Raw genomic sequence first — 112,835 nt, 5'->3', positions numbered from 1 at the left:
GGTGGTGGTCACCACAGCCACTGGAGAAAGAGAAAGTGCATCTTGCATAGGCATCGATTGTGCAGAAACAGCCAGCGCCAGCGGCCTACGCTCAGACCTTGCGCGCGGGCCAAGTCGCTACGACCACACCCAACAAGGCAATACCCAGCGCCAGCCACTGCAGTGCACTGATGTGCTCGCCCAGCACCAGCACCCCCACCAGCGCAGCGCTGATGGGCAACAGCACCGTAAAAATGCCCGCCTGCGCTGCGGGCACAGCGCGCAACCCGGTCATCCACAACCACACCGTCCACACGCAAGCGGCCAGGGCGTAAAACAGCAGCAGCCCCCACATCGGCAGGCTGACGGCCGCAAAGTCAAACTGCCACGCCACATACAAGCCCATAGGTGTGGACAGCACAAAACCCCATAAATTGATGATGGCGCTGATGCGTTTGGGGCTGAGCACCGCCGTCAAGCGCTTGCCAATCACGGCGTAGGCCGCCTCACACAGCACCGCCGCCACCAGCAGCCACTGACCCAGCCAGGCATACGCATGGGCAACCGTTGCCTCAACCGGCTTGGCCGCTGCATACAGCGCAATCCCCGCCACGGCCAGCACCACCGCCAGCCACGTGCGCGGCATGATCTGCTCGCGCAGCAACAACCAGCTCAACAAGGCCACTGCCACCGGAATGGAAGCCATAGTGACACCGGCCGTGACCGCGCCCGTCAGGCTCACGCCCGTCACCATGCACAGTGTGAACAGGAAGTTGCCAAAGAAGGACTCCAGAAACAGCAACCACCGCGTGCGTGGTGCCAAGGGCGCGTCGCACGGTGTCTTTTTCAGCCAACGGGCCATAGCCACCGCGCCAATACCAAAGCGCAACCATGCCAGCAAAAAAACAGGGAACAAGGCCGCCAACGGTTTGGACAACGCTACATAACTACCCACCAGCGCCATGCTGAGCGCTAAACACACAAAAGCCACAGGCCGAGAAGGACTTTCCCACATCACACATTCAACTTTTTTGAAACTTGCAAACGCTTGCGCACTCTACAAGAGTGTTGGTCGAAACTCGATACTCCCACGGTGCAGGCACAGCCGGCCACCAACTGACAACCCCCATGGGAACTTATGGCTTAGCACTCGGTCTTAGAGAGTGCTAATATGGAGCAATGGATGAAAGGATCAGTGCAATGACAAACCAAACCGGCACCCTCGCTGCTTCGGCCTTGGCACCTGCGAATCCTTGGGCATTGGTACCTCCGCTGGGCAACTTGGATGCCTACATTACTGCGGTGAACCGCCTGCCTATGCTCACTCAAGAAGAAGAGCAGGACTACGCCCGCAAACTCAAAGAACACAATGATCTGGATTCTGCCGGGCGTCTGATCATGTCCCACCTGCGCTTGGTGGTGTCGATCTCGCGCCAGTATTTGGGCTACGGCTTGCCCCAGGGCGATTTGATCCAAGAAGGCAATGTGGGCCTGATGAAGGCCGTCAAGCGCTTTGACCCCGAGCAAAACGTTCGGCTGGTCAGCTACGCCATGCACTGGATCAAGGCAGAGATCCACGAATACATCTTGAAGAACTGGCGCATGGTCAAAGTGGCAACCACCAAGGCCCAGCGCAAGTTGTTTTTCAATCTGCGCTCCATGAAGCAAGGCATGCAAGCCGATGCCGTCATGGATGACGACTTGGCGCTGCGCGAAACCTTGACGGAGCAGCAAATTGAAGCGATGGCCGCCAAACTCAACGTCAAGCGCGAAGAAGTCATGGAGATGGAAACTCGCTTGTCGGGCGGTGATGTGCTGCTTGACCCCAGCCCCAGTGATGATGGTGAGCACGCTTTTGGGCCCATCGCGTACCTGTCGGATGCGGCGCACGAGCCCACCAATATGATTGAGATGCGCCAACGTGATGTATTGGCGACCGATGGCATTGCCCAGGCCCTTGAATTGCTGGATGACCGCAGCCGCCGCATCGTGGAAGAGCGCTGGCTGAAAGTAAACGATGACGGCACGGGCGGCATGACGCTGCATGAGCTGGCTGCAGAGTATGGTGTGAGCGCTGAGCGCATTCGCCAAATTGAAGTGGCTGCTATGAAAAAGATGAAAAAAGCGCTGACTGAGTTCGCCTAAAAAAGTTCTTGCGCGGTCTGGCTGAAATATGCCAGATTGCTGCCTACGCAAGCCCGGATAATCTTCGGGCTTTCTTTTTTTCCTGCAAGGATTTTTCTCTTCTTGCAGTTTTTATGCTCAACGCACGATGACCACCCTCTCTTTGATTGCTCGCCGCACCATATTGGCTGCAGGTACTGCTTTGGTGGCAGCCTCTGCCACCAGTTCTGTTTTTGCAGCTTCTACGGCTGCCTGGCCCACCAAACCGGTACGCATTGTGGTGGGTTTTCCAGGTGGCTCCTCGCCCGACTTGACCGCTCGCACCTTCTCGGAGCCCTTGTCCAAACTACTGGGCCAGCCGGTCATTGTGGAAAACAAAGTGGGGGCTGGCGGCAATATTGGCGCCACCGAAGTGGCCCGCGCCCAAGACAACCATACGATTGGTTTGATGATCAATGGCAATATGACGATTGCCAAAATCCTCAACCCTGCCACGCCTTATGACCCCCTCAAAGACTTGGCACCGCTGACCTTGATTGGCGTTTCGCCGCTGGTGTTGACCGCTCCTGTCGAGCAACCCGGGGTTCCCAAAGATGCCGATGCCCAATCTTTCTTTGCAGCGGCACAAAAAGCGGGTGACACCTGGAGCTACGGCACCCCCGGTGTAGGCACGATTGGTCACCTCGGCACCGAGCTGCTGAAAGCGCGCAGCGGTATTGCGCCGATCCATGTTCCCTACAGCGGCTACCCCCAGGTTGCTACGGCCATGATGGGCGGCCAACTGCAAATGGCCTTGCTGCCCCCAGCGCTGGCCATGGCTCAGGCGCAAGCCGGCAAGCTGCGCTTGATTGGCGTGACCTCCAGCGGCCGCAGTGCTTTGGCCCCTGGCGTTCCGAGCTTGGCGGAGGCTGGTATCAAAAACTTTGACCTGCAAATTTGGAATGCGTTTGCCGCGCCCAGCTCCATGCCCGCAGAGATCCGCACCAAGCTGGCGGCCATGCTGGTAGAGATTGCCCGCAGCCCTGCCGTGCGAGAAAAATTGTTCCAGCAAGGCTGGCAAATGGTCGGCACTTCCCCGGAGGGGCTGGCCAACCGCATCCAGAAAGATACGGCGGAGTTAAGCCGCCTGATTAAAGAGCAAAAAATCAGCAACCAGTAACGCGCCCTCTGCATACAAAAAATCCACCTTCGGGTGGATTTTTTGTAGCTGCTCAGGCAATGTCAGCGCTGGCTGTGCCATGTTTCGAACTCCAAAGCAGTCATCGCTTTCGAAGCCAGCCAACCTTGGTAGCACTCACAGCCCATCGCTTCTAGCTGGCTGCGCTGCTCCTCGGTTTCTACGCCTTCCGCCACCACTTGCAGATTCAAAGCGTGGCCAAACTGAATCATCGCCCGCAAAAGCTTGCTACCCAAGCGACCCGTACGCATAAAGTCTTTGCCCAGCTTCAGCCGCTGAACCGGCAAGTGCTGCAAATATGCCAACGAAGAATGGCCGTTCCCAAAATCATCCAGGGCCAAACTTACCCCCAGGCCCGCCAACTCAGCCAGCATGCGACAGGCATGCTCTGGGTCTTGCATCGCCTGCGTTTCCGTCACTTCCAGCTCCAACCAAGACGGAGGCACTTGGTAACGCTCTAAGGCATCACGCACCAGCTGCACCAAGTTGGGCTGGCGCAGCTGTTGCGCCGACAAATTCACCGCAATGCGCACGGGCTGCCCCTGCTGCAGCCACAAACTGATCTGCTTGCAGGCCGCACCCAGCACATAGTTGCCCAGCCCAATAATGAGGCCGGACGATTCAGCCACAGGGATGAAGCGATCTGGCGTAATTTCTCCCAGCAACGGGTCTTTCCAGCGCACCAAGGCCTCGGCACCACAGACTTGCCCGGTGCGGATATCGATCTGCGGCTGGTAATACAACTTGATGCCTTCATAGCCTAATGCCAGCCGCAAGCGCTCAGAGAGCAAGACTTTCTCAGCCATCTCATGGCCCATGCTGTCTTCGTAGAACACAAAGTTGCCCCGGCCATGCTCTTTTGCACGGTACATGGCCATGTCCGCATACCGCAGCAGCGTGGATGGATCTCGAGAGTCGGTCGGAGAAATGGCCACGCCGATACTGGCGCCAAAGTCCAGCAGCACATGCCCCCACCGGCATGGCGTAGACATGGCAAACAAAATTTGCTGCGCCCAAGACTGGGCCTGCTCCATATCAGTGTCAGGCACCAGCACCGTAAATTCGTCTCCGCCCAGACGCGAAAGCACGCCTTGGTTGCGAATCACGGACTTCAAACGTTTGGCCACCTCTTGCAGCACATGGTCACCGGCAGCATGCCCGTAGCCATCGTTGATCGACTTAAAGTTATCCAGATCAAGCAGCAAAAGCGCTACGGGCTCGCCCGTCACTTGCGTTTGCTGCAGGCTCTCACGCAGACGCTGGGTGAATGACCACCGGTTGTGCAGCCCCGTCAAAATGTCGTGCGTGGCTTGGTATTGCATGCGCTCTTCCAAGCGGCGCATTTCTGTGACATCACGCACAAAAGCCACCACCAGCGGTGCGCCATCACGGTCAAAGTTGCCCAGTGCAATGTCCACAGGAACGTGGGCTCCATCTTTGCGTTGCAGCCACAAAGTGCGTCCCATGCCCATGCTGTGGCGCCTTGGCTGCAAGAAGAAACGGTGCACATCCACCTTGTGTGAAGCGTGCATGCTTTCTGGCACCAGCATCTCGACAGCTTGGCCTTCCAGCTCATTTTGTGCAAAGCCAGAGATCAAACTCATGGCTGCATTGCTGGAGATGATGGTGCCGCTGCTATCGACCAGCAAAATGCCATCGGGCGCGGCATTCCATGCCTCTCTCACCCACTCTCCCCACATAACCGCTGCCGCAGCGGTGTTCGGCCCACCGCCGATAAAAGAGGGCAATGCATGCGGTGATATGGGTTCAGACTCGGTGCTTGAGCTTGCGGCTTTAATGTTCATACAAGGATGACTGGCCGTGCACCGCCAACCGGGTGAAAACAGCACATCCGTAACATGCTACCGTGCAAGTTACAAAATGAATCTGTTTTGACGCAAAAATTTGCATCAAAAGCGCAGGGAGCCTGCGCTGCGTCGCTATTTACGCAGCGGCTTCATCCAGCAAGGCTTTGGCATCCTTGGCCAGTGCGGCGGCCCCTTGGCCATAACGGTGGTAAACACGCAGCTGCCCCTTGGGGTCATACACATACATACCTGCGGAATGGTCCAGCGTGTAGCTGCCGGGCTGCTTGCCTTCCACCTTTTTAAAAAAGACCTTGAAATCTTTGGCGACCGCCATGATCTGCTCTGGCGAGCCAGTCAGGGCCACCATGGAAGGATCAAACGCAGCCGCATAGGCTTGCAAGACTTCAGGAGTGTCGCGCTCGGGGTCCAGCGAAACGAATACACCTTGCACCCGATCGCCTTGCGCGCCCAGGGTGGCTTTCACCTCCACCAACTCTTGCAATGTGGTGGGACACACATCAGGGCATTGGGTGTAACCAAAAAAAACCACCACCACTTTCCCTGCGAATTCTTGCACCGAGCGTTGCTTGCCCTGTGTATCGAACAAAGGAAAGTCTTTTCCGTAAGCAGCCCCCGTGATGTCTACCCCTTCAAAGCTCATTTTTTCAGGCTTGCAGCCCAGCAATAAAGAGGCTGCGGTGAGGGTGGTAGCCCCCACCAGCAGGGAGTGCAAAGCGCGTCTTCTGTGCATGGCAATCTCAGTCAAACAATCCAGTCAATCGCACAACCATAACCGCAAACACAAACACGACCTCTGCAAAGGCTTGTAGGCATCAGCGCCCGGGCTGATCCCAAGAAGACGATGCCCTCAGCAGGCGCTCCAAATCGCGCTTGGCCTGCGGTGCGCTCGCTTTGTCCAGGTGTGCAGGAAAGCGCATCATCCAGTGCCCTTGCGGGTCCACCACATACAAATGGTCGGACAGCTTGGCACCTTCTTGCGGTTGCAGCCACGTTTGCAAGGCCGTGGCATCGACCTGCAGCACTTGCGCAGACTGCAGCGCAGTTTGCAGCGCCGCAGATGGCGGCTGCCCATCTTGAATCAGCCACACCCAATCAAGGCGGTCTTTTTCTCGCCCCAAGCCTTCGCGCAGTTGGCGCTGTAAATACAAATGGGTTTCGCACTGCGCATCGCATGCCGCATCCGAAGTACTGAGCAAGAGCCACTGCCCCTTTAATGAAGACAGGGGCACAGCTTGCCCCTCCAGCGTCGTGGCCATGAGTGCCGCAGGCATGTCTTTTTGCGGTGCAATCAACGCTCCAAAATTGCGACGCCCTTCCGGACGTACCACGTAATAGGTGAAGTACGACGCAATCACCGGCGCTGCACACACCAGCAGCACAGCAAACATTTTCCAGCGGCCTGTGCGCTGGGTTGCATGGTCTTGCACGCCCTGTGCCAGGCTGTGCATGCTGGGCGTGCTGTGAACGGTTAGCCCCAAGGGCTGCAAATCAGTGTGTTTGGATGGCATGGCGTGAAAGACGGCGCCGGCGAGGGCGCAAAAATTGGAACCACAACAACATGGTGGCAAGGACTGCGGCAATCGCAAACCATTGGAAGGCATAACCTTGGTGTGTGGCAATGCCGCTGCTGGGCTGGGGCCAGTCACGCAGCAGCCCTTCACTGGCCGCGTCCGTTTGCACCACGGTCAGAGGCCACAGCGCCAGCCCTGTGGCCTTGGCATAGGCCGGCAGCGACAAATTTTGCTGAATACGGGGCTGCTGCGGCGGCGCAACATCCTCTTGCCCCAAGGCATACAGCCGCGCGGGCGGGCCTGCCAGCACCCCTTGCACCTGCACGCTACCAGCCGGTGTTGTGACGGGCTGCAGCGCGGTGCGATCTTGAAAGTTGCGCGCAATCCAGCCGCGCTGCACCAAGACCACGCCGCCATCTTCCAGTTGCAGCGGCGTCAGCACATAAAAACCGGGGCGCCCTTGCATCTGGCGGTTGTCCAGATACACCGTATAGGCAGCGAGCCACTGTCCTTGAAGTTGAATGCGACGGTGCAGCCACGCTCCAGCATCGCCACCATCTCGCAGATTGTGCGCAAAACGCTGGCTGAGCAAGCCTGCATCCAGCAAGGGCGCCTCTGCCTGTGCCTGCGCTGCTGCGTGCAACTGCTTTTTTTGCGCCGCCCTATCCAGCTGCCACAAACCCAGCGCAATGCCCAGCAACACCCCGCAGACGCCACACAGCGTGGCGATCCACCACCGCAGGTTGCCCCGCTTGCGCGTCATACAGGCCTCCCGATAATGGATGACATGACATATGCCATCGCCCTTTTCTTGCTGGCCATTGTGGTCTGCCTTGCCAGCGCCGGTTTTTTTATGCTGCGCAAAAGCGATGCGCACAGTGACGAGCAGCGCAGCAAAAACATGGCCCGCGCGCTGACCGTGCGGGTGCTGCTGTCGGTGGTCTTGTTTGTGTGTTTGCTGCTGGCATGGAAGCTGGGGTACATCCAGCCCACGGGCTTGCCCATCTCGCGTTGAAATAAAAAAGAGAACTGCTGGCGCTTGAAGATATTGCGCTTCAATGCTTTTTCATATTGAAACCCAATATTTACGTACGCCAACCGCTCTCTTTTATGCATTGTTTCAGTCGTTGTTGCTACCAGTTTGCTGCGGCTCTGCGCTAGGCCGCAGCCTGAACCCTACATCCAGTACACCAGGATGTACAAGCCCAGCCACACCACATCCACAAAGTGCCAGTACCACGCGGCGCCTTCAAAGCCGAAATGGCGCTCGGCCGTGAAATGCCCACTTTGCAGCCGCAGGGTGATGAACAGCAGCATCAACATCCCCACAAACACATGAAAGCCGTGAAAGCCCGTGAGCAAGTAGAAGGTGGAGCCAAAAATGCCGGAAGACATCTTCAAGTTCAAGTCGGTGTAAAGGTGAAAGTACTCATAACCTTGTACACACAAGAACGTGATGCCCAGCAACACGGTCACCCACATCCAAGCCACCGTTTTGGTGCGCTGCCCCAATCGCAATGCATGGTGCGCAATGGTGAGTGTGACGCCAGAAGTCAGTAGCAACGCGGTATTGATGGTGGGCAACCAAAACGGACCCACGGTTTGAAAGGCTTCGACCGTACCTGCGGGAGAAGCGGTGGCACCCGGCATCACACTGGGCCACACCGCGCTGAAACCGGGCCACAGCAAAGCATTGTCCAAGCTACCCAAGGCAGGTACGGAGTGCGCTCGCCCCCACCACAAGGTGGTAAAGAAAGCGCCAAAGAACATCACTTCTGAAAAGATGAACCAGCTCATGCTCCAGCGGTAAGACAAATCAATCTTGCGACCCAGCAGCCCCTGCTCACTTTCGATGGCTGCTTCGTGGAACCAGCGGTAGAGCACCACCAGCCACCACGACAGGCCAAACACAAAGCTCCACATGCCCCATTGGTGGCCGTTCACCCACATCCCGGCACCCAGCACCACAAAAAACAAGCCGGCTGCCGCCCAGATGGGGTACCCCGACGCTGCGGGAACATAGTAGTAAGGGGTGCTTGCAGTCTGCGGTGTCGCCATGTCAGCTCCTGTAATCACGCATCTCAACCATTGCGTGTCCCAACCATTGCGTATCGGCCCAGCGCTGTGCGCTAAACCACCCAATTCACGATCGCTATCAACATCAATACAAAGACAAAAATCGCCGCCACTCCTACCGCCACAATTTGTAGCGGCTTGATGTGCGCGGAGTCTTTGTGCCATTCACTGCCTTTGCGCACCCCCAGCAAAGCCCAAGCCATGGCTTGAATGGATCGCCAGCGCGACGGAGGTCGTGGTGGTGGGGTACTCAAGACGGCTGCTCCTCCTGCCCTTTGACGCTGCCCGTGACCACAGGGGAAGTGGGCGCGGCAGGCACACGCCCACCCACTTCAAAAAAGGTGTAGCTCAAGGTAATCGTGGTCACGTCTTTAGGCAGCTTGGGGTCGATCACAAACGCCACCGGCCATTCTTTTTTTTCACCAGGCTGCAGCTCATACTGGTTAAAGCAAAAACATTCCAGTTTGGTGAAATGCGGCGCAGCATTGCGCGGTGCATAACTGGGAATGGCCTGCGCCGCCATAGCGCGGTCTTGCACATTTTGAAACTCGTACAACACCGTGGCCAGCTCGCCCGGGTGCACCTGCATGGACACCTTTTCCGGTTTGAAGTCCCACGGGCCACGCGCGTTGGCATCAAACTCCACGGTGATAGTGCGGCTGGTATCGACTTGGGTGTTCGCAGGCAGCTTACCCACCACGCCGTTACCCGGCACCTGCCGCTCAGAAATCGTGAGAATGTTGATACCCAGCGCCTCGCACACATGCTTGTAAATGGGTATGAGGGCATACCCAAAAGCAAACATGCCGATGGTGATCACCAAGAGCTTGGTGACCATCTGCAAATTGGCGCGGCGCTTGTGCTGTTGCATGTGCATGCCTGAGTGTTAGCCGCCAAGCCAGGCCATCTTGGCGACAAAGCCGATAAAAAATGTGGCGGCAATCGACGCCAAGATCCACGCCATGCGTGCATTGCGCTGGCGCTGGAGTTGCCACGTCTCAGTGCGGCTGGGCATGGAGTTGCTGTGTTTAAGGTGCATCATGGTTTTATCCAATCACACGGGTGGCCGTGCTGTCGAGTTTGGGAGGGGTTTCAAACGTGTGGAAAGGTGCGGGCGAAGGCACTTCCCACTCCAGACCTTCTGCAGCCTCCCAGGGCTTTTGCGGAGCTTTGGCACCCTTGCCGCGCATGGCAGGGACCACCACTGCCAGGAAGAAATACACCTGCATCAAACCAAAGCCCAGCGCCCCCACCGATGCCACAGCATTGAAGTCTGCAAACTGCATCGGATAGTCGGCATAGCGGCGCGGCATACCTGCCAAGCCCAAGAAGTGCATGGGGAAGAAAGTGATGTTGAAGAAAACCAAAGAGCCCCAAAAATGGACCTGCCCCCGGCGCTCGGAGTACATCACCCCCGTCCACTTGGGCGACCAGTAGTAGTAGGCAGCAAACATGGAAAACAGCGAGCCAGCGACCAGCACATAGTGAAAGTGCGCCACCACGTAGTAGGTGTCTTGCAACTGAATGTCGATGGGTGCCATGGACAGAATCAGACCCGTAAACCCACCCATGGTGAAGACAAAGATAAAGCCCACCGAAAACAACATGGGCGTCTCAAACGTCATGGAGCCGCGCCACATGGTGGCCACCCAGTTGAAAATCTTCACCGCCGTGGGCACCGAGATCAGCATGGTGGAATACATGAAAAACAGTTGCCCCGTCACCGGCATGCCCGTGGTGAACATGTGGTGCGCCCAGACGATGAAGCTGAGGATGGCGATAGAGCTGGTCGCGTAGACCATGGAGGCATAGCCGAACAGCTTCTTGCGACTGAAGGCTGGCACGATCTGGCTGATGATGCCAAAGGCCGGCAAGATCATGATGTAGACCTCGGGGTGGCCAAAGAACCAGAAGATGTGCTGGTACATCACCGGATCGCCCCCACCTGCGGGGTTGAAGAAACTGGTGCCAAAGTGGCGGTCGGTCAGCGTCATGGTGATGGCACCGGCCAGCACTGGCATCACGGCAATCAGCAGGTAGGCCGTAATCAGCCAGGTCCAGGCAAACATGGGCATTTTCATCAGCGTCATGCCGGGCGCGCGCATGTTCAAGATGGTGACGATGATGTTGATCGACCCCATGATGGAGCTAGCCCCCATGATGTGCATGGCAAAAATACTGGTGTCCATCGAGGGGCCCATCTGCAGCGTCAGCGGTGCGTACAGCGTCCAGCCTGCAGCAGGCGCTCCCCCGGGCATAAAAAACGAAGCCACCAGCATGATGCCGGCGGGCACCATCAGCCAGAAACTGAAGTTGTTCATGCGCGCGAACGCCATGTCTGAAGCACCGATTTGCAGCGGCAGCATCCAGTTCGCAAAGCCCACAAAGGCGGGCATGATGGCGCCAAACACCATGATCAAGCCGTGCATCGTGGTCAGCTGGTTAAACAGCTCTGGGTTGACCAGTTGCAGACCGGGCTGAAACAGCTCTGCCCGAATCAGCAGTGCCAGCACACCACCAATCATCAGCATGGTGAAGCTGAACAGCAAATACAGCGTGCCAATATCTTTATGGTTGGTGGCATACAGCCAGCGGCGCCAGCCCGTGGGCGTGGCGTGGTGATGATCATGGCGGTGATCGTCGTGAACGGCGTCATGAGAAGGTGGGTAAATGGCGCTCATGTGCGTGTCTCCCTCGCTCTGTCTGTTCAATGCGCTCACTGCGCAGCCACGATATCGACACGACGCGCTTGCTCATCAGCGCCTGTGCTGTCGGTAATGGTTTGGGGTTTGCGCATTTCAATGCGCTCTGCAGCAACGCCCGCATCTGTCAAGGCTTTAGCGACGGCCTGTGCCCGCTGCTTGGCCAGCTCGGCATTCACATCCGCACTGCCCGTGGCATCCACAAAGCCAGACAAGGCGACTTTGATATCCGCATGCGCGTTCAACCATGCTGCAGCAGCTTGGACTTGCGCCTGAGCCTTGGTATCCAGTGCGCTTTGACCCGACGCAAAGAACACCTGTACCGGCATTGCATGACTCACGTTGGCCGCATCTGCGGGCGGCGTTTCTGCGGCTGCTGCAGGAGGCGACGGTTGTGCTGCCGGTGCGGCTTCACCTTCTGGAAATTTGCCCTGGCGCGCAGCCGTAAACTGCGCAGGCTGAATCAACTGCCCGGTCTGATTGCTCCAGTGATTTTTCACATAAGTCAGCACAGCGGCCAACTCCACGTCACTCAATTGCTTCCACGAAGGCATGGTGCCGTTGACACGGCCTTCCAGCACCACATGCATCGGCTCTGCCAAGCTACCTCGCACCAGCGCACTGCCATCCAGCGGCTTGATTGCGCCAGCGCCCTTGCCATTGGCCTGATGGCAGGCCGCGCAATTGGCCGCATACACCTTGGCACCACGGGCAATCAGCTCATCAAGCTTCCATTCTTTGGTGGGGTCATCTTTTTTTGCAGCTGCCAGCTTTTGCTGCTCTTCCACCCACGCGGCATAGGGCCCTGTATCCAGCACCTTCACGTGAATTGGCATATAGGCATGTTCTTTGCCACACAACTCCGCGCACTGGCCGTAATAGTCGCCGGGCTTTTCTGCTTTGAACCAGGTATCGCGCACAAAGCCAGGTATCGCGTCTTGCTTGATGCCAAACGCCGGCACCATGAAACTGTGAATCACATCATTGGCGGTGGTGATGATGCGCACCTTCTTGCCTACGGGCACCACCAACGGGTGGTCTACGCGCAGCAGGTAGTCATTCGGCGCTTGGCTCACGTCACCGCTGTCCGACATCGCACGGTGGCTGCTGTCAATGGTTGATAAAAAGCTCAAGCCCTCTCCCGGCCCCTTGAGGTAGTCATAACCCCATTTCCACTGGTAGCCCGTGACCTTGATGGTCAGCTCTGCATTCGTCGTATCTTTTTGCGCCACCAAAACCTTGGTGGCAGGCAGAGCCATCAAGATCACGATGATGAAGGGAATGACCGTCCAGATCACCTCCACGGTCGCAGACTCATGAAAGTTGGCTGCTTTGGCACCCTGTGATTTGCGATGCTTCCAGATGGAATAAAACATCACCGCAAACACACCCACAAAAATCACCACGCAAATGGACAGCATCATCCAGTGCAGAAAGTGCTGCTCTTGGGCAATGCGCGTAACGGGTGGATGCAAGTTCAACTGCTTTACGGCCGGGCCACCGGGCAAATCTTGCACCGCATGTGCCGCACTTGCTACCCATGCCGCTGCCGCCGTACCCAGAGAAACCAGTGGGGAAAATCTGCTTTTCATAATTCTCACTTGCGTCTAAGCCTCCGGAATTCCGTTGCGTAGCTGCCCTGCAGTTCCACGCGACATCTTGCAAAGAAAGCGGGCGGATCAAGGCACCTGGCACGCAGCACTGCGCTGCCGCACTGGCAGTCTGCAAGGCGGCGACACAAATGCGTACAGGGATTTCAAGCAGGAAGCACGACTGCTACAACGACGTGCTGTAGGACGTTGCGCAGACTTCGACCGATGGAGAGGCAGGCTGCGTGCGAATGGCCACGCAAGACCCCAAGAAACAAACACACTGCAGGCCGACGCAAGATTTGCGCTCGAGCCTGTCTGCAAGGCATAGCGACACACCAATTTTGTCTCCCCTGAAGAGGCCCTCGGGCCCTATGGCTTTGCACCGCGCAGAGTGGCATTTCCACGCGTGCTTGCTATCAGTAGTTTGAAAAAATTGTAGTGCGCTTTGTTTTAAATCAAAGCAGCAAAAGCGGCATTTCGCCTATCGCAAACCCTGCTCCCTGCCTTTTTGAAGCATGCTGCGCATTTGATCCAAAGAGACAGCGCTTTCGCGCTCCACTGCGACGCGCGGAGCTGGCTTGAATGCATGGCCATACACCAGCTCAAAGGTCAGAGCAATCTGTCCCTCACTGCTGTCAACGCGCAAGTGCTGGTCTATAGCCCGATGCAAAGCGTTGAGCCACGCTTTGCCGCGCAACCCTGCAAAGCGCTGAGGGTGCAAGTTGCACCCCAGCTCACGCAGCTCTTGCAGCAAGCGCTCAGGCGTGGCAAAAGTCAAGGTGATCGTCTCCATGTCCATCACGGGTTCTGCAAAACCGGCCTGCACCAGCATGTCACCCCAATCATGCATGTCGGTAAAGCTGTGGCCCGCTGCAGGCCAGCCCATTTGGACATACAGCTGCCGCAGCTCTTTGGCGGTATCTGGTCCAAAACATGAAAACATCACAAACCCATCCACCGCCAAAGCGTCATGCCAGGCTTGGAGCATGCGCATAGGCTGCGCTTGGTGGTGCAGTGCCATATTGGCCCACAGCATTTCTACCGAGCCTTTCGCTGGCATTTCTACCCAGGTTTTCGCGCCGCCCCAACCCGACTTCCACCAAGGCTTGGCCCACTGCGCTTGCGCCACGGCCTGCATGCGCGGCGCCACCTCCACCACATGGCACTGGGCTTGCGGATAACGCTGCACCACCAGGGTATGCGCCTGGATACCTCCACGCACAGGCTGCCAGTCACACCATGTTTTCGGTGTACGGCAAATCCATTGCAAACGATCTTCCATGCGGCGCCCCACCTCTTCGTGCAGCCAAGGCGATTGCGCAGGGGCAGCAAGCTGCCAGCGTGCGGCAGCCATCGGATCAATGGTGGGGGGCAAGTTCTCAGACATGAAATATTCACTGCACAACCCCGCCGCCATACGGCATGGCAGTCGCGGGTGCCGCGGCAGTATATTGATTTCATGCTGCCGCGCTGGCCAACATGGCTATCCCCTTTTAGCAAAGACCGCCTCACGCTTCCCAGCCAATGCCTGGCTTGCCGTGCATGGCCCAGTGCCGATGTGCTGTGCGCCGCCTGCCAGCAGCGCTTTTTCCACCCCGTCTTTCGCTGCACCGGTTGCGCTATGGCGTTGCCCGGCTTGAGCGCTGAGCGCCCCCGCTGTGGCACATGCTTGCAAAAACCCGCCATCTGGCAACACGCCCATGCATGGATGGACTACAGCTACCCGTGCAATACGTTGATTGCCCGCTGGAAATTCGCGCAGCAGCCCGCACTGGCCGCACACTTTGCACGCTGGATGCGACAAGACCCACAGGTCATCAACCTCCTCGAGACGGCCGATGTACTCATCCCCATCCCCCTGTCACCGCAGCGCATGCGAGAGCGCGGATACAACCCCGCCGCACAACTGGCACGGCACCTGAGCCCCGAGCAATACCTCCCCCACTGCCTGCAACGCACGCGCCACACAACCGCGCAAAGCGATTTGACCCGGGCACAACGCTTGCGCAATCTGCGCCACGCCTTTGCAGTGGCAGATGCACAGCGCCACCGCATTACCGACCGACATGTGCTGCTGATTGATGACGTCATGACCACCGGCGCCACCCTGACCGCAGCCAGCCATTGCCTGCTGCAAGCCGGTGCGCGCCAGATTGATGTGCTTTGCATGGCCCGGACACCATAAACACCGGCAAGGACAAGCCCAAAAGCGGACAATACGCCGCCATGTTTCATATCGTTCTTGTAGAGCCTGAGATTCCACCGAATACAGGCAACATCATCCGCCTGGCCGCCAATACCGGGTGCCAGTTGCACCTGATTGAGCCCCTGGGCTTTTCGATGGAAGACCGCCTGATGCGCCGTGCAGGTCTGGATTACCACGAATACACCAGCACGCGCCGCCATGCCAACTGGCAAGCCTTTCTGGACACCATGCAGCCCAACCCCACACGCATGTTTGCCATGACCACCCACGGCAGCCAGCCTGCGCACAGTCTGCAATTTCAGCCCGGCGACTACTTTGTCTTTGGCTGCGAAACCCGCGGCCTCGCACCCGCGCTGCGCGAATCTTTTCCCACCACGCAGCGCCTGCGCCTGCCCATGCTGGCGGGCCAGCGCAGCCTGAACCTGTCCAACGCCGTGGCCGTGACCGTGTTTGAAGCCTGGCGCCAAAACGGCTTCATCACGCCGACAGGCACAGCCGCACATTGAACCACTCACTGTCCCATTTTCAGCAACAGTGTGTTGTAAATACTGGGAGCAATAAACACTGAACTGCAAACACATTCCTTCACTCTATTCAACATGCGCCGCCTAAGACGCTATGTTTTTAGATGATTGAAAGGAAATCAGATGTTTGCGATTCGTACCATGGGTGTTGTGATTGCGTTGGCTAGCACTGCGGCATTTGCCAGCGACCAAACCCCGCTGCGCGCTGATGAGCTGCGCACCGACAGCCAGTTGACCCGCGCCCAAGTGATTGCCGATTACCAAGCCGCACGTGCTGCCGGGCAAGTGGTGCACGGCGACAACGTCGTGCTGCGCGCCGATGAAACCAGCGCCCAGTCCACCGTCAGCCGTGCCGAGGTCATCGCCCAAGCACAAGCTGCACGCGATGCCGGGCTGATTCCCAGCGGCGAACATTAATCACCCACGCCCCCGGCACCACGCTGGACGCGGCGCTGGGGGCTGCAACCCCGCTTACCAATCACCCATCGCCGCGCCATAACTGCGTGACAGCGACTCCGCCACACACACGGGCTTGTCGCCGCCTTCACGCTCTACCGTCACCAACCAGGTGATTTGCACACTGTCCGGCCCCACGGGCTCCACCGCCTGCACCCCCACCCGTGCGCGCACACGGCTGCCCACAGGCACTGGCGCAGGAAAACGCACTTTGTTCAGCCCATAGTTCACACCCATCGTGGCGCCCTGGATACGCACTGCTTTTTCAAAAAACAGCGGCAGCAGCGACAGTGACAAAAAACCATGCGCAATCGGCCCTCCAAAAGGGCCTTGCGCAGCTTTGACAGGATCGACGTGGATCCACTGGTGATCGCCTGTCGCATCGGCAAACAGATTGACCTGCGCCTGGGTGATGGTCACCCAGTCTGTCACAGCAACTTCTTGGCCTGCGCAGGCGCGCAGTTCGGCATAAGAGTGGAAAGTTTTCATGCCTGCAATCTAGAAAGCATGGCGCATGCCGTCAGTCGGCCGCGCGACAAGGGTTGCCCCTTAAGCCTCATGCATCCAATCAGCCTCTAGCGCTTATGCGGCAAGCGCCAGCAGCTATGATTTATTTTGCAAGCCTGCAAGCCTGAGGATTACCCTTGGTGCACAGAACGCTGCACAAAAAACAGCCCCGCCCCCACCAGCATCAGCAGGCCGCCAAAAATCCGGTTTTGCCAACGCATCGCTTCTGCGCTGCGCATCCAGCGGCGCAAAGCACTGGCACTGGCCGCATAGCCGTGCATGACCACGGTATCTACGGCCAGACAGGTCACCGACATCACCAGCAACTGCACCCACAGCGGGCGCTGGGTGCTTAAAAACTGCGGCAATACCGCCACCATGAAAATGATGCCCTTGGGGTTGGTCGCATTGGTCAAAAAACCCGATAACGTGCGCTGCTGCCAAGGCAGGGGCGTAGCTTGCAAATGCCCCACATCCACCCCGTTACCCACACTGCGCAACTGGCTCCACCCCAGATAAATCAGGTAGCAAGCACCCAGCACTTTCACCACCGTAAAGGCTACATCGGAGGCAATCAGCACTGCGCCCACGCCCCCACCGGCTATCAAAAGAATGAGCAGCAAGCCCAGTTGCAGACCACCAATGGTGGCGGAAGTCTGGCGCACACCGTAGGCCAGGCCGTGGCTCATGGACAGCACCGCGCCAGAGCCGGGAGAGATGGCAATAAACACGCACGCCGAAAAAAACGCCAACCAAGTCTGAAAATCCATGAACCCACACCCAAGAGCTGCACACCCAAAGCGTGCGATCTTACGCTTGCGCGGCAGCCTGGTGTTTGGCACCTTGGCGACTGGTTTTCCATGGTCATGCTACGCTAGCGGCCATCATGCTTTTCAACCCCACCCAAGCTGACGTACGCCGTTTTTTTTGCAGCGTACGCAGCAAAATGAACACCAACGCCCCCATGAAGGCGATTGAGACACTGGCCAGCCTGTGGATTGATGAACACCCCGAATACTTCGCCGAGCTGGACGATGTAGAGGCTGCCGTCCAACGCAATTACGATCTGGAGCCAGAGCGCACCAACCCGTTCTTGCACCTGTCCATGCACCTGTCCATCAGCGAACAATGCAGCATTGACCAGCCCCGCGGCATACGCCAGGCAGTGGAGCTGCTGGCCAAGCGCCGTGGTGACTTACACAAAGCGCACCATGAAGTGATGGAATGCCTGGGCCAAATGCTGGCCGACAGCCAGCGCAACGGCCATCCGCCCGATGGCAACCAGTACGTCGCCGCCGTGCAGCGCCGCGCCACCAAAGACTAAGCAGCTTGCCAATGCCCCAAAAACAAAGCCCGCACTGTGCGGGCTTTGTTTTTTGAGGGGGGCGCAGAAGGCAGATTGGCCGCAACCTACTGTTCAGCGGAAATGCGGCTGGGGCACGGTTTTCAAATCACCGTCCAGCTTGCCAATGTAGTTGGCCAGCAGCTTGAGCTCTTGGTTGCTGAACTGCTGCGCAATCGGCGCCATGATGCCGTTGCTGCGCCCCACCCTGGCGTTGTCCGTCGTTTTATACGATTTCAGCGCCACCAACACATAGTCCGCATGCTGACCCGCCACTTTGGGGTAGCTGGCATCAATGGGTTTGCCAAAGTTTTGCCCGTGGCAGCTAAAGCACGCGCCTTTTTCGATCAAGGCGGCGACCTGGGCCGGCGGGTCATGGGGCTGCACTTCAGCACGTGAGGGGCTTTGTGCCTCGTAGTATGCAGAGACATCAGCAATATCTTGATCGCTCAGCGACTGCGCAATCCCGCGCATTGTCGGATGGCGACGATCCCCTTTGCGGTAAGCGTCTAGTGCTGCAGCCATATATGCGGCAGACTGCCCTCCGATCATCGGTACCTTGTGCACCTCCGGAAAACTGGCTTGGTAGCCCGGAATGCCATGGCAGCCAATACACATGGCCACCTTGCCTTTACCTGCCTGGATATCGCCCTGCGCCGTTTGGGCAGTGGCGGACGACGTCGCACAAGCGACAAACATTGCAAACACCGTGGTCCATGTTTTGATCATTTGTGCACAAAATCCTTTGCAAAGTTGTAGCTGGGATCTGCTCGCGAAAATTCATTATCAGAGCAGTTGTCAAGCACTCACATCAATGTTTACGCTGATATCACGCCCATGAAATTCCAAGGTTCTGACAATTACGTTGCCACCCAAGACTTGATGTTGGCCGTCAACGCCGCCATCCAGCTACAGCGCCCGCTGCTGGTGAAAGGGGAGCCTGGCACGGGCAAAACCATGCTGGCCGAAGAAGTGGCCGCAGCCCTGCACATGCCTTTGCTGCAATGGCACATCAAGTCCACCACCAAGGCACAGCAGGGCCTGTACGAATATGACGCGGTTTCGCGTCTGCGCGACAGCCAGTTGGGCGACGAACGCACGCAAGACATCCGCAACTACATTGTCAAAGGCGTGCTTTGGCAGGCGTTCACTTCCGAGCAGCCCGTGGCCTTGCTGATCGATGAAATCGACAAAGCAGACATTGAGTTCCCCAACGATTTGCTGCGCGAAATCGACCGCATGGAGTTTTACTGCTACGAAACCCGCGAGATGGTCCGCGCCAAGCACCGCCCGCTGGTGTTCATCACCTCGAACAACGAAAAAGAACTGCCCGACGCGTTCTTGCGCCGCTGCTTTTTCCACTACATCAAGTTCCCCGACGCAGACACCATGCGCCAAATCGTGGCGGTGCACTTTCCCACCCTCAAGGGTGACTTGCTCAGCGCCGCGCTCAAGACCTTCTACGACGTGCGCGGCCTGCCCGGCCTGAAAAAAAAGCCTTCGACCAGCGAGCTGATCGACTGGCTCAAGCTGCTGGTGGCCGAAGACATTCCGCTGGAAGCGCTGCAATCGCCCGACCAAAAAGTGTCTGTGCCGCCGCTGGTGGGCGCACTGCTGAAGAACGAACAGGACATGAGCCTGTTTGAAAAACTGGTGTTCATGAACCAGCGCAACCGCTGACCCTGGCGCGCGTGTGCGCTGACGTGGCGCTGACACCCCCTTTGCAGACTTGCCCCAATGCGCAAAACCGCCGCTTGTCGTAGCTTTACAGGCTTCACCACCAATCATCAGGGAGATCAACAATGGCTTCTGCGCAAAAACTGCTGCTGGAAGGGGTGTCTGACGCGGTGTGCTTCATGCTGGGCGCACTGGCTGGCTATGGCCTCGGGCAAGCTGTGGGCATCGACATCTTTAGCGACGGCTACAGCGGCTCCAGCATGGTGGGTATTTTGATGGTCGGCCTCGGCGGTGGTGCAGGCTTGCACCTGGCGCGCATCTGGCGCAACCGCCAAAAATCCAAAGCTGCGCTGGAAGAAGCCGAAGCCGATTGATTGCGTTGAAAGCCGAGCCCCGTATGCCTGACGCCATGCCTGCTTTTGTTGCACCCGTCCAGTTGCAAGGCTGGGGCGTTCGTTTGCAGCCCCTGACACTGGCGCACACCGCAGGCCTGCAAGCGGCGGCGGCAGACGGCCAGCTGTGGAATCTGCGCGTGACCTGGGTGCCAGCGCCCGATGAAACCACGGCCTACATCGACAAAGCGCTGGAGATGCAAGCCCAAGGCACGCGCTACCCCTTTGTCGTCACCGATGCCCACAGCGGCCAAGTGCTGGGCACCAGCAGCTACCACGACATCGTGCCCGGCGCCCAGCGCCTGGAAATTGGCTACACCTGGTACGCCGCCAGCGTGCAACGCAGCCACGTCAATACCGCTGCCAAGCTGCTGTTGATGCAGCATGCCTTTGAGACGCTGGGCTGCGCCGTGGTGGGCTGGCGCACCGACATTCTGAACACCCGCAGCCAGCAGGCCATTGAGCGGCTGGGTGCGCACAAAGATGGCGTCATCCGCCACCACACCCCACGCTGGGACGGCACGGTGCGCGACACAGTCATGTACAGCATGCTGGCAGCCGAATGGCCCGCCGCACAGCAGCGCTTGCTTGCAAAACTGCAGCAGCTAGCGCCTGTCAATGCTTGATATAAGCATGAAAACTATCTGAAACCCAAATAAAACCAGCGCTAGCAGCTCTCTTTTTAGACTCTTCCCCATGTTGATCGACTTTTTCTACACCTTGCGCGCTGCCAAACTGCCGGTATCGGTCAAGGAATTTTTGATGCTGCTGCAGGCGCTGGAGGCCGGTGTGGTGGGCCCGCGCAGCGAAGACGGCTGGAGCCTGGATGATTTTTACTTCCTCGCCCGCACCATCGTCGTCAAAGATGAGAAGCACTACGACAAGTTTGACCGCGCCTTTGCCGCCTACTTCAAAGGCGTGGAAATGGTGGCCGATTTCAAAAAAGATCTGCCCGAAGAGTGGCTGCGCAAGCTGCTGGACAAAGAACTCACGCCCGAGCAAAAAGCCGCCATCGAGAAGATGGGCTGGGATGAGTTGATGGAGACTTTAAAGAAGCGCCTGGAAGAGCAAAAAGGCCGCCACGAAGGCGGCAACAAATGGATTGGCACGGGCGGCACCAGCCCCTATGGCCACGGCGGCTACAACCCGCAGGGCGTGCGCATTGGCGGCCCCGGCAAAAACCGCAGCGCCGTCAAAGTGTGGGAGCAGCGCGCCTACCGTGACTACGACGACACGCAAGAGCTGGGCACGCGCAACATCAAGGTGGCCCTGCGCCGCCTGCGCAAGTTTGCCCGCCAAGGCAGCAACCTGGAGCTGGACTTGCCCGACACCATCCGCAGCACCGCCGCCAACGCGGGCTGGCTGGACATCAAGATGGTGCCCGAGCGCCACAACAACGTGAAGGTGCTGCTGCTGATGGACGTGGGCGGCACCATGGACGACCACATCCAGCGGGTGGAAGAGTTGTTCAGCGCCGTCAAAAGCGAGTTCAAGCACCTGGAGTTTTATTACTTCCACAACTGCGTCTACGACTTCATGTGGAAGAACAACCGCCGCCGCTTTGCCGAGAAATTCGACACCTGGGACATCATTCGCAAGTACAACAAAGACTACAAGCTGATCTTTGTGGGCGATGCCACCATGAGCCCGTATGAAATCATCCAGCCCGGCGGCAGCGTGGAATACAACAACGATGAGCCCGGTGCCGAATGGTTGCAAAGACTTACCAATGCTTTCCCGCACCATGCATGGATCAACCCCGAGCCTCAGGGCGTGTGGGAATACCGCCAAAGTATTGACATCATTCGCCAACTCATGGGCGGGCGAATGTACCCCCTTACATTAAAAGGTCTGGAAGAAACCATGAGGCTGCTGTCAAAATAGGTTCATGCCCAAGCCTTTTCTCTCAAAGACGTCGGCGTTGCCGTCGGCGTTTTTGTTAGCCAGTGCGCTGCTGCTGTCTGGCTGCAGCCTGCTGTCCAAAGACCGAAATTCCCCGTCCGCTGTGGGCCCGGCCAGTTTCACGCTGGAAGTCCAAGCCCCCAAAGATGTGCGCGAGCTGCTGCAAGAGCACATGGAGCTGCAGCGCTACCGCCAGTTGAGCGATTTGCGCCGCAGCGAACTGGGCCGCCTGCTGGGCGCGGCGGACGCCAACATCCGCAGCCTGCTGGGCACCATGGGGTATTTTTCGCCCAGCATAGAGCTGCAGTTGATTGACACCCCTGACGACCCGGACACACCCCTCAAAGTCTTGGTCAAGGTGGAGCCCGGCACACCCACCACCATTGCACAGGCCCGCGTGGACTTCAGCGGCACCAATGCTGACGACCCCAAAGGGCTGAACATGCGCGAAGGCATTCGCCGCAACTGGGCGCTGCCCGAGGGGGCCCAGTTCACCCAGTCCGCGTGGAGCAATGCCAAAAATGACGGCATACGCCGCTTGCAAAATCGCCGCTACCCCACGGCCAGCCTCACGGAAAGCCGCGCCGACATTGACACCGACACCCAGCAAGCGCAGCTCACCGTCACCTATGAACCCGGGCCTGCGTATTACTTTGGCCCTTTGGTGATTGAAGGCGCGCAGCGCTACAACCCGTCGGGCCTCATTCGCCTGGCACGCCTGCCCGTGGGCGATGAATACCGCCAAACCACCTTGCTCGACACCCAGCAACGTTTGGCCAACAGCGGCTATTACGACTCCGTGTTTCTGACGCTGGCCACCGAGGTCGCGCAGCCCGGTGACACCGAAGTGCATGCCCCTGTGATTGCGCAAGTGCGCGAGGCCAAGCTGCAAAAGTGGGTCTACGGCTTGGGGGTCAGCACCGATACTGGCTTTCGCTTCTCTGTCGACCACACGCACAACCGCGTGCCGTATCTGGACTGGCGCGCCCAAAGCAAGCTGCAACTGGACAAAAAGAACCCCTTGCTGTCCACCCGCATCACATCGTTGCCCGACTACAGTGGCTGGAATTACTTTGTGGGCGGCAAAGCTGCCCGTGAAGAACTGGCGGACTACACCGCCAACAGTGTGAGCTTGGTGGCCGGGCGCGGCAAAAGCGAAGACAAGATCGACCGTGGCTACTACCTGCAATACGACATGGCTAAGGCGCAGGGCGAAGGGGCACCACCGTCCAGCTCGTCCCTCACGCTCAACTATGGCTGGACGGGCCGCTACTTCAACAACCCGACCAGCCCCACGCGCGGCTATGGCCTGGGCTGGGAAGTGGGCGCGGGTAGCACCATCACCCCCGAGCGCAAACCCTTTGGCCGCATGGCCGCCCGCTGGCTGTACCTGATGCCACTGGATCGCAACGAAGGAGAAACCGGACGGCGCAGCCGGCTGGCTTTTCGGGCCAATGGCGGTGCGGTGATTGCCAATAGCAACACGGTGGTGCCGATCACCCAGCTGTTTCTCTCGGGCGGCGACACCACCGTGCGCGGCTACAGCTACCAAAGCATTGGCGCGCGTACCGACAACGACAAACTCATCGGTGGTCGCTATATGGCGTCGGGCAGCGTGGAATGGCAACGCCCCATCACGATTGCGGGCAACCGCAACGATTGGGAACACGCCATGTTTGTCGATGCAGGTACGGTCACAGATTCACTGGACACCTACACCGTCTTTGTCGGCGTGGGCACCGGCATTCGCTGGCGCAGCCCCGTAGGCCCACTGCAAGCCGACCTGGCCTATGGCCTGGAAACCAAGAAGGTGCGCTTGCACCTGCGCTTGGGCTTCAACTTCTGATTGCATGCAAGAACGTCAAGAACCCTCGCTGGAGAGCGCAAACACTCCGCCTTCCAAGCCCCCCGCAGCGCCACCGCGTCGTCGCCGCCGATGGCTGCGCTGGCTGATGATGGCGATTGCCCTGTCACTGATTGCGGTTTGCGCGCTGCTGGGCATGGCTTGGTGGTGGGCCGGTCAGGCCGATTCTTTGCAGCGCACGCTGGCCCGTGTTGCCAGCTGGATGCCTGCAGACCAAAAGCTCGAGGCCGATGGCATTGAAGGCAGCTTGCGCCATGGCGGTCGCATTGACTGGTTGCGCTGGACCAGCCCCGCCTTGCAAGTGGAGATCAAAGGTACCGACATCGCTTGGCGCTTGCAGCCTTTGCTGCAGCGAGAGCTGCGCTTTGGCCGCGTGAACATGGATGAGTTGCGCATTCGCAGCACGCCACAGCCCAAAGAAGACACCCCCACCACGCCATTGCAATCACTGCAGCTGCCCATGCGCCTAGATATACCGGTGCGCATCGAAAAATTAGTCTGGGAGGGGCCACCAGAGACCACCGTGACCGCGCTGTATGGGCAATACCGCTACACCGGCAGCCACCATGAGTTGCAAGTCAGCAGCTTGCACTATGCCGGCGGCTTGTATGAAGCCCAGGCCAAGCTGCAAGCCGCCGCCCCCATGCAGCTGGAAGCCCAATTGCAAGGCGCGATCAAAGCGGCCCTGCCACACCAGCCTTCGCAAACCCTCCCCATCACTGCCAGTGCCGACATCCACGGCACGCTGGCCACCGAAGCGGCCAAGCTCACCATCAAAGCCCAAGCCCATACCCCACATGCTGCTAATACGGCTAACACGGCGGGCACGCCCGACCCAACGGACAACAGCTTGTCCGCCAATGTCAGCGCCATCCTTCGCCCTTGGCTGGCACAGCCTGTAGAGCAAGCGCAGGCCGATCTGCGCCATGTGGATGCGGCATTGTTCATGTCCAACGGGCCACACACGGATTTGAGCGGCACGCTGCAAGCCGGGCCCGATCGCACCGGCTGGAAGCTGCATGCCGATTTGCACAACGCGCGGCCCGGGCCTTGGGACCAACAAGCATTGCCCGTGCGCGCCGTGGTGGCAGATGCACACTTTGATGGTGTGCAAACGTGGACGCTGGAGCAAGCGCGCATCTTCTTGGGCAAAGCCAACGCGCCAACCGATCGGCAGGCCCAGCTGCAAGCCCAAGGCAGTCTGGATACCAAGCTCCAAACCATCGAGGCCACCGCCGTCATCGATGGATTGAACCCCGCAGACCTCTACAGCAGTTTGGATGCCGCACCGATTTCAGGCCGGTTGCAAGCCAGCACGGATGCTGAGCAGCAAGTGCAATTTGCACTGAACCTGCAGTCTCAGCCCACGCGCAACGCCAGAGCTTTGCGCATCGCCAGCGCGCGCGCCGAAGGCCAGTGGAAGGCGCCGGTTCTGCATATCCGCGATCTCCAGCTGAATGCCTTGCAAGCAGAGCTTCAAGCGAATGCGCTCAGCTGGAACCACAGCACCCAGACCATCGAAGGGACGCTGCAAGCCCAGTTCCCAGGCGCCCAGTTGGATGCCAACTTGAATGCTGGCCCAGCCACAGGCCAAGGCCAGCTGCAGTTGCAAATCAGCGCTGCAGAACCACTGGGGCAGTGGCTTTCACGCCTGCCCTTGGGCACAGACCCTCTGGCGGGCGCCCAACTGGCGGGCAACGCCTCTGCTGCACTGAACTGGCGCGGTGGATGGCAAAAACTACAACAACGCCTGGAAAACCCTGCAGCGCCTTTGCAAGCCAGCGGCTTGCAGCTAGAGGGGAAGTTACAAGCCAATTCATTCAGCTACCGCCCTGCGAATGGCATTGCTACACAGTTGCCACAACTGCAACTGCAGTTTTCCGGCAGCCCTGAGAGCCTGCGTATCAACCTAGATGGCAAAGCACAACAAGGCGCGCAATCCGTGGCGCTGCAAACAGCGCTGACGGCAGGTCTGTGGGTGGCACAAGGCGCTGCACCCACTGACTGGCAAGCCAAGATTGATGCGCTGAGCGCGCGCTGGAGCCCGCAAGGCAGCGACAGCCAGGCGTGGCAAATCAAACTGAGCGCGCCAGTCTCTGCCAGCCAACGCACCACCGGCAACCCGGTGCGCAGCACACGCATTCAAGCCAGTGGCAGCCAGCTGGTCGTAACCCCGCCCAGCAGCCAAGGCGCACAAACAGCCAGTATCGAGTGGCAACCTCTGCTGCTGCGTAAGGCAGGCAACGGCGCTTGGGCGCTGCAATCGCAGGGGCGCTTAAGTGGCATTCCTCTGGCCTGGGTGGATGCGTTCAGCCCCAACCCCAAAGCGCCGTTGCTCGCAAGCGCCGGTGTTGGCGGTGACCTGGTGGTGCAAGGCAGCTGGAACATTGACACCACAGGCCGCCAACTGCGCGCCGATGTGCTGCTGGAGCGCGCCAGCGGTGACATCCGCTTGCTGGTGGAAGACACTGACTCCAGCAACATCACCGTAGTACGTAGTACGGGTGCCAGCGAAATCAATGCCCAAAGCGGTCAGGTACAGGCACGCACCCTGCGCGGCATTGGCATGCGCACCCGTTTGCAAGAACTGCGCTTGCAAGTCAGTGCCCAGGGCAATGACCTGCGCGGCCAACTGGTCTGGAACTCCGAGCGAGCAGGCCAAATTCAAGCCGATGTGCGCAGTCAATTGCGCGCGACCCAGGACGGCTTTAGCTGGCCTGAAAATGCTCCCATCAATGGCACGATCCAAGCGGCCTTGCCTAATATTGGCATCTGGGCTTTGGTGGCACCGCCGGGCTGGCGTGTCAGCGGCACATTCAATGCCAATGCCACCGTGTCGGGCACGCGCAGTGCCCCGCGCTGGGATGGGCAACTCAGCGCGGACGAGCTCAGTGTGCTGTCTTTGCTGGACGGCGTAGACCTGAAAAATGGCCGACTGCGTGCCCGCCTGCAAGGCACACGCCTGGACATTACCGAGCTGTACCTGCAGGGCGGCGAAGGCAGCAGCACACGCATTCTGGGGCAAAGCGGCAACCTGACTTCTGCCCCCAAAGACGGCGGCACGCTCAAAGGGTCTGGCTTTGTGGAATACAACTCCCAACCTGCTTCAGACAGCCCAGGCATGCGCATGGACATTCGAGCCGTCGCCGAACGCCTGCAAGTGCTGGTGCGTGGCGACCGCCAGCTCAGCGTCAGCGGCGGATTGCAAGCCACGCTGGAGCGCGGGCGCTTCAGCCTCCTCGGCGATTTGAAGGTTGACCGCGCTGCCATCATGCTGGCAGACAGCTCGGCACCCACGCTCGACAGCGATGTGCACATCACGTCCGCCGCCATCCGCCAAGCCGCGCAAGACAAGGCCGACCAAGCCGCCGCCCGCATGCAAAAAGCGCAAGAAGCAGGCTCCGTGCAGGCAGCACAGCCACCCCACATTCAAGTCCAACTGGATCTGGGCAATGACTTTGCACTGCAGGGCTACGGCATCACGACCCGCTTAGAAGGCCAGTTGCAAGTGAGCAATGGACCTCGGATCACGGGTGAGATCCACACCGTCAACGGGCGCTACCGCGCCTGGGGGCAATCGCTGGATGTGCAAAGTGGCACCGTGCGCTTCAACGGCCCCTACGCCAACCCTGCCATCGACATCGTGGCCGTGCGGCCCAATATTGAAGTCAAGGCCGGCGTCAAAGTCACTGGCAGCGCCAACGACCCGCGGGTGACCTTGTTTTCCGAGCCCGAAATGTCCGATGCCGAAAAGCTCTCCTGGGTGGTCATGGGCCGCAGCGCGGCAGCGGGCGGTGCGGAAACCGCACTGCTGCAACAAGCGGCACTGGCCCTGCTCAGCGGGGGCGGGGGCACGGGCAACTTCGCCAGCCAGCTGGGGTTTGATGAAGTGGGCCTCAAAGGCCCCAGCGAAGATGGCACACAGGGGGCTGCGGTGACAGTAGGCAAACGCTTGTCCAAAGACTTGTATGTGGCCTATGAGCAAAGCCTGTCCGGCGCGATGGGCACCTTGTTCATCTTCTACGACCTCTCACGCCGCCTGACCTTGCGCGGTCAAACTGGCGTGCAAACCGCTGTGGACTTGATCTACACCAGAAGCAAAGACTGACCGCCAGCCGTGCACTGCGCAGTTTGGCCTAGCCCTGCATTTGCAACACTTACAATATGTGCCCGCGTCCCTTTGTAGTTCAATGGATAGAACGGACCCCTCCTAAGGGTCAGATGCAGGTTCGATTCCTGCCGAGGGGACCATCCGATGCTTTCGGATAGTCTCAAAAGCCCTCAAAACCCGCATATCTACTAGGTACGCGGGTTTTTTCATAGGCGGCCTCAGTGTGGGTAGCTGCAGATCAGTTTGGCCGGTTGGTACAAGTGCAAGTGCAGGCCTGCAACCAAGCTGCCCGCCATAGCAGCGGCTGCGCCATGCACACAAAGCCAGCAGCGTTTTTGATGCAGCCACAGGTAGCACAGCGGGTATTTATGCAAGATTGCGCCATGTATTTCCAAGCTTTTCTTCGTTCTGCCGCGGGTGCCTGCGCGCTTTTGCTGGCGGCATGCAGCAGTACGCCCAGCACCCCCTTGCCTGCGGCGCGCACCGACCATACCGCGCAGCCTGTGCGCATCGGCCTTGCCCTGGGGGGCGGTGCAGCCAAAGGCTTTGCCCACATTGGCGTCATCAAAATGCTGGAAGCCAATGGTTTCACCCCCGACATGGTGGCGGGCACTAGCGCTGGCAGTGTGGTGGGCGCGCTGTATGCCAGTGGCATGAATGCGTTTGAGCTGCAAGCCAAAGCCGTGGCGCTGGATGAAGCCAGCATTCGCGATCTGCAATGGTCTTCGGGCGGGGTCGTCAAAGGCCAAAAGTTGCAGGATTACGTCAACGCCCAAGTCAACAACCAGCCGCTGGAAAAGCTGGGCAAACCGTTTGTGGCAGTTGCCACCCGCCTGGAAGATGGCAAGCGCACCGTGTTTGCCCGCGGCAATACCGGGCAGGCCGTGCGCGCTTCCAGCAGCATTCCTGGTGTTTTTGAGCCGGTGCGCATTGGCGACAGCCACTATGTGGATGGCGGCGTGGTCAGCCCCGTGCCCGTCAACGCAGTGCGTGAACTGGGGGCCGACATCGTGATTGCGGTAGACATTTCCGACAAGCCGCGCGGCCAAAAGCCCAGCAACTTGCTGGGCACCATGAGCCAGTCCTTGGCCATCATGGGCCACCGGCTGGGCCAGGCCGAACTCAAAACGGCAGACATCACCGTGCGCCCCAAGGTGCTGGACATGGGCGCTGCAGACTTTACCCAGCGCGCCCAAGCTATTTTGGAGGGCGAGAAAGCCGCTTTGGCGGTGATGCCGCAAATCCGCGCCAAAGTGGCCCAGCTGCAAGCTGAACGCAGCCAAGCGGCGCAGCAGGCCCAGCAACGTGCCGCCCAAGAGCGCTTGCAAAGCTGTCTGGCGCAGCGCAGCAGCTGGCAAAAAGTCACCGGTTTGGCGGGCTTGGACAGCAGCTGCACGCCGCCTTAAAACCAAAAAGCATAGCTACCAACGCATGAAAAACATGGTTTTCAGCATAGAAACCATGTGATTTCCTTTGAAATAAAGCGCTAGCCGCTCTTATTTTTATTATTGGTCTGTGCACGGCCTCAGCAGACTTCGGCGGCCAACAGCTCCAGTTGCGCCAGCCGTTGCTTCAAGCGCTCGGGCACCGCGCAGGGGCGTTTGCTGCTGCGATCCACACAGACGACGCCTATCTTGCCCAGCGTGATGGGCTGCCCGCTTTCTGCATCCACCACCCGGTAGGCCAGATCAAAGCCTTTGGCCGCCATATCGCGCACGGCCAGCTGCACCTGCACCACTTGCTGTGGAAAGGCCTCAGCCTTGTACTGCACGGCCTGATCGCCAACAAAAATCTGCACGCCCTCGACATTGTTTTCGCGATAGCCCAAGGCCGCAAAAAACGCACAACGCGCCTGCGACGCCAGTTGCAGCAACTGCACGTTGTCCGTGTGCGCACCGGGGTGCAATGCAGGCGGGCACACCAGCTGCACGGCAAAAACGGCGTCCTCAAAATCGGCAAACTGAATGCGGGCCATGTGCGAAATTCCTTGGGGCTACGCCCATATTGGTGCGACGCAGCATTTTTAGCGCATTGCGTGCACTGCGCTGTCACCTTGGTGCAAACCCGTAGGCACGCGCACCAAGCCAGCGCAAGGGTGCCCGGTTGCGCCCGGTGGCAACCCAACGCCATACAAAAACTGCATACAAAAAGCAGGCATTGTTTTTGCTCACTCCTTGGCGAAGCTGCAGACGCTGTGCAGACACAGCCCCGCAGCGGATCTTTTTGGACCACTTCGCAACCAGGAGCCCCCCATGCAAAAACGTCGTTTCTTGCAAGCCACCGCCGCTTTGGCTTTGGCCAGCAGTTTGGGTGCCGCGCACGCACAAAACACCCCCCTCAAATTCCAGCTGGACTGGCGTTTTGAAGGGCCGTCGGCCTTCTTTTTGCTGCCCGTGGCCAAGGGGTACTTCAAAGAGGCGGGCCTGGATGTGAGCGTGGATGCCGGCAACGGCTCGGGCGGCGCCGTGCAGCGCGTGGCCTCGGGCTCTTACGACATTGGTTTTGCCGACATGGCCTCGCTGATGGAGTTTCACGCCAACAACGCCGAGGCGCCCAACAAGCCCTTGGCCGTCATGGTGGTCTACAACAACACCCCCGCCGCGGTGATGGCGCTCAAGAAAAGCGGCATCACCACACCCGCTGATTTGAGCGGCAAAAAGCTGGGCGCGCCGGTGTTTGATGCGGGCCGCAAAGCCTTCCCCACTTTTGCCAAAGTCAACAAGGTGAGCAACGTGGCCTGGACGGCCATGGACCCCCCGCTGCGCGAAACCATGCTGGTGCGCGGTGATGTGGATGCCATCACCGGCTTTACCTTCACCAGCTTGCTGAACCTGGAAGCACGCGGCGCCAAGGCCAGCGATGTGGTGGTCATGCAGTACGCCGACCACGGGGTGAAGTACTACGGCAACGTGATCATTGCCAGCCCCAAGCTGATCAAAGAGAACCCCGAAGCCCTCAAAAACTTCTTGGCCGCCTTCGCCAAGGGCGCCAAGGAGGTGATGGCCAAGCCAGCAGACGCCATCCAGTATGTGAAAGCCCGTGACGGCATTGCCAACGCGGCGCTGGAAAGCCGCCGCCTACAGCTGGCGATTGACACCGTGGTCAACAGCGCCGACGCCCGCAAGGAAGGCTTTGGCCGCCTGGATGCCAGCCGCCTGTCGCTGATGGCCTCGGAAGTCTCGGACGCCTTCGGCACCAAGACCCGCATTGATCCCCAAGCAGTCTGGAACGGCAGCTTCCTGCCCAGCGCGGCGCAGCTGGACGTGCTGCCCCAAAAGTAAGGCCGCAATCTAACCCTGCGGTCAGGCGTCCTCTTGCCTGACCGCACCTTGTGATGGATCCGTATGCAAAGCGTTGCAGCCCCTTATTTTGTTGATTTCCGTGATGTCTGGCTGGCCTACAACGACGAGTTGCTGGCGCAGAACCACTTTGCCGTCGAAGCCATTGACCTGCAGGTCAAAACCGGGGAATTCATTGCCATTGTCGGCCCCTCGGGCTGCGGCAAATCCACCTTCATGAAGCTGGCCACCGGCCTGCGCATGCCCTCCATGGGCAAAATTTTGATCGATGGCCAGCCCGTGACCGGGCCGCTGAAAATTTCCGGCATGGCGTTTCAGTCGCCCTCACTGCTGCCCTGGCGCACCACGGTAGACAACGTGCTGCTACCGCTGGAAATTGTGGAGCCCCACCGCAGTCAGTTCAAAACCAAGCGCAAGGAATACGAAGCACGCGCGCGCCACCTGCTGCAAAAAGTGGGGCTGGGTGGTTATGAGGACAAATTCCCCTGGCAACTTTCGGGCGGCATGCAGCAACGCGCCAGCATCTGCCGCGCGCTGATCCACGAGCCCCAAATGCTGCTGCTGGACGAGCCGTTTGGCGCGCTGGACGCATTCACGCGCGAAGAGTTATGGTGCATCTTGCGCGACCTGCACGCTGAGCAGCAGTTCAACGTCATCCTGGTCACGCACGACCTGCGCGAATCGGTGTTTCTGGCCGACACCGTGTATGTGATGAGTAAAAGCCCCGGCCGCTTTGTGGTGCGTCGAGACATTGCGTTTCCCCGCCCGCGCGATCTGGAGCTGACCTACACCAAGGCGTTCACCGACATCGTCCACGAGCTGCGCGGCCACATCGGTGCCATGCGCCAAACCGGTGCAGTGATCAACCAATAAGCAGCCAAGGATTCGGAATGTACAAACTCAACAACAAACAGCTGGAGCGCTGGTCGCCCTGGATTTTGCTGCTGGCGGTGGTGGTGCTGTGGCAGGTGCTGTGCGCCGCGCTGGAGGTCTCGCCCTTCATCTTTCCCAGCCCGGCACTGATCCTCAAAGACTTCATGGAATACCACGCCGTGATTGCGGGCCACGCCTGGCGCACCTTCTGGGTCACCATGGCCGGCTTTGGCATTGCGATTGTGGTGGGCGTGCTGCTGGGCTTTTTGATTGGCAGCTCTCGCCTGGCCTATGCGGCGGTCTACCCGCTGATGACCGCGTTCAACGCCCTGCCCAAAGCAGCTTTTGTGCCGATTTTGGTGGTCTGGCTGGGCATTGGCATTGGCCCTGCCATCTTGACAGCCTTTCTCATCAGCTTTTTCCCCATCACCGTCAACATCGCTACGGGCCTGGCCACGCTGGAGCCTGAACTGGAAGACGTGCTGCGCGTGCTGGGCGCCAAGCGCTGGGATGTACTGATCAAAGTCGGCCTGCCCCGCTCGCTGCCTTATTTTTATGGCTCGCTCAAAGTGGCCATCACCCTGGCTTTTGTGGGCACCACCGTGTCAGAGATGACCGCCGCTAACGAAGGCATTGGCTATTTGCTGATCTCGGCAGGCTCTTCCATGCAAATGGGGCTGGCCTTTGCGGGCTTGCTGGTGGTGGGCGCCATGGCCATGGCCATGTACGAACTGTTCAGCTGGGTGGAAAAGCGCACCACAGCCTGGGCACACCGCAGCTCACACAGCCATTGAAGCACCTTGCCCTGCCGCAGCTGGCAGCTGGGTCACTGGGTGTACATGTTTTGTTCCTCGACTTGGGCCTGCCTCGTGCAGGCCTTTTTTTTGAGGGGATGCAGGCGCCCCCTGCTGGCGCACCACCCAGCCCACACCGATGCATAGCACAGATGCGCTGCTGGAGAAATATGCATCAAATAGCACTCCAGCGCTTGATAGACAAGCGCTAGCAGCTCCTATTTTTACCACCACACGCCGCACTGGCGCACGCCTACCACCAGCCAGCGCAAGCCATCCAGCACAGGCAGGCTCACATAGGCTTACAAATTTCTACCGTAAAGCCCCCGCTTGCCCCCATCTGCTTGGCATGCCCTGTGCATTAAAGCGCTGTGAGACAGAGGCCTTGGCGTTGTGCACCGGGGCCACGGCCCCCTCCCCTCCACCCAGGAAAGGCCACCATGCACGATCGCTTTTTTCAATCCAACAGCCATGCCAACCAGATGCCCCCTGCTGACGAACACCATCTGAGCGACACCGACAGCCACTGGCTGCGTCAGTCGTTTATCTGGGCCAACGCAGCACGCCTGCGCGGCAACCGCCCGTTTGGCGCCATTGTGGTGGCCAGCAACGGGCGCATTCTGGCCGAAGCATTTAGCAACACCCAGGAAACGGGGGATCGCACCGGCCATGCTGAAATGAATGCCGTGCGCCAGCTGGGCACCGCCCGCCTGCAGGCTGACCTAGTTGCAGGGGCCACGCTGTACTGCAGTGCAGAGCCTTGTGCCATGTGTGCCAGCGCCATCTGCGCCGTGGGCCTGCGCCGCGTGGTGTTTGGCCTGGACTGGCCCCGGCTGCACCACATCCGCCCCGACCTGCGCCCCATCAACCTGAGCTGCCACGATGTGTTTGCCAGCGCCACAGCCCCCATGGAGTGTGCAGGCCCCTGTCTGGTCGACGAGGCACTGGCCGTGTATGAAGACAGTTGGTTTTCTGCCGACGACAGACACAGCACCTAGCCCCTATTCATGGCCTAAAGAATATGCCATCGCCCTAACTTGGTGCAACAGGCGCACTTCTTGCTTGCTGCATGCGCATGGCCTGGCTTGCTCAACTTGATCTTCAATACACCGTGCGCGCTGCGCGCACCTGCGTGCACTTTCGCCATGACGGCCCTTTGCGTGTGCTGCGCAGCCTCTACCCCGAAGGCGATGCGGTCTGCCACAACGTGCTGGTGCACCCCCCGGGCGGACTGGTCGGCGGTGATACCCTGGACATCCGTGTGCAGGTGGCACCAGGGGCGCATGCCCTGGTCACCACACCGGGTGCCACGCGTTTTTACAAAACCAATGGTGCCCCCGCCACCCAGCGCACGCATTTGCAGCTGGACGCTGGCGCACGCCTTGAATGGCTGCCGCTGGAAGCGATTGCCTACAACCAGTGCGATGCCCACAACCTGCTGCACCTGGACATTGCCGAGGGGGCGGAGTTGATAGCGTGGGATATCACCGCTTTTGGCCTGCCCCATGCACACGAGCCCTTTGAGCACGGAAGTTTTACCCAGCACATGGAATGGCCGGGCACATGGCTGGAACGCGGCACCCTCCGTGCAGACGATCACCTCCTCATGAATGGCCCTTTGGGTCTGGCACAACAGCGGTGCATGAGCAGCATGGTGCTGGCTTGTGGCACAGCACTCACACGCACACAGCGCGAGCAATTGCTGGAATCTACCCGCGCAGTGCTGGATGCCCACCCGCAAGGTACCTGGTGCGGTATTACCGCCCCCAATGACCATATGCTGGTGCTCCGAGGCTTGGCCCCCGTGGTGGAGCCACTGATGCAGTTGTGGCAGCAGGTGCGCCTGTGCTGGCGCACGCAGCATTGGGGCATTGCACCCACCACGCCGCGCATCTGGCACATGTGAAAAAGTCTGAGAAAAGACCTGCAAAAGGTCTGTGAAAAAGCAAATAAGAAACTCAACTTAGCTGCTTTGGTCACTTAGACATAAAAAAGCATTCGTTCCATAGAACAAGGGGAAATCCTAAAGTCCATCGCACAGCAATTCGCTGTGTTTGAGACCAAGGAAACCCCATGCAACACCACACCCGCCCCCTTGCCCAGCGCCGCCGCACCGTGACTCAATGGATGGCATGCATGGCGATGGCGTGCGTGGTGAGCGCCCCCGCCCAAGCCAGCGACGACAGCACTTGGCAGCCCAGCAAAAATCTGGAATTCATTGTCCCCGGTGGGGCCGGCGCCGCACTCGATATGGCGGCACGCAAACTCACCGATGTGCTGGCCAAAGAAGGCATTACCAGCAACTTCGTCGTCACCAACAAGCCTGGCGCGCACAGTATCCAGGCCCTGGAGACCGTGGCCCGCCACAAAGGTGATGCACACAGCCTGATCACCCTGAGCAGCGGCTACGTCACCAGCCAAGCGCAAGGCGCTTTGCCAGCACACCTGCAAAACCTGACACCGCTGGCCACGCTGTTTCGCGAATTTGTGACCGTGGTGGTGCGTGCCGACTCTCCTGTGCGCAATGCCCAGGATTTGGTCGCACGCCTCAAGCAAGACCCTTCGGGGCTGTCGATTGGCATCTCCAACACGCTGGGCAACCACATCCACTTGGGCATTGCGCAACCGCTCAAGCAAGAAGGTGTCTCGGTGCAGCAATTGCGCATCGTTCCCTACAAATCCTCCGCAGAGTCCATGGGCGCGCTCGTCGGTGGGCACTTGGATGTGGTCGCCGCCACCACGCCCAATTTGCTGCCTTACCTGGAAAGTGGCCGCATTCGCGTGATTGCCATTGCTGCCGATGAACGCCTGCAAGGTGTATTCGCGAAAGCACCGACCTGGAAAGAACAGGGCATTGACTACGTCAGCAATGCCTACCAAGGCGTGATGACCGCTCCCAATGCAACACCTGCGCAAAAAGCCTATTGGCTGCAAGCGCTGCGCCGTGCCACCCAAACCAAGGAATGGCAGGACTTTGTCGCCACCAACCAATGGCAACACCTTTTCTTAGGCCCAGAAGCCACCAGCCAAGCCATTCGCAGCCAAATTGCCAGCACCCATGCCTTGCTCGATGAACTGGGCCTGTTGCCAGCGAATGCCCAACGCCTTGCACAAGCAGGCACACGCCCGGCTCGCTAAATCCGACTTTTTGAAAACATCGCCTGAAAGATTTGCACCATGAACGCACCATTGAATCTCTCGCCCCGCCAACTGCTGCAGCAACGTTTGCAAGATGCACAAACAGCTACCCCCCATGTGACCGTCACCCCCCAATCGGCCCACATTGGTGCCTTGATTGGCGGCGTGGATCTGCACCAGCCACTCACGGCAGCCGAAGTGAACACCATTCACTCCGCGTTGCTGCAATGGAAAGTGGTGTTCTTCCGTGAACAGCACCTCAGCCATGAACAGCATGTGGCGTTTTCCAGCCAGTTTGGCGAGCTGACCATTGGCCACCCCGTGTTTGGCCATGTGGATGGTCACCCGGAGCTCTATTCGATTGCCAAGCACCGCCGTGCCAACAGCTACAGCAGCGAGCCAGAGCGCCGCCCTTGGACAGGCTGGCACACCGACGTCACAGCCGCTGTCAACCCGCCCGCAGGCTCTATCTTGCGCGGCGTAACTATTCCCCCCTACGGTGGTGACACCCAGTGGACCAACTTGGTGGCCGCGTATGAAGCCTTGTCCGAGCCACTCAAAGCTTTCCTGAACACCCTGCGTGGAGAGCACCGTTTCAGCCCACCCGCAGGCGCCAACCCCACAGCGGAATATTTGGAACTGATCCAGCAAAACACCTTGGTCAGCGAGCACCCTTTGATCACCCTGCACCCAGAGACGGGAGAGAAGATTTTGTTCATCAGCCCCGGCTTTCTCAAAACCATCTCGGGCCTGCACACCCGCGAAAGCCGTGTGTTGCTGGAGTTGCTGTGGGAACACGCGGTGCGCAGCGAATTCACCGTGCGCTTCAAGTGGGAGCCCGGCTCCATCGCTTTCTGGGACAACCGCTCTACCGCCCACGTTGCACCGCAAGACATTTTTGACCTGGAATTTGACCGCCAGCTCTACCGCTCCACCTTGGTCGGCACAGTACCTGTGGGGGCTGATGGACGCCCCTCCACCGCTGTCCAAGGCAATCCCGTGCTCGCTGCCCACGGCGCTGCTTTCTAAGCGTCACAACACCCACGGGTTGACCTCCCTGATTGTCTCCTCTGCAGGCCATGCCTGTCGTGGTTTGAAGGTGCTGCTTGCAGCACCTTTTTTTTATTGCATTCGTAAAAATAACCACCATTAAAGACGGTTAGGCATTTTTCAAGTGCTTTTCGCAAAATTTATTCTTCAAAAAAATCTCTTGAAAAGCCTCTGGGCGTGCACATTTAGGAAACATCCAGGCGCAGACAGCGCCAACCCAACACAAGGAGTTTTCGCATGTTCCTCGCTAGCCCTCTCATCCGCCACGTATCCCGTCCGGATGCCACCCTGCAGCGCTTTATGCAGGCAGCAACCAATGCCGCGCAACAGCCTCTGCAGGACTTTCAAGTCAACTACACCGACGACGCCACCACACTGGCTGTGGATGTGCCCGGTTTGCGCCGTGACCAACTGCAACTGCGCATTGAAGACAACATGGTGCATCTGCAAAGCGTCGAAGGGGCGCCACGCCAAGTGCGCCGCAGCTGGGAGCTGCCGCACGAGATTGATGCCGCAGCATCCTCCGCCAAGCTGGACTTGGGCGTGCTGACGCTGACCCTGCAGCGCACCAAGCCTGTCGATAAAACAGTGGCGCTGAACATCGAGTAAACCGTGCAGGCGCTTTCCTGCCCATCAAGCCGCATGGTGCAAACCATGCGGCTTGTTTGCGTAGCCCCCCGCTCTTTTGCCGCCGCATGGCTGGGCTGTGATTGAATCGGGTGTTTTGTATGCTTGCTACAGACTGCCCAACGCTATGGCCTTTGACATCTTCTCCCGCTGGTTGCTGCGCATGGGCAGCGTGTTGCTGACAAGCGCCACTTTGCTGGGCTGCGCCAGCACCACCAACTCGGGTGCGATTGGTCTGCAGCGCAGCCAGTTGATGCTGATTTCCAGTGAAGCCATCAATGCCCAGGCCGCCAAAGGTTTTCAGCAACTCACGGCGGATGCGCAGTCCAAGAAAAAGCTCAACACCAACCCCGCCATGACCCAGCGCGTGCGCCGCATCGGTCAAGACTTGATTGGTCAGGTGGGCGTGTTCCGCCCGGATGCCCGCAATTGGGCCTGGGAAATTAATGTGTTTGAGTCCGAGGACATCAACGCCTTCTGCGCCCCCGGCGGCAAGATCGGCGTGTACACCGGCCTCATCAACCAGCTGCAGCTGACCGACGACGAAATCGCCGCGGTGATGGGCCATGAAATTGCCCACGCCCTGCGTGAGCATTCACGCGAACAGGCCTCGCAAAAAACCATCTCCAGCCTCATTACCAGCACCGTGGCGGCAGCAACCGGCATGCCGGGCGAGCTGATGGACGCAGGCTCACAAATGCTGGTGCACCTGCCCAATTCACGTGCCATGGAGTTGGAATCCGATGTCATCGGTCTCGAGTTGATGGCCCGTGCTGGTTATGACCCACGCCATGCCTCCTCCATCTGGCGAAAGATGCAGCAGATCAAAGGTGGACAGCAAGGGGCCACGTTCCTGAGCACCCACCCCGCAGGGGATCAACGCATTGCCGAACTGGATGCCTATGTCCCCAAAGTCTGGCCGCTGTACCAAGCGGCCTTGGCAAGCAAAGGCCGCAAAGCCTTAGCGCGTTAAACAACGCTGCCTCGCTCAATTGGCGTGCCTGCGGCTTCACACCCCAGCCGGCATGTTTGTATGCTGGCACCCCCTTCTCTTCTTGCCTGGAGCATCGCCATGAAAAAAACTGCGGGCCTTGTCACTGCCGCCCTGCTGATGAGCGCCTGTGCTGCGCCACCCGCCCCCATCACTGCCTCACACCCCCATGTAGGCATTGCCAACCCAGCCTCGGTGTACTGCATCCAGCAAGGCGGCAAGTTGCGCATGGAGCCAACGACCCACGGCGCGCATGCCATCTGCATCTTGCCCAGCGGCCAAGAGGTGGATGAATGGGCGTACTACCGCCAACACCACCCTAGCCCCCAGCCCTAAGCGCAGCAGCGCCCGCTCCATCCAATGCACTGCTCGCCTTACCGCCCCTCCATCGCAGGGGGCATACATTCAGCGCAAATTACCCCTGTAGCAACGTCTTTCTATATAGAACATGCGCTCGCAGCGGATGCCCCTGAGGGAGCGCAGGGTGTTCAAACGTCAGCGCATCACGCACCATGCCCAGCCGTTGCATGACCCGCTCAGAACGCTTGTTGCCCAACGTGGTGAATGCAACCACTTCAGACAACCCCAATTCATGCCAGGCAAAGTCAAGTGCCGCACTCGCACCCTCTGTGGCCAGACCTTTGCCCCACGCATGGCGCGCAAGCCTCCAGCCGATTTCCACACACGGAGCAAAAGGCAGTTCAGCCGATGGAACATGCAAACCTATCCAACCGATGAACTCTTTGCTCGCTTTGTTTTCTGCCGCCCAGCCCCCCCCATCCACGCGATTCAATCAGCGCACGGCAGCGATCAGCTATAACTCGGCTCTCATTCTCAGTAAGAACGCTGGGGAAATAGCGCATGGTTTCAGCATCAGCGCTCATCCGTGCAAAGGCCGGATAGTCTGTATCCTTCCATTGGCGCAGCAACAGTCTGGTGGTCTCTAGCTCTCGCACCCGTTTCATGGCGTGGGCCTCCTCGCATCAAAGACCGATGGTAATTCCTGCGCTCTGATACCGCACCATGGCTGTGGCAGGCAACAGCCCAGCCCGTCAAATCGCCACCAGCTTTTGAATCTCTTGATCCTTCATTTCTGAACCGGGGCCGTAGGCAATCACCTCACCGCGCTCCATAACCAAGTATTCATCAGCCAGCTCTTGGGCAAAGTCGTAGTACTGCTCGCACAGCAGCACTGCCATGCCACGCTCCTTGGCCAGCATACGGATAACACGGCCAATGTCTTTGATGATGCTGGGCTGGATGCCTTCGGTGGGCTCATCCAAAATCAGCAGACCCGGCCCAGGAGCCAGCGCGCGCGCAATGGCGAGCTGCTGCTGCTGGCCGCCGGAGAGGTCACCGCCCCGGCGGGGCAGCATTTGTTTCAGCACGGGAAACAGCGCGTACAGATCCGGCGGAATCGGCGTGCTGCCGCTTTGGTAGGCCAAGCCCATGCGCAGGTTTTCCTCGACCGTCAAACGCCCAAAAATCTCGCGGCCTTGTGGCACAAAGCCAATGCCTGCACGGGCACGCTCGTAGGGCGTGAGCTTTTCAATCGGCTTGCCGTTCCATTCAATGGAACCGCTTTTGATGGGCACCAGCCCCATCAGGCTCTTGAGCAGCGTGGTCTTGCCCACGCCGTTGCGCCCCAGCAGCACCGTCACTTTGCCAGGCTCGGCCTGCACGCTCACATCGCGCAAGATGTGCGAGCCGCCATAGTACTGGTGCAGGTTTTTCACTTTGAGCATTTTTGGCCTCCGGCGCTGATGCAGATTGCGCCAACAGCTATCTTTTTCATATTCATCAACGCCCCAGATAGACCTCAACCACGCGATCGTCGGCCTGCACCTGGGCCAGCGTGCCTTCGGCCAGCACGCTGCCATCGCACAGCACGGTGACCTTCTCGCTGATGGTGGTGATGAAAGACATGTCGTGCTCCACCACCATCAACGAGTGCTGGCCCTTGAGGGTCAGGAACAGCTCGGCAGTGCGCGCGGTTTCGTCATCGGTCATGCCAGCCACGGGTTCGTCCAGCAGCAGCAACTTGGGCTCCTGCATCAGCAGCATGCCGATCTCCAGCCACTGCTTCTGGCCGTGGCTGAGCACGCCGGCCTGGCGGCGGACTTCGCTGGCCAGGTGGATGGTGTGCAGGATGCCGGCCAGCCGGTCGCTTTGCGCGCTGTCGAGCCGGAAGAACAGGGAGTGCTGCACGCCCTTGTGCGTCTTGAGCGCCAGCTCCAGGTTCTCGAACACCGTCAGCTGCTCGAACACCGTGGGCTTCTGGAACTTGCGGCCAATGCCCAGTTGCGCAATTTGCGGCTCGTTATGGCGCAGCAAGTCAATGGTGCTGCCAAAGAACACCGAGCCTTTATCGGGCCGCGTTTTGCCGGTGATGATGTCCATCATCGTTGTCTTGCCCGCGCCATTGGGGCCGATGATGCAGCGCAGCTCACCCGGCGCAATGTCCAGGTTCAGGCCGTTGATGGCCTTGAAGCCGTCGAAGCTGACGTGCACATCTTCCAGGTACAGGATGCGGCCATGGGTCACATCGACCTCACCCGGTGCAGCAATGCGCGCCATGCTGGCGCTGCGGCCACCCGACGCGGTGTGGTGCGCGGCCTTCTCGACTGCGGCACGCATGCGGACGGCCCCCGCTTCCATCAGGTCCGGGGTCATGCCGCACCTCCTTCTTGCTTCGATCCAAACTTGCTGCGCAGCTTGCGCACCACGCCAACGATGCCATTGGGCATCCACAGCGTCACGGCAATAAACAAAGCACCCAGAAAATACAGCCAGAACTCCGGTGCCGCCACCGTCAACCAGCTCTTGGCGCCGTTGACAGCAAAGGCTCCGACGATGGGGCCGATCAGGCTGCCACGCCCGCCCACGGCCGTCCACACGGCGATCTCGATCGAGCTGGCGGCCGACATTTCCACCGGGTTGATGATGCCCACCTGGGGCACGTACAAGGCCCCGGCCAGGCCGCACATCATGGCGCTGATGACCCAGATGGTCAGCTTGTAGGGCAGTGGCGAATAGCCCGAGAACATGACGCGCGTTTCCGCATCGCGAATGGCCTGCAGCACGCGGCCAAACTTGCTGCGCACCAGCCAGCGTGCCAGCAGAAAGCAGCCCAGCAGGGTGCAGCCCGTCAGCACAAACAGGGCCATGCGCATCTCCTGCGTGGCCAGCGGCATGCCGAGGATTTGCTTGAAGTCCGTGAAGCCGTTGTTGCCGCCAAAGCCGGTTTCATTGCGAAAGAACAGCAGCATGGCCGCATAGGTCAGCGCCTGCGTGATGATGGAGAAATAGACACCCTTGATGCGCGAGCGAAAGGCAAACCAGCCAAACACGAAGGCCACCACACCGGGCACCGCGAAGATCAGTATGAAGGTGGCGATGAAGCTGTCCGACAGCGCCCAGAACCACGGCAGCTCCTTCCAGGCCAGAAACACCATGAAAGCGGGCAGTTCCTCAGCGCCCACGGACTGGCGGCTCAGGTACATGCCCATGACATAGCCACCCAGCGCAAAGAACAGGCCGTGGCCCAAACTGAGGATGCCGGTGTAGCCCCAGATCAGGTCCATGGCCAGCGCGCAGATGGCGTAGCACATGATCTTGCCCAGCAGGCGCACCGCGTAGTCGGACAGGTGGAACACGCTGCCCTCGCCCACCCACAGGTTGAGCACCGGGGCCAGCGCGCACACCACGATCAGCGCCACCATGAAGGCGGCCCAACCCGGTTTGGTCAACAGCGGCTTGCGGCGCGGCAGCTCCACGGGCACGAACACATTCGATTTCAAAGTTGAAGCTGTCATGTCATGCCTCCGCACTGCGGCCTTTCATTGCAAAAATGCCCTGGGGCCGCTTCTGGATAAAGGCGATGATGAAAATCAGCACGGCAATCTTGGCCAGCACCGCGCCGGTCCAGCCTTCGAGGAACTTGTTCAGGATGCCCAGTCCCAGCGCGGCATACACCGTGCCCGCCAGCTGGCCCACGCCGCCCAGCACCACGACCATGAACGAATCCACGATGTAGCTCTGGCCCAAGTCCGGCCCGACATTGCCTACTTGGCTCAGCGCACAACCGGCCAGCCCTGCGATACCGCTGCCCAGCGCAAACGCCAGCGTGTCCACACGGGCGGTGTTCACCCCCATGCACGATGCAATCGGGCGGTTCTGTGTGACACTGCGCACAAACAGGCCCAGGCGGGTGCGCGCAATCAGGTAGGCCACGCCCGCCAGCACCGCAAAGGCAAAAGCGATGATGACCAGCCGGTTAAAAGGCAGCATCAGGTTGGGCAGCAGTTGCCAGCCGCCACTCATCCACACCGGGTTTTCCACGGCCACGTTCTGCGCGCCGAAGGTAGAGCGCACCAGTTGCATCAGCACCAGGGAGATGCCCCAGGTGGCCAGCAGGGTCTCCAGCGGGCGGCCATACAGAAAGCGCAGCACGCCACGCTCCATCACCGCGCCCACCAAGGCGGAGGCCAGAAAAGCTACGGGCACCGCCGCCAGCAAATACCAGTCAAAGAAGTCGGGCAGATAGCTGCGAAACAGGCCTTGCACCACAAAGGTGGCGTAGGCGCCGATCATCATCAACTCGCCGTGGGCCATATTGATCACACCCATCAGGCCATACGTAATCGCCAGGCCCAGCGCCACCAGCAGCAGGATGGAGCCCAGGCTGACGCCGGTGAAAGCCACGCCCAGGCGTTCGCCCCAGGCCAGCTTGTCTTTGACTTCGGCCAGCGCACGTTGCAGCGCGGCCTGCACTTTTTCATCCTGCTCCTGCGTCAGCTGTTCATTGAGCAGCAAGCGTGTGGCAGGGGTGGCGTGCTGGGCCAGTAGCTGCGCGGCGGCTATGCGCTGCTGGGCATCTGCGCTGCCCAGCAAAGCTGCTGAGCGGGCCATCTCCAGCTCAGCCTTCACCGCTGCATTTGACTCCTGCGCCAGGGCTTTTTCCAGCATGGGCAGGCGCTCCGGTGTGGCGCCCTTGAGCATGGCCTTGGCGGCATCCAGCCGCTCTGCATCGTTGCCCACCAACAGGTTCAGCGCCGCCTGTGCATTGCCGATCTCGCGGCGCATGCGGTTGTTGGTGCTGGCATCTTCAGCCCCTTCGGGCAGGGGCGTGACCTGTCCTGTGACGGGGTCGCGGGCTTCGCCCCCCCGCACGATGAAAGCCCGCTCGGCGGTGTACTGCACTTCACCATCGCGCAGCGCATTCAAAAAGTCCGAAACACGGGCTGCTTCACCCGTGGCCACGGCGTCTTGCATGGCGGCAATGCGGCTGTTGTTATCGCCATCGGCCATGGACAACGCTTGCTCGGTCGTCAGCGCCTGGGCTGGGGCCTGCCACAGGGCCATGCAGGCCAGCGCTGTACCCAGCCAGGGCCGGAAGGTGCGCAAGAAAGGGGTCAACATAGGTCTATCCAATTCACAAAAGGCCCGCTCGGGCGAACGGGCCTTTGGGGTGGAGGTGCAAGACGCGGCATCTGCTGCAGCACGGCTGCCGCGTCAAGCCGCCATCACTGCTTCGCGGGCTCGTCTTTTTTCTTGTCGTTGCCTTCGATGAACGGGCTCCAAGGCTGCGCTTTGATCGGGCCTTTGGTCTTCCAGACCACATTGAATTGGCCATCGGCCTTGATTTCACCAATCAGCACGGGCTTGTGCAGGTGGTGGTTTTTGGCATCCATGGTCAGCGTGAAGCCGCTGGGCGCCTTGAAGGTCTGGCCCGCCATGGCGGCAATCACTTTGTCAGCTTCGGTGCTCTTGGCCTTCTCAGCCGCCTGCTTCCACATGTGGATGCCGACGTAGGTGGCTTCCATGGGGTCGTTGGTCAGCGGCTTGGTGGACTGGCCGGGCAGGTTCTTGGCCTTGGCATAGGCGCTCCACTGCTTGATCCAGGCATCGTTGGTGGGGTTCTTCACGCTCATGAAGTAGTTCCACGAGGCTAGGTGGCCCACCAGGGGTTTGGGATCAAGGCCGCGCAGCTCTTCCTCCCCGACCGAGAAGGCCACCACGGGCACATCGGTGGCCTTGATGCCAGCGTTGCCCAGCTCTTTGTAGAAGGGCACGTTGGAATCGCCGTTGATGGTGGAGATCACCGCCGTCTTGCCACCGGCGGCGAACTTCTTGATGTCGGCCACGATGGTCTGGTAGTCGCTGTGGCCAAACGGGGTGTAAGCCTCCATGATGTCTTTGTCAGCCACGCCCTTGCTCTTGAGGAAGGCGCGCAAGATCTTGTTGGCCGTGCGGGGATAGACATAGTCGGTGCCCAGCAGCACCCAGCGCTTGGCACTGCCGCCGTCCTCGCCCATCAGGTATTCCACCGCAGGAATGGCCTGCTGGTTGGGCGCTGCACCGGTGTAGAACACGTTTTTCGACAGTTCCTCACCCTCGTACTGCACGGGGTAAAACAACAGGGCATTGTTTTCCTCATACACCGGCAGCACCGACTTGCGGCACACTGAGGTCCAGCAACCAAAGGTCACAGCCACCTTGTCCTGGCTGATCAGCTGCTTGGCCTTCTCCGCCGCCAGCGGCCAGTTGGAGGCGGTGTCGATCACCACCGGCTCCAGCTTCTTGCCCAGCACACCGCCTTTGGCGTTGATGTCCTCGATGGTCATCAGCGCCATGTCTTTGAGCGCGGTTTCTGAAATCGCCATGGTGCCAGACAGTGCATGCAGCACACCCACCTTGATGGTGTCTGCGGCCTGTACGGACATGGCCGAAAAGCCCATGCCCGCGACCGTTGCGGCAGCGGCCAAAGTATGGAGAGGGAAGCGGCGTGGGGTCATGAAAAGCTCCTCAGGGGTCAGGTTGAATGCGCCCGCCATCGGCAGACAGCGGTCTGCACACCCCTTTGCAAGCCATATGCCACTTTGACGAAGGCGCTCCACTTTCACCAAAGCGGTGCAACAAATAACGACAGACGGCAAACATGCACCAGGTTCACCACGCCACGCACCAAGAAAACCTGCAACCGCCGCAGTTGCAGACCATGCGGCACCACATTCAAGCAAGCGCATGCCGCCCTGTGCACCAAAGGCAGCACTGGCACGGCTTTTGCAAAAGATGGTGGCAAGCCCTGCTGCTGCTTTTGGCACCGCTGCCCCACACTGCCCTGGAGCTTTCTGCCAGCGTTCCATCTGCACCCGCTGCACCCGCCACCCCCGCCAACAGCCACGCGCTGGCCCATCACAACATTTAGAGCGAAAAAAATTATGGAACTGACTCCACGAGAAAAAGACAAGTTGCTCATCTTCACCGCCGCCTTGCTGGCCGAGCGCCGCCAGGCGCGCGGCCTCAAGCTGAACTACCCGGAAGCCGTGGCCCTCATCAGCGCCTTTGTGATGGAAGGCGCCCGTGATGGCAAAACCGTGGCGCAACTGATGAGCGAAGGCCGCACCGTGCTGACCCGCGCCGACGTGATGGAGGGCGTGGCCGAGATGATTCCAGACATCCAGATCGAGGCCACCTTCCCCGATGGCACCAAGCTGGTCACGGTGCATGAGCCCATCGTCTAGTCTCTCAAATTTCAAGCCTTTTTGGCCTCTAGCCCTTATTTGACCAGCGCTAACAGCTATGAAAACCACACACCTGATTGCCACCTCCGTTGCCGCAGCAACGGCCCTGCCCCTCACCGCCCTGGCCCACGCTGGCACTGATGGCGGTGGCCACCACAATTTTCTGGACAGCCTGATGCACGCCATCGCCCACCCCTTGGGGGGTGCCGATCACCTGGCCGCCATGCTGGCCGTGGGGGCCTGGAGCGCATTGGCATTTGGCCCGTCTCGCAAGGCCTGGGCCGCACCTGCGGGCTTTGTGGCGCTCTTGATTGCGGGCTGCCTTGCCGGTTTTGCAGGCCTGCATGTGCCCGCCATGGAGCCCATGATTGCCGCATCCGTTTTGGTGCTTGGCTTGCTCGTCATGGTGCAGCAAAAAATGGCTGTGGGCGCAGCCGCTGGCCTGGCCGGTGTGTTCTCCTTCTTCCATGGCGCCGCACACGGCTATGAGCTGTTTGAAGCATCCTTCGCCCCTGCGGCGGGCGTGATCGTGGGCATGGCCGCCGGCTCGGCCCTGCTGCATGTCACAGGCATGGTGGTGGGCCACCACGTCATGCAGCGCCACCACGCGATCGCCAAGGTGGCGGGCGGCCTGACTGCCATACTGGGCGCAATCATGCTCACGCGTTTAGCCTGAAGAAAGGGCTGCATATGATCCCAGGAGAAATTTTGGTAGACGAAGGCACGCACGTGCTCAACCCGGGCCGCGCCATCACCACGCTGGTGGTGAAAAACGCCAGCGACCGCCCCATTCAAGTGGGCTCGCACTACCACTTTGCCGAGACCAATGCCGGTCTGGACTTTGACCGTGCAGCAGCGCACGGCAAACGCTTGAACATTGGCAGCGGCATGGCCGTGCGCTTTGAGCCCGGCCAGCAACGCACGGTGGAGTTGGTGGATATGGGCGGTGCACGCAAGGTGTACGGCTTTCGCGGCCTGATTCAAGGGCCGCTGTAATGCCCCAGCGCCCCTTCTTACTACGTACATTCACTGCCCCCCAGTGGGGCACATGCCTCGCTTGCGGTGGCTCTACCGGAGACATGTGATGGCCACCATGGACAAACGCGCCTACGCCGAAACCTTTGGCCCCACCGTGGGCGACCGCCTGCGCCTGGCCGATACCGAGTTGATTGTTGAAGTCGAGCAAGACTACACCTTGGCTGCGGGCGGCTATGGGGAAGAAGTGAAGTTTGGTGGCGGAAAAACCATCCGCGACGGCATGGCGCAAAGCCAGCGCAGCCGCGAGCAAGGCGCCATGGACACCGTGCTGACGAATGCGCTGATCCTGGACCACTGGGGCATCGTCAAGGCCGACATTGGCCTCAAGGGCGGGCGCATTGCCGCGATTGGCAAAGCGGGTAACCCCGACACCCAGCCCGGCGTGGACATCATCATCGGCCCGGGCACGGAAATCATCTCCTGCGAGGGCCACATCGTCACCGCCGGCGGCATCGACACCCACATCCACTTCATTGCCCCACAGCAGATTGAAGAGGCGCTGACCAGCGGCATAACCACCATGATTGGCGGCGGCACCGGCCCGGCCACCGGCACCTTTGCCACCACCTGCACCCCCGGCCCCTGGCACATGGAACGCATGCTGCAAGCGGCCGACGCCTTCCCCATGAACTTGGGCTTTCTGGGCAAGGGTAATGCGGCACTGCCAGCCGGCTTGCACGAGCAGATCAGCGCCGGAGCCATTGGCCTCAAACTCCACGAAGACTGGGGCAGCACGCCCGCAGCCATCAGCAACTGCCTGGATGTAGCCGAAGAGACCGACACCCAGGTCGCCATCCACACCGACACGCTCAATGAATCGGGCTTTGTGGAAGACACCGTGGCCGCCTTCAAGGGCCGTACCATCCACACCTTCCACACCGAAGGCGCGGGCGGCGGCCATGCGCCCGACATCCTGAAGGTGGTGGGCGAGGCCAATGTGCTGCCCAGCTCCACCAACCCCACGCGCCCCTACACCATCAACACGCTGGACGAGCACGTCGACATGTTGATGGTGTGCCACCACCTGGACGCCGGCATTGCCGAGGACCTGGCCTTTGCCGAAAGCCGCATCCGCAAGGAAACGATTGCGGCCGAAGATATCCTGCACGACATTGGTGCGATCAGCATGTTCAGCTCCGACAGCCAGGCCATGGGCCGCGTGGGTGAGGTGATTTTGCGCACCTGGCAAACGGCGCACAAGATGAAGCAACAGCGCGGTGCATTAACTGGAGATGGTGCACGCAACGACAACTTCCGCGTCAAACGCTATATCGCCAAGTACACCATCAACCCGGCGATTGCCCACGGCATCAGCCACGAGGTGGGCAGCATCGAGGTGGGCAAGTGGGCCGATCTGGTGATCTGGAAACCAGCTTTCTTCGGCGTCAAGCCGTTTTGCATCTTGAAAGGCGGCAGCATCGCCATGGCCGCCATGGGCGACCCGAACGCTTCCATCCCCACGCCCCAGCCCGTGCACTACCGCCCCATGTTCGCCAGCTTTGGCGGCGCGATTGCCAAGACCTCGCTGACCTTTGTCTCGCAAGCGGGGCTGGCGGCCGGCATTGGCGAACGCTTTGGCCTGGCCAAGACCCTGTCGGCCGTGAAGGGCATCCGCGGCGTGCAAAAGCAGCACATGGTCCACAACGACCTGGCACCGCGCATGGAGGTGGATGCCCAGACCTATGCCGTGCGCGCCGATGGGCAACTGCTGACGTGCGAGCCCGCACGCAGCCTGCCCATGGCGCAGCGCTATTTCCTGTTCTGAGCGCTCACGCGCCGGGAGCTGTCTTATGGGCCTTGAACCACGCCAGCCAGTCGCCGCTGTCAATCACCGGCGCGGCCTGCACGGTCGCTGGCAAGGCCTCGTAGACCAGCACTGCCAGCATCTGCGTGCCGCCACCGGTCAGGGCCACGGGCACGGTGAGGGTGCGCTTGGTGTATTCGCCCGTGTCCTGGGGCCAGATGCCTTCGTAGCCGTCGAGCACCTGCTCCAGAGCCGCGTCCAGCGGATAGACCTCGGCCAGTACCTGCTGCGAGCCCTGCAGCACCAGGCCGGGGTACCAGCCCAGGTCGTGCAACGTGCCCGTCAGCGTGGTGCGACCCGTGATCACCATGCCGCCGCGCAGCCGCGCAATGTCATTCACCGCGCCGGTGCGCAGCGTGCCGTAGACGGCCACATGGCCCACACCGCAGGGCTGCCAGCCGGACTTATCAGACCGAGAGAGTTCAGAGGGGGTTGACATGTTTGTCATGCTATTGGATAGGAAAGCGCTTGGGAATGCACAAAGCGCGCCAGTCTGTAGCTCTCCTTTTGAAAGTACCCTATGTTGACCATCCACAAACTTCTGCCCCAGGGCCAAGGCCTGGCCAAAGTGCTGCTGCAGCGCGCCGCCACCGTCGAGCTGGACTGGGACGTGCGCCAGAAATCGCGCTTTGCCGCCACAGACAGCCAGGGGCGCGAACTGGCCATCTTCCTGCCGCGCGGCCAGGCCGTGCGCGGCGGCGACGTGCTGGTGGCCGAAGACGGGTCGCTGATCCGTGCCATTGCCGCGCCCCAGCGCGTGCTGAAGATCACCGCCTGCGCCACGCACGGCACCGCCTTTGACCTGATGCGTGCTGCCTACCACCTGGGCAACCGCCATGTGCCGATTGAGCTGCAGCCCGACCACCTGAAGATAGAACCCGACCATGTGCTGGCCGACATGCTACGCAGCATGCACATGACCGTGGTGGCGGCCGATCTGCCGTTCGAGCCCGAAGGCGGCGCCTACGGCGGCCATGTGACCAACGACGGACACAGCCACCACCATGGGCACGGGCATTCCCATGACCATGACCACGCTCATCCGCACGCACCCCAGTCTGCAGATGGCGACAGCTGCTGTGGCCATGCCCATGCACATCCCCATGCACACGGCCAAGGTGGTTGCGGATGAACACGCCCCTGCATCTGACGGCCAGCAGCTTCCTGCAGCTCATGTGGCTGGCATCGCCCGCCCTGCCGATTGGTGGCTTCTCTTACTCGGAAGGGCTGGAAGCGGCCGTCAATGCTGCGTTAGTTACTACAGAAGTTGAAGCATCGGATTGGATCGTCGAGCAGTTGCAACTGACGCAGTCACGCGGTGACATGGCAGCCATTGCCCAAGCTTTCCCCGCTTGGGCCTGCAATGACACGGCGCGCCTTGCCCAACTGAACGACTGGGTACGCCATACCCGGGAAAGCGGTGAGCTGCGCTTGCAAACCGAACAGATGGGGCGCTCCTTGGTGGAGTGGCTCAAAAACCGCTACGCCGCTGATAACGCAGCCCAAACGCAGGTGCAGTGGCTGGCCGCGCAAGACGCCAGCTACCCGATGGCCTTTGCCTTGGCCGCCCACCTGACGGGCGCCAACGCACGCGACGCGCTGCTGGCTTATGCCTTTGGTTGGGCCGAAAACATGGTGCAGGCCGCCATCAAGGCCGTGCCCCTGGGGCAGAGCGCGGGCCAGCGCATTTTGGCGCGGCTGGCCCAAGAGATTCCTGCCGCAGCCGAGCATGCCTTGGCACTGCCCGATGCCGCGCGCCAAGCTTTTTCGCCCATGCTGGCCATTTTGTCGGCCCGTCATGAACACCAATACTCCCGCCTGTTCCGATCATGAGTACTGCACTGCACCACATCCCCCACCGCACCAAAAAACTGCCACCGCTGCGCGTAGGGATTGGCGGGCCTGTTGGCTCGGGCAAAACCACCATCCTCGAAATGCTGTGCAAGGCCATGCGCGCAAAGTGGGACTTGGTGGCGATTACCAACGACATCTACACCAAGGAAGACCAGCGCCTGCTGACCATCAGCGGCGCCCTGCCGCCCGAGCGCATCATGGGTGTGGAAACTGGCGGCTGCCCGCACACTGCCATTCGGGAAGATGCGTCCATCAACCTGGAAGCGATTGACCGCATGCTCAAGGACTTTCCCAACGCCGACATCATCTTTATCGAATCCGGTGGCGACAACCTGGCCGCCACCTTCAGCCCAGAGCTGAGCGATCTGACGATCTACGTCATCGACGTGGCAGCGGGCGAGAAAATCCCCCGCAAGGGCGGCCCCGGTATCACCAAGAGTGACCTGTTTGTCATCAACAAAACGGACCTGGCCCCGCACGTGGGCGCAGACCTGGCCATCATGCGCAGCGACACCATCCAGCAACGCACCACACCCAAAGGGCTGAAACCTTTTGTAATGACCAATCTGAAAACCCTGGACGGTCTGGACGAGGTGGTGGGCTTTATTGAAAAACAAGGGTTGCTGGTGAACGGCAACGCCTAACACCCTGCGGCTTTAGGCCTTCAGCAACGCCACCGGCACTCAGGCACACTGGGTGCCGTTGTGCTTTTCAGAGGATGTTGCCCATGTCACGCTTGACCACCCGTTTGCTGCAGCTTGCCACAGCCGCCTTTGTAATCTGGAGCGGTGTGTTTGCGGTGGCCATGGTCAGTCAGTTGGCAGATGCCGCAGACCGTTTGCACACGGGTGCAGGCCAGCCCGTGTTCTGGAGCTTGCTCACCCTGCTGGTACTGACGGTGGCTGTGCCCACCCTCATGCTGTGGCGCATGCCTGCAGCGTTGCTCTACCCGCGAGATGCAGATCTGCATGCGGTGGCCGCCTATACGCAGCGCCTGCGCGCTCACTTGGCGCGCAACCCGCGCTTGGCTGGCCAGCCGCTGCACACCGCGCAAGATATCGAAGCCGCTTTGACGCTGCTGCGCAGCGCAGCGGAAGCCGAAACCCAACGCAGTGCCACCAGCGTACTGGTCAGCACCGCACTGCTGCAAAACGGCAGGCTGGATGGACTGGTGGTGCTTATCAGCCAAATCCAACTGGTCTGGCGCATTGCGCGCATTTATGGCTTGCGCCCCTCACTGCGCCAGCTGTCTTACCTGTACGGCAATGTGGGCGCCTGCGTGCTGGTGGCCTATGGGATGGAAGAAGTGGATTTCGCAGCGCTGACCGCCCCGATCGTGCAGGCCGCAGCGCCCTCCACCATGGGCAGCGTGCCGGGGCTGGGTGGCATGGGTGCGCTGCTCACCAACAGCCTGGCCAGTGGCGCAGCGAATGCTTTTTTGACCTTGCGCGTGGGTCTGGTGGCTGACGCCTATTGCGCACCGCAGCAGCAGCCCGAGCGCACCACCATCCGCACCAGCGCCACGCGCCGTGCTGCGCAACTGCTGGGCCGCATCGTCAAAGACAGCGGCACACAAGTCAGCCAGGCCGTGTACCAACGCCTCAAGCACAGCGTGGTCAGCACCGCGCAGGCAGCGGCAGACAGTGTGAAACAAGCCGGCCGCAGTGTGGGCGGCGCTACGCAGTCTGCCTATCAGGCCACGACACAGAGCCTCAACCAAGCCGTGCAGCAGGTCAAAGGCTCTACCAGCGCCGCCACCCAGCGTTTGCAGCCATCACGCAAGCCGCAAGACCCACCAGGTCAATAAGCACTTTTTTGGCCTTTCACGCTTATCTAGCAAGCGCTGGAAGCTATGGTTTTTATTTCTGGATGGCTGCACTTGAAAGGTGCGCCTGCTCGGCCTAGCATGCCAGCCATGAACCAACTGCTGCGCCCCTTGATTGCTGGCTGCACCGCTCTAGGGCTGTGTGCTTTCACTTTGTCTTTTGCATACGGGCAAGAGGTATACCGCTGCGGCAGCAGCTACAGCGATGCGCCGTGTGCAGGTGGCAAGGCGGTGTCGACCGAACCTCTGGTGGAAGTGCATCCCTCGGCAACGCAGCCCCGCCGCACCAACGCCCAAGGCCCCCACAACGCTTACCAGCAGCAGCGCCACGAAGAACGCGCATGGGATCGCATGGAACGCGAGCTGGACAAAGCCCAGGCCGAATCGCCGCCCCAGCGCAGTACCAACAACCGCCGACAGTGTGAAGCCAAGCAACAGCGCATTCAGAAAATCGATGAACTGGCGCGCAAAGGCGGCAGCGTTCAGCAGATGGAGCGTCTGCGCGAAGAACGACAAAAAGCACGCGACTGGCAATTCCGGGCAGGCTGTTAAGCAACGGATCCCTACAGCCTATGCAGAGCGTGGCTAGGCCCCCATGTGCGTACTGCTGGATGCCAATCCCACACATGGCCCTACGCCCATCCAGCAAGAAGCGCGGGCTCTCCTCGCTGGCGGAGCACTTGCACCAGCGCGCTTGGCGCTGTTTCTAGCAGTTTTGCGGAGTGGGGCTGCAGACGGAAGATAGGGCCGCGAAGCACCCGTGCTTCGCGGCCCTATCACCTTATAGGTACTCCATGGTGCTGAGCGCTGCAGTCACTTGAAAAATTCAAATCACTGGTTGCTATTGCAACGTGACTGGGGCGAAGCAGCGATTGCTATACCGCTCGTCGCTGTGATTTACCCACCCAGTGCCCGCTCGTCAAATTGCAATCAGTTGCCGCGGTAGCTAGAGAAGCCGTAAGGGCTCAGCAGCAGGGGAATGTGGTAGTGAGGCACTGACCCATCAGCCTTGAAGATCACGGGGATTTCTGGGAAGAAGGTCGAGGTCTTGTGTTTGTTGAACCACTCCTCCGTTTGGAATGTTGCGCGGTAGTTACCTTTTTCCATGGTGGATTCGGAGGGGTAGAGCGCAGGAATGCGGCCTTGCTCATTGGTGACACCTTCACTGATTTGCACCCACTTGTTATCGACCTTCTTTTCCAGTGTCACGTTGACACCCGCCGAGGGCAGGCCGTCTTGCAAATTCAGTACGTGCACGCTCAAGGGGTTCGATGCAGCCAGCGCAGAGCTAGCAATCGCAGCATTCAGCAGCAGGCCACCGATAAAGAGTTTGGTTTTTTGCATGGAAATTTCCTAAGGGTTGGGGTGTTGAAGAGAGAACGAAACTCAGAAAACAATTACTTGGAAGTGCCCAGCACTTTGTCGATGGCTTCCAAAGCACAGCCTTCGTCAATGACGGAGCCGCCTGCACCACCTACACCGATAGCGCCGATGACTTCACTGCCCACTTTCACGGGCACGCCGCCGCCGATCAGCAAGAGGCTGTCAATCGTGTTCAGGTTGTTGGATTCAGGGTTCTTGCGTGCGTTTTCCGCAAAAATGCGCGAAGGCGTCTTGGTGGAAAGCGCGGTGAATGCCTTCTTGATAGCTGCATCGGTGTTATGCGGCCCAACACTGTCATCGCGCTGCAAAGACAGCAGATGACCACCACGGTCAATCACAGCAGCCACGGCAGAGCGACCTTGAGCGTGGCATGCCGACATCGTTGCCTCCACCAAAGCATTTGCCAAATTGAGAGACATATTGCTTTGATTCAGTGGAGCAGGCGACGCAGCAAACGCGTGGGCTGAAATTAGGAGAAAAAGACCACAAACTGATTTAATGGAACGCAATCGCATGGGTTCATCCTGTATCGAAGTCGTTGAGCGAACAGGGATAATTTAGTTCACACACGATGACGCCAAGATTGCACGTTCATTACATTTTTTTCATGTTGCTCTAGCTATTTTCAGATTTTATATTTTATAAAAATTCATATTCCTATATTGTTATTCAAATAAATATATCAATTCTTTCAAAGAAGGCTTCCAAGAGGAATTTCCAACCTAAGCGAGCAACTCGCTAATCGCTGAATAAAAGCCAGAGATTTCTAATTTTTCAGTCGGTCTAATTAAAATTTCGAAGTGAATTACTAACGAATTTATGGCGAACTTCCGTGCTACACAAATCTATATCAGCTAACGGTGAGATTTTAAAATATGTGATGATATTTTCTAGCACTTAAAATTTTTTATATTTAACGTGCTTTAAATTAAATTTACGTATTATTTAAATTTTTTTAATTATTAAAATTAATTGAATATAATTAATTAATATAAAACAAGAAAAAATTAAAATATCCTTATTAGAAACATTATTTATTCTTCTTGGAAAAGAAATATAGCTTAATACAACTTGATTCATCAACCAACAGTCTTCCGGCCATAAAGGGTCGCAGCGTCAATCACGTTAGACTTGCTCCAGCATCATTTAAGCAGGGGGAAATGAGCGGCTTCCAACTGTTTCTGCCGCTGTTTGCTATCGGGAACTGCAGTCATAGGGTTGGTAAGGCATAAATGCTTGGCAGCGCTGGGCCGGCATATGACTTCACCCCTAGCTTTGCCCACTCAAAAACTTGGGAAACCTTCAAAAGAAAAGCTGCCAGCGCTTGTTTGGCCTTGTTTTCCAGTACTTTTCTATTCGAAAACAATATTTAACAAGCGCTGGCAGCTATCTTTTTAAATACACCGGCATCGTCTGTGCGGTCTATCTTTTGCCTGTGGCTTTACAGCAGCTCCAGCACCGTCTCTGGCGGGCGGCACAGCTTGGCGCCTTTGGGGGTCACCACAATCGGGCGGTTTAGCAGCACGGGGTGTTCAGCCACGGCCAGGATGATCTGCGCATCGCTCACTACGGGGTTGTCCAGTCCCAGTTCCTGGTAGAGCGCTTCTTTGGTACGCAGCAAATCACGCACGGGCGCGCCGATATGCGCCACCAGCTCTGAGAGTTCGGGCGCAGTCAGCGGTGTGGCAATGTAGTCCACGATGTTGGGTTCAATCCCACGGTCACGCAGGATTTGCAGGGCACCGCGCGAGTTGCTGCAGCGGTGGTTGTGAAAGATGGTGATGTCGCTCATGGCCCAAGTTTAGAGCCTGCGTGCACTCACTCGGTGGCAGCACGCGCCGCTTGGAAGCCACCCACACCCAAGGCCAGCCATGCCAGCATCAAGCAAGTGCCACCCCAAGGCACGAAGGGGCGAAAGGCTTCAACACCTGTGAAAGTGCGCAGATAAATCAGACCGGCAAACAACAGCACGCCCAGCGTAAACAGCCCCCCCGCCGCACACAGCCAACGGTTGCACCGGCCTTGGAGCGCCAGAATGCCCACGCCCAGCAGTGCCAGGGCATGAAATAGTTGCTGCTGCACGGCCATCTGCAACGTGGCGCGCGCGGCTTCACGCGCTACAGGGTCTGACACAAAGCCCAAACCATGCGAGGCGTAAGCTGCCATGCCCACCCCCGTTGCGCCAAACAACGCGGCCAAAGGAATCCACCATTTACGCATCACCCGAGCCCTCCCAGCGCTTGCTATGCGCATCCATTATCACGCCCTCCATTACGCACTTTGCAGGCTGCGGCGCATGTCACGCAAGGCGGTATCTATCATTTCTTCCACGGTAGGGTGGTAGTACGGCAGCTGCAGCATGCCCTCCACGGTTTCGCCCCGTTGTACGGCCCAGGCCAGTTGATGGGCCAGGTGCTCACCCCCTTCACACAGCAGGCTGGCACCCAGCAGGCGGCCCGTGCTGCGCTCGGCATACATGCGCAGCACATGGTGTGGCGCGTGCATGATTTTGGAGCGCCCACTGCCCTTGCCGGTCACGGTGCCGATCACTGCATCTGCGGCCAGGCGATCAAAGCGGGTGCCCACCTCGGCAATATCCGGGTCGCTGAACACAATCGACATGGGGGTGGTGCGGTGGCGCTCAGCAATGTGGGGCCAATCCCTATCACCCAGAGCACGCAAGGCTTGCTGCGCTGCCAGTGTGCCTTCGTGGCCTGCTTCATGCATCAGCGCAGGGCCGGGCGCGGAATCTCCCGCCAAAAACACCATGCTGCCAGCACAGCGCAAGCTGCCGGGCTGGGCTGCGTCCATAACTGGGCGCCATTGGTCATCCAGCTGCACACCAGCCAAAGCCATCTCCAGCCCCTGCAGGCGCGGCGCGCGCCCCAGCGCTGCCAGCAGGTACTGGGCCTGGTGCTCCAGCTTGCCAGCCTGCATCCGCACGCCGCCCTCCGCCCGGGTGACCGTGATCTGCTTTTCTCCGAGTGCCATGGGCAGTTGCTGCGCAAAATAGGTGCTGGCAGCCTGGGCCACTTCAGGGTCTGCCACTTTGGCAACCACGGCAGAGCGGCCTGCAGCGGCCACATCCACACCCAGGCGCTGCAAGGCCACACCCATCTCCAGGCCAATCGCGCCCAGTCCCATTACCGCTACGCTGCGGGGCAGCTCGGGCAGATAAAACAGCTCATCGGTGGTGATCAAGGCGTCGCCCAGCGCTGTTTGCAGGTCCGCAGGTTTGATCGCTGCAGAGCCTGTCGCCACGATAAACGCCCGGGCTTGCACGCGACGGCCATCGCTCAATGCCACGGTGTCTGGGTCTACGAAGCGGGCGCTGCCAGGCAGCAAGTCTTCGGCCGCAAGCTGGTGCACCTGGCGCACATTGCCTGCCACCAGTTCATCACGAATGGCCAGCGCCTGCGTCCACAACTGCTGGGGCGTGGTGTGGCCTGCAGGCAGCGCACTGCCTGGGGACAGCAGCGCTTGCAGCGTGCTCCAGCGTTTGGCGGCATGCAGCACGGCCTTGGACGGCATGCAGCCCACGCGGGCACATGTGGTGCCTAAAGGGCCATGATCGATCATGACCACCTTGGCTCCTGCCCGGCGTGCGGTGCTGAAGGCATGCATGCCCGCAGTGCCCGCACCGATGACGGCCACATCCGCGTGGATGGTGGAGCTGCTCATAAAGTCTCCTTGGTTGCTTGCGCCACTGCGGGCGCTGAGAACGTGGGTCCAGAGGGTCGCAGAGATCGGGGCAATGCGCCCACCAGCGCTGCGAAGGGGCAAGCTTACTTGGCCACTGTCAGCGGCAGTGGCACAACCGGCTGGGGCGCAGCTTGATGCACAGGTACTTGGCGCAAAGCCTGTACCTGGGCTTGCAGGTCTTGCGCCCAAGTGCGGCGATCACGGCCCTGGGATTTTTCTGGCGTGCCGTAGCGCACCACCGCCACCAGATGGGCGGTGCCAATCGTGCGCCACAAACTGCGCAGCATGGCTTCATCGGGGTAGGCCTCGCACGGCACCAGCGAGACTTGCCCGGTGCGGGCATCCATGAAGGTCAGGGCCACAGGCTGCACCGGCACGTCCGCATCGATTGCCGCTTGCAGCATATTGCCGTGAAACGGCAGCAGCTCGCGCCCTGTGCCCACGGTGCCTTCGGGGAACACCGCCAAAATATCGCCCTGCTCCAGCGCTTGCACCATGGCTTGCACGGTGCGCTGCGTGTCTCGGCGGGAGCTGCGCCGCACAAACAATGTACCTGCCGCACTGGCCAGGCGCCCCACCACAGGCCAACGGGCAATTTCTGCTTTGGAGACGAAGCGGCAATGCTGCGCGGCATGCAGCGTGGGAATATCGAGCCATGACTGGTGATTGGCCACCAGCAATACCGGCCCTTGCGTGACGGGCTGGCCTTCAATGCGCAATGCCACACCGGCTGCTTGCAAGAATTCACGGGCCCAGCGCTCAACCGCGCGCTGCTGGTTGGGGGCATCCAACTGGTGAAATTCACGGCGCGCCACACGCACGCCGTGCAATGCATGACGCAGCATCTGCGCAAAACGACCTATTGCACGCCAAGTTCCAGCCATCCGGCCCCTCCTCCTTACCTTGTTGCGACTACATCCCCCTCACAGCCCACTTAGCGCCGCCGGTTACTGGCGCTCAAAAGCGATATGGCCGTTGACCAGCGTCAGCTGCACCCGCGCGGGCAGCTCATAGCCATTGAATGGGGTGCTCTTGCCCTGGCTGACCAGCGCATCGGCAGCCACGGTCCAGGCAGCCTGCGGATTGACGACGCACAAGTCCGCCACACCACCTTCTACCAACTGACCCAGGCTGGCCTGCAAGGTTCCCAACGCACTGCCCAGCAAGCGCGCGGGGGCCGCAGTCACCACCTCCAGCGCACGCGCCAAAGGCACGTTGCTGTCTTGTGACCATTTCACGGCCAGCGACAGCAGCAACTCCACGCCCGTGGCACCGGGTTCCGCTTCGGCAAACGGCAGCACCTTGGCGTCGTCATCCACCGGGCAGTGGTCAGACACCAGCGCATCGATGGTGCCGTCGGCCAGTGCCGCAGACAGCGCATCGCGGTCACGCTGCTGGCGCAGCACAGGCACCAAGCGCGCACTGCTGTCGAAGTAGCCGATATCGTTTTCCGTCAGGTGCAGCGAGTTGATGGAAACGTCCGCCGTCACATTCAGGCCCTCGGCCTTGGCCTTGCGCACCAGCTCCACGCCGGCAGCACTGGACAGGCGGCACAGGTGCACGCGGGTTTGTGAGCCACGGATCAGCTCAAAAATCGTGTGCAAGGCAATGGTTTCTGCCGCCACCGACACACCCGCCAAGCCCATGCGCGTGGCCAGCGCGCCGCTGGCGGCCACGCCCTTGCCCAAGTCCTTGTCCTGCGGGCGCAGCCACACGGCATAGCCGAAGGTGTTGGCATACGCCAGCGCCCGGCTGAGCGTGGTGATGCTGGACAGGGGCGTGTCCGCCTGACCAAACGCCACACAGCCCGATTCGCTCAGTTCTGCCATTTCGGTCAGCACTTCGCCCTTCAAATCCTTGGTCAAAGCACCCATGGGGAACAGGCGCGACTGGTGCAGCTTCTTGGCGCGCAGCTTGAGCATTTCCACCAGGCCCTGCTCGTCCAGTACCGGGTCGGTATCGGGCAGGCACACCAGGCTGGTCACGCCACCGGCCACGCTGGCGGCCATTTCAGACTGCAGCATGCCTTCGTGCTCATGGCCTGGTTCGCGCAGGCGCACGGCCAGGTCCACCAAACCAGGCACCACCCACTGGCCAGACGCATCGACCACGCGGTCGGCCTCAAAGCCTGCGGGCGCTGGGCCAATCGCCACCACGCGGCCATCAGCCACCGCCACATCACACACTTGGTCGAAGCCGCGTGCAGGATCAATCACGCGGCCGTTTTGAATCAAGATTTTCATGGTTTCACACCAAATTGGCTGCTAGCGCTTATCCAGCAAGCGCTAGCAGCTATCAAAACAATTACGCCTCGTTACCGGCGACGATGGACATTACCGCCATACGCACAGCGATACCAAACGTCACTTGCGACAAGATCACCGCCTGCGGGCCATCCACCACGGCAGAGTCAATCTCCACGCCGCGGTTGATCGGGCCGGGGTGCATCACGATGGCATCGGGCTTGGCCAGCTCCAGGCGCTTTTCCGTCAGGCCAAAGCTCTTGAAATATTCCTGGCTCGAAGGCAGCAGCGCGCCGCTCATGCGCTCGTTCTGCAAGCGCAGCATGATGATGACGTCGCAGTCCTTGATGCCCTCTTCCAGGTTGTGGAACACGCGCACGCCCATGCTGGCCAAATCGGCAGGTACCAAGGTGCGGGGGCCCACCACGCGCACTTCGGCCGCGCCCAGGGTGGTCAGCGCATGGATGTCCGAGCGCGCCACGCGCGAGTGCAGCACGTCGCCCACAATCGCCACGCGCAGGTTGGAGAAATCTTTTTTGTAGTGACGGATGGTGTACATGTCCAGCAGCCCCTGCGTGGGGTGTGCGTGACGACCGTCACCGGCATTGACCACGTGCACGTGGGGTGCCACGTGCTGGGCGATCAGATACGGCGCGCCCGACTCACTGTGGCGCACCACAAAGATGTCGGCGGCCATGGCGCTCAGGTTGTCGATGGTGTCCAGCAGCGTCTCGCCTTTGCTGGCCGAGCTGCGCGCGATGTCCAGGTTGAACACGTCGGCAGACAGGCGCTTGGCCGCAATCTCAAACGTGGTGCGGGTGCGGGTGCTGTTTTCAAAGAACAGGTTGAACACGCTCTTGCCGCGCAGCAGGGGTACTTTTTTGACTTCGCGGTCGTTGACGCTGACGAAGTTGCTGGCCGTGTCCAGGATGTGAGTCAGGATGTCCTTGGACAGGCCTTCGGTGGACAGCAGGTGGATCAGCTCACCGTTCTTGTTCAGTTGGGGGTTGCGCTTGTACAGCACGTTATGCCTCTTTGACTTCAAATTGGAAGGTGCCGTCTTCTGTGCGCGCCAATGCCAGCGACTGGCTGGCGGGCAGCGCCACACGCGCGGCGGCAAATTCGGCGGCCACGGGCAGTTCACGGCCACCGCGGTCCACCAGCACGGCCAGGCGCACGCAACCTGGGCGGCCATAGTCGTACAACTCGTTGAGGATGGCGCGCACCGTGCGGCCGGTGTAGAGCACATCGTCCAGCACCAGGATGTCGGCGCCGTTCACATCAAAGTCCAGCTGGGTCTGCACGCTTTGCGCCATGCCGCGCTGGGCGAAATCGTCGCGGTGCAGGGCCGAGGACAGCACGCCGGGCTTGCCCTCCAGCCCCAAATCCTTGTGCAGGCGCTCGGCCAGCCAGGCACCGCCCGAGGCCACACCGGCCAGTTGCGTGTCGGGGCCCATCAGGCTGCGCACACCGCGCAGCAGTTCCTTGTACAAGGCTTCGGCGTCCAGCACCAAAGAACCAGCGGAAAGACTCATGGAAGACTCCTCAAAAATTGCTCCAAGATGATGCAGGCCGATGCAGCATCGGCATCTTTGGCACCACCAGCCAAAGCCTCGGTGGTGCTGTAGCGCTCATCCACTTCATACACGGGCAGGTTGAAGCGGCCGCGCAACTGGCGGCCAAACTTCAGCGCACGTACGGTGTTTTCATGCGGCGCGCCGTCGGGGTGATAAGGCACGCCAATCACCAGCGCCTGCGGCTGCCATTCCTTGATCAGTTGCTCAACCGCTGCAAAGCGCGCATCCGCGCCCTCTGCCTTGATGGTGGGCAGCGGGCTGGCACCACCAAAGACACGGTTGCCCGAGGCGCAACCCGTGCGCTTGGTGCCAAAGTCAAAGGCCAGGAACTGCTGAATGTGCGCAGGAAAATCCACGGCCTGCGCAGCAGCATTGCTGGGCCGTGTGGACGAAGTGTCGGAATTCATGCGTGTCCTGCTTCGGGCGACAGCATCCAGGGCTGCAGCCCCAGCAAGCCCATGGCTTTGTTGTAGCGCTCTTCCACGGGCGTGTCGAAGATGACTTGGGGGTCGGCATTCACGGTCAGCCAAGCGTTTTCACCCAGCTCGGACTCCAGCTGCCCCTCGCCCCAGGAGGCATAGCCCAGCGTCACCACCACACGGCGTGGGCCTGCGCCATGGGCAATCGCTTCCAGCACGTCTTTGGAGGTGGTCATCTCCAGGCCGCCGGGAATGGTCAGTGTCGAGGCGTAGGCGGACTCATCCTCCTTGGCACCTTCGATGATGATGGGGTCGTGCAGCACAAAGCCACGGTCGGTTTGCACGGGGCCTCCGCGCAAGACCATATCTGCTTGCAGGTCTTCGCGCCCCAGGGGCAGATCGATCTTGCTCAGCAGGGATTGCAGGCTCAGCGTGGAGGGCTTGTTGATGATCAGCCCGAGCGCGCCGCGCTCGTTGTGCTCACACAAATACACCACGCTGCGGGAAAAGGACTCATCCTCCAGACCAGGCATGGCGATCAGGAAGTGGTGCGTCAAATTGATAGGCGCAGATTCAGCGGGCATAACTGCATATTTTAGCGACGAACCACGGCCACGCTCACACTCCCGCATTTGCCCCTGAGGGACAGCCGCATACCCTGGCAACACACAAAAAGAGAGCTGCTGGCGCTTGTTAAACATGGATTTCAGCATGATTCATATCTGAAAACCAATCAAAACAAGCGCAAGCAGCTCTCTTTTTTAATACGGCAGCGCCTTAATCGTCGCTGGAGGCTCCTGCTGCAGACAGCGCTGCCGCAATCGGTGCCGCACCAGACGCCGCAGGCAAGGGCTTGCCAAGCGCATAGTGGTGCACCAGTCCCATGAGCTCTTCGTCCGAATAGGGCTTACCCAGGTAATGGTTGGCCCCCAGCTCCATCGCATGGTCACGGTGTTTTTGCGCAATGCGCGAGGTGATCATGATGATGGGGAGCTGTTGCAGCGCTGGCTGTGCACGGATATTGCGCAGCAAGTCAAAGCCATCCATGCGTGGCATTTCAATGTCCGACAGCACCACACATGGCACCTCGCCCTGCAGCTTCTCCAGCGCCTGCAGGCCATCGGCAGCCGTCACCACCCGGTAGCCTTCACGCTGCAACAAGCGCTGCGAAACACGGCGCACGGTGATGGAGTCATCCACCACCATCACCAGAGGCACCTGGCTGGCAGCCACCAGGCCGGAGACGGGCTCCTGCGGCTGCGCTGCGCGCTGCAGCTGCTTGGCCGTTGGCTCGTCCAGCAGCGCAGGCAAGCCTTCGCCCAACTGGCGAATTTTGTCGCCATACACGGCCGTCAACGCCACGGGGTTGTAAATCAGCACCACCGCACCCGATGCCAGCACCGACATACCCGTCAGCCCCGGCAAGCGCGACATTTGCGGCCCCAAGTTCTTGACCACCACTTCCTGGTGCCCCAGCACTTCGTCCACGTGCAGTGCAATGCGCTGCGATGCGCTGCGGAAAATAATCACCGGGCGGGTTTTGCCTACACCCACATCCACACTGCGCGGCGACTGGCTCCACACCGCACCGGCCCAGTAAAACGGTATGCGCTCATCGCCATCCACCAGCACACCGCTGTGGTACGCAGCTTCCAGCTCCGGCAGGTGCACCCGGCGCACCATCTCCACCAAACTGGCGGGCACGCCCACCGCAAAGTCTCCTGCCCGCAGCATGACAACCTGTGTCACCGCGGTGGTCAAAGGCAACACCAGGCGGAAGGCCGAACCCTTGCCTGGTTCTGTCTCGGTTTCAATACGGCCGCCCAAGGCCTGCACTTCCGAGCGCACCACGTCCATGCCGATGCCGCGACCGGAAACACCGGTCAGTTGCTGGGCCGTGGTGAAGCCGGGCATGAACACCAGTTGCGCGGCGCGCGCCGCATCCACGGCCTCCTCGGGCGTAATCAGGCCCTGCTCCAGCGCTTTTTGGCGAATGCGCGCCACATCCAGACCTGCACCGTCATCCTGGAAGGTCACGGCCACATCATTGCCTGCTTGCTGCACCTGGATGCTGATGGTTCCCGTCGCAGACTTGCCCGCTTGCTGACGCTGTGCGGGCTGCTCAATGCCGTGGTCCACGCAGTTGCGCAGCAAGTGTTCAAACGCAGGCACCATGCGCTCGAGCACGCCACGGTCCATTTCAATCGTGCCGCCGGACAAATCCAGCTTGACCTGTTTGCCCGTGTCTTTGGCCGTCAAGCGCACCACGGCATACAGACGCTCGGCAATCGAATCAAACTCCACCATGCGTGTGCGCAGCAAATCCCGCTGCAGATCACGTGCCTGGCGGCCCTGGGCAATCAAGTCGTCTTCCGCACCGGCCACGTCGCGCTGCAAATTGCGCTGCACGGTGGCAACGTCATTCACCGACTCCGCCATCATCCGTGTGAGCTCCTGCACACGTGTGAAGCGGTCGAACTCGAGCGGGTCAAAGTCGGCCCCGGCCTCTTTGGACAGTTGCATGCGCGACTGCATTTGCGACTCGGCCTGCACTTCAATATCGCGCAGTTGCTGGCGCAGCTTGTCCAGGTTCGCAGACAAATCGTTCAACGACGATTTGATGCCACCCACCCGCTCATCCAGACGCGAGCGGGCAATCATGACCTCCCCCGCCTCGTTGATCAGGCGGTCCAGCAGTTGCGAACGCACACGCACTGTTGGTTGCGTGTGGTGGCGCACCGCTGCTGCCAGTGCGGGCTGGTAGACGCCCGACAGGGCTGCCGGAGCCAAGCTGGGCACGGGGTTGGACGACGGGGCAAAGGTAGCGGGGTTGTCGCTGTGCGGCACAGCAGCAGGTGCGGCGTCCGCCGCAGGCGATGTTGGCGCCGCTGCAGGTTCCACCTTGAGGGGATCGCTGTCCGCCTCGCCCAACGCACGCAGTACGTTGAAATCGGCCTCAATGGCATCCAAGCGCACAAACAAGGGCTCAATCTGCTCTGTGGTGACGGTATCAACGTCCAGCGCTTCGAGTGCCGACTCCAGACGGTGCGCCATTTCGCCCATGCGCATGGCACCCGCCAAACGTGCACTGCCCTTGAGTGTGTGCAGCGCTCGCAGCAAGGTGCTGCGCGCCTCCAGACGCGTGGGATGCGCCCCCCATTCGCGCATGGCAGCCCCCAGCGTAGGCAGCAGCTCCATGGCTTCTTCTTCGAAGATGGGGAACAAGTCAGGATCAATGACATCGATGGCGTCGATGTCATCGTCACCAGCATCCTCCAGATCCACGGCACGGGCCATCGCTGCATCCACCGCAGCCATAGCCTCCAGCCCCGCTGAGGCTTGCGCATCGGACTGCACGCTGGCTGCGGGCTCTACGGCACTGGCACCCGCCTCGGCATCCAAGATCCGCTGCAGCGCCTCCACCACCTCGGAAGATACCGTGGGCAAGAACCCCGCAGCAAACTGGTGCAGCACCCCACGAATTTCTTCGGCAGCACGGACGAAACATGCAACCTGATCTTTATCACCTTGGCGCTGGCTTGCCACATGCTGCAAAGCATGCTCCAGCTTGCGCGCCAGGTCTGACAGTGCGGCAAAACCGACGGTGGCAGAACTGCCCGCCAAGGAATGCGCCCAGGCCCCCACCATGTCGGGCTGGGCTTCATCCAGGTTTTCTTGCCATGCCGTCAGCGCATCGAGCAAACGGTACGACCATGCCTCTGCTTCGCCCAAATAGACATTGAACAAAGGCAAGGAAATGGACAAGTCGCCCACTTGCTTCATGCCCGAAGACAGCTCTTGCGCCTCTTGTGCAGAGACCCCGGCTTGGGGCACAACCGGCACTGGCTCTGCCACTTCCTCAGGCGGCGCCTGTGCTGGCTCTGGCTGCACAAGCAGCTCTTCTTGCACATTCGCTGGAACCATGGCCACCGGCGCCTGAGGCTCACTGTCTGCGGGCGGCAAAATGGGGGCCGAAATGCCATCCCCCGCTGTTTGCAACAGCGCATCAAATTCCTCAAAGCTGATTTCTTCTGCTTGCGGCACATCGGCTGCAGCGGCTTGCGACCACAGTGCGGCGTCTTGAGATGCCTGCTGGTCCGTGCTGGCAAGCTCCTCCAACTCGAGGGATAAGCCCGCATCTTCCGCGGCCGGCGCTACGGGCAACACGGCTTCGGCTTCGGCTTCGGCTTCGGCTTCGGCTTCGGCTTCGGCTTCGGCTTCGGCTTCGGCAGGATGCTGCGCTGGCTGCGCCACCTCCTGGGGTATCGGTGCATCATCAGCAAGCGGCGACGCCAATGTCAATGTCTCTGCCGCCGATAGCTGTGCCTCATCCAACACCGCCACAGGCTCAGCGATGGCTGATGCAGCCAAGCCTTGCACCGCCGACATATCCAGAGCAATCCAGCGCTCATCCAGGCGCATGGCATCGGCACTGGCACGGAAAGGCGTGGATTGCCACTGGTGTGCTGCATCGGCTTCAATCGCATTCACCCATGCTTCAAAACCATTCAAGGCATCGAGTGACAGGGTCTGCATGGCAGCGGGCATGGCTTTTTGCTCCGCCAGCCATGCGTTGAGCATTTGCTCCATCGCCCAGCCCGCTTGACCAAATTCCTCTAAGCCCACCATGCGGGAGCTGCCTTTGAGCGTGTGAAATGCTCTGCGCAACACTGTTTGCTCGGCAAGATTGGCGGGCTCTTGCGCCAAGGCCTGCAAAGCGGCCCGGCCGTTGCTGATCACTTCCCGCGCTTCTTCCAGGAAGATTTGCAGCAGTTCGCTGTCCGTATCTTCGGGAGCGACCTGCAGCGGCGCCTCCTGAGACGCAACAGGCCACGGTGACGCCGCAGGTGCAGGCGCTACCGGTAGCTCGCGCTCCTCAAGTTGGGGCGCAGGCTGCGGCTCGGCCATCGTCTCTGAGGGCACTGGCACAGATAACGGCGCAGGCGTTGCGGGTGCTTGCGGTCTTTGCAAAATCACAGGTTGCGCAATTTGCTCCACGCGCGCCTGCACCACGTCTTGTACCGGCTTTTGCTCCACGCTGTCGCTGGCACGTACGCGCACGCGCCCCATCAGCAGTTTGAGCTCTCCAGCCTCTTCGTCAAACTCATACAGCTTGCGCGCCATATTGCGCTGGTAGCTGAGCATGTCGATCAAAAAACCCAACGCGCCCAGGCTATTGCCCATTTTTTCAAACAGCACACGCTGTTCGTCCTCGGGCACCGCCTCTTGCTGCAAACGCTCTACGTTCTGGCGCATACGCACCATGGCCAGCGATGCTTGATCGAGCCCCAGCACCGAGAGCACACCCCGCATTTGCGCCAAATGCACACTCACAGCCCCCAGCATCGAGCGGTCACCGGGGTTGCGGAAATACTGATCCAACAGCTTTTCAGCCTCAGCCAGCGTGCCTCGAAGTTCCCCAACGACACTGCCCATGGTTTGCTGATCGCTCACCTGGCGGTACAACTGCTCCATCCAAGGCTCTAAAGGCTGGGTCGTCTCGCCTGCCAGCACCGCGGTCAAGCGTTGCGCCAGCGTGGCACCGTGGGAGGCCATGGCTTCATCGGCCAAATCCAAAGAAGCAAACGCAGCCTGCAAGTACAACACCGACGTCGCAACTTCCATGGCCACTTCTGCCGAAGGAGGCTGCCCGCGTGTGGCCACCGCATGCATCACCTGCATCAATGCCTTGGCCAGATTCTGGCTGTCGGGGTGCAACTTGCTCAGTGAATCCGCCACCAGGCTGAATTGATCCACGGCGGGTTTGATTTTTTGTACATCCCCCCCCGCCAAAGCAGACCACAACTCAGTGGCTGAGGCGATGCGTTTGCGGGCTTGTGCCAGCAACGCAGGATCAAAACGCCCAAAGCGCGGCTGTTCATAGTTGACCGCATGATGGCGCTGCAGGCCAAATGTGTCGTACACCGCACGCCATACAGACGCAGCGTGTGCAGCCTCGGGGCTCGACGCGGCTTGCGCACAGAAAAACAGCATGTCTTGCAGCAAGCGTTCTGGCGCCACAGGATCGCCCTTGGCCAAAGCCACCGACACCATCAGCACACGGGAGGCAACGCGCTTGGTGTAGATGTCCGCCTTGAGCAACCCATGGGCCATCGCATCAAAATGGGCTGCGGCAACCTTCCAGAAAATGCGCATGGCGGACTCTGCCTGCGCTTGGGCAAAGCCGATACACACGTCACGCATGCGCGCGCTGGCAGCAGCAACCTCTTGCCCTTTGACGATCTGCAGCACCGCAGCATCTAACACTTTGCGCTGCTCTGGGCCATAGTCCAGAGGGGCTACCGAGTGAGGCAACTGCGGATCTCGGAGTCTGCGCTCAATCGGCCACAAATCCGCAGGATGTACCTTGCCCTGATTGCCATACAGCGCCTGCACGTCGCGGTACTGCGGAAACAAAGCCACCGAGGAAATTTGCTTGCCTGCCAAGATGGCATCCAGAAACTCCAGCAAAGCAAAACTGGCTGTCTCCAGCGTCTGCGCCACCGCTTCTGTGCAGTCGGCAGGATTTTGCACATAGTGCTGCAAAGCCGTTTCCATGGCGCGCAGCAGCAGTGCGGGTTGCGGCATGCCCACCATTTCCAGCGCACCACTGGACTGGTGCAGCTGTTGTTTGGCCGTGCGCAAAGGGCTGCTGTCCAATGCCCCCAGATCGGAATGACTCGCCTCTTGCGCTTCGCGCACAAACCGGCGGGTGGCTTTCACGGCTGCGTCCAATGATTTGCGCAACTCCTCCAGCACCCATGCCAATGGGCCTAAATCTTGTTCCCCATGGGAGACATGTCCCGTTGGAGCAGTGACTTCAGTGGGTGACATCGTCCATCCTTGGCATGTTTCAGCCGAAATCCTTGGTGCAATCGAAAGTCAGAAACTCAACCAATCTTGAATCGGGAAACCGATTGACGCAGCTCTTCCGCCATATGCGCCAAGTCACGCACCTGCTCTGCCGTAGTGCGCGTGCTATCGCCCGTTTGCTCCGTCACTGCAAAAATGTGCTGAATATTGCCAGCCACATCATTGGCCAATGTTGCTTCACTCTGGGCGGTGTGTGAAATCTGCTCAATCAGCTCAGCCAGCCTGCGCGAGACGCTATCAATTTCAGTCAAAGCAGTACCTGCTGAGTCCGACAGGCGCGCCCCTTCCACCACGCCCTGGGTGGAACGCTCCATCGCCGCGACCGCATCTTGGGTGTCGGTCTGAATGGTTTTCACCAAGGCAGAGATCTGGCGCGTTGCATCGGCGGAACGTTCCGCCAAACGCTGCACTTCTTCTGCCACCACCGAGAAGCCACGCCCGGCTTCACCGGCCGAGGCCGCTTGGATGGCGGCGTTGAGCGCCAAGACGTTGGTTTGCTCGGTAATGTCGGAAATCAGTTCGGTAATTTCGCCAATTTCTTGCGAGGACTCACCCAGGCGTTTGATGCGCTTGGAAGTCTCCTGAATCTGGTCACGAATGGCATTCATACCACCAATCGTGTTTTGCACGGCATGCTGACCTTGTTCAGCCGCCTGCAGCGACTGGCGGGCCACCGCTGCCGATTCCTGGGCCTGGCTGGACACCGTATTGATGCGCGCAGCCATCTCCAGAATCGACTGACCCGTTTCACGAATTTCGCGCAATTGTTCCGCCGAAGTCGCAAGCAACTCGGACGAAGTGCTGTCCACCTGCGCAGTCGTCTGCGCCACACGCTGCGCCGTGTTCTGCACACTGCCCACCAGCAAACGAAGCTCTTCCACCGTGTAGTTCACCGAGTCAGCAATCGCCCCCGTGATGTCTTCCGTCACCGTGGCTTCCTGGGTCAAGTCCCCTTCCGCCACGTTTTGCAACTCGTTCATCAGTCGCAAAATCGCTGCCTGGTTCGCATCATTGACACGCTTGGCTTCTTGCTCTTGGTGACGCGCATCACGTTGCTGCTGCTCCGCCAACGCTTGGCGCTGGCGGCTGTCGAGCAGCTGCACGCGCGAAATACCGACACCGCAAGCCACGACGAACAGACCCAGAATCACCAAAATCGCCATCTGGCCTGCCGAGATACCGGCCTGCTCCGACAGCTTTTGCTGCAAGTTTTCCAACTGGGTGCGCAAGGGTTCGCTGTCGGCAATGATGGAGTTCTGCGCTTCACGCGCCGCAACCAGCCCTTGCAGGTTGCTCAAAATCGATGCTGCTTGCGCGCGGGTTTGCTCATACTCCTCCAGCATGGCCAGCAGTTGATCGCGCACCTGCGGGTCACGCGCGGCAGGCAAGCGCAGGTCTGAGCTCCCTTTGAGCAAGCCATCGGCCAGCTCTTTGAAAGAGTTCAAGTCACGCCCCAGCAAGAACACGGCTTCCGGGCTGACACCATCAATCGTTTGAAACTCATTGGCTGATTTACCAATACGCTGCGTCAGCATCAAAAGCTGGCTAGAGGCCGCAATTTCAGGGGCAGATGCCGCAGATTGCAGCTTGCTGTTGGCCACTGCTTCAGCCAGCTCCAGCAAGCTAGATGACTGACGATTGATAGCACGCAGCGCATCACCAGCCTGGGTTAGCACTGCTTTTTGTGCCAAAACTGCCTGGGCATTTTTTTCAGCCCGCTGCGCCAAGGTGCTTACCGAGCCCAAATCCTGCTCCAAAGCAGCATCCACGCTTTGCACCCCCAGCTCGGCATCCCCTTGGGTCAAGGCGCGGACATTGCGCCCCAGCACCGACGCGCTGTCTTTGAGTTCTGTAAACGCCTGGTCCTTACCCAGCAGGGCCTGCGTCACCGACTTGGCCAAACGCTGCGACTGCATCAGTGATTGGCCTGTCGCCGCCAACTGTTTGGCTGAGCGGTCCGCTTGCTGGAGCACCCAGCCCGCCACCAACGCCAACAGCACCACCCCCAAAGCCAGCATGGTCAACAAACGACGCTGGTGGGTGGCTGCAGGCGCGGGGCCCATCAGCGGCACATCGATGGTGCCTTGCTCTACCAGCAAGTCATCCATCAAACCGGTATCTTGCACGCTTTGCAGCGTATCGGCCGTCAGCGTTTGCTGGGTGGCATCGTCTGCGCCGACCACCTCCACCCCCTCATCTTTATCGCTGTTTTTACGACGAAAAATGCTGCTGATCTGCTGGACTAAAGACATGCTCAACCTCGAAGAATCAAAACGATCAGATGCGAATACTTAGAAAGTCTGGGGATTGCACCAATTGGTGCAACTGCAAAACTTGCCAACTCCCACCTGCACTATCGGTATAACTGGCAGCAACGATACCCGCCGAGGCTTGGGGCGCATCCTGCGCTGGCTCAATGGCTGTGGAGATAAAGTCATCGGCGCCACGCAAACCCAACAACCTGTCCACCACCAAGGCCACATTCACCTGGAGTGCAGGGTTGACCACCAGCAAGCTCACTTCCTGCAAAGACTGCTCGGTGCGTTCGATGGGGTGGCCCAAGTACGTACCCAGATCCACCACGCCGACCAAACTGCCCCGCAAATTGGCAACGCCCCAAAACCATGTGTTGGTATAGGGCACGCGCAGCACACCAGGCCAAGAGAAGATTTCACCCGCTTGCTCCAGCGGCAGTAAGTAGTTATGCCCAGCCACCTGCACTGCCAGCCAGCTCGCACCTTGAGAGGTATTGGTGCGCGCCGCCTGCAGGCGGTCGGCCAAGCGAGTCTGCAGTTCACGCAGCGCTTGTCGATTTGCCATAGCAGTTCAACTCAGGCGCTTTGCAGCGCCGCGATCTTGGCTTGCAATTCGGTGGGGTTGACCGGTTTGGTGATGTAGTCGCTGGCGCCTTGGCGCAGCCCCCACACACGGTCCGTTTCTTGGTTCTTGCTGGTGCACATGATGATGGGCAGCCCTGCATATTTCGGGTCGCGGGCAATCGCACGTGTGAGCTGAAAGCCGTTTTGCCCAGGCATCACCACATCCATCAAGATGAGATCAGGCTTTTCTTCGCCCAGTCGGGCCAATGCTTCTTGGGCATTCTCCGCCGTGCGCACTTGATAGCCCTGTTTTTGCAGCAAATCCGTCAAAAACATCAACTCCGTTTTTGAGTCATCCACCACCAGTACTTTTTGAATGGTCATGCCCCTCTCCTCTCTTGGTCTTTAAATCAAATCGCTGCAGACGGCACCTTGCCAAACTGCTGGACAGCCTGCAGCAATTGGTCTTTGGTAAATGGCTTGGTCAGGTACTCTTGACAGCCCACCATGCGTCCTCGCGCTTTGTCAAAGACACCGTCTTTGGACGAGAGCATGACAATGGGGGTATCAGAAAAATGTGCGTTGCGTTTGATGATGGCGCAAGTCTGATAGCCATCCAGCTTCGGCATCAGAATGTCGCAGAAGATGAGCTGCGGCTGAAAGTCATTCACTTTCGCCAAGGCATCAAAGCCATCTTCGGCCAGCAGCACTTCATGGCCGCCTTGCTTCAGAAAAATTTCAGCACTACGTCGAATGGTGTTGCTGTCATCCACCACCAACACTTTGAAAGATGCTCCGGCTGTACTCAATTTGAACCGCCCCTTGGGTTGTGAAAAATCCCCCGACAGGGCTGTTGAGCACCTGTCTCCCTCTTAAATTTCGACCATTTCAAAGTCTGCTTTGCCGACCGCACATTCCGGGCATGTCCAGTCTTGCGGCACATCTTCCCAGCGGGTCCCTGCTGGAATGCCGTGTTCGGGGTCGCCCACCGCTTCGTCATACATCCAGCCACAAATCAAACACATCCAAGTTTTAGGGTCAGTCACAGCTTAAAGTCGCTTCCAATAGAATGCAATGATTGTATCTAGGCACCTACCACCCCCTCTTGACAGAGAGGCGGTCATTGGGACAACGCATGGCATTTCAGCCCCCAGCAGTTCCAACTGCAAAAATCCCCCCCGACAACACCGAAACCGTGCTCGCACAGCCAATGTGCGTGATGTGTTTCAACGCTTGTGACCCCAGTGGCGCAGGCGGCTTGGCTGCGGACATCACCACCATCGCTTCCGTCGGTGGCCACCCTGTGGCAGTGGTCACGGGCGTCGTGGTGCGCGACACCAGCCATGTGTTTTCGCACACGGCCCTCGACGACGAATTGATCACCGACCAAGCCCGCACCGTACTGGAAGACATTCCCGTGCGCGCCATCAAGGTCGGCTTTGCAGGCAGCCCCGCCAACCTGGCGGCGATTGCCGAGCTGTCCAGTGACTACCCCGACATTCCTATCGTCAGTTACATGCCCGACCTGTCCTGGTGGCAAGGCGATGGGCTGGAAGAGTATCTGGATGCCTTCCAGGCTCTTGTCATGCCTCAAACCTCGGTGTTGGTTGGCAACCACGGAACGCTCAGCCGCTGGCTGCTGCCAGACTGGTCACAAAGCCGCCCGCCCAGCGCCCGGGACATCGCCAAGGCCGCCGAGGCCCTGGATGTGCCCTTTGTGCTGGTCACCGGCATCCCTTTGCCCGAGCAACACATCGACAACGTACTGGCTTCCACCGAAACCGTCATTGGCAGCAGCAAGTTCGAGCTGTTCGATGGCAGCTTTCTCGGTGCGGGCGACACCCTCTCTGCGGCGCTGACGGCGTTGCTCGCTGCGGGCAACGATTTGGGTGCGGCAGCCCAAGAGGCGCTGGAGTATCTGGACCGCAGCCTGGGCAGTGGTTTCAGACCGGGCATGGGTCAACTCATACCCGACCGGATGTTCTGGGCGCAGCCCGAAGAAGGTGCTGACGCGACGGAAAGCGGCGAAGATACCGCGCAAACACTGCCTGAACTCCCCTCCGCCGAGGGGACCCCTCCGCCCCTTGAGGGCTTTGTGATGCCTTCTCATGACACCAAACACTGACCTGAATCAACCATTGTTCGAGCGCGCCAAAGGCGTGATTCCTGGCGGCGTGAACTCGCCCGTGCGTGCTTTCAACGCTGTGGGCGGCACGCCTCGTTTCGTCAAACGCGCCCAAGGCCCTTATTTCTGGGATGCGAACGATCAGCAATTTGTGGACTACATCGGCTCCTGGGGGCCGATGATTCTGGGACACGGCCACCCCGAGGTACTGCAAGCCGTGCAAGCCGCCGTGCTGGAAGGCTTTAGCTTTGGCGCGCCCACCGAACGCGAAGTCATGCTGGCCGAAAAAATCCGTGAACTGGTGCCGTCCATGGAAATGGTGCGCATGGTCTCCTCCGGCACCGAAGCGGGCATGAGCGCCCTGCGCCTGGCGCGCGGCTACACCGGCCGCAACAAGATCATCAAGTTCAACGGCTGCTACCACGGCCATGCCGACTCCCTGCTGGTCAAAGCAGGTTCGGGGCTGGCCACCTTTGGCTCGTCTTCCTCGGCGGGTGTACCTGCCGATGTGGTCAAAGACACCATCGTGCTGGAGTACAACGATGTCGCCCAACTGGAAGAAGCTTTCGCCAAAATCGGCAGCGAAGTTGCCTGCGTGATCCTGGAGCCGATCGCCGGCAACATGAACTTTGTGCGCGCTTCCGTTGAATTTACCCGCCGCATCCGTGAGCTGACGCAAGAGCACGGCGCGCTGATGATCTACGACGAGGTGATGACGGGCTTTCGCGTCGCTCTGGGCTGCGCGCAAAGCATTTACGCCCAGCAGATCAAGGGCTTTGCGCCCGACCTGACCGTGCTGGGCAAGGTCATTGGCGGCGGCATGCCCATGGCCGCGTTCGGCGGCCGACGCGCCATCATGGAAAAACTCTCGCCCCTGGGCCCGGTCTACCAGGCTGGCACGCTGTCGGGCAACCCGATTGCCACGGCCTGCGGCCTCAAGACGCTGGAGCTGATCAGCCAGCCGGGCTTCCACGCGGACCTGCACCTCAAGACCGGCCACCTGATGCAGGGGCTCAAAGCCGAAGCCGATGCGGCCGACGTTCCCTTTAGCATCGACTGGCAAGGCGGCCTGTTCGGTTTTTACCTGCTGCCCGAGCTGCCCAGCACTTACCACGCGGTAATGAAGACCGACGGCGCGCTGTTCAACAAGTTCTACCACGGCATGCTGGAGCGCGGCCACTACTTTGCCCCGGCGCTGTACGAGGCCGGCTTTGTGAGCAGCGCCCACACCGAGGAAGACATTGCGCGCACGGTAGACGCGGCGCGTGAGGTGTTTAAGACGCTGTAAGCCGTTTTTCAACGCTTTTGACCCAGCCCCGCACGCTGCAAAGCTGCGGGGCTTTGTCATGGCGGCCACTTAGCGCGGCAGTTGAAAATTTTGCTGCATCGCCTCCACCGCCGCCCGCGTGACGCACTCGGGGGCATGGTCGTTCACCATGCCCATCGATTGCATGAAGGCATAAGCCGTGGTGGGGCCAACAAACTTCCACCCCCGCTGTTTGAGCGCTTTGGCCAAGGCCTGGGACTGCTCGGTGTGCGCCTGCAGCACCGTGCCATCGCTGGGCGTGGTGGGCATATAGCGCCAAAAGAAAGCGGCCAGCGAGCCTTCTTGCGCCACCATCTCCACCGCGCGGGCGGCGTTGTGGATCACGGCTTCAATCTTGCCGCGGTGGCGCACAATCCCCGCGTCTTGCAGCAAGCGCTGCACATCGGCTGCGCCAAACTGGGCCACTTGGTGAAAGTCAAACTGCGCAAATGCCGCGCGAAAGTGTTCCCGTTTGACCAAGATGGTGTACCAACTCAGGCCGGACTGGAAAGCCTCCAGGCTGATCTTTTCAAACAGCCTCCGGTCATCCGCCACCGGAAAGCCCCACTCATGGTCGTGGTAGTGGATATAGCGGTCGGTGGCCAAGCACCATTGGCAACGGGGCTGGCCGTCAGGCCCGGCAGCAGTGGGAATCATGCAAACACTCCTTGGCCACCACTGTAAAACAAACACCCATGAAAAAACCCGGTGCGATTGAGCGGCACCGGGTTTAAAAATTAATAGCTGCTAGCGCTTCAATATCAAGCGATTCAGATACTTTTTATATTGAAACCTATGATTTACTTGCGCAAGCAGCTCCTTTTTTATGGAGCTTGGCGGCGATCTTGCTGCGCCACACGCGAGTGGTGCATGCCGTAGCAGACATAAATCACCACCCCCAGTGCCATCCAGCCTACAAAGCGCACCCAGGTCAAAGTGGTCAGGTTCAGCATCAAGTACACGCACAGCACGGCAGACAGCACCGGCAGCACGCCCCCCAACGGCACGCGGTAGCCGCCGGCGCCGGGATTCTTTTTGCGCAGCACCAGCACGCCCAGGCTGACCAGCACAAAGGCCGACAAGGTGCCGATGTTGATCATCTCTTCGAGCAGCTCCACCTTGGTAAAGCCCGCCAAAACCGCCACCACCACGCCCACCGCAATTTGCAAGCGCATGGGGGTTTTGCGCGTGGCCGACGTCACGCCCCAGCTGCGTGGCAGCAGGCCATCACGGCACAGCGCCAGCAGCACGCGGGAGCTGCCCATCAGCAGCACCATGACCACTGTCGTCATCCCCACCAGCACCCCCATCGCAATGATTTGCGCAGCCCAGTCAGCCCCCACCGCCACGAATGCGGTGGCCAGCGAGGGGTTCTCGGCCTTGGCCAACTCGGTATAGGGCACCATGCCGGTCAGCGCCAGCGTGACCAGAATGTAGAGCACCGTCACCAAAGCCAGGCCGCCCAAAATACCGCGCGGCAAGGTGCGCTGCGGGTCTTTCACTTCTTCAGCCGAAGTGGCCACGATGTCAAAGCCCAAAAAGGCAAAGAACACCAGCGATGCGCCGGAGATCACCCCCAGCCAGCCGTACTGGCTGGGCGCTGCACCAAACAGCCACGCCAGCATGGGCTGCCCCCAGACATCGCCCGTCACGCCATGGCCCACCACCGGCGGCTGCGACGGCGGAATGAAGGGTGAGAAATTGTCCGTGTTCATGTAGGTAAAGCCCACCACAATCACAAACAGCGTGATGGCAATTTTGATGAGCGTAAACACATTGTTCACCTGGGCCGACACCTGCGTGCCCACCATCAGCAGCACGGTAAACACCGCCACCACCAAAAACGGCCCCCAGTACATGGTCAGCCCGCCCAACTGTACGGTGGAAGGGATATCCAGGCCCGCCGTCGCAAACACCGTGCTCAGGTAAATGCCCCAGTACTTGGCAATCACGGCGGCGGCGGAAATCATCTCTAGCAGCAAATTCCAGCCAATGATCCACGCCAGCCCCTCACCCAGCGTCAGGTAGGTATAGGTGTAGGCGCTGCCAGTAACCGGTACTTTGGAGGCAAACTCGGCATAACACATGATGGCCAGCGCACACGTGAACGCCGCAATCACAAACGAGAAGATCACGGCGGGGCCCGCAAACGTGCCTGCGGCGCGTGCGCCCACCGAAAAAATACCCGCCCCCACGGCCACGGCCAGACCCATGATGATCAAGTCGAAAGTGCCCAAGGTGCGCTTGAGCTGGCGCCCGGGCTCATCGGCATCCGCCAATGCCTGCGCGACGCTTTTGGTTCGTAACCACTGCATGCCAAACCTTTGTGTGGCCGCTGCGCTGCACTCCACGTGCTTCGCGCTGGCAGCCATATCGTTTCAAAAGCACGATCCTAGGGATTACCCAAACCCTTTACACCAAGCATGCACTTACACCCTCTTGCACGCTTGTTTTGTGCGCGCCCTGCTGCACATCGGCGCCAAGCCCGGTAGCACCGCACACCTGGCAAAAATCATGCATACATACAGCATATCGCACAGCTATATTGCAAACAACAAGATTTATACGCAAAAAAAGCCCGAAGTGCCAGAGGCAACTTCGGGCTGTGTCTGCGCGCGGCCAGCCGCGTGGGACAGGTCTATTCCCCGGTTTTGGGTGGAATGGCCAAAATCCAGTCCGCCATGCCTTCGGCTTGCTCCTGCGTCACTTGGGGGTGGCGCGGCATGATGGTGTTGCCCCACACGCCCACACTGCCCTCGCGAATCTTGCGCGCAATATAGGCTGTGGCATCGTTTTGTCCCCGGTATTTATCCGCCACCTGCAAAAAGCTGGGGCCAACAAACTTGCGGTCAATGCCGTGGCAACGCATGCAGTCGCTGCCATCCATATAGGCCTGGCCTTGGGCCAGCGCAGGGCGTTGCTGCACCATCTCCTGCATACGCTGAGCGGTGCTTTGATCTGCAGGCGTGCCGATGTACAGGCGCACGCCCAAGTTCAGCAAACCCAACACCACTGCCACCATGCCGATGATGATGAGCCAGCCCAGCCACTTGGGGCGTTGCATGGGCTCGTCGTCGTAATCCCGCATGAAAAAATCCTTTCGCCAAAAAGCAAAACGGCACGGGGCCGAAACCACATGCCGAGTGTGCGATGCCTTCACCAACCACTGGGCAGCAAAGGACTTATCAGACAGTGCAGTTCGCGCAGCCCATCGCAGATGGGCGATTGAGGCGAGGCGTCAATCCCGAAGACAGTAGCAGCGCTACAGCGAGGGATTGCAACGAAGCATCAAGCGTGAAATGCACTGTCCGCCAAATTAGTGGCGGAAGTGGCGCACGCCAGTAAACACCATCGCCACGCCACGCTCGTTGGCCGCATCGATCACTTCCTGGTCACGCATGGAGCCGCCGGGCTGTGCCACGCAGGTCGCACCGGCGTCCACCACCACATCCAGACCATCGCGGAAGGGGAAGAACGCATCCGACGCCACCACGGTGTTTTGCAGCGACAGCTTGGCGGCTTCGGCCTTGATGGAGGCAATGCGTGCCGAGTCCAGGCGCGACATCTGGCCTGCGCCCACACCCATGGTCATGCCGTTCTTGCAGAACACGATGGCGTTGGACTTGACGAACTTGGCCACCTTCCACGCGAACAGCAGGTCTTGCAGCTCTTCTGGGGTGGGTTGCTTGATGGTCACCACCTTCAGCTCTTGCAGCTTCAACTCGTGGTTGTCGGCCGATTGCAGCAGCAGGCCCGAGCCCACGCGCTTGGTTTCCAGCGCGTTGCGCACGTCGCCATAGTTGGCAGGCAGCGCAATCTTCATCAAGCGCACGTTGACCTTGGCCTTGAAAATTTCCAGCGCTTCGGCGGTGAAGTCCGGAGCCATCAGCACTTCGACGAACTGCTTGGACACGGCTTCGGCAGCCGCCTTGTCCACCGGGCGGTTGAAGGCGATGATGCCGCCAAATGCGCTGGTAGGGTCGGTCTGGAAGGCCTTGGAATAGGCTTCAAAAGGTGTAGCACCCACGGCCACGCCGCAGGGGTTGGCGTGCTTGATGATCACGCAGGCGGGCACTTCAAAGCTCTTGACGCATTCCCACGCGGCATCGGCGTCGGCAATGTTGTTGTAGCTCAGTTCCTTGCCCTGCAGCTGCACGCCCGTGGCCAGCGAACCGGCAGCAGGTGCCAGGTCGCGGTACCAGGCGGCTTGCTGGTGGCTGTTTTCACCGTAGCGCAGATCTTGCACCTTCACGTACTGCTCATTGAACTGGCCGGGGAACTCGGCGCGGGCGGGCACGTACGCTTCGCTCAGCTTGTCTTCTTCAAAAGTCACGGAAGACAGGTAGTTGCTGATCGCACCGTCGTACTGGCTGATGCGGTTAAACGCAGCCACCGACAGGCTAAAACGCAGCTTGTCGCTGAGCTTGCCGTTGGCCTTGAGTTCGGCCAGCACCGCTTCGTACTGGTCCGCAGCGGTGATCACGCCCACGTCTTTCCAGTTCTTGGCGGCAGAGCGCACCATGGCGGGGCCACCAATGTCGATGTTCTCGATCGCGTCCGCCAGTGTGCAACCGGCCTTGGCCACGGTCGCTTCGAAGGGGTAGAGGTTCACCACCAGCAGGTCGATGGTCTCAATGCCGTGTTCCTTCAGCGCTGCCATGTGCTCGGGAAAGTCGCGGCGGGCCAGCAGACCACCGTGGACCTTGGGGTGCAGGGTCTTGACGCGGCCGTCCAGCATTTCAGGGAACTGGGTGACTTCGGCGACTTCGGTCACGGGCAGGCCCTGGTCGGCCAGCAACTTGGCCGTGCCGCCAGTCGACAGCAGTTGCACGCCCATGGCGTGCAGGGCTTGTGCAAATTCAACGATGCCGGTCTTGTCCGAGACGGAGAGCAGTGCTTTCATGGTGCAACTCAATAATGATGAAATCTTTGCTCAGCGCTTATGCAGCAAGCGCTGACAGCTATTAAATAAGGTGTCTCTGGCGCTTTTTAGAGCATGCCATGCTCTAAGAGCTTTTTGCGCAGCGTGTTGCGGTTCAGCCCCAGCCATTGCGCAGCGCGCGACTGGTTATTGTCTGACTGCTGCATCACCACGTCGAGCAGCGGCTTTTCCACCAGACGCAGCAACATGTCATACATATTGCTGGGTGTCTCGCCGCCCAAATCGCGGAAATACATCTCCAGATTTGCGCGCACGCATTCCTCAACACTCAGGTTGTCATTTGCTTGGGTGCTCATGCAGCCAATTCCTCAATTTCTTGCTCGGTGGCTGCCACAGAAGGCTGTGGCAAGCGCTCCATCTGCTGGCCCAGCTGCTCCAAATAGTCAGCTACGGCCTGCCACTGCACCTGGCAGTCGTCGATGGTGTTGATACGTTGTCGAAAGTCTTCCCCACCTGGCAAAGCACGCAAATACCATGCAATGTGCTTGCGCGCACTGCGCACGCCGGTCAGCTCGCCATACAGGCTGTAGTGGTCTTGCAAATGCTCCAGCAGCAGGCTGCGCAGCTCACTCACCAGCGGTGGCGGCAGGTGTTCGCCCGTGGCCAGAAAGTGACCGATTTCGCGAAAAATCCAGGGGCGACCCTGCGCAGCGCGGCCCACCATCACCGCATCGGCGCCGGTATAGGCCAGCACATCACGGGCTTTTCCCGGGCTGGTGATGTCGCCATTGGCCACCACCGGCACGCGCACGGCCTGCTTGACAGCGGCAATGGTGTCGTACTCGGCAAAGCCTTTGTAGCCCTGCGCGCGGGTGCGGCCATGCACGGTCAGCATTTGAATGCCCACGCCTTCAAACTGCCGGGCCAGCGCCACAGCGTTTTTGTGGTCATCACTCCAGCCCGTGCGCATCTTCAGGGTGACCGGCACGTTGAACGGGCGCGCGGCCTCCACCACGGCCTGGGCAATTTCCACGGCCAAAGGCTCGTTTTGCATCAGCGCGGAACCGGCCCACTTGTTGCACACCTTTTTGGCCGGGCAGCCCATGTTGATGTCAATGATTTGCGCGCCGCGCTCGATGTTGTAGACCGCTGCCTCGGCCATCATGTCGGCGTCGGTGCCGGCGATCTGCACCGAGATCGGCCCCGGTTCACCGGCATGGTTGGCGCGGCGGCTGGTCTTGAGGCTGTTCCACAAGTCTTTGCGCGATGTCACCATCTCGCTGACCGCATAGCCTGCCCCCAGTGCCTTGCACAGCTGGCGAAACGGCCGGTCCGTCACACCCGCCATGGGGGCAACAAACAGGTTATTCGTCAGCGTATGCTGACCAATGCGTAGCGCAGTCATGGGGGCAAAACCAGGGGGGCAAAAGGTGGAGGGAAAGAAAGTCGGCTATTGTATCTGCCCAAAAAATGAGCACCCCTGCGCGCTACAAAGACACTAGCAAAGAATCAGGTAAATCACCCCTCGCTTGCGCCACCCGCCTTATTTTCTGGAGGGCGCTGGCACAAACGCCCACCAGTGCCCAGGCACTGCCTGCCAGCCACGCCCTAGCATCACCGCTGCCAGCCAGCCCCGGTTGAATTGCACATCGGGGGCCACATCGGGCTCCTGGGCCGCCACCTCCTCGGGCAAACCCAGGTGCACATCGCCCATATCCACCTCTTCGCCGTCGGCCAAGGGGCCACGCACAAAATGGGCGGCTGTTTCGCTGTCTACCACCCTCACACGCACATCCAGCACCTGCTGCAGCGTACCCGGATGGGTGCGTACATAGGGGCACGCCTGCAACACCAGCTGCATACCCTGCGACTGCACCAGCACCTTCACCATCTGCATGGCATGCCGCGTTCTGGCATGTTCCAGCAAAGCGGCACATTCCGTGGCGATAAACCGCTCTTGCTCCACCGTCGGCCAGCTGGTGTCTTTGGCGCTGGCACTGCAGGCCAGCAACACCAACGCAGCCCCAAGCCCTGCGCCGACTGGCTGCTGCACACACTTCTTCACTGCAAATGCGATATTCATACCCCCAGCTTAGGCTAAGCCTCTGTCTGGTGACAACTGGCATGCCCCTAAACTCGCCACATGGAAGCTTGGTTTCAAGAAATTTTGCACTGGCTGGCGCTGCCACAATTTGGCCTGAGCACCTTGTTCATGGTGGCGCTGGTGTCGGCCACGTTGCTGCCCATGGGTTCTGAGCCTGCAGTGGTGGGATTGCTGCACTTGAACCCCGAGCTGTTTTGGCCCGCTATCTTTGCGGCCACGGCTGGCAACACGCTGGGAGGGGCGATCAGTTGGTGGATGGGCCTGGGCGCCAACAAAGCCTGGAACATCGCGCGCCAGCGCCGCCGTGCGGGCTTGCCCCTGGAGGCGGGCAAAAAACCACCGCGCACCCTCTCCCGCCACGAGCGGCGCGCACGCATTTGGCTGCGCAAATGGGGAGCGAAAACCTGTCTGCTGAGCTGGCTGCCGATTGTGGGCGACCCGCTGTGTGCAGTCGCGGGGTGGCTGAAGCTTCCGTTTTGGCCCTGCGTGTTCTATATGGCGATTGGCAAGTTTTTTCGCTATCTGGTGATGACCATCGCCATCCTGTGGGCCTTGCCTATTTGAGGCAAGCAACCGTCTGCACCGCCAAGCATTGCGCATCTTTTATGGCTCTAACGCTGATCTATCCAGCGCTTTAAGCTCTTATTTTTTTCATCCATATATTTATGCGCCCCGTGCCAAAGGCAGTTTGCTGCCCGCCGTGGCCCGCTCTTGCAGCACATCACTGCGAAAGCGAAACAGCTTGGCCGGACGGCCTGCAGCGCCCGCCGTCATGGCGCCGGTTTCTTCCACCAGCTCCTGCTGTTCCATCAGACGACGGAAATTTTGCTTGTGCAAGCCACGGCCAGCCAAGGCTTCCACCGTTTGCTGCAACTGCAGCAAAGTGAATTCGGGCGGCATCAGCTCAAACACCACGGGGCGGTATTTGATCTTGGCGCGCAGCCGCGCAATGCCGGTGGCCAAAATGCGGCGGTGGTCGTGCTGCATGGCCCGCCCCGGTAGCTGGGCGCGCGCTGCAATCCCCCGGCGCGTCGCCTCTTGCACCAAACCCGCTTCAAACAGCAGCTCATAGCGCTGCAGCACCAAGTCTTCGTTCCAGACTTGGTCGGTCAAACCAAAATTAATAGCTACCCGTGCTTGCCTGGACTGCCTCAACGCCTTGTTGGGCGCTTCATTCACCCACGCTTGCAGCGGCGGCACAATCTGCTGCGCCAAGACCGCAGGCGCGCCGTCGCGCCAGTCTTCCCACGGGAAATAGCTGTACCAGTCTTGCCAGCTGGTATCCCCCAGAGGGGCTTGCTCTGGCTCTCGCGTCAGCCCCAAATAGCTGATGGACAGCACATGGGCCGCTTCTTCGCGCTCGCGGTCGGCGAAGGTGTAGAGCTGCTCTACATAGCCCAGGCTGTGCTGGGTCTGACTCTCCACCCAGCTGCGCAGCCCCGCTTGCAGCGAGCGGTGCAGCATCTGGAAGGGCCCGGCAGGCAAGGCCTGGCCACCACGGGTGGTGAGCACCCGGGGCTGTCCCAAGCTGACAGCGGCCAACACCGCCACCAGCTCGGCATGCAAGGCTTGCGCAGGAGCCTCGACCAATTTAGACGTTAAACAAGAAGTAAGAATCCAAGCATTTGTTTTTATTCATAAATTCCCCAGATAAATTACAGTCGTACCCGGACCTATACCCGGAAAAAAAACAATGCTTGAACTTCTTTGCCAATTCGAAAAAAACATCGTGTCAAGCAACGCTATGAGGGCACTATCGTACTTTGAATCGCACTCTGTTCTTAGATAGTTCTCTGCTCCTCAGAGCTTTTGGAGGACAGGTGCCACATGCACCCGGCAGATGGCGCTAGCTGCAGCAACACAATTTGACACAGCCTCCGCCAAATATGAAAGCCAAGTGATTGATTTCACTTGGCTTTTTTGTTTTTCGACATCGCCGGCATGCCATCTGGTATGCCATTTAGCATTGGCTTTGGTTAGATTTCTTTGGAAAGAGCTTGAGTAGTCATTTCACATGGATCACCTTTTCGCCATCTGAGATGTGCTATACGACTTCCACCCCAGCTCCGCACCGTTTACCGACATGACAGAAGAAGAAAAAAAAGAAAAAGAAAAAGAAGCTGCACGCATAGCCATTAACCCAAGAGGCGTGCTCATAGCTTTAGCTATGTACGACAACCCAGGTTCACTACAAGGCAAGTTGAAAGCGATCTGGATGCTTGCTGCCGACCTAGCCCGTAAAGCTGAAACGAATCACAGCAAGAAGCTATGCAACCTTTGGATGCAAAAATACAACCCGTCATTGCAGCTTCAGCTCAAGGCAAAGCAAGTCCTAGCTTGTGCTCCACTTCACTCGGATCCGCTCGCAATGGTCTACATAGATTTGCTTGCTACTGTTCGAAACATAGAAACAAAAGAAAAATCCAGTCGTGCTGGTGGTGTCAAACGTTCAGCCCTTTCATCAGACGTGGATGAGGCTACGTACATCAATACCCTCTTGCTCCCTAAGAACATAAGCAACAGGTGTTTCTTGGATCAAGTCGTGCCCCACTTCTTTGCATTGCAATTGCATTGCTACCGCATGCATCCCATGCTGGAGTTTCCGCAGACTGTCCCTGAAGACCCCATCATTCGACAGGCTAGAGCCGCCAAAGGCGGTGGTGCCAAAGCTATCGGGGAAGACTTGCTCAAAGAAAAATTCTCAGAATTTCTCGAATCCCAGAGGGAGCAACGCTTCCAGAGCAAAAAAGCCTTTTTTCGAAGGCTCGAAGATGAGCTGGCCGCGATTTTGGATGATTACCAAGCACATCAACTGCACAAGCCGCATCCCAAGACAAAAAGGAAAGTGACTTACGGTCATGATTTGGTAGCTGATAGCTTGGAACGAAAATTTCGAGAGTGGCAAAAAAGTGACCCTGTGTTTGAGAAAAGGTTTCTTGCACTGCTCGACAAAAAGGAAGAAACCACCGAAAGCTCTTAGACCTTCGGAGGCTGCAACTGCTGTCAATGAACATAAGGCTTCAGCCTCGTTAGAAAGTCCGCCATCTTCTTGGCTGACCCTAGTGCATTTGGCAACATGCCCGGCACAAAGTTCGGCGTAATGTTCAAGATCAACTGCTTGCGCGTTCCTGGCACAGCAGGCACCAGTTTGTTCTCAAGGAACAGTTGATCAATCGCAAGATCCAAGTCAGCAGCCTTTCGCAAGTTGGCAGGACCTTTGCGGAGCAAATCCACCCTCATGAATGCCCCTTGACCATTCACCCTACACTTTCGCAGCAGGTAAGCATACAGTTCATTGCCCAAGCGGATCTGCAAAGCATCTTCTGAAGGTGCCCCAAACCCCATTAATGCCTGATCAAGATGCCAATCCACCAAGGTCCAGGCTGATTGCATGCAGTCCAACCTAATCTCCTCTTTTGGATCTGTAAACCATTGCAAGACTGCAGCAATACGCAAAGCATGCTCACCAGCACGCTGAACAAATGGATCCATACCTATCCAGGTCTCGTCAGCACTAGGCAAAGCTTTCCAAGCACTGCTCTCTTGTGACCACAGATGCTCCGCCTCGGAAGACAAACGAATCTGGCGCCTTTGCCCACCGGTCTCCAAAATGTCACGGTAGTCATCCATCAACTCTCTCACTCGATCGTGAAATGGATGCAGGTTGGGATTGAGTTTTTGCCTGGCGCCTAAGCTATGGCCGTAGTAGTCAAGTGAGTCTGTCGCATACGACAGCAACATTCTTGGCATAAAACCAGAAGGCACTAGTATCGGACCTTGCTTGCCTTTGCGTAGGCCCTCAAAAACAGCATCCTGGATCGTCATACAAAAGGTGGTTCGCGTATCACGTACCTGGATGATCTCGTGCTTTCGTATGAAGCGTAGATCATCACCGTCGAACTTCTTGCATAGCCGCAGCAGGTCTAAATGCTCAGCCAGTAATCCACCTTCATCCAGAACCAGGGCTATGGCCTTAGCTCCACAACCAAAGAGAGTGACAAGTCCAGCCTCCGAAGCATCATCTATACGGTAGGGGTGCCCCTTACTTGCAACAAAACCATCCTTGGGAGAAATACTCCCAACGCATTTAGCCTCAAACTCTCGAAACCCATGGTAGGCGTAGTTAGTAGTCGCTGTTTTACCAAGCCCTGATCCAGCTACAACTGTCGTGTAAAGGCTAGCAGGCATCAGTCTGTGCATTGGTGTATTGATATCCAATGAACCATGAACAGCGGCAGACATCGCTGACAACACGATCGGCCCTACCAAAGCCTCTTTTGTTTGCAACGTATCTGTTATACACCGAGCAAAGTCACTGCCGATGCCCTGTAAGCAATGTAATGGATAGGGACGCAGAATCATCCTTTGTACTCCTGCCAGCCCATTTCCATGCTTAACTCTTGCAGCGGACGCCTTACCTCCAGTGCATCAAAATGGTGCATCTGCTTACTGCGCTTAGGACCTCTTTTAGATTTCTGAGTCTTCTTGAGTTTTGTCCCTCCAAAGGTACGCATGTTCCCAGGAGTTCTAAGTTTGCCCAAATAATCAATCTTAGAAAGATAATCTGCATATCCACCAAGAATTCGGCCCAGTAGTGGATCTCTGTAATCGATTACTCGCAATATGGCATCTTCATGCCTTTGATGACTACTAAGGTTGTGTGTATAGAAATCATCTTTTTCAAAGCACTCATTCCATTTATCCGCAATTCTTCGAGGAACGTTAATTCGATCTTGATGTTTTGATCCATTCAAACCAATAAACCAATGAATGTGCAATCCCTTAATGGGAGCACATTCTATTTTCCAGAAGAAAAAAATCAGTTCTTTGCCAAACATCTTTCTAAGAATTTTCAACATTTCATCGCGCATTGCACTGACTCTTTTAAATCTTATTTCATAGTCTTCTTTTGAAGAGAACTTACCACGCCTGTCTGGAACTCTGTATCTGTACCCAGAATCCAAACGACATAATAAAATTTTTGAAGTATTACAAACCCCTTGTTTAGCAACATTTATAATTTGTCGACTTACCTCTGTTGCATTCTTTCGGTAAGAATGAACCTTCTCCCTATTTCCTTTAAGCATCCAAAGTTTACGTAGATAGGCAGACAGATCGTTAATAGCCTGTTGTATTATTTTTTTATCTTCATCAGATTGAATTCTGTAGACACTAGGCTCAATTCCAAATATCAAATTAAAAACATCAACATTGCTTTTCTGCAGAGCAAGTAACCACTCCTTTACCCTGTTAACAACGATTTCATAAATCGGACTTCTCTTCGTATAGAAGTCCGGTGCTGCATCGTCATCACCACTCATCATTAAGCTCACTTCAGAAATACAGGTGAAAAAAGCATCTTGGTAAAATGTTAGTTCATACCTATACTTTGTTTTTTTCCTAGCTAAGTTAAAAGGAAAAAAATGTGGTACTCTACCAATCCACTCTGCAAGTGTTTCAATTGCCTTGAACAACTGGTAGTTTGTAGTTTCAGTTTTACACTCACCCAAATTATCAAGTTGATGCTCACTGTTAATAAGGACATCAACCAACTCTGATCTTTGCAATCCTTCATTATTATTAGTTTTCATGGTAACCATATACTCTTATATACTTAGTTACTAAGTACCCAATTAAAATCGATGAGAAATAAAGCAATATTCCATAGAAATACTCCAATTACGCTTGGAGATTTCTGCTATTTATCTCTATTTCTCATATCAACAATTTATAAAATATTTAGTACCCCATAATCAGACACTTGCTTTGCCTTCTTGCAAGTACTCGATGTAGGCGCAGATGTCCGCCATCAGCCAACCAACAGCCTTTGCCCCCAGCCGTATCGGCTTTGGAAATTTGGGGTCGTGATACTTCGACTTGGGGTTCAAGCGCAGATACACGGTGGATCGCGATAGCCCCAAGTGCTCCAGCAGCTGTGCCAGCCGAACAATCCTGCGCAGGTCGATGAAAGATGGCGTCACCTCCTTAGAGACGGCAACTTCACAGGCCAGACCTTTGCCCTGGCCATTAGCAGGCTTGGTTGGCCTACAACCCTGAGCAGCGTGGGTGGAGTGGATCTCGAAATTTGGCTTCTTGAATGTCTGTTGCATGTCGGCTTGCGTGTGTTGTTTGAACATGCGTCGATTGGACAAAATTTGCTCTTTTTGGACGACGTAGCTGCTTGTCGCCAGCAAATTTCAAAAACAAGCATGTCTCTTGACAAATCAAATAAACTTTGATCCAAGAATTCTCATCAATGATGTGCCTAAAAACGAGGCAAAACTGCTCATTTTCTGTGGTGTGCGAACGTGCGAACCCCGCATACATTTAGTTCCATACAGAGGGGAAATCATGCTCATGCCATGCTTGCGAAGCTAAGCTGTTTCGCACGCTAAATCTTTAGAACTCGTTGAGCCACGCGCTCCTAGTGACCTTGCGCGAACACCCTTAGTGCAGCTCCACATGCACATCTGATGCGTTCAAACAAAGAATCAGCACACCCGCGAACATTCCATTCCAAAAAATTTCAAACACATATCACCGACCTGAGCAGACATCGGTCTGCCCTCCCAGGGATTGGTGATGATGCCTGCCGTCTTGGCTGGTGCGCTCTAACTCCTGGCTTCTTGTTTTTTCACCAAGGAGCTTTGATGCATCTTTCTTCCCTCCCAAACGTCTGTCCTCTCTGCCTTAGCAAACAGGTGATCTCCCGTAACTGGGGACGCAAAGCTGGTGGTGCTATTGGATGTGCAGCTGGTGCTGCGTGCGGCTTTTACGGCAGCCTACGTGGCGCGCAAATTGGGATTGCTTCAGGAATGCTTGCTGGTCCAGGTGGTTCTGCCATAGGAGGTATTGCTGGCGCTGTACTTGGTGCACTAGCTGGCACAGCAGTGGGTTGCGAAATTGGAACCAACGTAGGTAAGCAGCTGGATGAACGCATGCTGGACAACTATGAGTGCTTGGATTGCGGTCATGCCTTCAGCAGCCCACATCGACCTAACAGCGACTACCTCCCTCAGTAAGTCATCAGTCTTCCCTCTTTTTTACATCCCGCTTTCTATTTTCAAAAGGAGCATTCGCATGGCACACCTCGTGGAAACCATGGCCTATACCGGCCAAACTCCCTGGCACGAACTGGGCAACGCCCTCCCAGCCAAACAAAGCATTGATGTCTGGGCACAAACGGCAGGCATGGACTGGAGCATTCAGGAAACACCTGTGCGCTACATGGCCTCTGACAGCAGTTCCGGCTTATCCGGTTTGTACGCAGAGCCCAAGGAGTTCCCAGAGCAAAAGGTGCTTTATCGCAGTGACACACAAGCTCCGCTATCCGTAGTGGGCAGTCGCTACAACGTGGTGCAACCCCGTGAGGTACTGGAGTTCTACCGTGACCTGACCGAAGTGGCCGGGTACGAGCTGGAGACAGCCGGGGTGCTCAAGGCCGGACGTAAGTTCTGGGCTTTGGCCCGTACTGGTAAGTCTGTCGCCTTGAAGGGCAACGATGTAGTCAACGGCTATTTGCTCTTGGCTACGTCGTGCGATGGTTCTCTGGCTACCGTGGCTATGCCAACCACAGTGCGCGTGGTGTGCAACAACACACTCACGATTGCCCTGCGAGATGGCGTTGGCTCTGTCAAGGTTCCCCACAGCACTACGTTCGACGCACAGGCCGTTAAACGCCAACTCGGTATTGCAGTCGGTCAGTGGGACAGTTTCATGTACCGCATGAAAACCTTGGCCGAGCGCAAGGTCAAAACCCATGAGGCGATGAACTACTTTCTCAAGGTGATCTGCAATACGGAAAGCCACTCTGACTTGTCAGTCGGCTTGACCAATGAGCGCGCTTTGAAGAAGGTACAGATGCTTTATGAGGGCCATGGTCGAGGTGCAGAGATGCATGCAGCGAAAGACACTGCTTGGGGCTTGCTGTGCTCTGTGACCGAGTTCGTTGACCATGAAAAACAAGCACGAAGCCAAGACAACCGCTTGGACAGTGCTTGGTTCGGCCAGGGAGCAGCGATTAAGCAGCGTGCCTTGGATCATGCTTTGCAACTGGTGGCCTGAGCATGCTCGCTGGTTTGCTTCTTTGGCCTCATTGGCTGTTTCCGCTAGGTTTCCCTATCTACGTTCCACCCCCACGAACCGCCTTCTGAGGCGGTTTTTTTATGCCCGCAATTTTTGCGGGCCAAGGAGATTTGTATGTCTGTTTATTTGTTGAGCAATGCCAATTTGGATGTCCGTGAAACACCAGTGGAGCACCCTAACCGCCCTCGCAAGGGCGCCGCTTTGCGCCTAGTATCGACCAAGGACATGGCACGTGATGATTGGCTGGAAGTGCGTCGCACGGGTATTGGCAGCTCCGATGCGGCAACAGCCGTAGGTTTGAATCCCTACCAGTCCCAGCTGGAGTTGTGGATGCAAAAGACGGGCAAGGCCGACCTGCTGCCTGCTATTGATCCCAACGATGACACCAGCCCCATGTTCTGGGGCACGTTGCTGGAGCCCATCGTGGCAGCCCACTACACCAAGCGCACAGGCAACAAGGTACGGCGTGTGAATGCTGTGCTGCAACACCCCAAACATCCCTGGATGCTGGCCAATGTCGACCGAGAGGTAATGGGATCTTCTGAGGTACAGATTTTGGAATGCAAAACGGCTGGCATTCATGGTGCACGCCTTTGGAAGGATGGCGTGCCTGAGTACGTCCAGTTGCAGGTGATGCACCAGTTGGCGGTGACGGGTCACAAAGCCGCAGATGTGGCCGTGCTCATTGGGGGGCAGGAGTTGCGCATCTTCCGCATCGAGCGTGATGAGGCATTGATTGCCCGTCTGATCGAGATGGAACATGCATTCTGGCAGCTGGTGGAAAGCAACACACCGCCTTCTGGAGATGGTTCTGACAGTGCAGAAAAAGCGCTGCGTTGTCTCTATCCCAACAGCGCCGGTGAAGACGTGGATATGAGCGATGACCCAGAACTCAATGCTACGTTTGAAGCACTGTTGCTAGCCCGTGATCAGCTCGATGCCGCCCAGAAGAAGGAGGCACGCCTGCGCCAAGCCATTCAGATCCATATGGGAGAAGCAGGTAAAGCGACCTTCGCCGCAGGCTATGTGACCTGGAAGCGCAGCAAAGATGCACAGGTGTTCAACACCGCGCAATTCATCAAAGACCATCCCAACATGGCCAAAGCGTACCTGAGTAGCCGCCCAGGCTCTCGGCGGTTTTGCGTCAGCCCAGTATGAAGGAGAAGGATGAGCATTTCTGGATGGTCCACCCACAACTTCAGGCTCCCCGCGGCTGATGCCACCGGGAGCTTTCTTTTTTTGGAGCAAAACATGATCAAAGGTTTGATGATCACCCCACCTGTGATTGGCCGTGTTTCGATAGGTAAGGTGGTTGAAAAGAACGGTAAGCGTCTGCCTGAAAAAGACGATGAGTTCACGATTACGACTCAGGTCCAGCAGCGCGGCCAGTGGGTGCTGCATCCTCTGGATGAGGCTTTACGCCAAACCCAGGCACACGGCGGCATAAAGGAAGGCGCCCAGCCTTCCGATGCAGAGGGAGAGGCACGGCTGGCCAAGCGCACACTCAAAGACAAGATGGGCGTACCTTCTGATACTGTGGAAGCACAGAGCCCAGCGCGGCGCAAGCTGCGCAGCATTCCGGTACGCGTTCTGTTCAATGATCCGGATCTGAATCTGCGGGCGGACTACTGCATGTTTGATCGAACCACAGCGCGCCCGATCTGCGTGGGCAATGGAGAAACATGCAAGCGTGTGACAGACCAAGGACTCGAAGAGCAAGCATGCCCTGGTCCAGATGTCTGCCGCTTTGGAATGAGTCAGTGCAAGCCCTATGGACGGCTCAACGTGAGCATTGGAGACAGCGACGAACTGGGTAGCTTTGTGTTTCGCACAACGGGCTTTAACAGCATTCGTACCTTGGCTGCACGCCTGCAGTACTTCGCTGCGGTCTCTGGTGGTCACCTGGCCTGTATGCCGCTGGAGCTCAAGCTGCGAGGCAAGTCCACCACGCAGTCCCACCGCTCTGCCATCTACTACGCGGACTTGGTGGTACGTTCGGGGATCTCTTTGAACGAAGCGATCAGCCAAGCCCGCACGATGGCAGCTGAGCGCTTGGCGGCTGGATTTGATCAGTCGGCTTTGGACGCAACAGCGCGACTAGGCTTTGCCAATGGCAGCTTTGAAGATGCGCCTGACGAGGCGGCAGAGATCGTAGAGGAGTTTTATCCCCTGCCGCCAAAAGAGTCTGATAGCGATTAACTGCACGACACTCTTAAACCTAGCTCCACATTAGTGGGGCTAGGTCGAGATGTGGATTTTTTCAGAATGTTTCATAGGGCAAAAATGAGGAAGTCCGGCATGGATGCTGCGCAAAAAAGAGTGTTATGCAGTACAGCGTTATTTCAGCGACAGCACCCAAGCAGCTAGCTTTTGGGCGTCTGCTTCGCTCACATGGGCGTTGGCTGGCATAGGAACTGGGCCCCATACTTGGCTACTACCTTTGCGGATCTTTGTGACTAGGTAAGCCTCAGATGCTTTGCTGTTGCCGTATTTGCTCGCGATGTCTTTGTAGGCGGGGCCAACAATCTTTTTGTCTATACCGTGGCAGGCCATGCATGCTTTGGAGGCTGCCAGTGCTTGGTCTGCCCACACAGGAGAAGTAAACAGAACGCAGGTAGTGGCAGCAGCCCAGATAAGTTTGGGGTTCATGGACGACTCTAGAATAAAAAACGTTGAGAGACGCAGGGCGTGCACATGCTAAACGCAAATTGCCGTGCGAGCGCAGCAGGGGCGTAGGGCAGCCGTGCGGTGGGGCCGTACAGCAGGTATTAGTCGTGGTTTAGTGGTTCCGAACCATGCAACCGCCGCAGGCTAACATGGTGGGCGGGGATGGTGCGTGCTCAGGTCAAGGTGGCATGTATCGCGCAGCAATGCCGATATGCGCAGCCTTGAATGGCGAAACCCTGTGGTTTCAGTGCTGTGTAGGGGGCGCGTTGGAGCACCGAAAATTTACTGCTCTATGCATTTCAGTTTCCATCAATTCAAACGTATTCGTCAGTATTCACTCAGGCGCAAACACTTTTCCTTGAACTGAAGCCAATACGGTCTTGAAGCTAATCAACCCCACTGCAGAACTCACAACTGCTAAAAGTATCCAGCCTAGTCCGGTATAGAAGGCTTGGTGACTGCGAGCGCCCATCTCAAAGGTGGCAATCGTCAGAGCGGCAAGTGGAAACGTGTAAGCCCAAGCAGAGATGAAAAATGGCAGCCGAAAAAAGCTGATCGCTCGGCTGGAAAGCAGCAGGGTCAGAAACAGGGCCGTGAAGTACAGCACACGGGCAAAGCCATCAAGCCGGTCAATGAGTCCAACATAAGCCAGAAATCCGACAGCAGGTGGTGCAATCAGGATGAATAGTGTGGGAGTGAGGCGCGCAGGCAGGGGCTCGTGGAAGAACAGCCGGTACAGCACAATGGTCATCAGCACCAACCAAAATACCAACCCTATGCTAAAGAAGAACCAGCTGACATCTAATGGTGCAAACCGTACTCCTGCAATCGGGACGATGATATTACCGACCACCGGAATGAACCATGCTGGGTTGGCATGCTGGATGGTGTAGTGTGGCTGGTGGATCCAACTGCCCATCACCGCCAGCGTGAAGGCCAGGTGAAGGGCAGCAGCGAAGCCCCACATCCAGAACGCAGCAGCCGGTGCGTCCTGCGCCCAGGCAATCGACAGCAGCAGTAGGCCAATCGACATAGCCGGGAAGAAATTCATCCGCACCGAGTGGGCCCAGTCCACCTTCACCGCCTGGGTATGTCGCAGGAGCTTGGCGCCGTACAGGGCCAGCAGGAACGCATACAGCCCGCTGGCCATCCAGCGCAGCACCCAGGCCACCTCCAGCGGAGCGCCAGCGACATGGTGGGCCTTGGTCCAGGCAATAGCGAGGCCGGCCATGCCCATCACGGAGGCAAACAAAGCCACAGGGACATGTGCAAGTCGCTCGTGTGGGGTGTTGGCAGACGGGTTCATGCGCTCTCCTCCAGGGCCAGGCCCAGGGGATAGGGTCCGCGGATGGGCAGTTGGGACACGATGTCCTGCAACGCGGTCTGCAGCATTTCTTCGATGACGGGGTGGTAGAAGGGCAGCTGCAGCAGCTGCGCCGCAGTTTCGCCGCGCTGGATGGACCAAGCTAACAGGTGGGCCAAGTGCTCGCCCCCAACGGCGACCATAGAGGCGCCCAACAGACGACCATCGCTGGCATCAGCGTACACGCGCAGCATGCTGTCAGTAGCTCCCATGATGCGTGCTCGGCCGTTTTTATCGCCGCCAGCAGTGCCAATCACCACCCCTTTGAGTGGCAGCGCATCGAAGCGGGTTCCCACGCTGGCAATATCGGGATTGGAGAACGCTATGCCCAGCGAGACCTTGCGCGCAAAGCGAGTTGGGGTGTCGCGTGCGGCGTTGTAGCCGGCGATGGCGCCTTCATCGGATGCTTCGTGCATCAGGGGGCGGTCGGCATTAGCATCGCCCGCAATGAAAACTGGCAGCTCGCCAACCTGCATCGTGGCCGGGTCAAAACGTGGGGTGCCGCGTGCGTCCAGCGGAAAGCCTGCATCCTGCAGGTTCAGACCATCGGTGTTAGGCCGACGACCCAGTGCTGCCAGCAGCAGATCTACCTCAGCTTCGCGGTCGCCTGCGCGCAAGCGAACACCCGTCTCGGTCCGCTCCAAGTGGGTTTCCACGCCCAGCCACAGATCCATTTCGCGGCCAAATCGAGCACTGGCGCGCTCGCCTAGTACCGGGTCGCTGATGCCACCGACCTGTGGGGCTAGGTCAGCACCGATCACCTGAACGCCCAACCGGGATAGCGCCAGACCCATCTCGAGTCCAATGGCACCCAGCCCCAAGATGCCAATGCGGGCTGGCAGAGTAGCTAGCTCAAACAAGGCATCGGTGGTGACGGTGCGGTCCTGCACCGGTGCCAACCAGGCTGGCACCACAGGACGGGAGCCTGTGGCAATGATCACCTTTTTAGCCCGGATGTGTTGCACGCCCGTGGGAGTATTCACCTCCAGCAAGGTAGGTTCCAGAAAGCGGGCCGAGCCTTCGATCAAGTGTTCTCCGGCTGCCGTGCGGGCCTTGCCGGTGGCGTTGTTGCTGAAAGAATCCCGCTGCTCACGCAGCCACGCCCAGGTGACCGACAGGTCAATCGAAAGGCCCTCAGTCCCCCGTACCCCAATTTGTGACAGCGCCTTGCGGGTGGCCCACTCTGCACCCGCATGTAGCGCGACTTTGGACGGCATGCAGCCAACCCTCGCGCAAGTGGTTCCAAGAGGGCCGGGATCAATCATCACAAAGCTGCGGCCGACGCGGCGCACTTCACGCAGCGCATACAAGCCGGCACTGCCTGCACCCAGAATGGCAATATCGATGAGGATTTCGGGGGGCATTTGGGCTCCAATGGCTAAAAGTAGGTTGGCTTCATGAGTCGATCGCTCAGGAGTGATTCCCCGCATGGGTAATCAGCAGCGTCTGGAAGTTCTTTTCTGGCAAGCGCCTTTTCAGTCATGCCAAGCTAAAAGACGGACTCACAGTTAATTATTACTTAACTAATTGATTAATTAGTTGATTGATCATATGATTAATTTATGACGAATGCAAACCATGCCAACCCTAGCTCTATTGAATCGTTTCAAGGTCAGCAGGATACTTGGCAATGAAAAATTTCCCTCCCGAGGCGTTGGAGGCCGTAGCCGCCTACTTCCAGACGCTGGCAGAGCCCACACGCTTGCAAATCCTCAATTTTCTGCGTCAGGGTGAGCGAAACGTTGGAGAGTTAGCGCAGCTGTGCGGATGTACGGCTGCCAACGTCTCACGCCACCTGGCCCTGTTGACCAAGCAGGGGATCGTGGAGCGTGAAGGACGAGGGACGAGTGTGTACTACCTCATTGCAGATGCGTCCATTTACACGCTGTGTGACTTGGTCTGCGACAACATTGCTCGGCAGTTGGAGCGCGATGTTGAGCGCCAGCAGGCGTTTGCTCGGCCAGCTCCTACATAACTCGGCAATTAGCGAGGCGATGGCCAATCCGTGCCTTTTCATTTTTAGATCCTGCGAAAGGATTTGTACATGACTGCTTCCTTGTTGTCCATCGAGCTCTTCGACCTCGATTCATCCATCTATAAGCAGGCAGTCTGGTCGCGGCCTTGCTGTAGCCCATCTTGTCAGTCCGCCGTCCAGCGCGTTGGGTTCAGCCTTCCTCCATCCTCACTTTTTTTGTCGATCTGAGACAACCTTGTATTCACTCTCTCTCGGACCGTTGGCACTGCCGGTGGCTCCTTTGCTTTTGATCACAGCCGTATGGTTGAGCGCTTGGGTCGCTGCCCGTTGGGCCCTTCATCGTTCGGGAGTGCCTTCCAGCGAGCGTCCGGGCGATGAACTCATCCACGCCGCTTGGTGGGGCTTGCTGTGGGCGCGCCTCGTTCATGTCGGCCTTCACGCCGATCTGTACCAGGTACAACCGCTTGCCATCCTTGATGTGCGTGATGGTGGCTGGCACTCATTGAGTGGTTGGGCTGCCGGGTTGGCTTGGTTGGCTTGGAAAACCTGGCGCCGCCCCTTTTGGCGGCAAGCCATGGGCGTAGGAGTTGCCGCCGGCACGCTAGTATGGGGTGGGGTCACCTGGGGCCTGAGTGCGTATTCCACGCTCCCCACGCTACCTGATATTCCTGTATACAGCGAGGTCGATGGCACTGTGAAGTCCTTGTCGACCCTGGGGCAAGGGCAGTTGCGGGTGATCAATCTCTGGGCCTCCTGGTGTGGGCCATGCCGCCAAGAAATGCCTATCTTTGCTGACCTGCAACGCGACGAGACCGATGTGCAATTTCTCTTCATCAATCAAGGCGAGTCGGTGAAAGACGTTCGCTCCTACCTGCAAAGCAGCAAGTTGTCTTTACAAGACATCTGGCTCGATTCCTCCTCGGAGTTGGGGCCTGCTGTTGGGGTGGCCGGCTTGCCCGCAACTTTGTTCGTCAATGCCAGCGGGAAGATTGTCGAACTCCATTTCGGTGTACTGAGCGGACCGTCCCTAAAAGCCCGCCTACGTGCGCTGCGCGAGACCCCTTAAACCTGTTTCTCCTCTTGCCCTTTCTGTCATGCCTGCCTCTGTCACTTTGCCCTTGATCCGCCACGAACTTCAAGTCCTGTCCGAACTGGTACCACTGGAGGGGCAGCGCATTATCGAGCTTGGGTGTGGCAATGCCCGTCTGGCCCGCCAACTTTTACAGGTGTATCCCACGAGCTATGTGACAGGTTTAGAAGTGGATGCACGTCAGCACGCCAAGAACCTCGCTGACCCGCGTGAGCACCTTAGTTTTGTGGCTGCTGGTGCGCAAGATGTCCCGTTCCCTGACGCGTCCTTTGATCTTGCACTGATGCTGAAGTCTCTGCACCATGTACCTCTGCACCTGATGGATCAGGCTTTGGGCGAGGTCGCGCGGGTACTGCGTCCAGGCGGGCACCTTTATGTGTCCGAGCCCGTATACGACGGCCCACTCAACGAGATCGTGCGCCTGTTCAATGACGAGGGTGAGGTGCGTGCCGCCGCACAGGCCGCTGTAGATCGGGCCCTGGCCCAAGGCCCCTGGCAGCAACTTGCCGAGCGTCGATTTGACATGCCGGTGCATTACGCCGATTTCAACGAGTTCGAGCAGCGCATGATGCGGCCCACTTTCGCCGACCATGCCTTGACCGATGAACTGATCCAATGCGTCTCCGTCGCCTTTGCGCCTCACTGTGGCCCCCAGGGTGCGGATTTCGTGCGCCCCATGCATGTGCGCCTTCTGCGCCGAATGGACTGCGCTGGGGTGACATCTTGAATCTGCTCCAAGCCTTGGCGCACCGCACCTTGCTGTGGGGGCTGCGTGCAGCTCACCAGACTCACCCAGTGATGCCCGAGGGATTAGCATTGCCGAGGCAGCAGATTCGCCCGGTCTGGATTAAAGGTGAGGGAGGCAGCCAGTTGTTTGGCTGGTTCATTACTCAGCCTGAGTATCTGGGCTTGCCCACGCCAGGAGCCGTACTTATGCACGGTTGGGGCGCCCACGCCGGCCTGATGCTCCCTGCTGTTCCGTGGTTACACGAAGCCGGCCTGGCCCTGCTGGTGCTCGATGCCCGTGGTCATGGCCTGAGCAGTGCGGTGGACTTCCAGTCACTGCCACGCTTCGCACAAGACGTGGAGGCTGGTCTGGCCTGGCTACGGCAGCAGCCGGAGGTCGACGCTTCGCGCTTGGCCCTCATCGGGCACTCGGTGGGGGCGGGGGCTGTGTTGCTGTCGGCTACACGCCAGCCCGATGTGCGCGCTGTCATCAGCCTGAGTGCCTTCGCCCATCCAGCCGAGGTAATGCAACGCTGGTTGGCGCAGATGCGCATTCCCACACGTTGGCTTGGTAGCTGGATCCTGTCTCATGTGCAGGAAATGATTGGCGCGCGATTCGATGACATCGCACCGCTGCGCAGCGCAGGTGCCGTGTCGTGTCCCATCCTGTTCGTGCATGGAAAGGATGACAAGACTGTCCCCTTCACTGACGCTTTACGTTTGGCCGAGGCCAGCGGCCTTGGTGAGACAGCCTGCTTGGAAGTGCCGGGTGGTCACGATCTGACCGAAGGTCTGGGACCGGATCACGTTCAGCGTATGGTGGTTTTTTTGCGTTCATCACTGAGCCTGACACCCAAGTGAAAGTCTCAATGAGAGCGAATTTTGAGGCAACTCCACTGACCCTATCGTACAAAAGTACACACAGTTAGGAAAGATCGGTCGGAAGCGGCCAGTCTCCATGCGTTGTCTTCTGATCGCTTTGCGCCGCCGCATAAAGTTCATTCGTTAGTGCCACGCTTTTTTTTGATTTTAGGTGGGGGCGTTAGTTCGGCTTCTTGAGGAGCACTCGTTGGACTAGCCGAAGCGGCGCTGGCTGTATTGCCTTCGATACCGATCATTGAGGGCAGCCTCATCGCTCACACCAAGCTTGCGTGCGCTGCCTTTGGCTGATGGTGTAAATGCTGGAGTTGTTTCTACAGCTCTTTGCTAACTGGTTGTCTTGCCATGAGGGCACGAAGCATAAATGCTTCTTGCAGCACTCAAAGCGAGGTGGCGTTACCGGCTATTAGTAGATTGGAGAATGCGCCCATCCGTGAGCCGCAAAGGCAATTGTTGGGACAACTCTCCCATCGAAAGTTTCTGGGGTAGATTGAAGACAGCTTGTGTACACGGCCAGCGCTTCGCTACCCGGTAGCAAGCTAGGCAGACCATCATGAACTGGATGGCCTTCTACAATTACCGCGGACTGCATTCAAGCTTGGGCTATCTCAGCCGTATGCAATACGAGCAACGCTGGTACGAGGTACAGCGTAAAAAGGCCGCGTAAGCAAGGTGCTAAGAGCTCCACAAAACAGGGGCAGCATCATCTGGCAGTGTCAGCAGACTTTCGCGCTCGGTGGCGGACAGGATTGAGCGGCGTGGCATGGTCAGTCTTCCCGCAGGTACTGGTACAAGGTTTCGCGGCTGATGCCGAAGTCACGGGCCACCAAGGTTTTCTGGTCGCCTGCCGCAACTCGCCGTTTCAACTCGGCAATTTGTTCGCTGTTCAGCGATTTCTTTCGTCCCCGGTAGGCCCCGCGCTGCTTAGCCAGCACGATTCCCTCGCGCTGACGTTCGCGGATCAGAGCGCGCTCGAACTCCGCAAAAGCCCCCATGACCGACAGCATCAGGTTGGCCATCGGTGAGTCATCGCCGGTGAACGCCAGCCCTTCTTTAACAAACTCCATGCGCACGCCTCGTTGTGTCAGCCCCTGAACGATGCGGCGCAGGTCATCAAGGTTGCGTGCCAGCCTGTCCATGCTGTGCACCACCACGGTATCACCCTCGCGGACGAAGGCCAGCAGCCTTTCAAGTTCGGGACGTTGTGTGTCCTTGCCTGAAGCCTTATCGGTGAATACCTTGCCGACTTCTATTTGTTCCAGTTGTCGATCAGGATTCTGGTCGAAGCTGCTGACGCGGACGTAGCCGATACGTTGACCTTGCAAGATGCCTCCAAAGGTGAAAGTGTCAGGATGAAATCTATTACCCTTGGCAGCTTGTGTCAATAAATGCAAACTGTAATTCTATTCTGACGTAGTTTGCGCCCAGCATCTGACATCAGGTTAGGGTATAGCCTTAACTGACACCACCTCCCAGGGCCTGATATAAAGCAACACTATCGACTAGGCGTTGTGCCTGGGCCGCAACCATATTGATCCGGATTGACTGTGCCTGTTGCTGCGCGATGAGCAGTTGCAGGTAGCTGGCCGCGCCCAGCCGGTATTGCCGCTCGACCGACTGCAATGAGGCCTGTGCAGCCATATCAGCGGCAGCGAGGGCAGTCAAAGTTTGTGCATCGCTTTCCACCGCGCGCAGGGTGTCGGCGACGTTACGCAAAGACTCCAATACGACGCTCTGGTAATTGGCTGCGGCGGCATCAAAAGCGGCAAGCGCCGCTCTTTTTTCAGCGGGTAGCCCTGGATTAAAAAGAGGCTGGGTGAGCTGCGCAACCAGGCCCCACACTGCCGAGCCACCACCGAACAGGGCACCGGTGGTCAGCGCTTGAGAGCCAAGGTTGGCGCTCAGGTTGATCTGTGGGTAGAGCTTGGCGACAGCCACACCATAGTCTGCATTGGCCGCATGCAACAGCGCCTCTGACGCCTGGATATCCGGTCGGCGGCGCACCAGTTCTGAGGGCACGACGAGCGGCATCTCGACGGGCAGAGTGAAATCGGCCAGAGTGAAAGCCGGGATGCCACCCGTGCCTGGGGCACGACCGGCTAGCACCGCCAGTAGATGTTCGGTTTGTTGCAGTTGTTTACGCAGCGCAGGCAGTTCTGCCCGCGTTTGCTCCGCCTGAGCTTGTAGGCTCAACGCTTCATCAGGTGAGGCCTGACCGATACGCACGCGTTCATGGGCTAGGCGCAGTTGCTCATCCTGCACGCGCAAAATGGCAGTAGTGGCTTCTAGTTGCGCGGCGAGGCGTGCTCGGGTAATGGCAGCGGTTGCCATGTTGCCGGCAAGGGCCAGGCGCGCAGCATTCAGTTCGAAGCGACGGTAGTCGGCGCGAGCAGCCAAGGCTTCGAGTGCGCGCCGGTTGCCGCCAGCCAGATCGAGGTTGTAATGCACGCCAACGCTGGCGTTGTAGAGGCTGAATTGACGTGCGTCTCCGCTCAACCCTTGGCTACTGGGACTCATTTGCTGGCGCTGAGATCCCAGTGCGACATCTACCTGTGGATATTGCGTCGAGCCCGCCTGTGCGGCAAGAAGCTCCTGCGCCTGTCGCAAATTGGCGCTGATGCTCGCCAGCGTCGGGCTGACATGGAAAGCTTCGTTGATCAGTCCGTCGAGTGTGGATGAACCCAAGCTTTGCCACCATTGCGTTTCGATCGGAAGCCCTTCGACTAGACGTTGTGTTTCGCCGAACTGCGTGGGAGCGGACGCGGTTCTATCAGCCACCGGTGTTGCAGTGTAGCGAGCCACATCGGGTGCGGTGGGACGCTGAAAATCAGGGCCGGCGGCGCAGCCGGCCAGACCGGCGGTGACCAGACCAGCTACCAGGTAAGTTGCCGCAAGCCGTCTTTCGAGGCTGATGGGGCGCTGGCATGTTTTAGCGTGCTCCATAAAAATGCTCCACGAAAGGTTTACGGAAAGCTTGGTGGCAGCCCAAGCAGCTTTCCTGCACGTGGGCGAATGATTGGATCACCGCCTTGCCGTCGCTGCTCGCAGCAGCCAGCTTCATGGCCAGCGCCGCCTCGTGAGTCTGCGCGTCAAAGTTTCTGAACTTGGTCGCATCAGCGCCGAGGTAAGCAAGGATGCGCATTTTTTCAGTAAGCGGTGGCTCGGGGTGTGCAGCAACTTTTGGGGCGAGCTGAACGACCTGAACCCATTCCTCCTGCGAAATCGCACCGGTAATAGCCTGCATGTTGCGCCCGAGTTCCTGCATGATCTTGCGTAGCGCCAGTGGCTCAACCTGGGTAGCGTCACCAGCCCAAGCTGGCAACTGAAAACCCCATAAAAGCAGGCAGGCCGTAACGGTCAGGGTGATAGTTCCAAATGCGTGGCTGTGTTTGCGGTGGGTCATGAAATTCTCCTGTAATTCAATCGTTCTCTCATTCGAACTCCCGCCCTTCGCCAGCTTCCTCATGGGTCACGCCGTCGCGGATGTGGTAGATGCGCTTGAATGTGGGGATGATCTTTTCGTCATGGGTGACGACGATGATGGCGGTCTCGAACTTCCGGGCCATGTCGTTGAGGATGCGGATTACAGCCATGGCGCGCTCGGAATCCAGCGGCGCAGTGGGTTCATCGGCCAGGATCACCGGCGGACGATTGACCAGTCCGCGCGCAATGGCGACCCGTTGCTGCTCGCCACCGGAGAGTTGCGAGGGCATGGCGCGAGCCCGGTGTTGCACATCGAGCGCGGTGAGCAGTTCCAGTGCCTTCGCGCGCGACTCCCCATTCGCGACGCCTGCGAGCATCGGCAGTAGCGCCACGTTGTCGGTGACATCGAGAAACGGAATCAGGTATGGTGCCTGGAAAACGAAACCGATCTTGTCGCGCCGCAAGGCGCGCAAGTCGCGGACTTTCCAGCCATCGTCGTAGATCACTTCATCGCCCAGCGTCATGCGACCGGCGGTCGGATCAATCACCGCGCCCAGACATTTGAGCAGCGTGCTCTTGCCGGACCCGGAAGGGCCAATCAGGCCCACCACCTCGCCGGGTGCCACCTGCATGTCCACGCCTTTCAAGGCATTGACCGCGGTATCGCCCTCGCCATAACGTTTTCTCAAACCTTCGATGCGAATGCCTTTGCCACTCATCTCAACCTCCAATGGCTTCGGCCGGGTCGACCTTGAGTGCCATGCGAATGGCGACGATGCTGGCTAGAACGCAGATCACGAGCACGGCGAAAAAACCGGCGACGGAGTCGAACGGCATCAGCAGTACGTACTTGGGAAACAGGGGCGCTGAGAAAGTGGCTGTGATCTTGCCGACCACGAAACCAATCACGCCCAGGGCGAGCGCCTGCTGCATGATCATCGCGGCGATGGTTCGGTTGCGTGTGCCGATGAGCTTCAACACCGCGATCTCGCGGATTTTGTCCATCGTCAGCGAATAGATGATGAAGGCAACGATGGCCGCGCTAACGATGGCCAGAATCACCAAGAACATGCCGATCTGCTTGGCCGACGTAGCGATCAACTTGCCGACGAGGATGTCTTCCATCTGTGCCCGTGTGTAGACCGTCAAACGTTTCCAGCGCCGGATGGATTCGGCAACCTCGTCCGGCGCATGACCAGGTTTCAGAGTGACCAGCACTGCATTGACGAACGCGTTGGTGCTCTGTGAAGCAATCACGGCATCCAGCAAACCAGTAACACCGGGTCGATTGAAGGCCGGGTTGGCTTCGGTGCGACGCCGGCTTTGCCAAATGGCGTCGTTGTCCTTGAGGAACTGAGCCTCTTGGGCATCCTTGAGCGGAATGAATACCATCGGGTCGCCGCTGGACGACACCATGCGCCGTGTCAGCCCCACGACGGTGTAATGATTTCGGCGAATGGCAAGACGATCTCCCAGTTTGAAGCCGGTGGCGATGTCGGCCACCGCCTCGTAGTGACCGCGCGTGATCTGGCGTCCAGCGACGAGATAAGGAGGCCATCCGGGTGTAGCCCCCAACGCACCGGGCGCGATGCCGACCACCATGGTGCGTACATCACTCTCGCCCTTGCGTACCTGCATGGTCAGGTAGGTCACGTTCGCTGCCTGTGAGACTCCCGGCATGGCGAGAATGGCGCGATACACGTCATCGTTGAGGCTGGACGACTCCGCATAAGGACCCAGAGTATCCTTTTGCACCACCCAAAGGTCAGCGCCACTGTTGTCGAGCAACGCCTTGCCGTCGTCCACCATGCCTCGGTACACCCCAGCCATGACCAGGGTGACGCCGATCAGCAGACCCAGACCGATGCCGGTGAAGACGAATTTTCCCCAGGCATGGAGAATGTCGCGGCCGGCCAGGCTGATCATCGTGACACTCCTGGGATATGGTCGACCACATGGATGCGGCTGCGCGCCGTCAGTGCCTTTTCGCTATAGGTCACAACCTGGTCCCCATTCTTGAGCCCTTCGCGCACCTGCACGTAACCATTGAGGTCGGAAGTGCCGAGCTTGACCGGGGAGAAATGCAGATCACCATCCACGATTTGCCAGACACCAACTTTGTCGCCCTCACGCTGGACGGCAGCGTTGGGGATCAGTGGAGCGGCCGGGAGCGCCGGCAAGTCAACCGTGACTTCGGCCAGTTCACCCACTGGTGGCAAAGGTTCTGGTTTGTTATCGAATGTCACCTTGGCAAGCGTTTCCTCGGTTACCGCGTCGGCCTTGGGTTCCACCCGCAGCACGCGACCTTTCAAGGTCTGGCCACCACGCGAACGCAGGACGATATGAGCCGGCAGCCCCCCAGCCAGCCCCGATGCGCTGATCTGGTCGAAGCGCACATTGATCCACAAACTCTTGGGGTCGATCACTTCCACCACGGCCTGGCCCGCGACGATGGTCGTGCCGGGATCGGCATCGCGCACGGCGACTACACCGTCGACCGGCGCGATCAGGCGCAGATTGCTCCGCTGCGCGACGAGTCCTTCGCGGTCGGAGCGTGCCCGGGCAATATCTTCCCGAGCGGCGGATAGGGCGGCATCGGCGATCTGCAGTTCCTGCCGCTTGGTGGTGACGATTTCCTCGCTGGTCGAGCGCACCGCAAACAATTGCTCATAGCGGCGCGCCTGGGTTTGCGCGTAGGCTTGCCGGGCTTCTGCCTCGCGCAAAGCCGCTTCCGCCCGCTTGAATACCGACTCCTGTGAGCGCACCCGATCATCAAGGTCGACCGGCTCCATCTCGCCGAGCACCTGTCCGGCCTTGACCTGGTCGCCTACATGCACCTCCAGGCGTTTGACGCGCCCGGCAAACGTCGGCCCGATCTTGTAGGTGTAGCGCGCCTCCACCGTGCCGATGCCGAACAGCGCCGGTGTGATAGCCCGTGATTCCACGCTTGCCACCGTCACAGCGACCGGGGCGAGCGGCCCTGATCGCAGACCGACATAAATAAAAAGCACCAGCAAAGGAATGATGACGGCAAGCAGCGCCAGGGTGCGGCCTTGCAAGGGTAACTTTTTCATTGCGCACTCCTTATGCCACGTCGATAAATTGCAAAGACGCGCGGCGCATCGCGGTGCATACGTCCCACATCACCCGCCAACAGCGATTGCATGACCAAGCCCTGGATCGTGCCAATGAACAGCGTTGCCGCCGCCTCGTTGTCAAGCGAGGGAGACAACTCGCCGCTGGCCTTGCCTTTCTCGATGAGACGATGCAAACGTTCGCCGTAGCGCTGAATCAAGGTTTGCACCATGCGCTTGGCCGGTGTCGATTCGGCACGCTGAAGCTCACCAAACATCATTCTTGGCACGCCTGGGTGCTCAGCTACGAATTCGATATGACTCATGAACATCGCCTCCATGGCTGCCAAGGGCGACTCGATTCCTTGTGCGGATCGATCGATTCTGGCTAATAGGCGCTCTGCTACCCACTCCATGACCGCCTGCCAAATGGCTTCCTTGTTCGGGAAGTGCCGAAACAGCGCACCCTGGGTCAAGTTCATGTGTTTAGCGATAGCCGCAGTGGTTATCTCGCTTGGGTTTTGTGAACCGGCAAGCGCCACGACGGACTCGACAGTTACGGCACGACGTTCATCGGCCGGCAGATGCTTTGGATGGGTGTCCACGAGCACTCCTTGTAAGATAGTAATTGATTACTAATTTACCACAAGAGGCAACTCAAACAAGAGAAAACCCGATGTACTCGTCAATATCTAGCGTCTGCAATGGGCTTAACGTGCTTTATTTTCCGTTTTCTGAGACGTCCCCTATTGCGCCCCTCGCCATCACCGGGCACAAGCACCTTGGAACATGGTGCGATGCGGTGAGTTTCACTTTGCAGAAAGGTATTCGGCGCAGTGCCGTACTTGTAGCCTTCCTCAGAAAACTGCTGGTCCCAGAAGTTCATAGCTTTATTCATGCAGCAGAGCCGCCGTGCAGCACGCTGCCATCCACGTCCAGTACCGTGACTTGGATGGGAAAGCCCTGCCCTACGCTTTGCGTAACGGTGCAATAGCCCTCAAAGCTTTGCAGCACCCGGTCCAGGTGCTCCAACTGCCCACTTGGTACTCCCAACTGCAGCGTGGCCTGCATGCCCAACACGCGCATGCGGTTTTCAGCATTACGCCCCACATCAGCAGTGACTGTGCAGCGCAGAGGGTCTGGGTTTTGCTTGAACTTGCGCAGCGCAAACAGCAGCGAGTCGCTCAAGCAGTTACCCACGGCCGCACACAATAAATGCATGGGCGAGGGGCCTGCGGACTGGCCCAGCGGCGGGGGCTCATCGCCCAGCAGGCTGGGCACAGGAGCGCCAAAGTTGATTTGGAACTGGTAGTCACGCTGCTGGTTCAAAGTCACAGTGATGGGGCCGTTGCTCATGGAAACTCTTTGAAATGAATGGATTGACTGAAAAGAAATCTCACAGCGTGTTCAGTGGAATTTTGAGGTACCTGACGCCATTCGCCTCAGGTGGAGGCAACTCCCCCGCACGGATATTGACTTGCACAGAAGGCAGGATAAGTACCGGCATTGCGAGCGTTGCATCACGCTGGGTGCGCATCGCCACGAATTCCTCTTCACTCACCCCATCATGGACATGGATGTTGCGCATGCGCTGGTCTGCGACCGTGCACTCCCATTGGACATCTCGACCTTCGGGCGGGTAGTCATGGCACATAAACAGCCTAGTGGACTGAGGCAGGCTCAGTAGTTTGCGAATCGACTGGTAAAGTATGTGTGCATTGCCTCCGGGGAAGTCGCAGCGTGCCGTACCCACATCAGGCATGAAAAGCGTATCGCCGACAAAGACCGCGTCACCAACTTGGTAGGCCATGCATGCCGGGGTATGTCCAGGCACCGCGAGGGCTTGGGCTTGAAGCTGGCCGATGGCAAACTGCTCACCGTCCAAAAAGAGATGGTCGAACTGGCAGCCGTCAGTAGAGAACTCTGGCTCCAGATGGAAGATGCCTTTGAAAACGTTCTGCACCTGTGTGATGTTGCCCCCAATAGCGATCTTTCCGCCCAAATGCTTGCGTAAGTAGGGGGCTGCCGAGAGGTGATCGGCGTGGGCATGGGTTTCCAAAATCCAGTCCACTGCTAGGCGCTGCTCGCGCACGAAGGCGATGAGCTGATCAGCCGAGGTGGTGCAGGTGCGACCGGACTTAGGGTCGTAGTCAAGCACTGAGTCCACCAAGGCACAGTGCCCGCCTGGTGCATCAAACACAACGTAGGACACTGTCCAAGTAACGGGATCAAAAAAGCCTTTAACTTGTGCTTGCATGGCGAAGTCCTTAACAGCTTATATTGCAACAATGTATTTATTTATAATATATCAATTCATATAAAGTTGATGGTCATGCGTAAGCGAGGCTTTTGATGCAGCAAGTCCAAGAACTTCCAGTTGATTTCGTTCAGATGCGCAGTGCGGCAGGCCGTGCTTGCCGTTTGATGAAGGTGTTGTCTAACCCTGATCGCCTGCTGCTACTGTGCGAGTTAAGCAAAGGTGAAAGATGTGTGGGCGAGCTTGAAACTCTTGTGGGTGTGATGCAGCCGACACTGTCACAGCAGTTGACAGTCCTGCGTGAAGAAGGTGTGGTGGCTACTCGCAAAGAGGGTAAACACGTTTACTACCGTATTGATAGCGAATCCGCGATGGCTGTGATGCACGTGTTGTATGAGCAGTTTTGCCAAGAAAAAAGCTCCTAGGACATGTATTGCAAATCCAAAGAGCCTTTTTGAGTTCTTACAGTGAGCTAGTCTGATGCAACGGTCCAGAAGTTACGATACCCCAGCTTTGCTCAACTCAAATTGATTAAACCTAAATTAAATTTACACCTCCATGCATTACTGGGCATTGGCCGTTTGAGCTTTGATTGTTCTGTTCCATTTTTTCTCCTTTAAGATAATTAATAGTATCAGGCTTGAAATCTTGCTTGAATGCAAATGAGGAAAAGTAAAAAAACTTGTTTTTCCAGATTTATATAACCTGAAATACATTTCAATTTATATTTTTACAGTCTGTGGTTTAGTTTTTGAAATCTTACCTAGCCACCCAATTACGGTGTAGAGCAAAACCATTGATCCAATAAGACCAGTTCCAAAAACTGCTGCAATCAAAAACCAATCGGCAGGGCCACCTGCATCGGTAAATCCTGAAGAAGAAACTTTGGCCATAATAACTAAAGCTATTGCACCACCTAAAGGACTCAATACTTGGGCAGTGACTAGACGCTTATGAATCAAGCCATGTTCTTTCAGAAGAAGAGTAAAAAAGGCTACAGTCCCTAAAACTATGACAGAAATAAGAATCCACAAAAGTGGCCCCATCATTTCTTGCAAAACTGATACTAATGTCATCAGATCTAACTCTTTCATACTCTACTCCTATTAAGCTTTACCGCGAAGCATGCTGATGTAAGTGGGCTTTAATCCCATTGTCTTCATAACCCAGCTAATCCAGAGTTCTTCCAATGGTGCAATCACTCCAGGGAAAGACGGAGTCAGATTGTTCTGATAATCGAACTCAATCAGCATTGCTTGCCCAAGTTTGGTAATCATTGGGCACGATGTATAGCCGTTGTAAACAGCATCCGAAGGTTTGCCCGTGATATCTGCAACCATATGATCAATTGCAACTGGTGCTTGCCATTTGACACTGGCTGCAGTTTTTCCTTTGGGTACTCCTGCAATATCACCAACCCCAAAAACATTCGGATAGCGCAAGTGTCTAAGCGTTCCTTTGTCTACCTCCATCCAACCTTCTTTTGCCCATGGGCCAGACTGCCACGGCAATGGACTATTTCGAACAGATTCGGGTGCTTTCATGGGTGGTACCACATGAATAAAGTCCCAGTTTTGCTCTTCCAGTCCGTCTGGAGTCGTGAAAGTAGCGACCCGCTTTCCTGGATCAATTGCTGTCAGGATGCGGTTGTAATGGGTTTTTATGTCTCTTTGTTGAAAGAGCATCCGAGCTTTCTCAGAGACAATTGGCACACTAAATAGCACCCCGTTGTTTGAGAAATATTCGATTTCAGTCTTGCTTCGAGTGCCCGCACGAACCACGCGGTCTTCGCTAATAAATGTGTACTTCAGCGGAGCTCCAGAGCACTTCATCTCTGTGTTAGGGCGGGTAAAAACACCACGACCTCCGGATTCGGAGAAGCCAGACAGTAGCTGCCAAGTTGCGCTTGCTGCTTCCGGACCGTTATAGATGCTCCCGATTCCATGCTTGCCGATCAAACTTGCATCCATGCCCTGAATTTGCTCGTAATCGAGCTCTAGTCCTGTGGCAACAAACAAAAAGTCGTAGGGCACTACTTGACCCGACCCCGTAACAACCTTGTTTGATTCAGGATCAATTTCTTGTACTTTTTCCTGAACCCACTTAACACCAGCCGGTATGTAGCTAGCAGTTTGACTCACGACATAGTCAGCAGTCTTAATTCCTGCACCAATCAACGTAAAGCCTGGTTGGTAATAGTGCTGCGTACGATTGTCAATTATTGTTATTTGCACTCCGTCTAATTGCTGCGCTAGGCGTGATGCTAGGCTCAAGCCAGCAGCTCCTGCTCCTGCGATAACAATTTTTGCGCTGCTTTTAACCTTGCTAGGTGCAGCAATTGCCTGAGGTAGTGCCGCGGTTGTCACAAGGCCAGCAGCGCCCAGCTGCAAAAATTGGCGACGCGCTAGAGCAAGTCCAGCCTCTTTTGGGTTAGTTTTGGACACTACACTTACCTCCGTGAAAAAATATTTTTACATAATATATAAAAATATATATCATTGTGTAAACAGTTTTCCTATCAATCATTGAGAGAAAAACTAACACATAGAGGTGATGAGCGTACTAGGGTAGACGTTATGAGTTGAACTGATGCTTTTGTGATGACGCTAACTTTTCGCGGTCAAGGTGATGCTAGGACTGGCGTCATCTGTAAGTCTTTCTGTGGGACAACAACTTTGCTCAAAAGCTCTGAGTTGGTTCAACGTGGGCAAAGAACTTTTTTGGTCGATGCTCTAGCTGGCTTGGTAAGTGCCCGAAGCCTTGAGAGCACTATGACAAAACAGCAAACTGAAGAAAACATACACAAAGGAAAAATATGAGCAAAGCTCCCACTGTTTTCAGTAACTACCACCCAAGCTATTGGCTAGCAGCATTAGGTGCTGGTGGGCTCTCAGTATCGTTTTTCATGTACTTAATGTGGATGATTCCTCATCATGGATACCCGATGCCTACTTGGGAGCATCTGAAACATGCATGGGAAACAACTACCGCATCAGGGATGCCGATGGCGCCAATCATCCTGATTGGCACCTAGTGCCTGATTACATGTATCTCGCATCAGCATCGTCCGTAGGCAAAGCTCACGGTATTTTCCTAATTAATAAGAATGCATAGGTTTGACACATCTTCAGCTGCACGTGTTGTCTCGCCACAGCAGCTGCCGCGCAGAGTTCAACCTGGCAGCGTATGGCTGGTATTGGCGTCGCTGCTGTGGCTGCCTCAAGCCGCAGTGATTGCCTGGGCGGTTCAATGCTTTGCGCAAGATCAGGCGCTGCAGTATCTGGGTGTGCAGGTGCTGGCGCTGGCCGCGCTGGGTGTGGCCCGTGCGTGGTGTGAAAGCCGCGGAATCCGCGTGACCTATGTGCATGCGCGTCGCCAGGTCAGCCAGTTGCGGCAGCATGTGATGCAGGCCGTGGTGCAAACCTCTCCGCTGGATCGTCAGCGCGCAGCGTCGGGCTGGGTGGCCAGTGCGCTGGCAGAGCAGGCCGAAGCCATCGTGCCTTGGCTGTCGCGCTACCAGCCCGCCATGTGGCGCGTGATGCTGGTCGCTCCCCTGATTGTGATTGCCGTGGCCAGCCAGTCGTGGCTGGCAGCGCTGATTTTGCTGTGTGCTGCACCGCTGATTCCCCTGTTCATGGCGATTGTGGGCTGGCGTGCCAAAGCCGCCAGCGATGCGCAGATGGTGGAGCTGGGGCAGATGAATGCGTTTTTGCTGGATCGCCTGCGCGGTCTGCCAACCTTACGGGCTTTGCATGCGGTTTCCCACATGGCGCAGCGTTTGCAGGTGCATGCCGAGTCTTTGCGTGAACGCACCATGCGGGTGCTGCGGATTGCCTTTTTATCGTCGGCGATACTGGAGCTGTTCTCTGCACTGGGCGTGGCCATGGTGGCCATGTACATCGGCTTTCATCTGCTGGGCAATCTGCCATTTGGTGCCTGGGGCGAAAAACTCAGCATCGGTCAGGCCATGTGGGTGCTGATGCTGGCACCGAGTTTTTTTGACCCTTTGCGCGAGTTGTCGGCCGTATGGCATGACCGTGCTGCGGGGCAGGCTGCACAGCAGGCACTGCAGACTTTGGCGCAGGCGCAGGGGCGTGTGCCGCTGCCTGCGGCGCTGGCTACTGCACCGGTGAAGACCAATCCTGGCGCACTGGCGCTGCAGGCATGCAACCTGCAGGTGCAGGTGGATGCGGGCGCCCCCCTGCTGCCTGCGGTGAACATGCAGATTGCCGCGGGCGAGCATGTGGCAATCTGGGCGCCCAGTGGTGCTGGTAAATCTGTGCTGCTGGCGCAGCTGGCGGGGCTGTTGCCTGTGCCTTCAGGGCAGTTGCTGGTGGATGGGCTGCCAGTGGATGCTGCGCTCTGGCCGCAGTTGCGTGCGCGTATGGCATGGATGGGGCAGCAATCCCACGTATTTGCAGGCAGTGTGGAGTTGAATGTGGCGCTAGGCCGTACGGGTGTGCAGCGCGATGACATTGCACAGGCGCTGCAGCAGGCGGGCCTGGGCCAGACCTTTGCCCAGCGGGACAGCCGCAGTCTGGGCGAAGGTGGGCAAGGGCTCTCAGGTGGGGAAGCCGTGCGCCTGGCGCTGGCCCGCATGGCCGTGCAGCAGCATGCCGGGTTGTGGCTGGTGGATGAACCTACTGCGCACCTCGACCCTACGACGGCCAGGCAGGTCATGCACAGTTTGCGTGCCATGGCTGCAGGCAAGACGCTTGTGGTGGCCACGCACGATCCAGCGCTGGCCACGTTGATGGACCGCACCATTTACCTGGGTGCCGAGCAGGAGGTGCTGCCATGAAGGCGCGCACAGGTCTGCTGGACATGGCCCGCATGCTGGCGGGCATGACCCCCCGCCGCTGGTGGTGGGGCGGAGCGCTGATGGCCGCGCTGACGGTGCTGATGGGCATGGCGCTGCTAGGTTTATCGGGCTGGTTCATTGCAGCCACCGCCATTGCAGGCTTGGTGCCAGCCACGGCGTTGGTGTTTGATGTGTTCATGCCTTCGGCGGGCATTCGCTTGTTGGCCATGGGGCGCACGGCTTCGCGCTACGGCGAGCGGGTAGTGACGCAT

Annotated in this window: 114 protein-coding genes, 1 tRNA gene and 3 pseudogenes (1 of these 118 running past the window's edge); 50 read left to right on the top strand and 68 right to left on the bottom strand. The window is 58.5% G+C overall.

What is annotated here, in order from left to right; all coding sequences use genetic code 11:
* Both cutA and QEP12_RS11570 read right to left on the bottom strand, forming a co-directional pair.
* Window positions 1-48: the 5' end (the start) of a divalent-cation tolerance protein CutA gene (gene cutA, locus QEP12_RS11575; RefSeq protein WP_174862910.1), read on the bottom strand. It extends 306 nt beyond the left edge of the window; the window shows 48 of its 354 coding nt (coding positions 1-48); the start codon lies at window positions 46-48; its stop codon lies beyond the left edge, outside the window.
* Window positions 49-91: 43 nt separating this feature from the next.
* Entirely contained in the window at window positions 92-994 is a 903-nt protein-coding gene (locus QEP12_RS11570; RefSeq protein ID WP_284214350.1) for a DMT family transporter, read from the bottom strand.
* Between the two features lie 185 nt (window positions 995-1,179).
* Here QEP12_RS11570 and rpoH point away from each other — a divergent pair, with 185 nt between their 5' ends.
* Together rpoH and QEP12_RS11560 are read left to right on the top strand one after the other, a co-directional pair.
* Window positions 1,180-2,124, top strand: a complete 945-nt coding sequence (gene rpoH / locus QEP12_RS11565; protein WP_174862909.1) for an RNA polymerase sigma factor RpoH — start codon at window positions 1,180-1,182, stop codon at window positions 2,122-2,124.
* A 127-nt stretch (window positions 2,125-2,251) separates the two neighbouring features.
* Window positions 2,252-3,262 carry a Bug family tripartite tricarboxylate transporter substrate binding protein gene (locus tag QEP12_RS11560; RefSeq protein ID WP_284214349.1) on the top strand — a complete coding sequence of 337 codons (1,011 nt, stop codon included), beginning with the start codon at window positions 2,252-2,254 and terminating at the stop codon, window positions 3,260-3,262.
* 62 nt (window positions 3,263-3,324) lie between these two features.
* On the opposite strand, the gene QEP12_RS11555 is transcribed toward QEP12_RS11560, so the two are convergent.
* The 4 genes from QEP12_RS11555 to QEP12_RS11540 all read right to left on the bottom strand — a co-directional run bounded on the left by QEP12_RS11555 (window position 3,325) and on the right by QEP12_RS11540 (window position 7,383).
* The gene (locus tag QEP12_RS11555; RefSeq protein WP_284214348.1) at window positions 3,325-4,980 is read right to left on the bottom strand and encodes a putative bifunctional diguanylate cyclase/phosphodiesterase; all 1,656 of its coding nucleotides are present in this window, start codon (window positions 4,978-4,980) and stop codon (window positions 3,325-3,327) included.
* A gap of 244 nt (window positions 4,981-5,224) precedes the next feature.
* A complete protein-coding gene (locus tag QEP12_RS11550) occupies window positions 5,225-5,839 on the bottom strand; it encodes an SCO family protein (protein WP_284214347.1) in 615 nt (204 codons plus the stop codon).
* Window positions 5,840-5,921: 82 nt separating this feature from the next.
* A complete protein-coding gene (locus QEP12_RS11545; RefSeq protein WP_284214346.1) occupies window positions 5,922-6,617 on the bottom strand; it encodes a hypothetical protein in 696 nt (231 codons plus the stop codon).
* Window positions 6,598-7,383: an SURF1 family protein gene (locus tag QEP12_RS11540; RefSeq protein WP_219162664.1), complete on the bottom strand. Its 786-nt coding sequence runs from the start codon at window positions 7,381-7,383 to the stop codon at window positions 6,598-6,600. The genes QEP12_RS11545 and QEP12_RS11540 overlap by 20 nt, the downstream gene beginning before the upstream one ends.
* Window positions 7,384-7,407: 24 nt before the next feature.
* On the opposite strand from QEP12_RS11540, the gene QEP12_RS11535 reads away from it, so the two are divergent.
* On the top strand, window positions 7,408-7,635 hold the full coding sequence (locus tag QEP12_RS11535; protein WP_284214345.1) for a twin transmembrane helix small protein: 228 nt from the start codon (window positions 7,408-7,410) through the stop codon (window positions 7,633-7,635).
* A 161-nt stretch (window positions 7,636-7,796) separates the two neighbouring features.
* Here the strand turns inward: QEP12_RS11535 and QEP12_RS11530 are convergent, their stop codons facing one another.
* The 7 genes from QEP12_RS11530 to QEP12_RS11500 all read right to left on the bottom strand — a co-directional run bounded on the left by QEP12_RS11530 (window position 7,797) and on the right by QEP12_RS11500 (window position 14,377).
* Entirely contained in the window at window positions 7,797-8,678 is an 882-nt protein-coding gene (locus QEP12_RS11530) for a cytochrome c oxidase subunit 3 (protein ID WP_174862905.1), read from the bottom strand.
* Window positions 8,679-8,749: 71 nt separating this feature from the next.
* The gene (locus QEP12_RS11525; RefSeq protein ID WP_174862904.1) at window positions 8,750-8,950 is read right to left on the bottom strand and encodes a DUF2970 domain-containing protein; all 201 of its coding nucleotides are present in this window, start codon (window positions 8,948-8,950) and stop codon (window positions 8,750-8,752) included.
* Window positions 8,947-9,567, bottom strand: a complete 621-nt coding sequence (locus QEP12_RS11520; protein WP_174862903.1) for a cytochrome c oxidase assembly protein — start codon at window positions 9,565-9,567, stop codon at window positions 8,947-8,949. The genes QEP12_RS11525 and QEP12_RS11520 overlap by 4 nt, the downstream gene beginning before the upstream one ends.
* Before the next feature lie 15 nt (window positions 9,568-9,582).
* A complete protein-coding gene (locus QEP12_RS11515; protein ID WP_174862902.1) occupies window positions 9,583-9,738 on the bottom strand; it encodes a cytochrome oxidase small assembly protein in 156 nt (51 codons plus the stop codon).
* A 4-nt stretch (window positions 9,739-9,742) separates the two neighbouring features.
* A complete protein-coding gene (gene ctaD / locus QEP12_RS11510) occupies window positions 9,743-11,377 on the bottom strand; it encodes a cytochrome c oxidase subunit I (protein ID WP_219162667.1) in 1,635 nt (544 codons plus the stop codon).
* Window positions 11,378-11,412: 35 nt separating this feature from the next.
* Window positions 11,413-12,990 carry a cytochrome c oxidase subunit II gene (gene coxB, locus QEP12_RS11505; RefSeq protein ID WP_219162668.1) on the bottom strand — a complete coding sequence of 526 codons (1,578 nt, stop codon included), beginning with the start codon at window positions 12,988-12,990 and terminating at the stop codon, window positions 11,413-11,415.
* Window positions 12,991-13,471: 481 nt separating this feature from the next.
* Window positions 13,472-14,377 carry a class I SAM-dependent methyltransferase gene (locus QEP12_RS11500; protein WP_174862900.1) on the bottom strand — a complete coding sequence of 302 codons (906 nt, stop codon included), beginning with the start codon at window positions 14,375-14,377 and terminating at the stop codon, window positions 13,472-13,474.
* Between the two features lie 72 nt (window positions 14,378-14,449).
* On the opposite strand from QEP12_RS11500, the gene QEP12_RS11495 reads away from it, so the two are divergent.
* The 3 genes from QEP12_RS11495 to QEP12_RS11485 all read left to right on the top strand — a co-directional run bounded on the left by QEP12_RS11495 (window position 14,450) and on the right by QEP12_RS11485 (window position 16,137).
* Window positions 14,450-15,175, top strand: coding sequence for a ComF family protein (locus QEP12_RS11495; protein WP_217451138.1), 726 nt, complete (start codon window positions 14,450-14,452; stop codon window positions 15,173-15,175).
* 41 nt (window positions 15,176-15,216) lie between these two features.
* Entirely contained in the window at window positions 15,217-15,702 is a 486-nt protein-coding gene (gene trmL, locus QEP12_RS11490; RefSeq protein WP_174862898.1) for a tRNA (uridine(34)/cytosine(34)/5-carboxymethylaminomethyluridine(34)-2'-O)-methyltransferase TrmL, read from the top strand.
* A gap of 141 nt (window positions 15,703-15,843) precedes the next feature.
* Window positions 15,844-16,137, top strand: coding sequence for a DUF4148 domain-containing protein (locus QEP12_RS11485; RefSeq protein ID WP_174862897.1), 294 nt, complete (start codon window positions 15,844-15,846; stop codon window positions 16,135-16,137).
* A gap of 54 nt (window positions 16,138-16,191) precedes the next feature.
* Here QEP12_RS11485 and QEP12_RS11480 read toward each other — a convergent pair whose 3' ends face one another.
* Entirely contained in the window at window positions 16,192-16,665 is a 474-nt protein-coding gene (locus QEP12_RS11480; RefSeq protein ID WP_174862896.1) for a MaoC family dehydratase, read from the bottom strand.
* Between the two features lie 149 nt (window positions 16,666-16,814).
* On the bottom strand, window positions 16,815-17,453 hold the full coding sequence (locus QEP12_RS11475) for a LysE family translocator (RefSeq protein ID WP_284214344.1): 639 nt from the start codon (window positions 17,451-17,453) through the stop codon (window positions 16,815-16,817).
* A gap of 116 nt (window positions 17,454-17,569) precedes the next feature.
* Between QEP12_RS11475 and QEP12_RS11470 the strand changes: the two genes are divergently transcribed.
* Window positions 17,570-18,007 (top strand): DUF1841 family protein, encoded by a 438-nt coding sequence (locus QEP12_RS11470; RefSeq protein ID WP_174862895.1) that lies wholly within the window; start codon window positions 17,570-17,572, stop codon window positions 18,005-18,007.
* A 93-nt stretch (window positions 18,008-18,100) separates the two neighbouring features.
* Here QEP12_RS11470 and QEP12_RS11465 read toward each other — a convergent pair whose 3' ends face one another.
* Window positions 18,101-18,754, bottom strand: a complete 654-nt coding sequence (locus QEP12_RS11465) for a c-type cytochrome (RefSeq protein WP_174862894.1) — start codon at window positions 18,752-18,754, stop codon at window positions 18,101-18,103.
* 108 nt (window positions 18,755-18,862) lie between these two features.
* On the opposite strand from QEP12_RS11465, the gene QEP12_RS11460 reads away from it, so the two are divergent.
* The 8 genes from QEP12_RS11460 to QEP12_RS11425 all read left to right on the top strand — a co-directional run bounded on the left by QEP12_RS11460 (window position 18,863) and on the right by QEP12_RS11425 (window position 29,377).
* Window positions 18,863-19,705: an AAA family ATPase gene (locus QEP12_RS11460; protein ID WP_284214343.1), complete on the top strand. Its 843-nt coding sequence runs from the start codon at window positions 18,863-18,865 to the stop codon at window positions 19,703-19,705.
* 122 nt (window positions 19,706-19,827) lie between these two features.
* Window positions 19,828-20,076 carry a hypothetical protein gene (locus QEP12_RS11455; RefSeq protein ID WP_219162677.1) on the top strand — a complete coding sequence of 83 codons (249 nt, stop codon included), beginning with the start codon at window positions 19,828-19,830 and terminating at the stop codon, window positions 20,074-20,076.
* Between the two features lie 35 nt (window positions 20,077-20,111).
* On the top strand, window positions 20,112-20,720 hold the full coding sequence (locus QEP12_RS11450) for a GNAT family N-acetyltransferase (protein WP_284214342.1): 609 nt from the start codon (window positions 20,112-20,114) through the stop codon (window positions 20,718-20,720).
* Between the two features lie 70 nt (window positions 20,721-20,790).
* On the top strand, window positions 20,791-21,978 hold the full coding sequence (locus QEP12_RS11445) for a vWA domain-containing protein (protein WP_284214341.1): 1,188 nt from the start codon (window positions 20,791-20,793) through the stop codon (window positions 21,976-21,978).
* A 4-nt stretch (window positions 21,979-21,982) separates the two neighbouring features.
* Window positions 21,983-23,842, top strand: a complete 1,860-nt coding sequence (locus tag QEP12_RS11440) for an autotransporter assembly complex protein TamA (RefSeq protein ID WP_284214340.1) — start codon at window positions 21,983-21,985, stop codon at window positions 23,840-23,842.
* Window positions 23,843-23,846: 4 nt separating this feature from the next.
* Entirely contained in the window at window positions 23,847-27,968 is a 4,122-nt protein-coding gene (locus QEP12_RS11435) for a translocation/assembly module TamB domain-containing protein (protein ID WP_284214338.1), read from the top strand.
* Between the two features lie 68 nt (window positions 27,969-28,036).
* A tRNA-Arg gene (locus QEP12_RS11430) sits at window positions 28,037-28,111 on the top strand.
* 243 nt (window positions 28,112-28,354) lie between these two features.
* Complete coding sequence (locus QEP12_RS11425; protein WP_284214336.1) at window positions 28,355-29,377, top strand: patatin-like phospholipase family protein; 1,023 nt, start codon at window positions 28,355-28,357, stop codon at window positions 29,375-29,377.
* A 119-nt stretch (window positions 29,378-29,496) separates the two neighbouring features.
* Here QEP12_RS11425 and QEP12_RS11420 read toward each other — a convergent pair whose 3' ends face one another.
* On the bottom strand, window positions 29,497-29,946 hold the full coding sequence (locus tag QEP12_RS11420; protein ID WP_284214335.1) for an acyl-CoA thioesterase: 450 nt from the start codon (window positions 29,944-29,946) through the stop codon (window positions 29,497-29,499).
* A 277-nt stretch (window positions 29,947-30,223) separates the two neighbouring features.
* Here QEP12_RS11420 and QEP12_RS11415 point away from each other — a divergent pair, with 277 nt between their 5' ends.
* The 10 genes from QEP12_RS11415 to QEP12_RS11370 all read left to right on the top strand — a co-directional run bounded on the left by QEP12_RS11415 (window position 30,224) and on the right by QEP12_RS11370 (window position 39,079).
* Window positions 30,224-31,252, top strand: coding sequence for an ABC transporter substrate-binding protein (locus QEP12_RS11415; protein ID WP_284214334.1), 1,029 nt, complete (start codon window positions 30,224-30,226; stop codon window positions 31,250-31,252).
* A 63-nt stretch (window positions 31,253-31,315) separates the two neighbouring features.
* On the top strand, window positions 31,316-32,143 hold the full coding sequence (locus QEP12_RS11410) for an ABC transporter ATP-binding protein (protein ID WP_174862809.1): 828 nt from the start codon (window positions 31,316-31,318) through the stop codon (window positions 32,141-32,143).
* 17 nt (window positions 32,144-32,160) lie between these two features.
* A complete protein-coding gene (locus QEP12_RS11405; protein ID WP_284214332.1) occupies window positions 32,161-32,937 on the top strand; it encodes an ABC transporter permease in 777 nt (258 codons plus the stop codon).
* A 440-nt stretch (window positions 32,938-33,377) separates the two neighbouring features.
* Complete coding sequence (locus QEP12_RS11400) at window positions 33,378-33,935, top strand: nucleoside deaminase (protein WP_246254073.1); 558 nt, start codon at window positions 33,378-33,380, stop codon at window positions 33,933-33,935.
* Window positions 33,936-34,012: 77 nt separating this feature from the next.
* The gene (locus QEP12_RS11395; protein WP_174862810.1) at window positions 34,013-34,843 is read left to right on the top strand and encodes an urease accessory protein UreD; all 831 of its coding nucleotides are present in this window, start codon (window positions 34,013-34,015) and stop codon (window positions 34,841-34,843) included.
* Window positions 34,844-35,010: 167 nt separating this feature from the next.
* Entirely contained in the window at window positions 35,011-36,075 is a 1,065-nt protein-coding gene (locus tag QEP12_RS11390) for a tripartite tricarboxylate transporter substrate binding protein (RefSeq protein WP_284214331.1), read from the top strand.
* Between the two features lie 39 nt (window positions 36,076-36,114).
* A complete protein-coding gene (locus QEP12_RS11385) occupies window positions 36,115-37,104 on the top strand; it encodes a TauD/TfdA dioxygenase family protein (protein WP_174862811.1) in 990 nt (329 codons plus the stop codon).
* 258 nt (window positions 37,105-37,362) lie between these two features.
* A complete protein-coding gene (locus tag QEP12_RS11380; protein WP_174862812.1) occupies window positions 37,363-37,734 on the top strand; it encodes an Hsp20/alpha crystallin family protein in 372 nt (123 codons plus the stop codon).
* Between the two features lie 145 nt (window positions 37,735-37,879).
* A complete protein-coding gene (locus QEP12_RS11375) occupies window positions 37,880-38,725 on the top strand; it encodes a M48 family metallopeptidase (RefSeq protein ID WP_284214330.1) in 846 nt (281 codons plus the stop codon).
* 99 nt (window positions 38,726-38,824) lie between these two features.
* Complete coding sequence (locus QEP12_RS11370) at window positions 38,825-39,079, top strand: putative hemolysin (RefSeq protein ID WP_284214328.1); 255 nt, start codon at window positions 38,825-38,827, stop codon at window positions 39,077-39,079.
* A gap of 79 nt (window positions 39,080-39,158) precedes the next feature.
* Here the strand turns inward: QEP12_RS11370 and QEP12_RS11365 are convergent, their stop codons facing one another.
* The 7 genes from QEP12_RS11365 to urtA all read right to left on the bottom strand — a co-directional run bounded on the left by QEP12_RS11365 (window position 39,159) and on the right by urtA (window position 45,540).
* Window positions 39,159-39,527: a GNAT family N-acetyltransferase gene (locus tag QEP12_RS11365; RefSeq protein WP_343034149.1), complete on the bottom strand. Its 369-nt coding sequence runs from the start codon at window positions 39,525-39,527 to the stop codon at window positions 39,159-39,161.
* A complete protein-coding gene (locus QEP12_RS17020) occupies window positions 39,445-39,627 on the bottom strand; it encodes a hypothetical protein (protein WP_348521126.1) in 183 nt (60 codons plus the stop codon). The genes QEP12_RS11365 and QEP12_RS17020 overlap by 83 nt, the downstream gene beginning before the upstream one ends.
* Before the next feature lie 168 nt (window positions 39,628-39,795).
* Window positions 39,796-40,488, bottom strand: a complete 693-nt coding sequence (gene urtE / locus QEP12_RS11360; protein ID WP_284214326.1) for an urea ABC transporter ATP-binding subunit UrtE — start codon at window positions 40,486-40,488, stop codon at window positions 39,796-39,798.
* Between the two features lie 55 nt (window positions 40,489-40,543).
* A complete protein-coding gene (gene urtD, locus QEP12_RS11355) occupies window positions 40,544-41,416 on the bottom strand; it encodes an urea ABC transporter ATP-binding protein UrtD (RefSeq protein ID WP_284214325.1) in 873 nt (290 codons plus the stop codon).
* On the bottom strand, window positions 41,413-42,558 hold the full coding sequence (gene urtC, locus QEP12_RS11350) for an urea ABC transporter permease subunit UrtC (RefSeq protein WP_284214323.1): 1,146 nt from the start codon (window positions 42,556-42,558) through the stop codon (window positions 41,413-41,415). The genes urtD and urtC overlap by 4 nt, the downstream gene beginning before the upstream one ends.
* Window position 42,559: 1 nt before the next feature.
* A complete protein-coding gene (urtB, locus tag QEP12_RS11345; RefSeq protein ID WP_431308083.1) occupies window positions 42,560-44,164 on the bottom strand; it encodes an urea ABC transporter permease subunit UrtB in 1,605 nt (534 codons plus the stop codon).
* A gap of 104 nt (window positions 44,165-44,268) precedes the next feature.
* Complete coding sequence (gene urtA, locus QEP12_RS11340; protein ID WP_284214322.1) at window positions 44,269-45,540, bottom strand: urea ABC transporter substrate-binding protein; 1,272 nt, start codon at window positions 45,538-45,540, stop codon at window positions 44,269-44,271.
* 426 nt (window positions 45,541-45,966) lie between these two features.
* Between urtA and QEP12_RS11335 the strand changes: the two genes are divergently transcribed.
* The 4 genes from QEP12_RS11335 to ureC all read left to right on the top strand — a co-directional run bounded on the left by QEP12_RS11335 (window position 45,967) and on the right by ureC (window position 49,072).
* Window positions 45,967-46,269: an urease subunit gamma gene (locus QEP12_RS11335; RefSeq protein WP_284214321.1), complete on the top strand. Its 303-nt coding sequence runs from the start codon at window positions 45,967-45,969 to the stop codon at window positions 46,267-46,269.
* A 58-nt stretch (window positions 46,270-46,327) separates the two neighbouring features.
* A complete protein-coding gene (locus tag QEP12_RS11330; protein ID WP_284214320.1) occupies window positions 46,328-46,945 on the top strand; it encodes a HupE/UreJ family protein in 618 nt (205 codons plus the stop codon).
* 14 nt (window positions 46,946-46,959) lie between these two features.
* Complete coding sequence (locus tag QEP12_RS11325; RefSeq protein ID WP_174862816.1) at window positions 46,960-47,265, top strand: urease subunit beta; 306 nt, start codon at window positions 46,960-46,962, stop codon at window positions 47,263-47,265.
* Between the two features lie 88 nt (window positions 47,266-47,353).
* Entirely contained in the window at window positions 47,354-49,072 is a 1,719-nt protein-coding gene (gene ureC / locus QEP12_RS11320; RefSeq protein ID WP_284214319.1) for an urease subunit alpha, read from the top strand.
* A 4-nt stretch (window positions 49,073-49,076) separates the two neighbouring features.
* Here the strand turns inward: ureC and QEP12_RS11315 are convergent, their stop codons facing one another.
* Window positions 49,077-49,550, bottom strand: coding sequence for a gamma-glutamylcyclotransferase family protein (locus tag QEP12_RS11315; RefSeq protein WP_174862817.1), 474 nt, complete (start codon window positions 49,548-49,550; stop codon window positions 49,077-49,079).
* Window positions 49,551-49,631: 81 nt separating this feature from the next.
* Here QEP12_RS11315 and ureE point away from each other — a divergent pair, with 81 nt between their 5' ends.
* From ureE to QEP12_RS11290, 5 genes are all read left to right on the top strand, one after another.
* Window positions 49,632-50,243, top strand: a complete 612-nt coding sequence (gene ureE / locus QEP12_RS11310) for an urease accessory protein UreE (protein ID WP_284214318.1) — start codon at window positions 49,632-49,634, stop codon at window positions 50,241-50,243.
* Window positions 50,240-50,944, top strand: coding sequence for an urease accessory protein UreF (locus QEP12_RS11305; RefSeq protein WP_219162700.1), 705 nt, complete (start codon window positions 50,240-50,242; stop codon window positions 50,942-50,944). Before ureE ends, QEP12_RS11305 begins: the two co-directional genes overlap by 4 nt.
* Window positions 50,941-51,609 carry an urease accessory protein UreG gene (gene ureG / locus QEP12_RS11300; protein WP_219162701.1) on the top strand — a complete coding sequence of 223 codons (669 nt, stop codon included), beginning with the start codon at window positions 50,941-50,943 and terminating at the stop codon, window positions 51,607-51,609. The genes QEP12_RS11305 and ureG overlap by 4 nt, the downstream gene beginning before the upstream one ends.
* Window positions 51,610-51,692: 83 nt before the next feature.
* A complete protein-coding gene (locus QEP12_RS11295; RefSeq protein WP_219162702.1) occupies window positions 51,693-52,772 on the top strand; it encodes a DUF697 domain-containing protein in 1,080 nt (359 codons plus the stop codon).
* 108 nt (window positions 52,773-52,880) lie between these two features.
* Window positions 52,881-53,342: a hypothetical protein gene (locus QEP12_RS11290; protein ID WP_219162703.1), complete on the top strand. Its 462-nt coding sequence runs from the start codon at window positions 52,881-52,883 to the stop codon at window positions 53,340-53,342.
* Window positions 53,343-53,720: 378 nt separating this feature from the next.
* Here QEP12_RS11290 and uraH read toward each other — a convergent pair whose 3' ends face one another.
* The 17 genes from uraH to QEP12_RS11205 form a co-directional block, all read right to left on the bottom strand.
* Window positions 53,721-54,134, bottom strand: a complete 414-nt coding sequence (gene uraH / locus QEP12_RS11285; protein ID WP_174862824.1) for a hydroxyisourate hydrolase — start codon at window positions 54,132-54,134, stop codon at window positions 53,721-53,723.
* A gap of 53 nt (window positions 54,135-54,187) precedes the next feature.
* On the bottom strand, window positions 54,188-54,592 hold the full coding sequence (locus tag QEP12_RS11280) for a GlcG/HbpS family heme-binding protein (protein WP_246254082.1): 405 nt from the start codon (window positions 54,590-54,592) through the stop codon (window positions 54,188-54,190).
* 1,022 nt (window positions 54,593-55,614) lie between these two features.
* Window positions 55,615-55,965 carry an arsenate reductase (glutaredoxin) gene (gene arsC / locus QEP12_RS11275; protein ID WP_284214316.1) on the bottom strand — a complete coding sequence of 117 codons (351 nt, stop codon included), beginning with the start codon at window positions 55,963-55,965 and terminating at the stop codon, window positions 55,615-55,617.
* A gap of 26 nt (window positions 55,966-55,991) precedes the next feature.
* On the bottom strand, window positions 55,992-56,393 hold the full coding sequence (locus QEP12_RS11270; RefSeq protein ID WP_284214315.1) for a DUF423 domain-containing protein: 402 nt from the start codon (window positions 56,391-56,393) through the stop codon (window positions 55,992-55,994).
* Between the two features lie 51 nt (window positions 56,394-56,444).
* Window positions 56,445-57,956 (bottom strand): dihydrolipoyl dehydrogenase, encoded by a 1,512-nt coding sequence (locus QEP12_RS11265; protein WP_284214314.1) that lies wholly within the window; start codon window positions 57,954-57,956, stop codon window positions 56,445-56,447.
* A gap of 2 nt (window positions 57,957-57,958) precedes the next feature.
* Complete coding sequence (locus QEP12_RS11260; protein ID WP_284214313.1) at window positions 57,959-58,759, bottom strand: lysophospholipid acyltransferase family protein; 801 nt, start codon at window positions 58,757-58,759, stop codon at window positions 57,959-57,961.
* Between the two features lie 63 nt (window positions 58,760-58,822).
* Window positions 58,823-60,118 (bottom strand): dihydroorotase, encoded by a 1,296-nt coding sequence (locus tag QEP12_RS11255; RefSeq protein ID WP_284214312.1) that lies wholly within the window; start codon window positions 60,116-60,118, stop codon window positions 58,823-58,825.
* Window positions 60,119-60,179: 61 nt separating this feature from the next.
* Window positions 60,180-61,142: an aspartate carbamoyltransferase catalytic subunit gene (locus QEP12_RS11250; protein ID WP_219162711.1), complete on the bottom strand. Its 963-nt coding sequence runs from the start codon at window positions 61,140-61,142 to the stop codon at window positions 60,180-60,182.
* Between the two features lies 1 nt (window position 61,143).
* Entirely contained in the window at window positions 61,144-61,653 is a 510-nt protein-coding gene (pyrR, locus tag QEP12_RS11245; protein ID WP_174863688.1) for a bifunctional pyr operon transcriptional regulator/uracil phosphoribosyltransferase PyrR, read from the bottom strand.
* A complete protein-coding gene (gene ruvX, locus QEP12_RS11240; protein WP_174863690.1) occupies window positions 61,650-62,102 on the bottom strand; it encodes a Holliday junction resolvase RuvX in 453 nt (150 codons plus the stop codon). Before ruvX ends, pyrR begins: the two co-directional genes overlap by 4 nt.
* Complete coding sequence (locus QEP12_RS11235) at window positions 62,099-62,698, bottom strand: YqgE/AlgH family protein (RefSeq protein ID WP_174863692.1); 600 nt, start codon at window positions 62,696-62,698, stop codon at window positions 62,099-62,101. Before QEP12_RS11235 ends, ruvX begins: the two co-directional genes overlap by 4 nt.
* A 193-nt stretch (window positions 62,699-62,891) precedes the next feature.
* On the bottom strand, window positions 62,892-68,948 hold the full coding sequence (locus QEP12_RS11230; RefSeq protein WP_284214310.1) for a hybrid sensor histidine kinase/response regulator: 6,057 nt from the start codon (window positions 68,946-68,948) through the stop codon (window positions 62,892-62,894).
* A 56-nt stretch (window positions 68,949-69,004) separates the two neighbouring features.
* Window positions 69,005-71,239 (bottom strand): methyl-accepting chemotaxis protein, encoded by a 2,235-nt coding sequence (locus QEP12_RS11225; protein ID WP_284214309.1) that lies wholly within the window; start codon window positions 71,237-71,239, stop codon window positions 69,005-69,007.
* 25 nt (window positions 71,240-71,264) lie between these two features.
* Window positions 71,265-71,807, bottom strand: coding sequence for a chemotaxis protein CheW (locus QEP12_RS11220; protein ID WP_174863847.1), 543 nt, complete (start codon window positions 71,805-71,807; stop codon window positions 71,265-71,267).
* Window positions 71,808-71,818: 11 nt separating this feature from the next.
* On the bottom strand, window positions 71,819-72,190 hold the full coding sequence (locus tag QEP12_RS11215) for a response regulator (protein ID WP_174863845.1): 372 nt from the start codon (window positions 72,188-72,190) through the stop codon (window positions 71,819-71,821).
* A 26-nt stretch (window positions 72,191-72,216) separates the two neighbouring features.
* On the bottom strand, window positions 72,217-72,615 hold the full coding sequence (locus QEP12_RS11210) for a response regulator (protein ID WP_284214307.1): 399 nt from the start codon (window positions 72,613-72,615) through the stop codon (window positions 72,217-72,219).
* A gap of 63 nt (window positions 72,616-72,678) precedes the next feature.
* Window positions 72,679-72,852 carry a rubredoxin gene (locus QEP12_RS11205; protein WP_219162720.1) on the bottom strand — a complete coding sequence of 58 codons (174 nt, stop codon included), beginning with the start codon at window positions 72,850-72,852 and terminating at the stop codon, window positions 72,679-72,681.
* Window positions 72,853-72,941: 89 nt separating this feature from the next.
* Here QEP12_RS11205 and thiD point away from each other — a divergent pair, with 89 nt between their 5' ends.
* Complete coding sequence (thiD, locus tag QEP12_RS11200) at window positions 72,942-73,931, top strand: bifunctional hydroxymethylpyrimidine kinase/phosphomethylpyrimidine kinase (RefSeq protein ID WP_431308082.1); 990 nt, start codon at window positions 72,942-72,944, stop codon at window positions 73,929-73,931.
* The gene (hemL, locus tag QEP12_RS11195) at window positions 73,915-75,219 is read left to right on the top strand and encodes a glutamate-1-semialdehyde 2,1-aminomutase (RefSeq protein ID WP_284214305.1); all 1,305 of its coding nucleotides are present in this window, start codon (window positions 73,915-73,917) and stop codon (window positions 75,217-75,219) included. Before thiD ends, hemL begins: the two co-directional genes overlap by 17 nt.
* A gap of 69 nt (window positions 75,220-75,288) precedes the next feature.
* On the opposite strand, the gene QEP12_RS11190 is transcribed toward hemL, so the two are convergent.
* The 7 genes from QEP12_RS11190 to QEP12_RS11160 all read right to left on the bottom strand — a co-directional run bounded on the left by QEP12_RS11190 (window position 75,289) and on the right by QEP12_RS11160 (window position 82,202).
* The gene (locus QEP12_RS11190) at window positions 75,289-75,894 is read right to left on the bottom strand and encodes a DNA-3-methyladenine glycosylase I (RefSeq protein ID WP_284214304.1); all 606 of its coding nucleotides are present in this window, start codon (window positions 75,892-75,894) and stop codon (window positions 75,289-75,291) included.
* A 167-nt stretch (window positions 75,895-76,061) separates the two neighbouring features.
* Entirely contained in the window at window positions 76,062-77,552 is a 1,491-nt protein-coding gene (locus QEP12_RS11185) for an amino acid permease (RefSeq protein ID WP_284214303.1), read from the bottom strand.
* Between the two features lie 323 nt (window positions 77,553-77,875).
* Window positions 77,876-78,325 carry a c-type cytochrome gene (locus tag QEP12_RS11180; protein ID WP_174862487.1) on the bottom strand — a complete coding sequence of 150 codons (450 nt, stop codon included), beginning with the start codon at window positions 78,323-78,325 and terminating at the stop codon, window positions 77,876-77,878.
* Window positions 78,326-78,553: 228 nt separating this feature from the next.
* Window positions 78,554-80,140, bottom strand: a complete 1,587-nt coding sequence (gene purH, locus QEP12_RS11175; protein WP_284214302.1) for a bifunctional phosphoribosylaminoimidazolecarboxamide formyltransferase/IMP cyclohydrolase — start codon at window positions 80,138-80,140, stop codon at window positions 78,554-78,556.
* A gap of 86 nt (window positions 80,141-80,226) precedes the next feature.
* Window positions 80,227-80,475, bottom strand: a complete 249-nt coding sequence (locus tag QEP12_RS11170; RefSeq protein WP_219162727.1) for a helix-turn-helix domain-containing protein — start codon at window positions 80,473-80,475, stop codon at window positions 80,227-80,229.
* Window positions 80,472-81,524 (bottom strand): tRNA dihydrouridine synthase DusB, encoded by a 1,053-nt coding sequence (gene dusB / locus QEP12_RS11165; protein ID WP_284214301.1) that lies wholly within the window; start codon window positions 81,522-81,524, stop codon window positions 80,472-80,474. Before dusB ends, QEP12_RS11170 begins: the two co-directional genes overlap by 4 nt.
* 138 nt (window positions 81,525-81,662) lie before the next feature.
* Complete coding sequence (locus QEP12_RS11160; protein WP_284214300.1) at window positions 81,663-82,202, bottom strand: M15 family metallopeptidase domain-containing protein; 540 nt, start codon at window positions 82,200-82,202, stop codon at window positions 81,663-81,665.
* Between the two features lie 60 nt (window positions 82,203-82,262).
* Here QEP12_RS11160 and QEP12_RS11155 point away from each other — a divergent pair, with 60 nt between their 5' ends.
* Window positions 82,263-82,787 carry a YqaA family protein gene (locus QEP12_RS11155; RefSeq protein WP_284214299.1) on the top strand — a complete coding sequence of 175 codons (525 nt, stop codon included), beginning with the start codon at window positions 82,263-82,265 and terminating at the stop codon, window positions 82,785-82,787.
* Window positions 82,788-82,886: 99 nt separating this feature from the next.
* On the opposite strand, the gene QEP12_RS11150 is transcribed toward QEP12_RS11155, so the two are convergent.
* Window positions 82,887-83,813, bottom strand: coding sequence for an NUDIX hydrolase (locus QEP12_RS11150; protein ID WP_174862483.1), 927 nt, complete (start codon window positions 83,811-83,813; stop codon window positions 82,887-82,889).
* A gap of 493 nt (window positions 83,814-84,306) precedes the next feature.
* Between QEP12_RS11150 and QEP12_RS11145 the strand changes: the two genes are divergently transcribed.
* Window positions 84,307-85,203 (top strand): hypothetical protein, encoded by an 897-nt coding sequence (locus QEP12_RS11145; protein ID WP_284214298.1) that lies wholly within the window; start codon window positions 84,307-84,309, stop codon window positions 85,201-85,203.
* 23 nt (window positions 85,204-85,226) lie between these two features.
* Here QEP12_RS11145 and QEP12_RS11140 read toward each other — a convergent pair whose 3' ends face one another.
* From QEP12_RS11140 to QEP12_RS11130, 3 genes are all read right to left on the bottom strand, one after another.
* Window positions 85,227-86,585, bottom strand: coding sequence for a DUF3987 domain-containing protein (locus QEP12_RS11140; protein ID WP_174862481.1), 1,359 nt, complete (start codon window positions 86,583-86,585; stop codon window positions 85,227-85,229).
* Window positions 86,582-87,814 (bottom strand): hypothetical protein, encoded by a 1,233-nt coding sequence (locus tag QEP12_RS11135; protein ID WP_284214297.1) that lies wholly within the window; start codon window positions 87,812-87,814, stop codon window positions 86,582-86,584. The genes QEP12_RS11140 and QEP12_RS11135 overlap by 4 nt, the downstream gene beginning before the upstream one ends.
* Window positions 87,815-87,976: 162 nt before the next feature.
* The gene (locus QEP12_RS11130) at window positions 87,977-88,360 is read right to left on the bottom strand and encodes a helix-turn-helix transcriptional regulator (protein WP_284214296.1); all 384 of its coding nucleotides are present in this window, start codon (window positions 88,358-88,360) and stop codon (window positions 87,977-87,979) included.
* Between the two features lie 513 nt (window positions 88,361-88,873).
* On the opposite strand from QEP12_RS11130, the gene QEP12_RS11125 reads away from it, so the two are divergent.
* The 4 genes from QEP12_RS11125 (at window position 88,874) to QEP12_RS11110 (ending at window position 92,507) form a co-directional block, all read left to right on the top strand.
* A complete protein-coding gene (locus QEP12_RS11125; RefSeq protein WP_284214295.1) occupies window positions 88,874-89,245 on the top strand; it encodes a hypothetical protein in 372 nt (123 codons plus the stop codon).
* A 58-nt stretch (window positions 89,246-89,303) separates the two neighbouring features.
* Window positions 89,304-90,287 carry a DUF932 domain-containing protein gene (locus QEP12_RS11120; protein ID WP_174864174.1) on the top strand — a complete coding sequence of 328 codons (984 nt, stop codon included), beginning with the start codon at window positions 89,304-89,306 and terminating at the stop codon, window positions 90,285-90,287.
* Window positions 90,288-90,422: 135 nt separating this feature from the next.
* Entirely contained in the window at window positions 90,423-91,466 is a 1,044-nt protein-coding gene (locus tag QEP12_RS11115; protein WP_284214294.1) for a YqaJ viral recombinase family nuclease, read from the top strand.
* 93 nt (window positions 91,467-91,559) lie between these two features.
* On the top strand, window positions 91,560-92,507 hold the full coding sequence (locus QEP12_RS11110; RefSeq protein WP_284214293.1) for a recombination directionality factor: 948 nt from the start codon (window positions 91,560-91,562) through the stop codon (window positions 92,505-92,507).
* A 138-nt stretch (window positions 92,508-92,645) separates the two neighbouring features.
* Here the strand turns inward: QEP12_RS11110 and QEP12_RS11105 are convergent, their stop codons facing one another.
* The 3 genes from QEP12_RS11105 to QEP12_RS11095 all read right to left on the bottom strand — a co-directional run bounded on the left by QEP12_RS11105 (window position 92,646) and on the right by QEP12_RS11095 (window position 95,702).
* Entirely contained in the window at window positions 92,646-92,957 is a 312-nt protein-coding gene (locus QEP12_RS11105; protein ID WP_284214292.1) for a c-type cytochrome, read from the bottom strand.
* A 352-nt stretch (window positions 92,958-93,309) separates the two neighbouring features.
* Entirely contained in the window at window positions 93,310-94,281 is a 972-nt protein-coding gene (locus tag QEP12_RS11100; protein WP_284214291.1) for an SLAC1 anion channel family protein, read from the bottom strand.
* Window positions 94,278-95,702, bottom strand: coding sequence for a dihydrolipoyl dehydrogenase (locus QEP12_RS11095; RefSeq protein WP_284214290.1), 1,425 nt, complete (start codon window positions 95,700-95,702; stop codon window positions 94,278-94,280). Before QEP12_RS11095 ends, QEP12_RS11100 begins: the two co-directional genes overlap by 4 nt.
* 266 nt (window positions 95,703-95,968) lie before the next feature.
* Between QEP12_RS11095 and QEP12_RS11090 the strand changes: the two genes are divergently transcribed.
* The 4 genes from QEP12_RS11090 to QEP12_RS11075 all read left to right on the top strand — a co-directional run bounded on the left by QEP12_RS11090 (window position 95,969) and on the right by QEP12_RS11075 (window position 98,990).
* Complete coding sequence (locus QEP12_RS11090) at window positions 95,969-96,313, top strand: ArsR/SmtB family transcription factor (protein WP_219162543.1); 345 nt, start codon at window positions 95,969-95,971, stop codon at window positions 96,311-96,313.
* Between the two features lie 349 nt (window positions 96,314-96,662).
* A complete protein-coding gene (locus QEP12_RS11085; RefSeq protein ID WP_284214288.1) occupies window positions 96,663-97,379 on the top strand; it encodes a TlpA disulfide reductase family protein in 717 nt (238 codons plus the stop codon).
* 28 nt (window positions 97,380-97,407) lie between these two features.
* Complete coding sequence (locus QEP12_RS11080; protein ID WP_284214287.1) at window positions 97,408-98,130, top strand: class I SAM-dependent methyltransferase; 723 nt, start codon at window positions 97,408-97,410, stop codon at window positions 98,128-98,130.
* Complete coding sequence (locus QEP12_RS11075; protein WP_257469080.1) at window positions 98,127-98,990, top strand: alpha/beta hydrolase; 864 nt, start codon at window positions 98,127-98,129, stop codon at window positions 98,988-98,990. Before QEP12_RS11080 ends, QEP12_RS11075 begins: the two co-directional genes overlap by 4 nt.
* A 255-nt stretch (window positions 98,991-99,245) precedes the next feature.
* On the opposite strand, the pseudogene QEP12_RS11070 reads toward QEP12_RS11075, so the two are convergent.
* Window positions 99,246-99,370: pseudogene (locus QEP12_RS11070) on the bottom strand (IS5/IS1182 family transposase); the annotation flags it as partial.
* Between the two features lie 41 nt (window positions 99,371-99,411).
* Here QEP12_RS11070 and QEP12_RS11065 point away from each other — a divergent pair.
* Window positions 99,412-99,675: pseudogene (locus QEP12_RS11065) on the top strand (integrase core domain-containing protein); the annotation flags it as partial.
* Between the two features lie 100 nt (window positions 99,676-99,775).
* Here QEP12_RS11065 and QEP12_RS11060 read toward each other — a convergent pair.
* The 9 genes from QEP12_RS11060 to QEP12_RS11020 all read right to left on the bottom strand — a co-directional run bounded on the left by QEP12_RS11060 (window position 99,776) and on the right by QEP12_RS11020 (window position 107,762).
* Complete coding sequence (locus tag QEP12_RS11060) at window positions 99,776-100,333, bottom strand: recombinase family protein (protein ID WP_284214286.1); 558 nt, start codon at window positions 100,331-100,333, stop codon at window positions 99,776-99,778.
* Between the two features lie 130 nt (window positions 100,334-100,463).
* Complete coding sequence (locus QEP12_RS11055) at window positions 100,464-101,951, bottom strand: efflux transporter outer membrane subunit (RefSeq protein WP_284214285.1); 1,488 nt, start codon at window positions 101,949-101,951, stop codon at window positions 100,464-100,466.
* Window positions 101,938-102,411 carry a cytochrome c gene (locus QEP12_RS11050; protein WP_003056106.1) on the bottom strand — a complete coding sequence of 158 codons (474 nt, stop codon included), beginning with the start codon at window positions 102,409-102,411 and terminating at the stop codon, window positions 101,938-101,940. The genes QEP12_RS11055 and QEP12_RS11050 overlap by 14 nt, the downstream gene beginning before the upstream one ends.
* A gap of 28 nt (window positions 102,412-102,439) precedes the next feature.
* Window positions 102,440-103,150, bottom strand: a complete 711-nt coding sequence (locus QEP12_RS11045) for an ABC transporter ATP-binding protein (protein ID WP_003056107.1) — start codon at window positions 103,148-103,150, stop codon at window positions 102,440-102,442.
* Between the two features lies 1 nt (window position 103,151).
* The gene (locus QEP12_RS11040) at window positions 103,152-104,357 is read right to left on the bottom strand and encodes an ABC transporter permease (protein WP_284214284.1); all 1,206 of its coding nucleotides are present in this window, start codon (window positions 104,355-104,357) and stop codon (window positions 103,152-103,154) included.
* Window positions 104,354-105,505 (bottom strand): efflux RND transporter periplasmic adaptor subunit, encoded by a 1,152-nt coding sequence (locus tag QEP12_RS11035; RefSeq protein ID WP_284214283.1) that lies wholly within the window; start codon window positions 105,503-105,505, stop codon window positions 104,354-104,356. The genes QEP12_RS11040 and QEP12_RS11035 overlap by 4 nt, the downstream gene beginning before the upstream one ends.
* Window positions 105,502-106,110, bottom strand: coding sequence for a TetR/AcrR family transcriptional regulator (locus tag QEP12_RS11030; RefSeq protein ID WP_004393990.1), 609 nt, complete (start codon window positions 106,108-106,110; stop codon window positions 105,502-105,504). Before QEP12_RS11030 ends, QEP12_RS11035 begins: the two co-directional genes overlap by 4 nt.
* A gap of 289 nt (window positions 106,111-106,399) precedes the next feature.
* A complete protein-coding gene (locus QEP12_RS11025) occupies window positions 106,400-106,861 on the bottom strand; it encodes an OsmC family protein (protein WP_284214282.1) in 462 nt (153 codons plus the stop codon).
* Window positions 106,862-106,901: 40 nt separating this feature from the next.
* Entirely contained in the window at window positions 106,902-107,762 is an 861-nt protein-coding gene (locus QEP12_RS11020) for an MBL fold metallo-hydrolase (protein ID WP_284214281.1), read from the bottom strand.
* Between the two features lie 95 nt (window positions 107,763-107,857).
* On the opposite strand from QEP12_RS11020, the gene QEP12_RS11015 reads away from it, so the two are divergent.
* Window positions 107,858-108,187: an ArsR/SmtB family transcription factor gene (locus tag QEP12_RS11015; RefSeq protein WP_174864204.1), complete on the top strand. Its 330-nt coding sequence runs from the start codon at window positions 107,858-107,860 to the stop codon at window positions 108,185-108,187.
* A gap of 297 nt (window positions 108,188-108,484) precedes the next feature.
* Here QEP12_RS11015 and QEP12_RS11010 read toward each other — a convergent pair whose 3' ends face one another.
* Window positions 108,485-108,856 carry a DUF5368 domain-containing protein gene (locus QEP12_RS11010; protein WP_284214280.1) on the bottom strand — a complete coding sequence of 124 codons (372 nt, stop codon included), beginning with the start codon at window positions 108,854-108,856 and terminating at the stop codon, window positions 108,485-108,487.
* A 12-nt stretch (window positions 108,857-108,868) separates the two neighbouring features.
* Window positions 108,869-110,206, bottom strand: a complete 1,338-nt coding sequence (locus tag QEP12_RS11005) for an NAD(P)/FAD-dependent oxidoreductase (protein WP_284214279.1) — start codon at window positions 110,204-110,206, stop codon at window positions 108,869-108,871.
* A gap of 662 nt (window positions 110,207-110,868) precedes the next feature.
* On the opposite strand from QEP12_RS11005, the gene cydD reads away from it, so the two are divergent.
* Window positions 110,869-112,563: a thiol reductant ABC exporter subunit CydD gene (gene cydD / locus QEP12_RS11000; RefSeq protein WP_284214278.1), complete on the top strand. Its 1,695-nt coding sequence runs from the start codon at window positions 110,869-110,871 to the stop codon at window positions 112,561-112,563.
* Window positions 112,560-112,835: pseudogene (locus QEP12_RS10995) on the top strand (ABC transporter ATP-binding protein); the annotation flags it as partial. The gene cydD and the pseudogene QEP12_RS10995, both read left to right, overlap by 4 nt.

Source organism: Comamonas jiangduensis, assembly GCF_030162955.1.
Taxonomy (GTDB): Bacteria; Pseudomonadota; Gammaproteobacteria; order Burkholderiales; family Burkholderiaceae_C; genus Comamonas; species Comamonas jiangduensis.
The sequence above is the reverse complement of the archived record's forward strand: the minus strand, read 5'-3'. Positions and strand labels throughout refer to the sequence as shown.

Coding starts and splice junctions, on each gene's coding strand:
- QEP12_RS11570 (WP_284214350.1), bottom strand. CDS start 994: ATGTGGGAAAGTCCTTCTCGGCCTGTGGCTTTTGTGTGTTTAGCGCTC.
- rpoH (WP_174862909.1), top strand. CDS start 1,180: ATGACAAACCAAACCGGCACCCTCGCTGCTTCGGCCTTGGCACCTGCG.
- QEP12_RS11560 (WP_284214349.1), top strand. CDS start 2,252: ATGACCACCCTCTCTTTGATTGCTCGCCGCACCATATTGGCTGCAGGT.
- QEP12_RS11555 (WP_284214348.1), bottom strand. CDS start 4,980: ATGTGGGGAGAGTGGGTGAGAGAGGCATGGAATGCCGCGCCCGATGGC.
- QEP12_RS11550 (WP_284214347.1), bottom strand. CDS start 5,839: ATGCACAGAAGACGCGCTTTGCACTCCCTGCTGGTGGGGGCTACCACC.
- QEP12_RS11545 (WP_284214346.1), bottom strand. CDS start 6,617: ATGCCATCCAAACACACTGATTTGCAGCCCTTGGGGCTAACCGTTCAC.
- QEP12_RS11540 (WP_219162664.1), bottom strand. CDS start 7,383: ATGACGCGCAAGCGGGGCAACCTGCGGTGGTGGATCGCCACGCTGTGT.
- QEP12_RS11535 (WP_284214345.1), top strand. CDS start 7,408: ATGACATATGCCATCGCCCTTTTCTTGCTGGCCATTGTGGTCTGCCTT.
- QEP12_RS11530 (WP_174862905.1), bottom strand. CDS start 8,678: ATGGCGACACCGCAGACTGCAAGCACCCCTTACTACTATGTTCCCGCA.
- QEP12_RS11520 (WP_174862903.1), bottom strand. CDS start 9,567: ATGCAACAGCACAAGCGCCGCGCCAATTTGCAGATGGTCACCAAGCTC.
- QEP12_RS11515 (WP_174862902.1), bottom strand. CDS start 9,738: ATGATGCACCTTAAACACAGCAACTCCATGCCCAGCCGCACTGAGACG.
- ctaD (WP_219162667.1), bottom strand. CDS start 11,377: ATGAGCGCCATTTACCCACCTTCTCATGACGCCGTTCACGACGATCAC.
- coxB (WP_219162668.1), bottom strand. CDS start 12,990: ATGAAAAGCAGATTTTCCCCACTGGTTTCTCTGGGTACGGCGGCAGCG.
- QEP12_RS11500 (WP_174862900.1), bottom strand. CDS start 14,377: ATGTCTGAGAACTTGCCCCCCACCATTGATCCGATGGCTGCCGCACGC.
- QEP12_RS11495 (WP_217451138.1), top strand. CDS start 14,450: ATGCTGCCGCGCTGGCCAACATGGCTATCCCCTTTTAGCAAAGACCGC.
- trmL (WP_174862898.1), top strand. CDS start 15,217: ATGTTTCATATCGTTCTTGTAGAGCCTGAGATTCCACCGAATACAGGC.
- QEP12_RS11485 (WP_174862897.1), top strand. CDS start 15,844: ATGTTTGCGATTCGTACCATGGGTGTTGTGATTGCGTTGGCTAGCACT.
- QEP12_RS11480 (WP_174862896.1), bottom strand. CDS start 16,665: ATGAAAACTTTCCACTCTTATGCCGAACTGCGCGCCTGCGCAGGCCAA.
- QEP12_RS11475 (WP_284214344.1), bottom strand. CDS start 17,453: ATGGATTTTCAGACTTGGTTGGCGTTTTTTTCGGCGTGCGTGTTTATT.
- QEP12_RS11470 (WP_174862895.1), top strand. CDS start 17,570: ATGCTTTTCAACCCCACCCAAGCTGACGTACGCCGTTTTTTTTGCAGC.
- QEP12_RS11465 (WP_174862894.1), bottom strand. CDS start 18,754: ATGATCAAAACATGGACCACGGTGTTTGCAATGTTTGTCGCTTGTGCG.
- QEP12_RS11460 (WP_284214343.1), top strand. CDS start 18,863: ATGAAATTCCAAGGTTCTGACAATTACGTTGCCACCCAAGACTTGATG.
- QEP12_RS11455 (WP_219162677.1), top strand. CDS start 19,828: ATGGCTTCTGCGCAAAAACTGCTGCTGGAAGGGGTGTCTGACGCGGTG.
- QEP12_RS11450 (WP_284214342.1), top strand. CDS start 20,112: ATGCCTGCTTTTGTTGCACCCGTCCAGTTGCAAGGCTGGGGCGTTCGT.
- QEP12_RS11445 (WP_284214341.1), top strand. CDS start 20,791: ATGTTGATCGACTTTTTCTACACCTTGCGCGCTGCCAAACTGCCGGTA.
- QEP12_RS11440 (WP_284214340.1), top strand. CDS start 21,983: ATGCCCAAGCCTTTTCTCTCAAAGACGTCGGCGTTGCCGTCGGCGTTT.
- QEP12_RS11435 (WP_284214338.1), top strand. CDS start 23,847: ATGCAAGAACGTCAAGAACCCTCGCTGGAGAGCGCAAACACTCCGCCT.
- QEP12_RS11425 (WP_284214336.1), top strand. CDS start 28,355: ATGTATTTCCAAGCTTTTCTTCGTTCTGCCGCGGGTGCCTGCGCGCTT.
- QEP12_RS11420 (WP_284214335.1), bottom strand. CDS start 29,946: ATGGCCCGCATTCAGTTTGCCGATTTTGAGGACGCCGTTTTTGCCGTG.
- QEP12_RS11415 (WP_284214334.1), top strand. CDS start 30,224: ATGCAAAAACGTCGTTTCTTGCAAGCCACCGCCGCTTTGGCTTTGGCC.
- QEP12_RS11410 (WP_174862809.1), top strand. CDS start 31,316: ATGCAAAGCGTTGCAGCCCCTTATTTTGTTGATTTCCGTGATGTCTGG.
- QEP12_RS11405 (WP_284214332.1), top strand. CDS start 32,161: ATGTACAAACTCAACAACAAACAGCTGGAGCGCTGGTCGCCCTGGATT.
- QEP12_RS11400 (WP_246254073.1), top strand. CDS start 33,378: ATGCACGATCGCTTTTTTCAATCCAACAGCCATGCCAACCAGATGCCC.
- QEP12_RS11395 (WP_174862810.1), top strand. CDS start 34,013: ATGGCCTGGCTTGCTCAACTTGATCTTCAATACACCGTGCGCGCTGCG.
- QEP12_RS11390 (WP_284214331.1), top strand. CDS start 35,011: ATGCAACACCACACCCGCCCCCTTGCCCAGCGCCGCCGCACCGTGACT.
- QEP12_RS11385 (WP_174862811.1), top strand. CDS start 36,115: ATGAACGCACCATTGAATCTCTCGCCCCGCCAACTGCTGCAGCAACGT.
- QEP12_RS11380 (WP_174862812.1), top strand. CDS start 37,363: ATGTTCCTCGCTAGCCCTCTCATCCGCCACGTATCCCGTCCGGATGCC.
- QEP12_RS11375 (WP_284214330.1), top strand. CDS start 37,880: ATGGCCTTTGACATCTTCTCCCGCTGGTTGCTGCGCATGGGCAGCGTG.
- QEP12_RS11370 (WP_284214328.1), top strand. CDS start 38,825: ATGAAAAAAACTGCGGGCCTTGTCACTGCCGCCCTGCTGATGAGCGCC.
- QEP12_RS17020 (WP_348521126.1), bottom strand. CDS start 39,627: ATGAGCGCTGATGCTGAAACCATGCGCTATTTCCCCAGCGTTCTTACT.
- urtE (WP_284214326.1), bottom strand. CDS start 40,488: ATGCTCAAAGTGAAAAACCTGCACCAGTACTATGGCGGCTCGCACATC.
- urtD (WP_284214325.1), bottom strand. CDS start 41,416: ATGACCCCGGACCTGATGGAAGCGGGGGCCGTCCGCATGCGTGCCGCA.
- urtC (WP_284214323.1), bottom strand. CDS start 42,558: ATGACAGCTTCAACTTTGAAATCGAATGTGTTCGTGCCCGTGGAGCTG.
- urtB (WP_431308083.1), bottom strand. CDS start 44,164: ATGTTGACCCCTTTCTTGCGCACCTTCCGGCCCTGGCTGGGTACAGCG.
- urtA (WP_284214322.1), bottom strand. CDS start 45,540: ATGACCCCACGCCGCTTCCCTCTCCATACTTTGGCCGCTGCCGCAACG.
- QEP12_RS11335 (WP_284214321.1), top strand. CDS start 45,967: ATGGAACTGACTCCACGAGAAAAAGACAAGTTGCTCATCTTCACCGCC.
- QEP12_RS11330 (WP_284214320.1), top strand. CDS start 46,328: ATGAAAACCACACACCTGATTGCCACCTCCGTTGCCGCAGCAACGGCC.
- QEP12_RS11325 (WP_174862816.1), top strand. CDS start 46,960: ATGATCCCAGGAGAAATTTTGGTAGACGAAGGCACGCACGTGCTCAAC.
- ureC (WP_284214319.1), top strand. CDS start 47,354: ATGGCCACCATGGACAAACGCGCCTACGCCGAAACCTTTGGCCCCACC.
- QEP12_RS11315 (WP_174862817.1), bottom strand. CDS start 49,550: ATGTCAACCCCCTCTGAACTCTCTCGGTCTGATAAGTCCGGCTGGCAG.
- ureE (WP_284214318.1), top strand. CDS start 49,632: ATGTTGACCATCCACAAACTTCTGCCCCAGGGCCAAGGCCTGGCCAAA.
- QEP12_RS11305 (WP_219162700.1), top strand. CDS start 50,240: ATGAACACGCCCCTGCATCTGACGGCCAGCAGCTTCCTGCAGCTCATG.
- ureG (WP_219162701.1), top strand. CDS start 50,941: ATGAGTACTGCACTGCACCACATCCCCCACCGCACCAAAAAACTGCCA.
- QEP12_RS11295 (WP_219162702.1), top strand. CDS start 51,693: ATGTCACGCTTGACCACCCGTTTGCTGCAGCTTGCCACAGCCGCCTTT.
- QEP12_RS11290 (WP_219162703.1), top strand. CDS start 52,881: ATGAACCAACTGCTGCGCCCCTTGATTGCTGGCTGCACCGCTCTAGGG.
- uraH (WP_174862824.1), bottom strand. CDS start 54,134: ATGCAAAAAACCAAACTCTTTATCGGTGGCCTGCTGCTGAATGCTGCG.
- QEP12_RS11280 (WP_246254082.1), bottom strand. CDS start 54,592: ATGTCTCTCAATTTGGCAAATGCTTTGGTGGAGGCAACGATGTCGGCA.
- arsC (WP_284214316.1), bottom strand. CDS start 55,965: ATGAGCGACATCACCATCTTTCACAACCACCGCTGCAGCAACTCGCGC.
- QEP12_RS11270 (WP_284214315.1), bottom strand. CDS start 56,393: ATGCGTAAATGGTGGATTCCTTTGGCCGCGTTGTTTGGCGCAACGGGG.
- QEP12_RS11260 (WP_284214313.1), bottom strand. CDS start 58,759: ATGGCTGGAACTTGGCGTGCAATAGGTCGTTTTGCGCAGATGCTGCGT.
- QEP12_RS11255 (WP_284214312.1), bottom strand. CDS start 60,118: ATGAAAATCTTGATTCAAAACGGCCGCGTGATTGATCCTGCACGCGGC.
- pyrR (WP_174863688.1), bottom strand. CDS start 61,653: ATGAGTCTTTCCGCTGGTTCTTTGGTGCTGGACGCCGAAGCCTTGTAC.
- ruvX (WP_174863690.1), bottom strand. CDS start 62,102: ATGAATTCCGACACTTCGTCCACACGGCCCAGCAATGCTGCTGCGCAG.
- QEP12_RS11235 (WP_174863692.1), bottom strand. CDS start 62,698: ATGCCCGCTGAATCTGCGCCTATCAATTTGACGCACCACTTCCTGATC.
- QEP12_RS11230 (WP_284214310.1), bottom strand. CDS start 68,948: ATGTCACCCACTGAAGTCACTGCTCCAACGGGACATGTCTCCCATGGG.
- QEP12_RS11225 (WP_284214309.1), bottom strand. CDS start 71,239: ATGTCTTTAGTCCAGCAGATCAGCAGCATTTTTCGTCGTAAAAACAGC.
- QEP12_RS11220 (WP_174863847.1), bottom strand. CDS start 71,807: ATGGCAAATCGACAAGCGCTGCGTGAACTGCAGACTCGCTTGGCCGAC.
- QEP12_RS11215 (WP_174863845.1), bottom strand. CDS start 72,190: ATGACCATTCAAAAAGTACTGGTGGTGGATGACTCAAAAACGGAGTTG.
- thiD (WP_431308082.1), top strand. CDS start 72,942: ATGGCATTTCAGCCCCCAGCAGTTCCAACTGCAAAAATCCCCCCCGAC.
- hemL (WP_284214305.1), top strand. CDS start 73,915: ATGACACCAAACACTGACCTGAATCAACCATTGTTCGAGCGCGCCAAA.
- QEP12_RS11190 (WP_284214304.1), bottom strand. CDS start 75,894: ATGATTCCCACTGCTGCCGGGCCTGACGGCCAGCCCCGTTGCCAATGG.
- QEP12_RS11185 (WP_284214303.1), bottom strand. CDS start 77,552: ATGCAGTGGTTACGAACCAAAAGCGTCGCGCAGGCATTGGCGGATGCC.
- QEP12_RS11180 (WP_174862487.1), bottom strand. CDS start 78,325: ATGCGGGATTACGACGACGAGCCCATGCAACGCCCCAAGTGGCTGGGC.
- purH (WP_284214302.1), bottom strand. CDS start 80,140: ATGAAAGCACTGCTCTCCGTCTCGGACAAGACCGGCATCGTTGAATTT.
- QEP12_RS11170 (WP_219162727.1), bottom strand. CDS start 80,475: ATGAGCACCCAAGCAAATGACAACCTGAGTGTTGAGGAATGCGTGCGC.
- dusB (WP_284214301.1), bottom strand. CDS start 81,524: ATGACTGCGCTACGCATTGGTCAGCATACGCTGACGAATAACCTGTTT.
- QEP12_RS11160 (WP_284214300.1), bottom strand. CDS start 82,202: ATGAATATCGCATTTGCAGTGAAGAAGTGTGTGCAGCAGCCAGTCGGC.
- QEP12_RS11155 (WP_284214299.1), top strand. CDS start 82,263: ATGGAAGCTTGGTTTCAAGAAATTTTGCACTGGCTGGCGCTGCCACAA.
- QEP12_RS11145 (WP_284214298.1), top strand. CDS start 84,307: ATGACAGAAGAAGAAAAAAAAGAAAAAGAAAAAGAAGCTGCACGCATA.
- QEP12_RS11140 (WP_174862481.1), bottom strand. CDS start 86,585: ATGATTCTGCGTCCCTATCCATTACATTGCTTACAGGGCATCGGCAGT.
- QEP12_RS11135 (WP_284214297.1), bottom strand. CDS start 87,814: ATGAAAACTAATAATAATGAAGGATTGCAAAGATCAGAGTTGGTTGAT.
- QEP12_RS11130 (WP_284214296.1), bottom strand. CDS start 88,360: ATGTTCAAACAACACACGCAAGCCGACATGCAACAGACATTCAAGAAG.
- QEP12_RS11125 (WP_284214295.1), top strand. CDS start 88,874: ATGCATCTTTCTTCCCTCCCAAACGTCTGTCCTCTCTGCCTTAGCAAA.
- QEP12_RS11120 (WP_174864174.1), top strand. CDS start 89,304: ATGGCACACCTCGTGGAAACCATGGCCTATACCGGCCAAACTCCCTGG.
- QEP12_RS11115 (WP_284214294.1), top strand. CDS start 90,423: ATGTCTGTTTATTTGTTGAGCAATGCCAATTTGGATGTCCGTGAAACA.
- QEP12_RS11110 (WP_284214293.1), top strand. CDS start 91,560: ATGATCAAAGGTTTGATGATCACCCCACCTGTGATTGGCCGTGTTTCG.
- QEP12_RS11105 (WP_284214292.1), bottom strand. CDS start 92,957: ATGAACCCCAAACTTATCTGGGCTGCTGCCACTACCTGCGTTCTGTTT.
- QEP12_RS11100 (WP_284214291.1), bottom strand. CDS start 94,281: ATGAACCCGTCTGCCAACACCCCACACGAGCGACTTGCACATGTCCCT.
- QEP12_RS11095 (WP_284214290.1), bottom strand. CDS start 95,702: ATGCCCCCCGAAATCCTCATCGATATTGCCATTCTGGGTGCAGGCAGT.
- QEP12_RS11090 (WP_219162543.1), top strand. CDS start 95,969: ATGAAAAATTTCCCTCCCGAGGCGTTGGAGGCCGTAGCCGCCTACTTC.
- QEP12_RS11080 (WP_284214287.1), top strand. CDS start 97,408: ATGCCTGCCTCTGTCACTTTGCCCTTGATCCGCCACGAACTTCAAGTC.
- QEP12_RS11055 (WP_284214285.1), bottom strand. CDS start 101,951: ATGGAGCACGCTAAAACATGCCAGCGCCCCATCAGCCTCGAAAGACGG.
- QEP12_RS11050 (WP_003056106.1), bottom strand. CDS start 102,411: ATGACCCACCGCAAACACAGCCACGCATTTGGAACTATCACCCTGACC.
- QEP12_RS11045 (WP_003056107.1), bottom strand. CDS start 103,150: ATGAGTGGCAAAGGCATTCGCATCGAAGGTTTGAGAAAACGTTATGGC.
- QEP12_RS11040 (WP_284214284.1), bottom strand. CDS start 104,357: ATGATCAGCCTGGCCGGCCGCGACATTCTCCATGCCTGGGGAAAATTC.
- QEP12_RS11035 (WP_284214283.1), bottom strand. CDS start 105,505: ATGAAAAAGTTACCCTTGCAAGGCCGCACCCTGGCGCTGCTTGCCGTC.
- QEP12_RS11025 (WP_284214282.1), bottom strand. CDS start 106,861: ATGAGCAACGGCCCCATCACTGTGACTTTGAACCAGCAGCGTGACTAC.
- QEP12_RS11020 (WP_284214281.1), bottom strand. CDS start 107,762: ATGCAAGCACAAGTTAAAGGCTTTTTTGATCCCGTTACTTGGACAGTG.
- QEP12_RS11015 (WP_174864204.1), top strand. CDS start 107,858: ATGCAGCAAGTCCAAGAACTTCCAGTTGATTTCGTTCAGATGCGCAGT.
- QEP12_RS11010 (WP_284214280.1), bottom strand. CDS start 108,856: ATGAAAGAGTTAGATCTGATGACATTAGTATCAGTTTTGCAAGAAATG.
- cydD (WP_284214278.1), top strand. CDS start 110,869: ATGCATAGGTTTGACACATCTTCAGCTGCACGTGTTGTCTCGCCACAG.